General features: G+C 57.9%; 98 protein-coding genes, 2 tRNA genes and 1 pseudogene (2 of these 101 cut by a window edge). 60 read left to right on the top strand and 41 right to left on the bottom strand.

All coding sequences use genetic code 11. The features are described from left to right. Positions 1–506: 506 nt before the first annotated feature. The 3 genes from J2129_RS04555 to J2129_RS04545 all read right to left on the bottom strand — a co-directional run bounded on the left by J2129_RS04555 (position 507) and on the right by J2129_RS04545 (position 4474). Positions 507–1181 (bottom strand): DUF1847 domain-containing protein, encoded by a 675-nt coding sequence (locus J2129_RS04555; RefSeq protein ID WP_209629737.1) that lies wholly within the window; start codon positions 1179–1181, stop codon positions 507–509. 814 nt (positions 1182–1995) lie between these two features. After that, positions 1996–3498 carry a sodium:solute symporter family protein gene (locus J2129_RS04550; protein ID WP_209629736.1) on the bottom strand — a complete coding sequence of 501 codons (1503 nt, stop codon included), beginning with the start codon at positions 3496–3498 and terminating at the stop codon, positions 1996–1998. Between the two features lie 721 nt (positions 3499–4219). Then, positions 4220–4474 carry a hypothetical protein gene (locus J2129_RS04545; RefSeq protein WP_209629735.1) on the bottom strand — a complete coding sequence of 85 codons (255 nt, stop codon included), beginning with the start codon at positions 4472–4474 and terminating at the stop codon, positions 4220–4222. Positions 4475–4558: 84 nt separating this feature from the next. On the opposite strand from J2129_RS04545, the gene J2129_RS04540 reads away from it, so the two are divergent. The 3 genes from J2129_RS04540 to J2129_RS04530 are packed head-to-tail and all read left to right on the top strand — an operon-like array spanning position 4559 to position 7404. Then, positions 4559–5812: a 3-isopropylmalate dehydratase large subunit gene (locus tag J2129_RS04540; RefSeq protein WP_209629734.1), complete on the top strand. Its 1254-nt coding sequence runs from the start codon at positions 4559–4561 to the stop codon at positions 5810–5812. Between the two features lie 3 nt (positions 5813–5815). Beyond that, entirely contained in the window at positions 5816–6313 is a 498-nt protein-coding gene (locus J2129_RS04535) for a 3-isopropylmalate dehydratase (protein WP_209629733.1), read from the top strand. Then, the gene (locus tag J2129_RS04530; RefSeq protein ID WP_209629732.1) at positions 6292–7404 is read left to right on the top strand and encodes an isocitrate/isopropylmalate dehydrogenase family protein; all 1113 of its coding nucleotides are present in this window, start codon (positions 6292–6294) and stop codon (positions 7402–7404) included. The genes J2129_RS04535 and J2129_RS04530 overlap by 22 nt, the downstream gene beginning before the upstream one ends. 56 nt (positions 7405–7460) lie before the next feature. Here the strand turns inward: J2129_RS04530 and J2129_RS04525 are convergent, their stop codons facing one another. The 3 genes from J2129_RS04525 to J2129_RS04515 all read right to left on the bottom strand — a co-directional run bounded on the left by J2129_RS04525 (position 7461) and on the right by J2129_RS04515 (position 9247). Continuing rightward, positions 7461–8276, bottom strand: a complete 816-nt coding sequence (locus J2129_RS04525; protein ID WP_245320623.1) for a ZIP family metal transporter — start codon at positions 8274–8276, stop codon at positions 7461–7463. Between the two features lie 6 nt (positions 8277–8282). Beyond that, positions 8283–8834 carry a DNA protection during starvation protein gene (dps, locus tag J2129_RS04520; RefSeq protein ID WP_209629731.1) on the bottom strand — a complete coding sequence of 184 codons (552 nt, stop codon included), beginning with the start codon at positions 8832–8834 and terminating at the stop codon, positions 8283–8285. A 71-nt stretch (positions 8835–8905) separates the two neighbouring features. Then, the gene (locus J2129_RS04515) at positions 8906–9247 is read right to left on the bottom strand and encodes a hypothetical protein (RefSeq protein WP_209629730.1); all 342 of its coding nucleotides are present in this window, start codon (positions 9245–9247) and stop codon (positions 8906–8908) included. 772 nt (positions 9248–10019) lie between these two features. Between J2129_RS04515 and J2129_RS04510 the strand changes: the two genes are divergently transcribed. Next, positions 10020–11240: a uracil-xanthine permease family protein gene (locus J2129_RS04510; RefSeq protein ID WP_245320621.1), complete on the top strand. Its 1221-nt coding sequence runs from the start codon at positions 10020–10022 to the stop codon at positions 11238–11240. Continuing rightward, positions 11237–11866 carry a uracil phosphoribosyltransferase gene (gene upp, locus J2129_RS04505; RefSeq protein ID WP_209629728.1) on the top strand — a complete coding sequence of 210 codons (630 nt, stop codon included), beginning with the start codon at positions 11237–11239 and terminating at the stop codon, positions 11864–11866. The genes J2129_RS04510 and upp overlap by 4 nt, the downstream gene beginning before the upstream one ends. 980 nt (positions 11867–12846) lie before the next feature. Here upp and J2129_RS04500 read toward each other — a convergent pair. After that, complete coding sequence (locus J2129_RS04500; protein WP_209629727.1) at positions 12847–13302, bottom strand: hypothetical protein; 456 nt, start codon at positions 13300–13302, stop codon at positions 12847–12849. Positions 13303–14118: 816 nt separating this feature from the next. Between J2129_RS04500 and J2129_RS04495 the strand changes: the two genes are divergently transcribed. Continuing rightward, positions 14119–14460: a PadR family transcriptional regulator gene (locus tag J2129_RS04495; RefSeq protein WP_209629726.1), complete on the top strand. Its 342-nt coding sequence runs from the start codon at positions 14119–14121 to the stop codon at positions 14458–14460. A gap of 6 nt (positions 14461–14466) precedes the next feature. After that, positions 14467–15057: a DUF1700 domain-containing protein gene (locus tag J2129_RS04490; protein ID WP_209629725.1), complete on the top strand. Its 591-nt coding sequence runs from the start codon at positions 14467–14469 to the stop codon at positions 15055–15057. A 2-nt stretch (positions 15058–15059) separates the two neighbouring features. Here the strand turns inward: J2129_RS04490 and J2129_RS04485 are convergent, their stop codons facing one another. Next, positions 15060–16145, bottom strand: coding sequence for a hypothetical protein (locus J2129_RS04485; RefSeq protein WP_209629724.1), 1086 nt, complete (start codon positions 16143–16145; stop codon positions 15060–15062). A 246-nt stretch (positions 16146–16391) separates the two neighbouring features. Here J2129_RS04485 and J2129_RS04480 point away from each other — a divergent pair, with 246 nt between their 5' ends. Then, positions 16392–16913 carry a DUF1269 domain-containing protein gene (locus J2129_RS04480; RefSeq protein WP_209629723.1) on the top strand — a complete coding sequence of 174 codons (522 nt, stop codon included), beginning with the start codon at positions 16392–16394 and terminating at the stop codon, positions 16911–16913. 484 nt (positions 16914–17397) lie between these two features. On the opposite strand, the gene nadA is transcribed toward J2129_RS04480, so the two are convergent. Continuing rightward, positions 17398–18411, bottom strand: coding sequence for a quinolinate synthase NadA (gene nadA / locus J2129_RS04475; protein WP_245320620.1), 1014 nt, complete (start codon positions 18409–18411; stop codon positions 17398–17400). 468 nt (positions 18412–18879) lie between these two features. On the opposite strand from nadA, the gene J2129_RS04465 reads away from it, so the two are divergent. Genes J2129_RS04465 through J2129_RS04445 form a run of 5 tightly spaced genes read left to right on the top strand, consistent with a single transcriptional unit; the run spans position 18880 to position 21899 of the window. Then, complete coding sequence (locus J2129_RS04465) at positions 18880–19101, top strand: FeoA family protein (protein ID WP_209629722.1); 222 nt, start codon at positions 18880–18882, stop codon at positions 19099–19101. A 26-nt stretch (positions 19102–19127) separates the two neighbouring features. Then, complete coding sequence (locus J2129_RS04460) at positions 19128–19736, top strand: FeoB small GTPase domain-containing protein (protein WP_209629721.1); 609 nt, start codon at positions 19128–19130, stop codon at positions 19734–19736. Then, positions 19736–20950 carry a ferrous iron transporter B gene (locus tag J2129_RS04455; protein ID WP_209629720.1) on the top strand — a complete coding sequence of 405 codons (1215 nt, stop codon included), beginning with the start codon at positions 19736–19738 and terminating at the stop codon, positions 20948–20950. Before J2129_RS04460 ends, J2129_RS04455 begins: the two co-directional genes overlap by 1 nt. Then, positions 20951–21412, top strand: a complete 462-nt coding sequence (locus J2129_RS04450; protein ID WP_209629719.1) for a hypothetical protein — start codon at positions 20951–20953, stop codon at positions 21410–21412. Positions 21413–21431: 19 nt separating this feature from the next. Next, positions 21432–21899 (top strand): iron dependent repressor, metal binding and dimerization domain protein, encoded by a 468-nt coding sequence (locus J2129_RS04445; protein ID WP_209629718.1) that lies wholly within the window; start codon positions 21432–21434, stop codon positions 21897–21899. 1570 nt (positions 21900–23469) lie between these two features. On the opposite strand, the gene J2129_RS04440 is transcribed toward J2129_RS04445, so the two are convergent. The 5 genes from J2129_RS04440 to J2129_RS04420 all read right to left on the bottom strand — a co-directional run bounded on the left by J2129_RS04440 (position 23470) and on the right by J2129_RS04420 (position 29138). Further along, positions 23470–24321: a PHP-associated domain-containing protein gene (locus tag J2129_RS04440; RefSeq protein ID WP_209629717.1), complete on the bottom strand. Its 852-nt coding sequence runs from the start codon at positions 24319–24321 to the stop codon at positions 23470–23472. A gap of 88 nt (positions 24322–24409) precedes the next feature. Then, positions 24410–24571 carry a hypothetical protein gene (locus J2129_RS04435; protein ID WP_209629716.1) on the bottom strand — a complete coding sequence of 54 codons (162 nt, stop codon included), beginning with the start codon at positions 24569–24571 and terminating at the stop codon, positions 24410–24412. 526 nt (positions 24572–25097) lie between these two features. Beyond that, a complete protein-coding gene (gene zupT, locus J2129_RS04430) occupies positions 25098–25895 on the bottom strand; it encodes a zinc transporter ZupT (protein WP_245320618.1) in 798 nt (265 codons plus the stop codon). 235 nt (positions 25896–26130) lie between these two features. Continuing rightward, positions 26131–27561 (bottom strand): cardiolipin synthase, encoded by a 1431-nt coding sequence (gene cls / locus J2129_RS04425; protein WP_209629715.1) that lies wholly within the window; start codon positions 27559–27561, stop codon positions 26131–26133. 656 nt (positions 27562–28217) lie between these two features. Further along, the gene (locus J2129_RS04420; RefSeq protein ID WP_209629714.1) at positions 28218–29138 is read right to left on the bottom strand and encodes a hypothetical protein; all 921 of its coding nucleotides are present in this window, start codon (positions 29136–29138) and stop codon (positions 28218–28220) included. An 822-nt stretch (positions 29139–29960) separates the two neighbouring features. On the opposite strand from J2129_RS04420, the gene J2129_RS04415 reads away from it, so the two are divergent. The 3 genes from J2129_RS04415 (at position 29961) to J2129_RS04405 (ending at position 33195) form a co-directional block, all read left to right on the top strand. Beyond that, entirely contained in the window at positions 29961–31070 is a 1110-nt protein-coding gene (locus tag J2129_RS04415; RefSeq protein ID WP_209629713.1) for a chloride channel protein, read from the top strand. A 476-nt stretch (positions 31071–31546) separates the two neighbouring features. Then, entirely contained in the window at positions 31547–31819 is a 273-nt protein-coding gene (locus J2129_RS04410) for an ACT domain-containing protein (RefSeq protein ID WP_209629712.1), read from the top strand. A gap of 11 nt (positions 31820–31830) precedes the next feature. Then, positions 31831–33195, top strand: a complete 1365-nt coding sequence (locus J2129_RS04405) for a PFL family protein (RefSeq protein WP_209629711.1) — start codon at positions 31831–31833, stop codon at positions 33193–33195. A gap of 324 nt (positions 33196–33519) precedes the next feature. On the opposite strand, the gene J2129_RS04400 is transcribed toward J2129_RS04405, so the two are convergent. Next, positions 33520–33936 (bottom strand): phosphate-starvation-inducible PsiE family protein, encoded by a 417-nt coding sequence (locus J2129_RS04400; protein ID WP_209629710.1) that lies wholly within the window; start codon positions 33934–33936, stop codon positions 33520–33522. Positions 33937–34061: 125 nt separating this feature from the next. Between J2129_RS04400 and J2129_RS04395 the strand changes: the two genes are divergently transcribed. Beyond that, positions 34062–34146: transfer RNA gene (locus J2129_RS04395), tRNA-Leu, on the top strand. 343 nt (positions 34147–34489) lie between these two features. On the opposite strand, the gene J2129_RS04390 is transcribed toward J2129_RS04395, so the two are convergent. Both J2129_RS04390 and J2129_RS04385 read right to left on the bottom strand, forming a co-directional pair. Next, positions 34490–35947 (bottom strand): preprotein translocase subunit SecD, encoded by a 1458-nt coding sequence (locus J2129_RS04390; protein ID WP_209629709.1) that lies wholly within the window; start codon positions 35945–35947, stop codon positions 34490–34492. Further along, entirely contained in the window at positions 35944–36804 is an 861-nt protein-coding gene (locus tag J2129_RS04385) for a protein translocase subunit SecF (protein WP_209629708.1), read from the bottom strand. Before J2129_RS04385 ends, J2129_RS04390 begins: the two co-directional genes overlap by 4 nt. Positions 36805–36978: 174 nt before the next feature. Between J2129_RS04385 and J2129_RS04380 the strand changes: the two genes are divergently transcribed. The 20 genes from J2129_RS04380 to J2129_RS04285 all read left to right on the top strand — a co-directional run bounded on the left by J2129_RS04380 (position 36979) and on the right by J2129_RS04285 (position 53147). Next, the gene (locus tag J2129_RS04380; RefSeq protein WP_209629707.1) at positions 36979–37293 is read left to right on the top strand and encodes a DUF2551 domain-containing protein; all 315 of its coding nucleotides are present in this window, start codon (positions 36979–36981) and stop codon (positions 37291–37293) included. Between the two features lie 47 nt (positions 37294–37340). After that, positions 37341–37604 (top strand): hypothetical protein, encoded by a 264-nt coding sequence (locus J2129_RS04375; protein WP_209629706.1) that lies wholly within the window; start codon positions 37341–37343, stop codon positions 37602–37604. Between the two features lie 3 nt (positions 37605–37607). Next, positions 37608–38015, top strand: coding sequence for an archease (locus J2129_RS04370; RefSeq protein ID WP_209629705.1), 408 nt, complete (start codon positions 37608–37610; stop codon positions 38013–38015). A 10-nt stretch (positions 38016–38025) separates the two neighbouring features. Beyond that, positions 38026–39459: an RtcB family protein gene (locus J2129_RS04365; RefSeq protein WP_209631253.1), complete on the top strand. Its 1434-nt coding sequence runs from the start codon at positions 38026–38028 to the stop codon at positions 39457–39459. After that, positions 39456–40043 carry a hypothetical protein gene (locus tag J2129_RS04360; protein WP_209629704.1) on the top strand — a complete coding sequence of 196 codons (588 nt, stop codon included), beginning with the start codon at positions 39456–39458 and terminating at the stop codon, positions 40041–40043. The genes J2129_RS04365 and J2129_RS04360 overlap by 4 nt, the downstream gene beginning before the upstream one ends. A 30-nt stretch (positions 40044–40073) precedes the next feature. After that, positions 40074–40496, top strand: coding sequence for a DUF2111 domain-containing protein (locus tag J2129_RS04355; protein WP_209629703.1), 423 nt, complete (start codon positions 40074–40076; stop codon positions 40494–40496). Between the two features lie 5 nt (positions 40497–40501). After that, on the top strand, positions 40502–41482 hold the full coding sequence (locus J2129_RS04350; protein WP_209629702.1) for a biotin--[acetyl-CoA-carboxylase] ligase: 981 nt from the start codon (positions 40502–40504) through the stop codon (positions 41480–41482). Positions 41483–41491: 9 nt separating this feature from the next. Next, positions 41492–42001, top strand: a complete 510-nt coding sequence (locus J2129_RS04345) for a biotin transporter BioY (protein ID WP_209629701.1) — start codon at positions 41492–41494, stop codon at positions 41999–42001. Continuing rightward, positions 41998–42684, top strand: coding sequence for an energy-coupling factor ABC transporter ATP-binding protein (locus J2129_RS04340; RefSeq protein ID WP_209629700.1), 687 nt, complete (start codon positions 41998–42000; stop codon positions 42682–42684). Before J2129_RS04345 ends, J2129_RS04340 begins: the two co-directional genes overlap by 4 nt. Then, positions 42668–43372 carry an ATP-binding cassette domain-containing protein gene (locus tag J2129_RS04335; protein ID WP_209629699.1) on the top strand — a complete coding sequence of 235 codons (705 nt, stop codon included), beginning with the start codon at positions 42668–42670 and terminating at the stop codon, positions 43370–43372. The genes J2129_RS04340 and J2129_RS04335 overlap by 17 nt, the downstream gene beginning before the upstream one ends. Beyond that, positions 43354–44001 (top strand): hypothetical protein, encoded by a 648-nt coding sequence (locus J2129_RS04330; protein WP_209629698.1) that lies wholly within the window; start codon positions 43354–43356, stop codon positions 43999–44001. The genes J2129_RS04335 and J2129_RS04330 overlap by 19 nt, the downstream gene beginning before the upstream one ends. Before the next feature lie 54 nt (positions 44002–44055). Next, complete coding sequence (gene oadA, locus J2129_RS04325; RefSeq protein WP_209629697.1) at positions 44056–45798, top strand: sodium-extruding oxaloacetate decarboxylase subunit alpha; 1743 nt, start codon at positions 44056–44058, stop codon at positions 45796–45798. 26 nt (positions 45799–45824) lie between these two features. Then, positions 45825–47303, top strand: a complete 1479-nt coding sequence (locus J2129_RS04320; RefSeq protein WP_209629696.1) for an acetyl-CoA carboxylase biotin carboxylase subunit — start codon at positions 45825–45827, stop codon at positions 47301–47303. Between the two features lie 70 nt (positions 47304–47373). After that, positions 47374–47482, top strand: a tRNA-Met gene (locus J2129_RS04315). Between the two features lie 57 nt (positions 47483–47539). Then, positions 47540–48769 (top strand): site-specific integrase, encoded by a 1230-nt coding sequence (locus J2129_RS04310; RefSeq protein ID WP_209629695.1) that lies wholly within the window; start codon positions 47540–47542, stop codon positions 48767–48769. Positions 48770–49022: 253 nt separating this feature from the next. Beyond that, a complete protein-coding gene (locus tag J2129_RS04305; protein ID WP_209629694.1) occupies positions 49023–49166 on the top strand; it encodes a hypothetical protein in 144 nt (47 codons plus the stop codon). Positions 49167–49261: 95 nt separating this feature from the next. Then, positions 49262–49399, top strand: a complete 138-nt coding sequence (locus J2129_RS04300) for a hypothetical protein (protein WP_209631365.1) — start codon at positions 49262–49264, stop codon at positions 49397–49399. Then, entirely contained in the window at positions 49396–49743 is a 348-nt protein-coding gene (locus tag J2129_RS04295; protein ID WP_209629693.1) for a hypothetical protein, read from the top strand. Before J2129_RS04300 ends, J2129_RS04295 begins: the two co-directional genes overlap by 4 nt. After that, a complete protein-coding gene (locus J2129_RS04290) occupies positions 49740–52553 on the top strand; it encodes a hypothetical protein (RefSeq protein ID WP_209629692.1) in 2814 nt (937 codons plus the stop codon). The genes J2129_RS04295 and J2129_RS04290 overlap by 4 nt, the downstream gene beginning before the upstream one ends. A gap of 297 nt (positions 52554–52850) precedes the next feature. Further along, complete coding sequence (locus J2129_RS04285; protein ID WP_209629691.1) at positions 52851–53147, top strand: hypothetical protein; 297 nt, start codon at positions 52851–52853, stop codon at positions 53145–53147. Between the two features lie 244 nt (positions 53148–53391). On the opposite strand, the gene hflX is transcribed toward J2129_RS04285, so the two are convergent. Continuing rightward, positions 53392–54687, bottom strand: a complete 1296-nt coding sequence (gene hflX / locus J2129_RS04280; protein ID WP_209629690.1) for a GTPase HflX — start codon at positions 54685–54687, stop codon at positions 53392–53394. 523 nt (positions 54688–55210) lie between these two features. Here hflX and J2129_RS04275 point away from each other — a divergent pair. The 4 genes from J2129_RS04275 to J2129_RS04260 all read left to right on the top strand — a co-directional run bounded on the left by J2129_RS04275 (position 55211) and on the right by J2129_RS04260 (position 58245). Further along, entirely contained in the window at positions 55211–55621 is a 411-nt protein-coding gene (locus J2129_RS04275) for a hypothetical protein (RefSeq protein ID WP_209629689.1), read from the top strand. 621 nt (positions 55622–56242) lie between these two features. Continuing rightward, positions 56243–56566 carry a hypothetical protein gene (locus J2129_RS04270; protein WP_209629688.1) on the top strand — a complete coding sequence of 108 codons (324 nt, stop codon included), beginning with the start codon at positions 56243–56245 and terminating at the stop codon, positions 56564–56566. A 54-nt stretch (positions 56567–56620) separates the two neighbouring features. Then, positions 56621–57607: a type II toxin-antitoxin system antitoxin SocA domain-containing protein gene (locus J2129_RS04265; protein WP_209629687.1), complete on the top strand. Its 987-nt coding sequence runs from the start codon at positions 56621–56623 to the stop codon at positions 57605–57607. A 185-nt stretch (positions 57608–57792) separates the two neighbouring features. Next, positions 57793–58245 (top strand): hypothetical protein, encoded by a 453-nt coding sequence (locus J2129_RS04260; RefSeq protein WP_209629686.1) that lies wholly within the window; start codon positions 57793–57795, stop codon positions 58243–58245. A gap of 12 nt (positions 58246–58257) precedes the next feature. Here J2129_RS04260 and J2129_RS13030 read toward each other — a convergent pair whose 3' ends face one another. From J2129_RS13030 to J2129_RS13025, 4 genes and pseudogenes are all read right to left on the bottom strand, one after another. Beyond that, complete coding sequence (locus J2129_RS13030) at positions 58258–58488, bottom strand: EVE domain-containing protein (protein WP_348632334.1); 231 nt, start codon at positions 58486–58488, stop codon at positions 58258–58260. A 744-nt stretch (positions 58489–59232) separates the two neighbouring features. Beyond that, positions 59233–59901 carry a fibrillarin-like rRNA/tRNA 2'-O-methyltransferase gene (locus J2129_RS04250; protein WP_209629685.1) on the bottom strand — a complete coding sequence of 223 codons (669 nt, stop codon included), beginning with the start codon at positions 59899–59901 and terminating at the stop codon, positions 59233–59235. A gap of 151 nt (positions 59902–60052) precedes the next feature. Beyond that, positions 60053–60769 (bottom strand): hypothetical protein, encoded by a 717-nt coding sequence (locus J2129_RS04245; protein ID WP_209629684.1) that lies wholly within the window; start codon positions 60767–60769, stop codon positions 60053–60055. Between the two features lie 372 nt (positions 60770–61141). Further along, positions 61142–61258 (bottom strand): annotated as a pseudogene (locus J2129_RS13025) (IS5/IS1182 family transposase); the annotation flags it as partial. Between the two features lie 154 nt (positions 61259–61412). Between J2129_RS13025 and J2129_RS04235 the strand changes: the two are divergent. After that, entirely contained in the window at positions 61413–61970 is a 558-nt protein-coding gene (locus J2129_RS04235; protein WP_209629683.1) for a hypothetical protein, read from the top strand. A 581-nt stretch (positions 61971–62551) separates the two neighbouring features. On the opposite strand, the gene J2129_RS04225 is transcribed toward J2129_RS04235, so the two are convergent. From J2129_RS04225 to J2129_RS04215, 3 genes are all read right to left on the bottom strand, one after another. Further along, positions 62552–63025, bottom strand: a complete 474-nt coding sequence (locus tag J2129_RS04225; RefSeq protein WP_209629681.1) for a hypothetical protein — start codon at positions 63023–63025, stop codon at positions 62552–62554. 258 nt (positions 63026–63283) lie between these two features. Next, a complete protein-coding gene (locus tag J2129_RS04220; RefSeq protein WP_209629680.1) occupies positions 63284–64342 on the bottom strand; it encodes a hypothetical protein in 1059 nt (352 codons plus the stop codon). Further along, a complete protein-coding gene (locus tag J2129_RS04215; protein WP_209629679.1) occupies positions 64339–65349 on the bottom strand; it encodes a prenyltransferase in 1011 nt (336 codons plus the stop codon). Before J2129_RS04215 ends, J2129_RS04220 begins: the two co-directional genes overlap by 4 nt. Before the next feature lie 641 nt (positions 65350–65990). Here J2129_RS04215 and J2129_RS04205 point away from each other — a divergent pair. Then, complete coding sequence (locus tag J2129_RS04205; protein ID WP_348632333.1) at positions 65991–67841, top strand: PAS domain S-box protein; 1851 nt, start codon at positions 65991–65993, stop codon at positions 67839–67841. Between the two features lie 311 nt (positions 67842–68152). On the opposite strand, the gene J2129_RS04195 is transcribed toward J2129_RS04205, so the two are convergent. Together J2129_RS04195 and J2129_RS04190 are read right to left on the bottom strand one after the other, a co-directional pair. Then, positions 68153–68983 carry an SDR family oxidoreductase gene (locus tag J2129_RS04195; protein ID WP_209629675.1) on the bottom strand — a complete coding sequence of 277 codons (831 nt, stop codon included), beginning with the start codon at positions 68981–68983 and terminating at the stop codon, positions 68153–68155. A gap of 12 nt (positions 68984–68995) precedes the next feature. Beyond that, on the bottom strand, positions 68996–69790 hold the full coding sequence (locus J2129_RS04190; RefSeq protein ID WP_209629674.1) for an acetoacetate decarboxylase family protein: 795 nt from the start codon (positions 69788–69790) through the stop codon (positions 68996–68998). 752 nt (positions 69791–70542) lie between these two features. Between J2129_RS04190 and J2129_RS13020 the strand changes: the two genes are divergently transcribed. Continuing rightward, positions 70543–71148, top strand: a complete 606-nt coding sequence (locus J2129_RS13020) for a DUF308 domain-containing protein (protein WP_245320609.1) — start codon at positions 70543–70545, stop codon at positions 71146–71148. A 5-nt stretch (positions 71149–71153) separates the two neighbouring features. Then, a complete protein-coding gene (locus J2129_RS13015) occupies positions 71154–71759 on the top strand; it encodes a hypothetical protein (protein ID WP_245320607.1) in 606 nt (201 codons plus the stop codon). A 191-nt stretch (positions 71760–71950) separates the two neighbouring features. On the opposite strand, the gene J2129_RS04180 is transcribed toward J2129_RS13015, so the two are convergent. The 4 genes from J2129_RS04180 to J2129_RS04165 all read right to left on the bottom strand — a co-directional run bounded on the left by J2129_RS04180 (position 71951) and on the right by J2129_RS04165 (position 76935). After that, positions 71951–73489, bottom strand: coding sequence for a HEAT repeat domain-containing protein (locus tag J2129_RS04180; protein ID WP_209629673.1), 1539 nt, complete (start codon positions 73487–73489; stop codon positions 71951–71953). Continuing rightward, positions 73482–73736 (bottom strand): hypothetical protein, encoded by a 255-nt coding sequence (locus tag J2129_RS04175; RefSeq protein WP_209629672.1) that lies wholly within the window; start codon positions 73734–73736, stop codon positions 73482–73484. Before J2129_RS04175 ends, J2129_RS04180 begins: the two co-directional genes overlap by 8 nt. 630 nt (positions 73737–74366) lie before the next feature. Then, entirely contained in the window at positions 74367–75305 is a 939-nt protein-coding gene (locus J2129_RS04170) for a 4Fe-4S dicluster domain-containing protein (RefSeq protein WP_209629671.1), read from the bottom strand. A 652-nt stretch (positions 75306–75957) separates the two neighbouring features. Then, on the bottom strand, positions 75958–76935 hold the full coding sequence (locus J2129_RS04165) for a DUF1848 domain-containing protein (protein ID WP_209629670.1): 978 nt from the start codon (positions 76933–76935) through the stop codon (positions 75958–75960). 1299 nt (positions 76936–78234) lie between these two features. Here J2129_RS04165 and J2129_RS04160 point away from each other — a divergent pair. The 5 genes from J2129_RS04160 (at position 78235) to J2129_RS04140 (ending at position 85868) form a co-directional block, all read left to right on the top strand. Then, a complete protein-coding gene (locus J2129_RS04160) occupies positions 78235–82278 on the top strand; it encodes an ATP-binding protein (protein ID WP_209629669.1) in 4044 nt (1347 codons plus the stop codon). Positions 82279–82318: 40 nt separating this feature from the next. Next, entirely contained in the window at positions 82319–83866 is a 1548-nt protein-coding gene (locus tag J2129_RS04155) for an NERD domain-containing protein (RefSeq protein ID WP_209629668.1), read from the top strand. Between the two features lie 148 nt (positions 83867–84014). After that, positions 84015–84317, top strand: a complete 303-nt coding sequence (locus J2129_RS04150; protein WP_209629667.1) for a hypothetical protein — start codon at positions 84015–84017, stop codon at positions 84315–84317. A 135-nt stretch (positions 84318–84452) separates the two neighbouring features. Then, complete coding sequence (locus tag J2129_RS04145; protein WP_209629666.1) at positions 84453–84959, top strand: hypothetical protein; 507 nt, start codon at positions 84453–84455, stop codon at positions 84957–84959. 267 nt (positions 84960–85226) lie between these two features. After that, a complete protein-coding gene (locus J2129_RS04140) occupies positions 85227–85868 on the top strand; it encodes a hypothetical protein (protein ID WP_209629665.1) in 642 nt (213 codons plus the stop codon). Between the two features lie 306 nt (positions 85869–86174). Here the strand turns inward: J2129_RS04140 and rsgA are convergent, their stop codons facing one another. Then, positions 86175–86897, bottom strand: a complete 723-nt coding sequence (gene rsgA, locus J2129_RS04135) for a ribosome small subunit-dependent GTPase A (RefSeq protein WP_348632332.1) — start codon at positions 86895–86897, stop codon at positions 86175–86177. Positions 86898–87693: 796 nt separating this feature from the next. Between rsgA and J2129_RS04130 the strand changes: the two genes are divergently transcribed. After that, positions 87694–88368: a class I SAM-dependent methyltransferase gene (locus tag J2129_RS04130; protein WP_209629664.1), complete on the top strand. Its 675-nt coding sequence runs from the start codon at positions 87694–87696 to the stop codon at positions 88366–88368. A 376-nt stretch (positions 88369–88744) separates the two neighbouring features. On the opposite strand, the gene J2129_RS04125 is transcribed toward J2129_RS04130, so the two are convergent. Further along, positions 88745–89887, bottom strand: a complete 1143-nt coding sequence (locus J2129_RS04125) for a hypothetical protein (RefSeq protein WP_209629663.1) — start codon at positions 89885–89887, stop codon at positions 88745–88747. Positions 89888–90026: 139 nt separating this feature from the next. Here J2129_RS04125 and J2129_RS04120 point away from each other — a divergent pair, with 139 nt between their 5' ends. The 7 genes from J2129_RS04120 (at position 90027) to J2129_RS04090 (ending at position 103997) form a co-directional block, all read left to right on the top strand. Continuing rightward, positions 90027–90689 carry a hypothetical protein gene (locus tag J2129_RS04120; protein ID WP_209629662.1) on the top strand — a complete coding sequence of 221 codons (663 nt, stop codon included), beginning with the start codon at positions 90027–90029 and terminating at the stop codon, positions 90687–90689. Positions 90690–91155: 466 nt separating this feature from the next. Beyond that, positions 91156–92397, top strand: coding sequence for a cation diffusion facilitator family transporter (locus J2129_RS04115; protein ID WP_209629661.1), 1242 nt, complete (start codon positions 91156–91158; stop codon positions 92395–92397). Between the two features lie 151 nt (positions 92398–92548). Next, on the top strand, positions 92549–93694 hold the full coding sequence (locus J2129_RS04110; protein WP_209629660.1) for a DNA repair exonuclease: 1146 nt from the start codon (positions 92549–92551) through the stop codon (positions 93692–93694). Continuing rightward, the gene (locus J2129_RS04105) at positions 93691–96414 is read left to right on the top strand and encodes an SMC family ATPase (RefSeq protein ID WP_209629659.1); all 2724 of its coding nucleotides are present in this window, start codon (positions 93691–93693) and stop codon (positions 96412–96414) included. The genes J2129_RS04110 and J2129_RS04105 overlap by 4 nt, the downstream gene beginning before the upstream one ends. Before the next feature lie 109 nt (positions 96415–96523). Beyond that, a complete protein-coding gene (locus J2129_RS04100; protein WP_209629658.1) occupies positions 96524–99526 on the top strand; it encodes a PD-(D/E)XK nuclease family protein in 3003 nt (1000 codons plus the stop codon). A 2-nt stretch (positions 99527–99528) separates the two neighbouring features. After that, positions 99529–102918, top strand: a complete 3390-nt coding sequence (locus tag J2129_RS04095; protein ID WP_209629657.1) for a UvrD-helicase domain-containing protein — start codon at positions 99529–99531, stop codon at positions 102916–102918. Between the two features lie 143 nt (positions 102919–103061). Next, the gene (locus tag J2129_RS04090; protein WP_348632287.1) at positions 103062–103997 is read left to right on the top strand and encodes an ADP-ribosylglycohydrolase family protein; all 936 of its coding nucleotides are present in this window, start codon (positions 103062–103064) and stop codon (positions 103995–103997) included. Positions 103998–104062: 65 nt separating this feature from the next. Here the strand turns inward: J2129_RS04090 and J2129_RS04085 are convergent, their stop codons facing one another. Genes J2129_RS04085 through J2129_RS04075 form a run of 3 tightly spaced genes read right to left on the bottom strand, consistent with a single transcriptional unit; the run spans position 104063 to position 107055 of the window. Then, entirely contained in the window at positions 104063–104842 is a 780-nt protein-coding gene (locus J2129_RS04085) for an ABC transporter ATP-binding protein (RefSeq protein ID WP_209629656.1), read from the bottom strand. Positions 104843–104844: 2 nt separating this feature from the next. After that, on the bottom strand, positions 104845–105870 hold the full coding sequence (locus J2129_RS04080) for an iron ABC transporter permease (RefSeq protein WP_209629655.1): 1026 nt from the start codon (positions 105868–105870) through the stop codon (positions 104845–104847). 12 nt (positions 105871–105882) lie between these two features. Beyond that, positions 105883–107055, bottom strand: coding sequence for an ABC transporter substrate-binding protein (locus tag J2129_RS04075; RefSeq protein ID WP_209629654.1), 1173 nt, complete (start codon positions 107053–107055; stop codon positions 105883–105885). Between the two features lie 339 nt (positions 107056–107394). On the opposite strand from J2129_RS04075, the gene J2129_RS13010 reads away from it, so the two are divergent. Next, entirely contained in the window at positions 107395–107499 is a 105-nt protein-coding gene (locus J2129_RS13010; protein ID WP_348632286.1) for a type II toxin-antitoxin system HicB family antitoxin, read from the top strand. Positions 107500–108260: 761 nt separating this feature from the next. On the opposite strand, the gene J2129_RS04065 is transcribed toward J2129_RS13010, so the two are convergent. Further along, on the bottom strand, positions 108261–108878 hold the full coding sequence (locus J2129_RS04065; protein ID WP_209629653.1) for a hypothetical protein: 618 nt from the start codon (positions 108876–108878) through the stop codon (positions 108261–108263). A 487-nt stretch (positions 108879–109365) separates the two neighbouring features. On the opposite strand from J2129_RS04065, the gene J2129_RS04060 reads away from it, so the two are divergent. Beyond that, complete coding sequence (locus J2129_RS04060; RefSeq protein ID WP_209629652.1) at positions 109366–110055, top strand: hypothetical protein; 690 nt, start codon at positions 109366–109368, stop codon at positions 110053–110055. Positions 110056–110143: 88 nt separating this feature from the next. On the opposite strand, the gene J2129_RS04055 is transcribed toward J2129_RS04060, so the two are convergent. After that, positions 110144–110857 carry a hypothetical protein gene (locus J2129_RS04055; RefSeq protein ID WP_209629651.1) on the bottom strand — a complete coding sequence of 238 codons (714 nt, stop codon included), beginning with the start codon at positions 110855–110857 and terminating at the stop codon, positions 110144–110146. Beyond that, the gene (pglZ, locus tag J2129_RS04050; protein WP_209629650.1) at positions 110845–112782 is read right to left on the bottom strand and encodes a BREX-3 system phosphatase PglZ; all 1938 of its coding nucleotides are present in this window, start codon (positions 112780–112782) and stop codon (positions 110845–110847) included. Before pglZ ends, J2129_RS04055 begins: the two co-directional genes overlap by 13 nt. Then, on the bottom strand, positions 112779–115343 hold the 3' portion of the coding sequence (locus J2129_RS04045; RefSeq protein ID WP_209629649.1) for a helicase-related protein. Its footprint extends 18 nt past the window's final position; 2565 of the gene's 2583 nt are visible here — the last part of the coding sequence; the start codon falls outside the window, past its right edge; it ends in the stop codon at positions 112779–112781. The genes pglZ and J2129_RS04045 overlap by 4 nt, the downstream gene beginning before the upstream one ends. Next, positions 115321–115343, bottom strand: the 3' portion of a protein-coding gene (locus J2129_RS04040) for a DNA methyltransferase (protein WP_209629648.1). The gene runs 2617 nt beyond the window's last position; 23 of the gene's 2640 nt are visible here — the last part of the coding sequence; its start codon lies off the right edge, out of view; it ends in the stop codon at positions 115321–115323. The genes J2129_RS04045 and J2129_RS04040 overlap by 41 nt, the downstream gene beginning before the upstream one ends.

Raw genomic sequence — 115343 nt, 5'->3', positions numbered from 1 at the left:
CGAAGTTCATGCCCGATTACTATGAAAATGATCCAGAAGACCATCACTCCAAGATTGCATGGCGATTTGAATCCACCAAACATCTTCTAGACGGATACGCAGAGGACAGATGCCCCGTCTGAACGATTCTCCCTTCTGCCTTCCCCGCCCAATCGCAATCCCGGGGGTCCGGGGGCAGCGCCCCCGGCACGAAGATGTGGGAAGGCGTGATAGAATGATCAGACGTGCCGCCCCGATCATAGAATCTTCCCCGCTGTCTCGCGCCGGGGGGTTGCACCCCCGGACCCCCCCACGGACAGAAGATAGGTGGGGGCGGCGATGGAACACGATCCCCCCTGATTATCTTCTCTTGAAAAGAGAGAGAGCACGTGACGAGAAATTTTCATCTCGTATGCTTGAGCCAGGGGTTCATGCCGAATTCTACAGAACCAATTTTACAGAACGTCCCGCGGTCCCGTCAGTACCTCTGCTTGTGGAGAAGAGAGAGGCCCGGAAAATCCATCCCCTCACTTCAGGTACCGCGAATAACTCTCCAGCGTATAGACCGCCGCGAGGGGGTTGTGGCCGAGCAGACGGTCCTTGACGGCGAGGACGGTGCAGGGAGCCTCTGCATATTTCATGAAGAGGGAGTCGTGCCCGACGCAGAGGCCAAGCATGATGTTGAACTCGGTCTCTGCGGCATTGAGGAGCATGGCCTGGAAGATGGGGTTGCAGATCTGCTCCTCGGTGCCGGGCGCCACCTTCTCCTCGTCAGAGATGCCGAGGCTCTCCTTCGGGACGCGGCCCGCCTTGCAGACCACCGAGACCACCTCAAAACCCCGGCTTCGGAAGAAACGTTCCACCACCGACGCCTCCTTTGCAAGCCCGGTGCAGAAGGCGAGGCCGAGGCGGCGGTAGCCCATCTTCCCGGCAAACTCGGCCGTTTCTTCAAGCCGGCACTTCACCGGCCTGAGCCGCTCGTACCCCTCCTCCTTCTGTCCATACCCCTCGCCCTCCTGGACCGCCGCCGCCCTTGCGAAGGCGGCCACCGCCGGACGACAGTACTCCTCCTTCGCCGCGGCCAGGAGATCGGCCTGCCCCTTGGTCGGGCATCCGGGGATCGATTTTCCGTCTTTGTTCCTGCAGAGCTGCTCGTTTTTTTTGATCCCGCATCTGGCACATGCAGGGTAGTCTCTTTCCATGGATCACTCCTGGGAGGCCGGAGAAAAAAAGGCTGTGGAGAAATATTCTGGGATGCTCTTGTTGTGGGGGAGACCGGTTTTCCGATCTTAAACAACCTCTTCACGATCGACCCTCTCTGCCTTCCCTGCCCTATCTTCATCCCGGGGGTCCGGGGGCAGAGCCCCCGCGAGGGTGTGGGAAGGCACACCGATCAGCCGGGCCGCCCTCAATAGCAGAACCTTCACCACAATCTCGCGCCGGGGGGTTTCACCCCCTGGACCCCCACGAACGAAGATAGCCGGGGGGCGGCGATGAAGTAGTGGTCCTATGTGGTGTTCTGCTCCAATTTTTGGGAAGGCGTGACGATCCGACGTGCCGCCCACAGAGAGCAGAAAGAATGGTTCCTTGCTCTCTCATGCCGGGGGGAGACCCCCCACGACGAAGATAGGGGTGGGGCGGCAGCATGCTCCTGAACGACACCGTACTTCAGAACTTTCGTCCCCTCACCTATCAGGGCGAGCGGAGTTTTGGAATGACCTCTTAAAAAAAATGATCCAGTAACAGGAAATTTTCACCCTGTATGCCTGAGGCACGCTCTCGACTCATGCCCGATTCAACAGAACAAAAAAAGGGCTCTGTAGAAATCCTCACCTCTTCTCAATGCAAGCGTGACGATTGGGCCGGGAAGGCACCATCAATGACCCTGAAGAGGGGATTGCCGCCCGCTGCCTATCTTCACGTGGGGGGTTCGGGGGGCGGCGAGCCCCCCGTCGAAGAGAATCGTCACAATAATTCCTAAAAAGCCAAAAAGAGAGAGAGATTGCGCCAGTCCGTTCACCTGAGATGGATGAACTTGCCGGTCAGCGTGGCGTCGAGCACTTTTGTATCGGTCTTGTGTGTCGCCATGCTCACGACGACCATCGTGGCCGCCGAGAGGAGGAAGGCATACAGGCTGAAGTGGAAGGGCATCTTGTCGATCACATAGTACCAGTAGCCAAGCGCCCCGCCTGAGACCAGGCCGACGAGCATCGAGGCGATGGCACCCTCTCTGGTCGCACCCCGCCAGTACAGCCCTGCAAGGAGGGGCACCGCAAAGGTCGCAAGCATGATCCCGATCCCTGACCACATCAGCCACGCAAGCATCTCGGGCGGATTGATCGCAAGCAGGAGCGTCCCGCCGGCGGCGAGCACGACCGCCACCCTGGAGACCGTGAGCACCTCTCTGTCGCTGGCCGCGGGCCTGAAGATATTCTTCCAGACATCCCAGGCAAACATCGAACCCACCGTGAGCATCAACCGGTCGGTCGTCGACATCACGGCGGCGAGCACGATCACCGCAAAGAACGACCAGACCCAGAGGTTGGGCATGGCGTACTCAAGCCCGGAGATGAAGATGTAGTCCTGGGCATTGGGGACGTTCGGGAGGGCGATGCTCCCGTCTTCGACGAGCACCCGGCCCGCAAACCCGGCAAACTTCATCAGGAGCATCACGACCGCGTAGACCGCGAAGGCGATGAGCGGCGACCACTTGAAGTAGCGCTCCTCCTTGGCCGCCAGCACGTTGTTGACGACGTGCGGGGCGCAGGCAAGCCCTACGGTGAGCATCAGCCCGAACGAGAGGAGGAACTCGGGCGTGAAGGTCATCCCCTCGGTGAGGTAGGGCTGGACAAAAGTCGGGTCGATCCCGGCCATCACCTCGTTGATATGGGCCATGCCGCCGGCCTTCATGATCAGAAGCGGGGCGATCGCGAGCACTCCCACGATGAGGAGCCCGCCCTGGATCACCGTCGTCCACGAGACGGCGTACAGCCCGCCGACCACCGTGTAGGCGGTGATGATGACGCCCGAAATGATCAGCGCCTGCCAGTGCGGGATCTCAAAGAGCCAGACGAGCACGATGGAGATCGCCGTGTACTGCCCGACCAGGTAGATGAGGGAGACGACGATCCCGGCCACCGCCGAGATCCCTCGCATGGCCTTCGGACTCTCGAAACGATCGGCAAAATAATCTTCGACTGTCAGGTAGTGGTTCTTCTTCCCGATCCGGTGGAGTTTGACGCCGAAGACGATGATACAGAACGAGGCGGCGAGCGGGACGAAGAGTTGCTCCCAGATGGAGGGCCACCCGGTGGTGAAGCCGAGTCCGCTCACGCCAAGCAAGGTCATCCCTGAGCAGATGGAGGAGACCATCAGGATGGTGAAGACCCAGAACCCGAGCGATCGTCCGGCGACGATATAGTCCTCGGTGTTGTGGATCTTGCCCGAGGCCCAGGCGCCGATGGCGATGAGGGCCAGGAAGTAGACGCCGATGATCGCCGCCGTGACCGGTTCGATCATACGGTGTCCTCTTTGAAGACGAACGCCCAGAGGGTGAGCATGACGGTGACCGCAATGAAGGCGGTGCTGACGATGGCAAGTGTCTCGAATGGAAGCCCGATCATAGTACTATGCTAACGTGTGTCATGCCAGCATATAACATGATCGGTCTGAGCGGCTTCCAGGCCCGTGAATGTGAAATGAAGGGGGGTGAAAGAGCGGGTGCGGCGGGCAGTGCGCAAAATGGGGTAACCGATGGAGACTCCAACAAAAAATCGATACCCGGCTCTGGAAAGTCGCTCATGACGCAGACACACATCTCACATCTATGGAAAGAATGTTCCTCGTCGTTTGATCTCTCTTTTTCAGGACTGGAAAATCGGTGGAGATCTGGTTCAGTTCGCCGCCCCTCCGGGATGAAAAGAACCAGGAAGACAGAACTGACAAAGAGGTCATCCCAACGCTCTCCCACCCTCCCCCGCTCAGAAGATAGCGATAGATATAGTGAGGAACCCCTCCTCTTTTCGGTGTGCCCCCATGCATTCATGCCTTCCCACGCCACCACGCCCCCCGGTGAAGGATAGGGCGTCGCACTCCAGGAAGGAAGGCCTTCAGTTCAAGACGATGATCAGACCTCAGGGAGTTTTAGGATATACTCAAAGAGAAAGAGGATGGTGCCGTCCCCAGTTCGACTCTGCCGCAGGGGATCCAGAGGATCTCTACACACCCGAATCTTTCATTTTCAGAGGATCCGTATCAGATACCACAATGCAAGGAAGAGAAGAAGGACGAGAGCGGCGATCCTGACCCCCCGATAGACCGGAACCGACGGTTTTGCCTCAACGCCCTCCTCTCCTGGCGACATGGGGAGGGCGTCCTCTGACTCGACGACGAAGGATCCGGTGTAGCCGCATCGTTTGCAGCGGTACGTCATGCCGGCATACCCGCCGAGCACCTGATAGAGATCGGTGCTCCCGCACCGCGGACACCTGAGCATGGAAGCACTTTACCTCGACCTGACATCAACGTTCCGTCGCCCAAAGGTTGAAACCTCCATAGCGACCATGAGGGATGATCATCCATGGGAGCGACGCTCGTCGAGAAGATTTTCTCTTCCCGGTGCGGCCGGGAGGTACAGGCAGGCGAGGTGGTGATGGCCTCGGTGGACAGGGCAATGATCCACGACATCACCGGCCCCCTCGCCGTCAGAGTGTTCAGAGAGATGGGTGGAGAGGAGGTCTTCGACCCCGCACGGATCGTGATGCTCTTCGACCACCAGGTCCCGGCCGACTCGGTGCAGGCGGCCGAGAATCAGCAGTTCATGCGGGACTTCGCCCGCGAGCAGGGGATCCACAACTACGACCTCCGCGAGGGCGTCTGTCACCAGGTGCTCATGGAGAAGGGGCACGCCGCCCCGGGCGAGATCGTCGTCGGGTCAGACTCGCACACCTGCACCTACGGGGCCGCAGGGGCGTTTGCGACCGGCATCGGTTCGACCGACATGGGCTTTGTCCTCAAGTTCGGCGCCCTCTACTTCAGGGTGCCTGAATCGATCAGGGTCGAGGTCGACGGCGCCTTCGCCCCCCGTGTCGGGGCAAAAGACCTCATCCTCTCCATCGCCGGCGACATCGGCGCGGGCGGCGCCACCTACCAGGCCCTCGAGTTCTCTGGCGAGACCATAGAGGCGATGCCGATGGCCGGGCGGATGACCTGTTGCAACATGGCCATCGAGATGGGGGCAAAGGCCGGGATCGTCCCGCCCGACGCCGTCACCCGCGAATATCTACGGGCCAGGCGCCCCGGTGCGGAGATCGCCGATCTCGCCCCTGACCAGGACGCCGTCTATGCCGACCGGCGGAGGTACGACGTCACCGACCTCGCCCCGCAGGTCGCGGTCCCCCACAACGTGGACCATGTCGTCGAGGTCGACGAGGTCGCCGGGACTCGGATCGACCAGGTCTTCATCGGCTCGTGCACGAACGGACGCTACGAGGACTTCGTCGAGGCCGCCGAAGTGCTCGGCGACCGAAGATTCTCCGACGAGGTGCGGGTGATCGTCGTCCCGGCCTCGAAGGAAGAGTACCTCAAGACGCTCAGGGCCGGACTGGTCGAGCGGTTCGTCGAGGCGGGTGCGCTCGTCGAGGCGCCGTGTTGCGGCCCGTGCATGGGTGGGGCCTTCGGACTCCTCGCCCCCGGCGAGGTCTCGCTCTCCACCTCGAACCGCAACTTCAGGGGACGGCAGGGGAGCACCAGGGCAGAGGTTTACCTCTGCTCCCCGGCGACGGCGGCGGCGAGTGCGGTCACCGGCATGATCACCGACCCGAGGGAGGTGTGAAGGATGCGGATCTGGAAGTTTGGCGACGACATCGATACCGACGCGATCATCCCAGGACGGTTCCTCACCGAGTACGAACCCAAAAAACTCGCCGAGCACGTCTTCGAGGGGACGAGGGACGACTGCAGGGCCGGGGTGTGCTCTGGCGACATCATCGTCGCGGGCAAGAACTTCGGGTGCGGCTCCTCCCGCGAGCACGCCCCCCTCGCCCTCCTCGGTGCAGGGGTCAGGATCGTCGTGGCTGAGTCCTTTGCCAGGATCTTCTACCGCAACGCCGTCAACACCGGGCTCCTCCCCCTCGTCTGCTCCGACACCGGGGGGCTTCTCGAAGGCCACGAGGCGACGGTCGACCTTGCAGAGGGATGCGTCGAGTCAGACGGCGCCAGGTATCCAGTCGAACCGGTGCCGCCCTTCATGCAGGCGATCATCGATGCCGGCGGACTGGTCGAATATGCAAAAGCGATGAAAGAGGTGGAAATATGTACAGGCTCGCAGCGATAGGCGGCGACGGCATCGGCCCTGAGATCCTCGACGAGGGAAAGAAGGTCCTCGACGCCGCAGGAGAGAACTACGGGTTTGACATCGACTGGACCGAGTTTGAGATCGGCGCCGAGCGCTACCTGGAGACCGGCGACCTGGTCACCGAAGACGAACTCAAAGAACTCTCACGGTATCCGGCGATCTATTTTGGGGCCATCGGCGACGAGCGCGTGAGCCCCGGCATCCTGGAGAAGGGGATCCTCCTGAAGATGCGGTTTTACTTTGACGAGTACGTGAACCTCAGGCCGATCCGTCTCCTGCACGGGATCCAGACCCCGCTTGCCGGGAAAAGACCCGAGGATATCGACTTTGTCGTGGTGCGGGAGAACACTGAGGACTTCTATGTCGGGATCGGGTCGCGCTTCAGGCACCAGGAGACCACAGAACTCGAGGTCGTCAGAGATCTCTACTCGGTGAAGTTCGGCCTCGACGTCGAGAGCGATGCCGAGGAGATCGCCTACCAGATCGGGGTGCTCTCGCGCGAGGGGTGCCGGCGGGTGATGGAGTACGCCTTCGATCTTGCCGAGAGGCGGCAGAGGCGGGTGGCCTCGGTCGACAAGGCAAACGTTCTCTCAGACGTCTACGGGCTCTGGCGCGAGGTCTTCAGCGAGGTCGCAGGTCGCCATCCTGGCGTGACCACCGAGTTCACCTTCGTCGACGCCGTCACGATGTGGTTTGTCAAGAACCCTGAGTGGTTCGATGTCGTGGTCACCCCGAATATGTTTGGCGACATCGTCACCGATCTCGGGGCGATGATCCAGGGCGGGCTCGGGCTTGCGCCGGGAGGAAACATCAATCCGACGGGCACCTCGATGTTCGAGCCCATCCATGGGTCGGCGCCGAAGTATCGGGGGCTCGGCGTCGCCAACCCCATCGCCACCATCTGGGCCGGCGCCCTCCTCCTCGACCACCTCGGCGAGCACGAGGCGGCTGAAGGAGTGGTGGAGGCGATCGAGGGGACGATCAGGGACGGCGTGGTGACCCGCGACCTCGGCGGGACGGCAAAGACTGCAGACGTCGGCGACCACATCGCGACGCTGGTCCAGGGGTAGAGTGTAATGAGGTCGGGTCGCATTGAAAGGTGTACCCGGGCATTTTTCAGCGCGCGCTACCCCAACGCCACGTCAAGCACCATCATCACCACAAACCCGGCAAGCACCCCCAGGGTCGCAAGCCCTGGACTCCCCTGCGCTTCAGGGATCACCTCTGCTGCCACGACAAAGATCATCGCCCCGGCAGCGAAGGCGAGGGCGTAGGGCAGGACCGGTGCGGCGACGATGACCGCCGCCGCCCCGAAGACTGCAGCCGCCGGTTCGACGACGCCGGAGAGCTGGCCGTACCAGAAACTTCGCAGGCGCGAGAACCCCTCGCGCCTGAGAGGCATCGAGACCGCCATCCCCTCAGGGAAGTTCTGGAGCCCGATCCCGACGGCGAGTCCGACCGCCCCGGCCAGGGTTGCCGAGGGATGTGCGGCGGCCAGGGCGCCAAAGCCCACCCCCACCGCCAGGCCCTCTGGGATGTTGTGGACAGTCACCGCAAGGATGAGCATGAGACTGCTCCGCCGCATCCCCGGCCCGCGGCTGCCAGAACCTCTCTCTGAGGTGTCAGGGTGAAGATAGGGGAGCAGCGCCTCGGTCACCCACATCGCCAGGCCCCCTGCAAGGAACCCGGCGGCAGGCGGGAGCCAGACCGGCACCGAAAGTCCGGCCGAGAGTTCGACCGCCGGGGCCAGGAGCGACCAGTAACTTGCGGCGATCATCACCCCGGCAGCAAACCCGAGCATGAGGTCGAGCACCCGCCGCTCCACCCCCCGCGTGAAAAAAACTGTGCCCGCCCCGAGGGCGGTGAGCCCCCAGGTGAAGCACCCGGCAAGAAAGGCCTGCCAGACCGGCCCAAGGCTCTCCAGCAGGGCCATCATCTGCATCAGATCTCAGCGCATGAACTTTGAGACGAAAGGCGAGGTCTCCCCTCTCCTGAGGAAATGCCCTGACGGCCCCTCGCCCAGGAACTCGGAGAACCAGGACTCGTGCTCCACCTCCTCGTTGAGGATCGCCAGTGCCAGGTCATAGGTGCGGTGGTCCTTGCCCGCGGTGTAGGTGCAGATCTCGGTATACCCACGGACCGCACACCGCTCTGCCTCGACGAGGACGGTGAGCATTGCGGTGACATCGGACGGGTCTGGCGGGAGCCTCGCCGGAGGGCAGGCCGAGATGGTGTGAAACGCCACCATGTCGTCGGGAAGTTTCCCGCCGAGTTCGTAGATCCGCGGGACCAGCGCCTCGAAGTGGTTCCTGTCCTCGATCCGTGCGGTCTCTGCGATCTCCTTGATCGTCTCTCCCTCCAGCCCGATGAGGTTGGCCCGCAGGATGGTGTAATAATAAAAGGTGGTCAGTTCGGCCGCGGCGTTTTTGACCAGCATCTCCAGCAGTTTGTCGACGTCGATCCCCGTCGCCTCGACCATTTCCCGTGCAACTTTTGCCACTCGATTTCCCCCATGTCCCGGGTGGGACGTGAGGTGAAGACGCGGCCGCGGGATATATGGGTTGCGCCCCCTCACCCCCGACGCCGGGCCATGGAGACGAGGGCCAGCGCGGCCAGGACGGCGGCAACTGGGGCAGGGACCTTCGTCGTCGATGCTGGTTCCCGGGTGTGTTCATAGATAAAGAGCATGACAGAACACCCCTTACTCCAGACGATGCAGTCGCCTGAGATGAGATCATCGCTCATGGAACGAGAGCCAGAAGAACAGACGATCATCTTCTCTCCTGTCACAAGGTCGAAGAGATAGGTGTCGGCGTCCGGGACGTCGCTCTCCCTGAAAACATACTCGGTCCAGACCACCAGGTCGCCTGAGATCGAGGGGCCGCTCTTCATGGCCGACGAATTCGCGAGCACGCACTCGCAACCGGTCGTGATATTGTAGAGATAGACGTCGTCATTCCCATGGCGCCGGTCGGTCCAGACGATCCGGTCGCCCGAGACGTCGGGGTCGCTCTATGGAGCCTGATCTGTGCAGACCAGGTAATCTCCCAAGACGCGGGGGTCGCTGTTCGCACGGCTCTGTAGAAACTTTCACCTCTTTCAGGCATACGTGTGAATCACCCGCCTTCCCTTATCGTTCGCGCCGGGGGCGCTGCCCCCGGACCCCCGGGACGAAGATTGGGCTGGGAAGGCACAATCAACGAACATGAAGAAGTTGTTGCAGTCCCCGGCCGATCTTCATCATAGGGGGAGCGGGAGACCCTCACCCCCCGTCACCGAGAGTCATCACAAAGATCTCTCCTGGGTCTGGACTTATGAATGAAGTTCCCTACAAGGACGCTCTCGCTCATGCGCGGGGAAGGCGGGGAGACGGGTGGCTGGGTAGTATCCTGACCCGGACGAGAACTCGCAGATCCAGGCGCCATGTCAGGGTCGGATCCACCAGCATGCCCGAAGAGACGCACCCCATGCCTGTGATCTGAACCTCAGGTCAGACTGAACATCTGAGATGATCCAGGGAAGGAGGAGCATAGGTATATTCATCACGAATCGCAAAAATTTCTGGAGGAAATCTGGGAGCACCGCGTCTGATGCGTCATGCCGGTGCAGACTCGTTCCTATTCACAGTTCATCAGACTGAGGTATTCCTATGGGCCACGAACGAGTGACTATAAGTATAAAAGAGATGTGTCTGGGGGTTCAGGTCCTTTTCGTCGCCTTCGGTGCGCTTGTCATCGTCCCGCTCCTCACGGGGTTGGACCCGAATGTCGCGCTCTTCACGGCGGGTATCGGGACCCTGATCTTCCAGTTGATTACACGAATGAAAGTACCGATCTTTCTTGCCTCTTCTTTTGCGTTTATTCCTGCGATCATGTATGGTGTCGCAACATGGGGCATACCCAGCACCCTCTGCGGTCTTGCCGCCGCAGGCCTGTTCTACGTGCTGCTGAGTTTTGTGATCAGGTTTTCTGGCGTGGGGCTCGTCAACAGGCTCTTCCCGCCGGTGGTGGTCGGCCCGGTCATCTGTGCGATCGGTCTCTCCCTCGCCCCGGCCGCGGTAAACATGGCGCTCGGGATCGACGGTAGCGGGGTCCAGGTCGTGCCGGTCGAGACGGCGCTGCTCCTCTCAGGGGTCTCGCTCCTGACGACGCTGGTGGTCTTCACCTTCTTGAAAGGGTGGCTCAGGCTGATCCCGATCCTCTGCGGGATCGCGGCGGGATATGCCCTCGCGGCCGCGCTCGGGATCGTCGATTACTCGGGGATCCTTGCAGCGGCCTGGTTTGCAGTCCCGGCCTTCACCCTGCCTGAGTGGAACCTTGAGGCCATCCTCTTCATCGTCCCGGTCGCGATCGCCCCGGCCATCGAGCACTTCGGGGACGTCCTGGCCATCGGGTCGGTCACCGGGAAGAACTACCTGGAGGACCCAGGCGTTCACCGCACCATGCTGGGTGACGGGGTCGCCACCTTTGTCGCCTCGTTCATCGGCGGGCCGCCGAACACCACTTACTCTGAGGTGACCGGCGCAGTGGCGCTGACCAGGCAGTTCAACCCGCTGATCATGACTGCCGCCGCCGTCTTTGCGATCTGCTTTGCGTTCATCGGCAAGATCGGTGCGGCACTGCACAGCATCCCCATCCCGGTGATGGGCGGCGTGATGATCCTCCTCTTCGGGCTCATCGCAAGTCTTGGCATCAACCAGTTGGTCCAGAACAAGATCGACCTGACGCTCCAGAAGAACGCGGTCATCGCTTCCATCGTGCTGATCACCGCGATCGGCGGGCTTTTCATCCCGTTCGGCGACTTCAAGCTGGCCGGGATCGGGCTTGCGGCGATCATCGGGGTCGTCCTCAACCTCGTGATCCCTGACCCTGAGGGCCAGGCACCGCAGGGGGTGGCGGCAGAATGACTGTACGGCCAGTCTCCCACCCGGTCATCACCCACAAGATCAATATGCTCAGGGACATCGGGACAAGACCCAAGGACTTCAGGCAGATCGTGACCGAACTCACCTCGCTGCTGACCTATGAGGCGACCCGCGACCTCGAACTGGAGGCAACCACCATCGACGGATGGCAGGGCTCTGAGATGGAGGTCGAGATGTTCATGGAGGAGGACCCGTCCATCGTCCCGGTCTTCCGTGCCGGTATCGGGATGCAGGAGGGGTTCCTGAGCATCATCCCGAGCGCCAAGATCAGTTATATCGGCTATTACCGCGACGAGGATACACTCGAACCGCAGCTCTACTATGCGAAACTCGCCGAGAACGTGCATCTCAGGAGGAACTATATCCTCGACCCGATGCTTGCCACCGGCGGGACCACCTCGGCGGTCTGTTCGATGCTGAAGAGGGCGGGCGTGAAGAGCATCAAGGTCCTCTGCATCCTTGCGGCGCCCGAGGGGCTTGCAAAGATGGAGGAGGACCATCCCGACGTCGAGATCATCCCGGCGGTGATCGACGACCATCTCAATGAGAAGGGCTACATCATGCCAGGTCTTGGCGATGCCGGCGACCGTCTCTTTGGGACAAAATAATCTTTTTTTGGCTGTGGAGAAGCCCTCACCTCCTCCAGGTGCACGCGTGACTCAAACGCATTCTCCTGTGCTCGCGCCGGGGGCGAGTGCCGCACGGACCCCCGTCGAAGAGAACTGTCAAGAGGATTTCTACAGAGCCATTTTTTTTGAGAATAAAATTTCTGTTTTGTTGGCCCTGTAGAAACTCTCATCTATTCTTGGTGCGAGCGCGATGCAACCGCCTTCCTCCATCTTCTCGCCGGAGGGCGGCCAACCCCCGCCAGAGAGATCCATCCAGAGGATTTACCATGAAAATGATCCCGACGATCCTCTCTTCAGGTTTGCATGAGAGGGTGAACGTGCTCTATCACGTTGAAGCCGATACACAGAGGATAGAAAATTCCTCTGATGGATCGGCCGCCCCAAATCCTCAAATCTATCCCGCAATCTCGCGCCGGGAGCCCTGCCCCCGGACCCCCTCGACGAAGAGAGCCGAGGGGCGGCACGATGCTCGACTTCGATTCGCTCCTCGAAAGCAAGGATGAGGGTCAAGCATCGATCCAGTTCTGAGATGATATTTTCATCGCGTATGCGTGAAGCGTGATCTCGCCTCATGAAAAATTCTACAGAGTCGTTCTGTTGAATTTCTCCTGAGAGAGCGATCTCGGAGGGGAACGGTTGGTCAGAGTTTTCGATCTCTGAGAAATGATTTGGGGGAGTTTGAGAATATTTTTGACTCAGGAGAAACTTTCTGTACCAATCTTCGTGCAGTGGAGTTGGCCGCCCCCGAACTCATGCCACACGATTGAATCGAGGGCGGCACAATTCTCATCAAGATTGTTGAGCCTGCTCATCAGAGCCAGGGTGGCACTCGCCCCTGGCGCGATCGAGAGGGGAAGGCGGTCCGGTCACGCTCACGCTCACATCAAGAATTGGTGAGAGGTTCTGCAGAGCCAGAACCTCATTTCGACCATGTCTCTTCTCATGCTCACGCTCTGATCTCACACGTTCTCCTTCATCTCGACCACCACCGCGATCACCCGTCCCCCCTCCTCGTCGACCAGGAAATCGACTGTTGCAGTCTGGTTGGTGATCCTGAGGGCCGGGGCGCACCCGTCCCCTGCCGAGGGGAGGGGCGTCGGGTGGCAGGAGAGGAGCACTCCCTCGACTGTGCCGCCCTCCTGGTACATCACCCGCGCCGCCTCGTCCCTGAGGGCGGTCCTCGCGACATAGGAGGCATTGGTCGTCATCCAGTCGGTATCGCCAGATGAGATGACCGGCACCTCTGCGTACTCAAACTCTGGGAGGTCGGTGGCGAGGGCGGGCCGGGTGGTGACCGGCGTCTCTATAGGGGTCGCGGTCGTCGTTTCAGGGACTGTGTTCTCCACCGGTGTCGTGCACCCGGCGACAAGCGCCAGGACTCCGATGAACAGAAGAAAATACCATGGGTTTTTCATACTCGGTTCCTCGTCTCAGGTGTCGCAGGACCAATGCCTGGCGGCATCCATGACACACTATACTTCTGGAGATTATATCTGCTCTGGATCGACGTTCTCATCAGCAGGGAGACGATGAAGCATCCGGTTCATGGTGTACAGGAGTCTCTGGTGAGGCGGACTCGACCGTCCTGTCAACGGTGAGAGATCATGATCCAGGGTGCTCGGACACCCATGGATCAACTTTGTAGAAAACGGCTCTGAGAAACCCACACCCTTTATGGGTGCACGCGTGATTTTCCTACCTTCCTTTCTGAATCGCGCCGGGGGCGCTGCCCCCGGACCCCCGGGATGAAGATAGGGCAGGGAAGGCGTATTCGAAATTCATGAAGACGGATTGCCGTCCACAACCTATCGTGGTGCGGGGGGTCGGCGAGAAGATGAGGAGAGGCGGTTGAATCGCGCTCGCATCTGGAAGAGGCGAGGGTTTCTACACAGCCAGGGACCTTATCTTTCGGCTCTGAAAATCTCCTCCCCCCTTCCTTCTTCGTGCCCAGGGTTCTTCGAAGGTCACGATCTTCTCGAACTCGCTCATATTCGTTCCCCCTGGATGACAATGAAGGCGGGAAGGCGCAATCGGTGTACCTGAAGAGGATGGTGGTGGTTGGGGCTGACCGCCGACCTCGCCACAGAAAGCCGTCACAAGGTCCTCTCCAGGGCCGATTCATCTCGGACCCATGGGGTCATGTCGGGAGAAAAGAAATATACCCTCGTCGCCACTACTGTATATTGCACACTACTGTGCGTGGCACACTACCATGCGCACGAGATGAACCCATGAATGTCCAGTTTAAGAAAGGAGTCCTCGACCTCTGCGTCCTCTCCCTCCTCTCCAGGAAGGCGTGCTACGGTTACGAGATCGTGCAGGAGATCTCAGGGGCCGTCGAGATCTCAGAGGGTACCGTCTATCCGCTCCTGCGGCGCCTGAAGAACGAGGGGCATCTTGAGACCTACCTCCAGGAGTCGACCGGCGGGCCGCCCAGAAAATATTATCGTCTCACCGAGAGCGGCCACGCCCTCCACGCCCATCTGAGAGCAGAGTGGTTCCTCTTTGTCGGGCAGGTCAACCGGTTTCTCGGGGACAAGAGAGAAGAACATTCGACTGAGAGCAGGGGATGAGAGAAGATGGACAGAACAGAATTTCTTGAGAGACTGAGCGCACGCCTGCATGGGCTTCCCGACGACGAGGTGCAGGAGATCATCGCCGATTACGAAGAATACTTTGCCGCCGGTGCCGAGGCCGGGCGGACCGAGACCGAGATCGCCGCCGCCCTCGGAGACCCGGATGAGATCGGGAAACACCTGTGTGCTGCCTCACACATCAAGACCGCCGAGCAGACAGGATCGTTTGCCGCCCTCTGCCGCGCCGCACTGGCGACGCTCGGGCTCGGGCTCTTCAATTTCTGTATCGCCCTGGTGCCGATCGTCATCGTCGCCTCCATCATCTTTGCAATCTTCGTAACCGGGGTTTCCCTCGCACTCGGCGGCGTCGTGGCCCTGGTCGTCACGGCCGTGCCCTCTGTGGTGCCGCCCGAGATGACCGTGGTCATGCCCTTCGAGACCCCGCTTATGAGGATGGCGACGGCCGCAGGGCTCATCGCCGTCGGGGTGCTCGTGACCGTCGGGAGCATCTACCCGGCACGCTATTTTGTGCGGGCGATGGCACACTACTTCAGGATGAACCTCTCTGTGATCAGGAGAGCGTACGACAGTTGAGGCTATGGGCCTGCGACAGCCCGCCCGGCCGCCGGGCACACGGCGCAGTAGACCTGGCATGGAGCAAGAGGCCCCGCCCCCTCCTGCCAGACCACCATCCCGTCGGCGATGAACAGAGCCTTTATGGTGCCGTTCCTTGTGATCCTGCTCTCGGCACCGTCAGAAAGACGGCGCACCACGATCGCCGGGTGCCTCTCCCCGTCTGCATACTCGGTCAGCACCCATGCGGCATAGTCCCCCTCGACGATGGCATTTCCAAGATCGGTCCCGTCCATCGTAATATTCCCCGGCCCCCTGCCCTCGCCGGCAAGCGAGGTAGCGGCAAGGTCTTTGGCGTCGCCTCCGGGAAGAGAGATCAGGGAGAGCACAGCATCGGTCGAGATGCTCTGGATCTTCTCTGGGTTTCTGCTGAACCGGCCGTTGACATCTTTTTTCACCCAGAGGACACGGTCGCCAGAGACCGAAAAATCGCGGGGGTTGCGGCCGGGACCTGCGAGGACGACCTCACTCTGGTCTGAGAGGTTGATGGCCACGACGGCGTGTTTCTGCTCTGGATTGGTCAGGACGGCCCAGTCGCCCCCGACGTCGCCCAGGTCGGCGTCACCCTTGAACGTCATCCTGCTCCAGGTCTTGCCTTCGCCGATGCGGTGCACCCTGAGCGTCGAGGTGCCCTCTCGCCCTGTGTCGTCATGTTCCATCCAGCAGACAAGGTCTCCGGCGACCTTCACTCTCTCCCCGTAGCCGTGCCCCTCATCGATCACCTGCTCTGTGCCGGCCACGAGATCTGCAAGGACCACCTGCCCCTTTTGCTCTGTGCCAGGGAGCACGGGATATGTTCTGAGCCAGGCGGCATATCGCCCCGAGAGATCAGGAGGCCCCAGGGTGTAGCATGCCTCTGGCGCAAGGTGTTTGGACCCGCCGGGGGCATGGTCGAGGGACCGTTTCTCGCCGGTCGAGAGGGAATAGAGGACGATCTCTTCTTCCGGGAAAATGGCGTGTGCAACAAGGACGTCGCCGGAGACCGCCACCGCTTCCCAGGCGCCTCCTTCAGGTGAGAGGGGGGTGACTTCCCGGGGGTCTGTCGCCATTCCAGATGAGACCAGGGCTATTGAGATGATTATACCGAATATTGTTATTTTTTTGAATAAACTGGATGGCGAGAAATACGGATTCCGGGATGGCATCGAAATAAAAACTGGTTTTATACTATTTATTCTATGTGGTCGCCATTCTCAGGTCCTGGCGACAGGCGGCGCACCCGGCCTGAGAGGCATCTCTATATATCGTGGGGTCATGATCCGCACTCCTGTCCGGATTGACCGGAGGGGGGGATCATGAGCGATTTAGTGGTCGTGGCATTTGACGACGAGCAGACAGCATTCCAGGTCAGGGATAAACTTGCCCGGATGACCAAGGAACATCTCATCGGGCTTGAAGACCTGGTCGTCGTCGTCCGCCACCAGGACGGGAAGACCGACGTCAAGCAGTCGATGAGTCTTGCCGGGGTGGGGGCGTTGAGCGGGAGTTTCTGGGGACTTCTCATCGGGATCATCTTCCTGATGCCGCTCCTCGGACTGGCGATAGGGGCCATCACCGGTGCCCTTGCCGGGCACCTCACCGACTATGGGATCGACGACGCCTTCATCAAGGAAGTCTCAGAGACCGTAAAGCCGGGAAGTTCGGCGGTCTTCATGCTGATCAAGGAGGTCACGCCCGACAAGTTCCTCACCGAGATGGAGGAGTTCAGGGGGACGGTGGTCAGGACCTCGCTGACCGAGGAGAGCGAGGCAAAACTCCGTGAGGCATTCGGCGAAGAGGTGGAAGAGAAGGAGAAGGTCGCCGCGCCTGCAGTGTGAGTGTGAGGACGGTGGATGGCACCAGGGGGGGGCGGCCTCTCCTGGGTCATCCTGATCTATTTGTTCAGAGAATGGCTTTGTAGAATCGGGCATGAACGTGGGGTTCACGCATACGTGATGAAAATTTCTCATCATGTGCTCTCTCTCTTTTCAAGAGAGGAGAGTCGGTGGGGATCGTGTTCCATTCGCCGCCCCCACCTCTCTTCGTCGTGGAGGTCCGGGGGGGTGAAACCCCCAGGCGCAAGATGGCAGGGAAATCTCGACGATGGGAGCGGCCGATCCATCAGAAGAATATTTTTATCCTCTGCGTATCGACTTCAACGTGATATTACGAGTGCAAACTCTCATGCAAACTTGAAGAGAGGATCGTCTGGATCATTTTCATGGTAAACCCTCACCGATTCCTGGTGTGAGCGCGACTCATCCGCCTTCCGCTATATTCGGCCGGGGGCGAGAGATTATAGGAAAATTTCCTGTTCTCCCCCTATACCTCCAGCATCCGCTCGATCGCCACCCGCGCCCGTTCGGCGGTCTCGGGCGGGACCGTGACCCTGGGCTCCAGGCGTTCCAGTGCGTCCCTTACTAAGGGGAGGTCGGTCTTTTTCATACTGGCGCAGACTGCCTGTTCAGAGAGAGGGTAACACCGTTTTCCAGGACATTTTTTCTGCATCGGGTACAGGATCCCGGTCTCGGTCCCGATGACGAACTCCTCCCCTGACGACGAACAGACATGCCTGATCATCCCTGAGGTGGAGAAGACATGGTCGGCGGCATCGATCACCTCTGGCCTGCACTCGGGATGGACGAGCACCTCGGCGTCCGGGTGAGTCCGCCTCGCCTCCTCGACGTCCCGGACAGACATCAGGTCATGAACATAACAGAACCCCTCCCAGGGGATCACCTCCCTGGCGGTGAAACGTGCGACATACCGCCCAAGGTTCCGGTCAGGCACAAAGATCACCTGCTCGGCGTCCAGCGACTCGACCACCGCCACAGCATTGGCCGAGGTGCAGCAGATGTCGCTCTCAGCCTTCACCTCTGCCGGGGTGTTCACATAACAGACCACCGCAGCAGTCGGGTACCGCTCCTTGAGTGCCCGCACCTCGGCCGCCGTGACCATCCCGGCCATCGGGCAGAGGGCGTCGACGGCGGGGAGGAGCACCCGTTTCTCGGGGGCGAGGACTGCGGCGGTCTCGGCCATGAAGTCGACCCCGCAGAAGACGATCGTCTCTTCTTCCAGCACCGCGGCGGCACGTGCAAGTTCGAGGGAGTCGCCGACGAGATCGGCGACCTCCTGGACCTCGGGGACCTGATAATTATGGGCGATGATCACGGCGTCCTCTGCGCTTTTCAGGCGTGCGATCTCATCCTTGATGCTCTGGCTCACCATATCACCTGCTCCTGATCTCTTCCCGGTCTCGTCCCATTGTTGCCGGTAATGGGGTGGGAGGTGGTGAATGTTGCGGTGGATGGATGCGGCACCTCCGACAACGACCATGCCCCCGTCCCCGCGCGGGGTAGACTCTGCGACGGCACGTGGACCCTTCCGTATGAGAGACGCCAAAATAAACGCCCTGATCCTCCTGCTTCAACACGAATCCCGTGGGTTCTCTCTTGCTCCCCTCATCGAGATATTCGGAAATGACAATATATCCGAAACTTTTTCCGAACGACCAAAAATCCCGAAAGTCTTTCGGCGAGTCCTCATATCAATCGAACATTCAATTCTTTTCCTGAGGAACAGCGTGCATGCAGCTGACTGAACTCAACTCCGGTGATCGTGCGCGGATCACCGATATCCACGGTAGAGACGGCCTCCACCAGCACCTCGCTCTCCGCGGGGTGCAGGTCGGTCGTATCGTCACCATGGTCTCCTGCACCTTCGGCCCCGTCGTCCTCCAGAGTGGGGGCGGCGAGATCGTGCTCGGCAGGAGAATGGCAGCACAAATAGACGTCGAGAGATTGTATGACGCAGAAAAAAGTGACAGAGATGGAATTTGGCGAGACCGGGGTTGTCACCGCACTCCTTGGATCCCACCACGATTTAAACTGCCTTGGCATCAGAAAAGGAAAACGCCTGGAGATGATTACCAAGCAACCGATAAAGGGCCCGGCGGTTGTCCTCGCCGAAGGGGTCGAGGTCGCCATGGGCCTTGAGATCGCCGCCCTGGTGGTGGTCGAGGTCTGAAAAAACATCCCAGGAGCGAAACACCCATGAATAAAAAGAATACACACACCCAGACCGTCCTGATGGTCGGGAACCCCAACGTAGGCAAGAGCGCCCTCTTCAACCGGCTCACCGGTTCCGAGGCCGTCGTCTCCAATTATCCTGGCACGACCGTCGACTTCACAAAGGGCACCCTCGTCGAAGGCGGCACGACCTACGAGATCATCGACGTGCCTGGAGCATACTCGCTTGAACCGCGGGACGCCGCCGAAGAAGTGGCCTCCCAGATCCTGAACAAATACCCCAAAGCCACCGTGCTCCTTGTCCTCGACGCCACCCGCCTGGAACGCGGGCTGTATCTGGGCTTCGAGGTGATCGAGCGGGGTGCGCCGGTGATCGTCGTCCTCAATATGATGGACGCCGCCCGTGCGAAATCGATCAAAGTCGACGCCCGCCGTCTCCAGAACCTCCTTGGCCTCCCGGTCGTCCAGACCTCGGCCACAGTTGGAGAGGGGATCAAGGACCTGGCCGGGATGCTCAGGAAGGCGCAACCCGCCGACATCGACGCCATCGCCGCACGGGCAAATGGTTCGTCCCCTGAGACCGCCCGTATGAGCAAATGCGCAGGATGCGCAGGATGCGGGGGGAGCAGTTAATGGGGCTTACCGCAGACGAGCGCTGGGACCTCGTCGACCAGGTCGCAAGCAAGGTCGTCTCGACCGGGGTCTCGCGCCGCGGCCTGGGCGACGCCCTCGGCGACCTCACCGTCAAACCGCTCACCGGCCTGCCGGTCGCCCTCGCCGTCCTGTATGCCTTCTGGAGCATCTTCTGCTCGTTCGCAGGCGACCTGGTTACCGACGGGTTCATGGTCAAGTTCTTCGACAACCACTGGCTCCCCTGGCTCCAGAGCGCCTGGCCGGACCCAACCAGCATTCACTACTTCCTCTTCGTCGGCGACCCGCTTGCTGACAACTGTTTCGAGGCCTTCGGCGTCCTGACTTCAGGGCTCTTCGTCTCCCTGGGAGTCGTTCTTCCGGCAGTGTTCATCTTCTACCTGACCATGACCCTCCTTGAGGACTCAGGGTATCTGCCGCGGCTTGCCGTCCTGGCCGACACCTTCCTCCACAAGATCGGGCTCCACGGGTATGCGATCGTCCCGACGATCCTCGGCCTCGGGTGCAATGTCCCGGCCGTCACCGCGACCAGGGTACTGGAAACGAAGAAACAGCGGTTCTTGATGATGACGCTCCTTGCGATTTTCGTCCCATGCGGGGCGCAGCTCGGGATCATGCTTGCTGTCATCCCTGAGACCGTGGGATGGGTCATCCTGTATCTCGTCGTCGGGTTTGCGATCTTCGGGTTCCTGCTCGACCGCCTGATACCAGGGGACAATCCTGAGATCCTTATCGACGTCCCGCCATACCGCTGGCCGATTCGCGAGAACGTGGCGAAGAAACTCTGGAACCGGACCAAAGGCTACCTCAAGGAGGCGGTCCCCTTTGTCTGGCTCGGTATCCTCATCGTCAACGTGCTGTATCTCGCCGGCGTGATCCAGGGTCTCTCTGAACTCCTTGCGCCCATATTCATCTCGTGGTTCGGGGTGCCTTCAGAGACTGTCGCTCCGCTCATCGCTGCCTTCCTCAGGAAGGATCTTGCGGTTGCTCAGCTCTCCACCATCGCCATGACGCCGTACCAGATGATCACCGCAGTCGTCCTGATCTCCATCTACTTCCCGTGCGTGGCCACCTTCGTGGTTATGCTCCGTGAAGGCTGGAAACAGCTCCTGGCCGCAGTTGCGACCCTGGCTGTAGTCGTCTTCGCATATGGTGGGGCAATCCATGCAATCGGTATCCTCCTGGGGTTGGCATAAATGAAGACATCATATACTATCGCATCCATCGTTGCCGCCCTCGTTGGAGTGGCGGCACTCATCCTCGGCCTTGCCGACGTCCTTGTCTGGGCGGGCGGCGCCGGGCCGATCAGTATCGGCATTCTTGAGATCACCGGCGACGACTTCTTCCGCTGGGCCTGGGGTGGCCTGGTCGTCGCCCTCGGCGGGTTCTTCATGCTCGCCGGGGCCCGCGGCCTTGGAGACCTCAACCAGCGCGCCACCGCGGTGCTGGGAGCGATCATGGTCTGGCTGGTCGCAGGCTGCGACATCTTCGGCATGATCTGCGGCGGTATCCCGGCGGGAGAGGAGAGCGAAGCGTTCTTCAACTCGGTTGGAGGCTTTATCGGCGGGTTTGCACCCCCATATGCCCCCGCGATCGTCCTCCTCCCCTTCACGATCATTGTCGCCTGGCTCCTCCTCAACGAGAGGCAGGGAGCCTGAACAACCTTTTTGATGAAGCATGGTAAAGGTACAGGGCGTGATTGCCCTCACCAGAAAAGCCGAAGATTACCTTGAGGCCATCCTCAATGTCTCTCTTGAGAAGGGGTATGCCAGGACCAAGGACATCGCCGGCGAACTTGATGTCAGCCCCTCAAGTGTTGTGGAAATGTTCCAGAAGCTCGACCGGATGGGTATGGTCGAGTACCGGAAATACGAAGGGGTGACCCTCAAACCTGAGGGGGAGAAGGTCGCCTGGGTGATCAAGTTCAGGCACGATACGCTCAAGTCGTTCTTGATGCTCATCGAGGTGCCTGAAGATATCGCCGACAAAGATGCCTGTTTCATGGAGCACGAACTCCACCCTGAGACCATCGAGCAGATAGGAGCATTGGTGGAGTATTTCAAGAACGGTTCCCGTTCGTCTGACATGCTTGGGCGTTTCTCCGCGTTCTGCAAGAAGTTCCATTATGAGAAAGGCTGCCGGTGAGACTGGCAGAGAGGTCAATTGCAACGGTTTCGCCCTCATTGAGACCTGAATTTCAGCATTGGTTCTGGAAATAGATCTCCCTTCTCTTTTTGGGTTTGAATTCCCAGAGTCTTGAACATCTCCTCGAACTGAAGCGCTTCGAGGAAACCCCGAGCGCGGGGGTGGGGGGAGATGATGGATGGCTGTACAACGAAGAGGAGAGGATCCCCCCACTATCATCCATCACCATCTTCTGGGTGGGTGGGGAAGTTTGGATTCAATCGCCGTCCCCCCTCTATTGTACCGGGTGCTTCTGGAAGACCCTGGAGATGTGCTCATGCTCCTTCCAGTCGTCTCTCTAAAAATCATAGGCCCACAGAAGGTCGAAGAGAGTGAACGATCCTGAAGAAGGGTATGCCGTCCCTCTCATCTCTTCTCTTCTTCGGAGGAACAAGTATTTTCATCGCGTATGCGTGAGCAAAAGGTTCATGCCTGATTTTACAGGGCTAAACTCAGATATTTTGGCCCTGTAGAAATCCTCACTTCCTCTCGGTGCAAGGGCGACTCAATCGCCTTCCCGCACAATCATGCCGGGGGCGAGTGCCGCCCGGACCCCCGGGATGAAGATAGGGTCGGGAAGGCACACTCAATCGCCACGAAGAGCGTAATACCATCCACTGCCTCTCGCTCGCACGGGGGGGGCGGCACGCCCCCTGCAGAGATTGTCATCAAGAACATTTCTACAGAGCCGATATTTTATTGAATTTACTCTCACTCGTCTCCTCTGGTCCTCCCTGGAGTCCTCTCAGAGTGAGTGGATCCCTGCTCTCCCTTCAGAGCAGGAGGCCCCAGAGGGAGACACTGCTTCATTGCCCCCCGACGCGAGACGAGGAGGAAGACTCTTCAGTTGAGGGCGGCCACCCCTGATCATCTCGCCTTCCCGCGTCTTCACGCCCGGGGTTCTGCTCCCGAGACGAAGATCGGGCCGGACCGTGAAGGCAGAGAGCCTGATCGTTGTGCCGATCTTCGAGATCAGGTTGGAAGGCAGAATAGATGACCATGACGAGTGCGTTGCAGTCCACAACCTTATCGTGTCTTGGGGGTCCGGGGAAGGATAAGATTCTGAATTTCGGCTCTGTAGAATAGGGCATGAACCTCTGGCTCACACATACAGGATGAAAATTTTTCGTCGCTTGATCGCTCTTTTTCAAGAGAGGAGAATCGATGGGGATCGTGTTCCATCGCCGCCCCCACCTATCTTCGTCGTGGGGGGCCCGGGGGTGCACCCCCCCGGGGCGAGATGGCAGGGATATCTCGACGATTGGGGGCGGCCGATCCATCAGAGGAATATTTTATTCTCTGCGTATTGGCTTCAACGGGATATGGCGAGTTCAGATTCTCATGCAAACCAAAAGAGAGGATCGTCAGGATTATTTTCATGGTAAACCCTCTGGATCTCTCTGTCGCGGGGGGTTGGCCGCCCCTCTCCCGTGCCACATGATTGAACCCTGGATGGCAGCGGCACTCTCTCCAGAATTTTCTGTGTTGCCTCCCTGTCTCTATCCCTATCGTCACCCCGGGGTCTCCCACCTCATCCCCTCAAAAACCTTTCCCAGACGCACCCTCTCAGGATCGGAAGGGCGTATGGGAGGTGGTGGGGGAGGACCGCCGCTCCCATCATCGCCTTCTCGGCAAGATTGCGCTCTCGCCCGATCACGACGCTCCTGCGGCGCACAATCGCCTCCAGGAACTCCTCGACGCTCCCGGCCTCGGCGCAGGTGACGACCCCGCCGAACTCCCGGAGGAGGTGGCTGTCGGTCCCGCCGGTCCGCCCGAGGCCGTAGGTGCAGGCCAGGTCGGCGGCGGCGAGGTTGTGGGGGCGGGCCATCCCGCCGCAGATCACCTCGATGGCGTCGAGGCGGGTGATGGTCCTGGCATCGATACGCCCGCACTCGATCCCCTCCTGCATCCCGCGGTTCAGGAAGGCATAGCCGCAGGGGTGCGCCTCGGCGGCGACACAGTGATAGTCCTCGCGGGCGTCAAGAATTTCTGCGGTCGTCATCCTGATGGCCAGACATGGCCCGTCCCTCTTCTTCCTCTCGATATGGCGGCGGTAGAAGTCGGTGAGGTCAGAGAGCGCCGGGAAGTAGAAGAGGAGGTGGGGGCCGTCGTCGGCGCTCACCTCGATGCCAGGGATCACCGGCACGCCGCTTGCCAAATGACACGCCTCGACCGCCCCGCGGACCTGGTTGTGGTCGGTGACCGCACACCCGATCCCCTGCCTGGCCGCGGACCGCAGGAGGTCGCGCACTCTTGTAAAAGAGTCCGAGTGGTTGGTATGGACATGGAGGTCGGCGGCGAGGTAGCCCTCGCGTGCGGTCTCCTCAGGGGTCGGGGTCTTGAAGAGGACCGGTGGGGGTGGGGGGAGAGTAAGAGATCGCATCAACTGATCAATCATGTCTCTGCCAGAAGAAGAAAAAAGATGAGATCATACACGGAGGGACTCTGCCAGCAAGAGTAGATCACTATTCTCACGCATGTACCGCCCCTCCGCTCTTCGCCTGCGGCAATCTCCCGAGGAGAGAGTGTGTGAAGAATATCGTGCAGGTGAGGTCGAGGGTGAAGGTGAAGACAAAGAGGGTCATCACCGTGGTGAAGACCGGGACTATGACGCCGGTCTTCATGAGGATCACGAATGGGAAGACCACCCCTTCCCCATCATCTCACCGGGGGCGCGGCTCCCCCGACCCCCGAGACCACGATGAGAACGAGAAGGCAGAATAGAGGACCATGACGAGAGGGTGCCGTCCTCGACCTATCGTGTCGCGGGGGGCCCGGGGGGCGGCCAGCCCCCCGCCGGAGAGTTCCATCCAGAGGGTTTCTACAAAGCCGACTGGCCCTGGGAGCCATCGGGTGCATCGCCATAAGCGGCCTCATCTCCTGGGACTGGCTCTCTGTGGTCTTCAACCTCAACCCTGATATGGTGGCGTACTCGGTACAGACCTTCCACTGGCTCATCGTCCCATACATCTTCTTTGTCTCTCTCATCGTGCAGGCCTGGGAGTGAGTCACGCTCGCACCAGGAACTGGTGAGGGGTTCTACAGGGCCAGGAAAAACGGTTTTTCCCACCCTGTCTCGGTCCTGGGAATGACGAAGGGAGGTTCGACTGATTTGAGGATAGGCCTGAACAGGAGAGAGTGGAGAGTGCCGCATCATATTCAGACCACCAGCAGCACCCCGGCCATCACCGCCATCCCGAGGACCAGGCCGTAGACTGAGAGGTGCGCCTCCCCGTACTCCCTGGCCGCGGGCAGGAGTTCGTCGACGGCGACGAAGACCATGATCCCGGCGACCGCCGCAAAGAGGAGGCCGAGCACCGCTCCACTGAGATAGGGGAGGAGGAGGAGGAAGGCGACGACCGCCCCGGCAGGTTCGGCAAGCCCTGAGAGGAGGGAGTACAGGAATGCCGTCCGCCTGCTCCGGGTCGCGTAATAGATCGGCACCGAGACGGCGATCCCTTCAGGGATGTTGTGGATCGCGATGGCCACCGCGATCGCCACCCCTATGCCAGGGTCGAGGAGGGCGCCTGAGAAGGTGGCCATTCCTTCGGGGACGTTGTGAAGAGCGATCGCCGCGGCGGTGAGGAGCCCGGTGCGGTACAGCCCCTCCGCCTCCTTTTCCCCCTTGTCTATCTCCCCATCGAGTGCCTCGACCTTCCGTACCTCATGCGGGTTCTGGGGATAGGGGACGAGCCGGTCGACGAGGGCGATGACCCCCACACCGCAGAAGAAGGCGAAGGTCGCGGCCGGTGGCCCGGCGACCTCCATGGCGCCGGAAAAGAGTTCGACAAAGGAGACGAAAAGCATCACCCCGGCCGAGAACCCAAGGGCGGCAGAGAGAAAACGGGTGCTCGTCCGCCTGGTAAAAAAGACCATCAGGCTCCCAAGGCCGGTCGAGAGCCCGGCAAGCAGGGTCAGCCCGAAGGCCATGAAGAACGAGGCGGGGTCGGTCATCATCTGGATGGAACGAGTGTCCTGTCATCACTTAAATGGCGGCCCTTCTTCATGTCCGGGGCGTGAGGGGCCGGGGAGCGACCGGTCTCTCTCGTGCGAAGATGCGGGGAAGATGCTATTTGATCAAGGGCGGTACATTCAGGTCACATCCTATCTACCTTGATGGTTCGCGCCCGGCCCTCCACCCAGGGAGAGGAAGAGAGGGGTCCTAAAGAGGTACCGTCTTACAATCCTCTCCCTACCCAAGCGGCGAGAAGAGCCTGGAGACCGACTCCTTCATCCTGACCCCGCGGGGGCGGTCGGCATAGCGTTCCGGCGTGATCTCGGTGCAGACTTCAAGGTCCTGGACAAACCGCTTCTTCATCTCGCCCCCCACCTCTGCGTCGTAGAAGAAGACGTTCGCCTCGAAGTTCAGCCTGAAACTCCGCACATCCCAGTTGGCGCTCCCCACCGATCCGGCCGTGCCGTCGACGACGATCGTCTTGGCATGGAGGAAACCGTGATCATAGGTGTAGGCCCGCACCCCGGCGTCGAGGAGGTCGCCGACAAAGGAGAGACTGGCCCAGTAGACAAACGGATGGTCAGGCTTGCACGGGATCATCACCCGCACGTCGACGCCTGAGAGCGCCGCGAGGCGGAGGGCGTCGGTGACGCTCTCGTCAGGGATGAAGTACGGGCTCTGGATGTACACCGACTCCCTGGCCGAGTTGATCAATTTGATATAGCCTTCCTTGATCGGGCTCCACCTGGTGTCAGGCCCACCAGAGACGACCTGGAGCGGGACGGTGCCGGCGACGTCAGGGTCAGGGAAATAGATCGGATCATCGCCGCGGTACTCCCCGGTCGCATGGTTCCAGTCGAGGAAGAACCGCAGTTGCAGGAGGTTCACGGCCCGCCCAGAGATCCTGACCGCGGTGTCCCGCCAGTAGCCGAGCGGGCCCTTGCCCAGGTACTCGTCGCCGATATTGAACCCGCCGATGAACCCGACCGCCCCGTCGATGACCGCAATCTTTCGGTGGTTGCGGTAGTTCACCCGGTACAGCGAGGGGAAGAAGACCCCGATCTCCCCGCCTGCATCGGTCAGTTCATGAAAGACTTCCTTCGATCCCCCACCGGCACGCGTGCCGACGGCGTCGAAGAGGAGACGGACTTCGACGCCTTCCTTCGCCTTCTCCGCGAGAGCGTGGACGACCGCCCGCCCAAGGTCGTCGTTGTTGACGATGAAATATTCCAGGTGGACATGGTGGCGTGCCCCCCTGATGGCCTCGAAGAGGGCGGCGAACTTTTCTTTTCCGTCGGTGTAGACCTCGACCTCGTTCTTCTCGGTCACGAGCGCCTGGTTGTTCCTGAGGAGGGCAAGGATGGTGTCGCGGTACCGTTCTGCCGCTGGGTTTGCGAACCTGAAGCCGCGGTCGACGAGGTCCTGGTGTTGCTCCTCGAAGAGCCCTTTGAGGTAGTGGTCACCCGCCTCCTTGAGGGTGAACATCTTCTGTCTGGTGAAGTTCTGCCCGAAGACAAGGTACAGGGCAAACCCGAGCGGGGGCAGGAGGAAGAGGACCATCAGCCATGCAAGGGCGGCGGTGGGATTTTTTCGTTCAAAGAAGACGACGGCGATGGCAAAGAGGATGTTGAAGAGGAGGATCACGCTGAGGATGAGTGACCAGTCCATTGTTACCCTCCTTGGCGGGAGGGGAGATATGGGTTTCGAGAAGGAGACATCCTCGACTCATGACTTTCGCGGTGTCACGGGTGTCACGGGATGGATCGGCATGCGGGAACAGTAAGAATGGTGAATACACCGCCCTGTAGAGGCCCCTACCGATTCATGGTGAGCATATCTCAAAACTCTCTTCGGGTGAACATCCCTTCGAACCGACGTGCTTCCTTCCAAGAATTCCGGACCCTATCCTCCGCCGGGGGGCTTGGCCGCCCCCCGAGACTCCCCGCCGATGAAGATTGGCGTGGGATCGCAGCCCCTCTTCATGGCTACTCGCTGCCTTCCCGACCCTATTGCCATCCTGGGGGTCTGGGGGCGGAGCCCCCAGCGCGGTGATGAGGGAAGGCGATGAATGCATGGGTGTGCGATGAAGAAGCAGGAATCTCTCCATGATCATCTATCGCTCTTCATTGGTGAGGAAGAGGGCTGGAGAGTTTTGGGATGACTTCGGTGTGAGCGTGACTGGACCGTCTTCCCGTGGATCCTTGCCGGGGGCGAGTGCTGCCAGGATCCCAGGAATGACGGTTGGGGGGAAGGCAGGGGGTATATCATGACCCCTGCTACTTTTCATTCTCGACGAAAATTGTTCATGACGCGGCCAACACACCTCATGCTTCGGTTCCTGCCGCCCGACGACCTGTGTTTGTACCGGCCATCCGCCGCCTCAACTCGGCCCCGTTCTCGATGAAGACGAGAGCGAGGGCGACGAGGACCAGCGCCAGGAGGTCGAGCATCAGGGTCAGGAATGCCTGGGGGGCGAGGACGATGAGCGAGCCCAGGACGAGCGAGAGCACCCCGAGACCGAGGCGCTTGAAGACACCCTCTGGCACGCTCCGTCGTTCCCGATATACGCGCCTGAACGAGACGAAGGCGCTGGCACACATCCAGACGGCCAGGACGACGAAGATGATCATGGTCCAGAGCGTGACCGGGAGGGAGGCCGAACTGAAGCCCAGCGCCACGACGCAGACCCCGAGGAAGACGCTCCCCATCGAGGCGACACCCGGGGGGTGGAGGGAGATCCCGCCCCCGACGATGAGGAGGCCGAGGCCCGCGATGAGCAGGGGGACGAGGAGCGAGACGGCCGCGGCGAAGAGCGGGATGGGGCGGGCGAGGATGGCAAGGGCGGCGAGGAGCACCGCACACCCGGCAAGGACCATGAACTGCCAGGTCCGCCGCTGACCTTCGAGGACGAGACGGGTGGTCTCGCCGTTCCGTGCGGTGCGAGCGTTGGTGACCAGGGCAAGGAAGGTCTCGCCGATCATCAGGATGAGCGGGGCGTCGTCGATGAGGTGGAGGAGCGGGTGGCGGGTGGGATCGTAGCGGTCGTAATGGACCCGCCACTCGGTCGCGGTCTCGTGGAGGTGGTAGTTTCCCTTCCGGTAACTGGCCAGGGTGCCGGGGGAGGGGATGTTGATCCTGGAACGTATCCATCCGTCGTCCAGCGGTTCGGTCACCGCCTCCTTGGGGACGGCGACTTCCCATATGCCCTGGTCCAGGGGTCCGAGGAACTCTTCAAGTCTGGTCATAGTCCTGGTGTGCCGGAAAATTGTACCAATTACACTCTCAGGAGAAGGGATATGTCTTGTCTTTTCGAGTGGAGAATGGTATGGCGAGACCCCGTGGTCATGTTCATCATGATAAACCGGCGGGCAGGAACACAGGTCATCGCCGCCCCTTGGCACCTCATCCTCACGCCGGGAACTCTCTCTCTGGACCCCCTGGATGACGATGGGGCAGGGGAGGAGTAATCAATGACCATGATGAGGGGGTTGCGCTTCCCCGTCCAATCTTGACGCGGGGGGTTTGGGGGGGCGGCCCAGCCCCCCGGAGAGATAGCCGCCATGAGGAATTCTACGGGGCCCACGAGAGTTTTTACAACGTTCAGGGATTGGCTCTGTAGAAACCCTCGTCTCTTGTGTGGGGGGATGGTGTGTCGCCCGCCTTCCCACCTCTTCGGCCGGGGGCGCTGCCCCCGGACCCCCGGGATGAAGATGGGGTCGGGAAGGCATAATCGCTGAATCTGAAGAGAAATTTACTGTCCACCACCTCTCGCTCGCTCGCGCGCGGGATCGGGGGGCGGCATGCCCCCCGCCAAAGAGATTTATCATGTGGATTTCTACAGAGCCCAGAAATTGGGAAATCTTTTCCTCATTGGCTCTGTAGAAACCCGTATCTGTTGTGGAGAGAATGTGTGTCACCCGTCTTCCCGGAGTTTCTCGTCCGGGGGTGCAATCCCCAGCGCGATCGAGGGAGGGATCCACAAGGTCGATTGGAGAAGCCATCAGATCTTCTGCTCCTCCCGCGCCTCTATAAATATCACCATAACCATCCCACCCCTGGCCAGACCGATGCCGCCAGACGATATCGCCACACTCTGGCAGACCCTGCGCTTCGCACTCGCGGCCGTCCTGCTTGGGGTGGCCGCTGCAGGAGCGATGGTGTTCTTCCTTGCGGTGCAGTATGGAGGGGCGGCGCTGGTCTGGCCTGAGTCAGCCCCGGTCCCGTACTACACCCTCCTCCTTACCACCGCCAGCGGGCTCGCGGTCGGGCTCTGCCTTCACTTCTTCGACGACCACGTGGGGCTGCTCCAGGAGACCCTTGCGACCTTTAAGGAGACCGGACGCTTCGAGCCGCAGTATCTCCCGGCCGGGCTGCTCACCATCTACCTCTCCCTCGTCGGCGGCGCCAGTCTGGGGCCCGAGGTGGCCGCCGTCGATATGGGCGGCGGGATGGGCACCCGCCTCGGCGACCGGGTGGCCTGGCTGAAGGAGCGTGTCCGCGCCCTCTCGACGGTCGGGGTCCTTGGGGCCCTCGTAGGGTTTGCGGTCTATCTTCTCCTCACCGGCCCGCCCGGCGCCCTGTACCCGGTCCCGCCCTACACCTTCGTCGCCGTTGACCTTGTCTATGCGGCGGTCCTCGGTCTGGTCGGTGCCGTGGCTGGGGTGGGCTTCATCTATTCTTACCACCTCTTCTCCCGCCTCATCGTCCCTCTCGCCGACCGCCCAATTTTCCGCGGCCTCCTCGGGGGCCTGGGCCTCGGTGTCCTCGGCACCCTCGCCCCGCTCGTCCTCTTCTCAGGCCAGAACGAGTTTCAGACCGTGCTTACCGAAGGGGCGGCGATGGGGGCGGTCATGCTCCTCGCTCTCGTCGCGGCGAAGATCCTGGCCAGCACATGGTGCATGGCCACGGTCTTCAAGGGCGGCCCGGTCTTCCCGCTCTTCTTTGCCGGCGGCACCCTCGGCATGGCCGCCACTCTCCTCGCCCCTGCAATCCCAGTCGCCCTCGCCGTCCCCGCCGCCATGTCCGGGATGACCGTCGCGGTGCTGAAGATGCCGTCGGTGGTCTTTGTCCTGCTTGCGATGGTGTTTTTGCAGTGGGATGTCGTGCCTGCGGTGGTGATCGCGACGGTGGTGGGGTACGTAGCGACGCGGCGGGTGGTGTTGATTGAGAAGGGGTGAGGGTTCTTCTGGCTTTGTAGAAATCCTCACCGTTCTTGATGTAAGCGCGACTCAAGTGCCTTCCCATAGTTTCTTGCCGGGGGCTCCTCGAAGATCGAAGATCTTCGAGTGGCAAGCTCCCCGGTGGAGGATAGCGCTTAGAATTCCAGAAAGGAATGACTTCAGTTCAAGACGATGTTCAAGCCACAGGGAGTTTTGGGATATGCTCAATGAGACGAGGGGGGTGTCTTCGTGCGAGACCTTCGTGTAGCATGGGATCAAGATTCTAAGATATATAGCCGGTCTGAATCTTTTTGTGGAGAGCGAACATTGCCAGACTACAAAGCGGGGCATCTCTTTCAGACTCCGACTGACGGCGTCATCATCGCGACGATCGCAGCCCTGGTTACAGCAGAACCGCCACCTCTCCCACCGACCCCCCTTCCAACGAGATTAATCTCCAGAGACGACCAACTTACTAGAGGACGTGACCGGGCATGAAAAAAACCATCATCACAGTCGTAGGCAGAGACACCGTCGGGATCATCGCGAAGGTCTGCACCTACCTCGCCGAGAACCAGGTGAACGTCGAGGACATCTCCCAGACCATCGTGCAGGGCTACTTCAATATGATGATGATCGTCGACACCGGCAGGTCATCGAAACCGTTTGGCGAGATGGTGAGTGACCTGGAGACGCTCGGCGACGAGATCGGGGTCAGGATCCGGTGCCAGCGTGAGGACATCTTTACCAGCATGCACCGGATCTGAGAGGCGTGGCGATGATCAATCTCTTAGAGGTCAACGAGACAAACACGATGATCGAGCAGGAGAAACTGGATGTCCGCACCATCACGATGGGCATCAGTCTTCTCGACTGCATCGATGCCGACCTTGACACCCTGAACCAGAATATCTACGAAAAGATCACCCGCGTCGCACGGGACCTTGTCTCGACCGGCCAGGAGATCGAGCGCGAGTACGGGATCCCGATCGTCAACAAACGCATCTCAGTCACCCCGATCGCCCTGGTGGGCGGCGGGGCCTGCACCTGCCCTGAGGACTTCGTGACGATCGCACGGACCCTTGACGCCGCCGCACAGGAGACCGGGGTAAACTTCCTCGGCGGCTACTCGGCCCTCGTCTCCAAGGGCATGACCAGGGCCGACGAGAACCTGATCAGGTCCATCCCTGAAGCCCTCGCCTCGACCGAGCGGGTCTGCAGCTCGGTGAATATCGGCTCGACCAGGACCGGGATCAACATGGACGCCGTGAAACTGATGGGCGAGATCGTGCTGGAGACGGCCGAAGCGACGAAGGAGAACAACTCGCTCGGGTGTGCGAAACTCGTGGTCTTCTGCAATGCTCCAGACGACAACCCCTTCATGGCCGGAGCCTTCCACGGCGTGACCGAGGCGGACGCGGTCATCAACGTGGGCGTGAGTGGGCCTGGCGTCGTGAAGCATGCCCTGGAGAATGTGCAGGGCGAGAACTTCGAGGTGCTCTGCGAGACCGTGAAGAAGACCGCCTTCAAAGTGACGCGTGTCGGGCAGTTGGTGGCCAGGGAGGCCTCGGAGAGGCTCGGGGTGCCGTTCGGGATCGTCGACCTCTCGCTTGCACCGACGCCGGCGGTGGGCGACAGCGTCGCCGGCATCTTAGAGGAGATGGGGCTGGAGTCGGTGGGTGCGCCAGGCACCACGGCGGCGCTCGCCCTCCTGAACGACCAGGTGAAGAAAGGAGGAGTGATGGCCAGTTCGTTTGTCGGCGGACTGAGCGGGGCGTTCATCCCGGTCAGCGAGGACCAGGGGATGATCGACGCCGTCACCCGCGGGGCCCTCTCGATCGAGAAACTGGAGGCCATGACCTGCGTCTGCTCGGTCGGCCTGGACATGATCGCGATCCCCGGCACGACCCCGGCGACCACCATCTCGGGCATGATTGCCGACGAGGCGGCGATCGGGATGATCAACCAGAAGACGACCGCCGTCCGTCTCATCCCGGTCGTCGGCAAAGATCTCGGCGACACCGTGGAGTTCGGGGGGTTGCTCGGGTATGCGCCGATCCAGGCGGTCAACCCGTTTGGGTGCGAGGCGTTCGTGAACCGCGGCGGGAGGATCCCGGCGCCGATCCATAGTTTCAAGAACTGAATGCTGGAGGGGTGAGCGCTCCCCCAGAACCCGGTGCATCTTCCCCGGGTTCCATCCCAAATTCCCCCTTCTGTTTTTCAATCGGGGGCATCCATTTTTCGATCGTCCCTTCTTCCGCCAGAGGGGAGGCACCAACAGAATTTCTGCCAGACTCCTGAGTGCAAAAGCCCTGGGTCTGTAAGATCACTCATAAAGCGAGAGCACGCCTCATGCATATGAGATCAAAATTTTTCATCGCGTGATTTTTCTCATTTCAGGACCGGAGAATCGGCCCCACCCCTCACCTGACCAGGGCAATGAAATTTCCAACGATACCCTGGCCGCCTATGTTTCCTTTTCAAAGGTCCTCGCCTTTTTGATCAGATAATACCCACAGGCCAGGGCGATGACGACAAACCCGATCCCAAGGAGAGGGAGGTCCTGTGCTTCTTCTGATTCGAGGATGATGATCTTTCTGGCGACAGCGATGATCGCCACAAGCATGATCACCTCGACATGGACCCGGTGCTCCTCGACATATGCCCGGATCGTCTCCATGAGTTCAAGGCCGATGAGGACAAGAAGGAAGAGCCCGAAGACACCGATAATCTCGTGGTTCTCAAGTCGCAACGGTGATTGGTGCCATAGTCCCTGGATGGTCAGGGCTGCCAGTTCGATCACGGAAAAACCGATGATGACTGCGAGGAGGCCGATGAGGACATAATATATCCCCTTCTGGTAGGTATCCAGCGCCTTGAGCATGGGTCCACGTATCCATTTCTTTCATTGGGGAGGAGAAGAGATAAAATCAGATGGTCGGAGTTGCCCGGTCTCCATGCTTTTTATAGAGTGCGCTCGTATCAGAAAGTGGTCTTTGCGCCAAAAATGCGAGGGTTGCCAAGCCTGGTCAAAGGCGCTGGATTTAGGGTCCAGTCTTGAAGAAGTTCGAGGGTTCGAATCCCTCCCCTCGCATCTATCTTTCTTTCATGAGGCGGGAGCCTGCACGAGACGGCCACTGTTCTTTACGCCCATTCTCCTCCGCGCGCGGGTTCTGTGCGCAGGGCAGATTCTGAGACTCACCGACGATCGTTCCAGGGATAGTGTCCAGGTCTTGATATTCTGCGGAAAAATCGCGTCGTCCTCATAACGACGGACCTGCACATCGGAAGGTGAGACCCACCAGGAGCAAGGGAGCGCCGCCATCCTTCCTATCAGTACCGAATTTCACGAACCCAAAAAAAGGTCTGTTCTCCCTCTTCAGGTGCGGCCCGGCATCCCGGACCCGCCACCAGAGAGGAGTGTTCTCTTAATTGTCTTACTTCGAGAGGATCGCCATGATGATCTTCCCGTACGCTGGCCTGGTGATCAGCACCCCGACGAAGACGCCGAGGATCGTGATGATGGCAAACCCGCGCAGGGTGGAGAGGTCCATCAGGGCGAGCGGGAGCATGGCGATGATCGTCGTCGACGCCGCCACCATGATGATCCCGAGCGCCCGGCCAAGCCGCTTGAGGTACACGCTCGGCGAAGGCACCCGTCCCTCATGGAGCACCTCGTCGGTGATCACCACCAGCTGATCGATACCTGTACCCATCACGGCGATGATACCGGCGATCGAGGCGAGATCAAGCTGCTGGATGAACCTGGCGATGCCAAGCAGGATCAGGATCTCGGCAAGGGTGGTCATGACCATCGGCAACACGATGCTTGGCTCACGGTAGCGGTAGTAGATCACTACCCCGACCACGATGAGAGCAAGGACCGCCGCCAGGAAACTGAGGATCTTGAAGTAGTCCCCGAGCGCCGCCGAGACCGAACCTGACCCCACGACCTTCACGTCCACCGGCAGAGAACCGGCACGCAGGTGGATCTCGAGGTTCATCGCTTTCTCCAACCCCTCGTCACCGGTTCCGGTTGTGGCGGTGAGCGAACGCACCGGGTTGGCCTTCAGGCTGTTGGCCAGTTCGACGGTGAGCGGTGCGCTGTAGACCGTCTCATTGTCCAGGTACATGATCAGTTCATGGTTCTGGGGATCGTTGACGGCATTGGACGAGATCGCCGCCTCCTGGAAGGCCTTGGCGCCCGCTTCGTCGATGGTGAAACTCACCCCCCACTTCCCATAATGGGGGTCCTTCTCAGGCGTGCTGACGCTGGTGATCGAGTCGCCGAAGAGGACATGCTGGGTCTGGTCCCCGGTTGTCTCGACCCTGATCTCGAACTTGCCCTGCTTGCCGACGATCTCGTTGGCCGTCTCCATATCGACGCCGGCAAGTTCGACCCTCACGTACCTCGTGATCCCGTTGAGCCCGGTGAGGACGTTCACCCGCGCGTCCTTGGTGCCAAGGCTGTTCACCTTCTCGTCAAGGACCCGCTTCACCGACTCGGCCGTCTCCTTGGAGACGCCCTGGTTGACGGCCACGACCTCGGCCCCTGCCTGCTCGAAGAGCGGCCTGAGTTCGGCCTCGGTCATCGGCATCCTCACCTCAATCTGGTCTGGCCCGACCGGGAGTACCTCGGCGTCCAGTTGCTCGGAGAGGTTGGCCGCAATCTCCTGGAGCGGCTGGCCGGTCTGGACCGTGACCACTTCGGCCTGGAACTCCATCTGGAGCCAGGAACCTTCCTGGAGGTCGAGCCCGTACTGGAGGTTGGTCGCAAACTGCCCGTTCTCGTCGAAGTGCGGCCCGATTGCGATGACCGAGAAGATCACCAGGGCGACCATCAGGACGACGCGCCAGTCCCTGGAGAGTTTCTTGAGTACGCTGTCCTCTTTCATGCGCGCCCTCCGTTCTTCTGCATCACATAGCCCTTGAGGATACCTGCATTCAGCACCCAGGTGTTCATCAGGTCGACAAAGAGCCCGATAAGAAGCACCGCAGAGATCTGCGCGATGACTTCCACCTGCCCAAAGGCCGTGACCGCAAACATCGCCGCGATCGCCGCGATCGTCGTGGTCGTCATGATGATCCCGGTCCGGTAGGCCCCGGCGAGTTTCTCATCCAGTTTGCCCTGCCGTTTGAGGAGGCGGGTCGTGAGGAGAATGTCGCTGTCCACCGAATACCCGATGAGCATCAGGAGCGCCGCCGTCGTCGACAGGGTGAGCTGGATCCCGACAATATCCATGATCGCAGCGGTGATGATGATATCGGAGAGTGCCGAGAGCACCACCGCGATGGACGGGACTACGTCCCTGAAGGCCAGGAAGACGACAATACCCATCCCGATGAAGGAGAAGAGCAGGGCAAGGAGGGCCTGCTGCTGGAGGGCCTCACCGAAGGACTCGCCGATCTGATCGATCTTTGGGTCGGGGTAGCGGTCATTGACCTTCTTGACAAGCGCTTGCTGCTCGTCGTCGTCCATCGGACCGAACCTGATATATTTTCCGCCATTTAGTCCTTCACCCACTGAAGTCAGGGGGAATCCGGCAAAGTACGCCTCAATATCCTCGACACTGTCGTCAGTCATGACAGTGACTGCTGTCCCGCCGGCAAAATCTATGCCAGGCGTGAGCAGCGTCCCGGTACTCAGCCAGTTGATCCCCAACAGGCCGAGTGCCAGGAGAAGCACGATGAGTGGCACCGCCACCATCTGCTTTGGGGCATATTTATTGACATCGTAGATATCAAAACCCATAACTACATACTCTGCAGAAGAGCGGATTAATATTTGGATAACATCTCCTGGCTCCGTTTCCAGGAGCGATCAGATCGGGACGCCCCGTGTAAATCATTCTTTTTTTGATGAAATAGCGAAGAGCACAAGAATAAAACGGAATATTTATATGGGGCATCATTCAAACACCGGATCATGCGGTCGCCGGCCGATATCAGGACAGAGATTGAGGCCCGCCTGAAGAAGTACCTCTCCAGAGACAATACCGGAATCAGGCATGAGTTGCTCTCATTCTTTGTGAAAATGAAGACGACGACAATACCAGAAATCTACGAGAAGATCTCTGAGAGTTTTGAGATCAGTTATCATTCTGTGGCCTCAATGGTGGGCATCATCGCCTCCAGGATCGGTGTCCTCCACGTAAAGCGGGACCCTGAGGGTCCAAATGCCGTCTACGAGATCAAGGACGCGTACGTCGGGATGGTCACGCACCTCCTGAAGTGCGCCTGACCCCTGATCACAATGGTTTTACCTTCTCCTGTAGCGAAGTATATAGAATGATACAGGGCGGAAGGGACCTCTCTCCTGAGAGGATCACGATTTCACCAGACGTGATCTCCTATGTCGAGGGACGGGACTGTGACTTCAGGGTCTGTACCTCCTGCGGGGGGCCAATCCTCCTCCCGGTCGCGGTCAAACCCCCGAAGTACACCGACGTCCAGGTGAGGGCAGGACGACAGATGATCTATATCTCGATGTACCAGGCACCATATATCGACGTCATCGGGATGGACATGGTGCCCTCGTACTATCAGGAGTGACCGATGCCCTTCGTCGAAGTCCCGCACCCTGCCGACGTCAAGGTGCGCGTCTGGGCAGATGACAGCACCGCCCTCTTTGCCGAAGCAGCGAAGGCGATGTTCGCGGTCATGTACGTCAACGCCGAGGACCGGGGAGTGGTGCGCACCCTCTCGGTCTCCTCAGACGACCCCACCTCGCTGATGGTCGACTTTCTTTCAGAACTTCTCTTTCTCTCTGAGGTCGACCGTGTGGTCTTTTCCGAGTTTGAGGTCAGGATCGACGGGACCGAACTGGAAGCCAGGGCGATCGGCGAACCCTTCGACCCTGCGCGCCACCTGGGGGGCATGGAGATCAAGGGGGTCTCGTACTCGGGGCTCACGATCTTCAAGGATGGAGAACAATTTTGTAGTGAGATACTCTTTGATGTGTGAGATGGGTCTGATGCTTGAGGGGATGAAGAGAATCGATGAGGTGGAATGGGAAGTGCCGGTTGGGTATGTGCCAAAGATGCGCGTCCCAGGGCGGTTCTTCCTCTCCGACGACCTTACTGAGACACTTGAAGCCGGCGCCATTCAGCAACTGGCAAATGTCGCCACCCTGCCAGGGATCGTCAGGTATTCTCTTGCCATGCCTGACATCCACTCTGGATACGGCTTTCCGATCGGGGGCGTCGCCGCCTTCAGGGAAGAGGATGGGATCATATCGCCCGGTGGTGTCGGCTATGATATCAACTGCGGCGTCCGCCTCCTTGCCACGCCATTGCGGGCCGAGGACCTCACCGAGATGCGCGCCCTCGTCGAGGACCTCTTCAGGGCCGTGCCGACCGGCGTCGGCGCCGAGAGCAGGATGCGTCTCTCGGCCCAGGGCCTGGAGGAGATGTTGGTCGAAGGCGTGCCATGGGCCGTCAAAGAAGGCTACGGGGTCGAGGCCGACGCCCTCCACTGCGAGGAGCACGGCCAGATGCAGGACGCCGACGCCGTCCCGGTGAGCAAGCGGGCAAGAAAACGCGGCATGCCCCAGGCCGGCACTCTCGGCGCAGGCAACCATTTTCTTGAGGTCCAGGTCATCGACAGGGTCTTTGACCAGGAGGCCGCCGCGGCCTACGGGCTTGAAGAGGGGCAGGTCTGCTGCATGATCCACTGCGGGTCCAGGGGGCTTGGCCACCAGGTCTGCACCGACCACCTCCGCACCCTTGAGTCGGCGACCAGGAGATATGGCGTCGAGATCCCTGACCGGCAGCTTGCCTGCGCCCCGGTCCACTCGCCCGAGGGCGAGGCCTACTTCGGGGCGATGGCCGCCGCCGCGAACTATGCCTGGGTGAACAGGCAGGTGATCACCCACGAGGTGAGGAAGGTCTTCTCAAAGCGCTATGGGATCGACTACGAGGAGATGCCCCTCGTCTACGACGTCGCCCACAACGTGGCCAAGCGCGAGGAGCACGATATCGACGGCGGCCGCGAGACCGTCTATGTCCATCGGAAGGGCGCGACCAGGGCTTTTGGGCCCGGGCGGGTCGAGGTTCCGCAGGACTACCGGGGCGTCGGCCAGCCGGTGCTCATCCCTGGGAGCATGGGCAGTGCCTCCTATGTCCTCCACGGCACCACGACCGCGATGGAGCGGACCTTTGGGAGCACCTGCCATGGTGCCGGCCGGGTGATGAGCCGCACCAAGGCGAAGAAGTCGATGCCTGGAAAAGAGGTGAGAGAGGCCCTCCTTGGACGCGGGATCTATGTCAGGGCGACGAGCGACGCCACCATCGCCGAAGAGGCCCCGGCGGCGTACAAGGAGAGCGACAAGGTCATCGACACCGTCACCCGTGCAGGGCTCTCCCTCCCGGTCGTCCGTCTCCGCCCCCTCGGGGTGATCAAGGGATGACGACGACCAGGGCGGCGGTCCTCTGGGACGAACCAGGCACCTTCAATCGCTATGTTGACGAGTGCTGCGGGATCTGCTGCGAGCACCTCAACCAGCACCTCATCGCCGCCCCCTTTTACCGCGGGCGCTATGTCAGTCTCATCATTCCGACCGGGTTTGCCAACCAGGCCTACTCCAGGCTCCTGCCGGGGTTGCGGGCGGCATCCGAGCGGATCGAGAGGTTTGTCGAGAATGGCGGGCGTCTCCTCGTCTTTGGTGCCGCCGACGAACGCCCTGGCGCCTATGACTGGCTCCCTTTCGGGGTGGAGTATCATTTCGAGTTTGGGCAGAGGCGCCTTGCCGTCGCCGACGGCGCAGAGCGCTACATCCAACTCCTTGACGGCTACGACCTCGACGCCGTCGAGACCGACGGGTTCTTCCCCGCCCACGAGGGCGAGGTCATCGCCGCGACCCCTGAGGGCCAGGCGGTGATCATCAGAAAAACGGTGGGCAAGGGTGAGATCGTGGTCACCTCCACGCATGAATACCCGTCTGCGAAATTCATGGGCACATTCTGCACCGCTGAAAGAGAAACCTTATTTTAGAAGAACGTAATGGAGTGTAGTGGTGGGACCATGGACCAGTATATTATCTCTGCCTCGTCCACGTCTGATGACTTCCTGCCGGTGGTGATGGCGCTCCACCGTCTCCTCGGCGGGCTTCCGGTCACGGCACGTTCCAGAGAGGCTCCAGGGTTGCGGGTCGAGAATGACGCAGTAGTCGACGACCGGTATACCGGCCCGGTGCTCGAAGCTGCAATCAAGGGGAACGAACATAAAAAAATCGTTCCCGGCTCAGGCCCGTACCAGGGGGTGCCGGTCGTCGTCACCCCGCTGCGGGACCGCGCTGGCACGGCGATCGGTGCCATCGGGGTCGTCGATATCACCGGGGTCTTCGACCTCGCCACGCTTATGGAGCACCATACTGCGATCCTGCAACAGGTCTGTGGAAAAGATCCCTGTCCACTCCCGTCAGAATCTGTCGCTGCGAAAAGGTAATGGCTATGAATGAACTCACACGAAAAGTTCTTACCACACTTGAAACTACGGAGGGGTCGGTCACCCCTGAGGCGCTGAGCGCTACACTCGGGCTCCCGGTCTCCTCGGTTGCCCGTCATATCAAAATACTCAGAGAAGCAGGCTACGATATCGAGTCATCCATCGATTCAGGATATTTGCTGGTCAGGGTCGGCGGCGCCCTCACCCCTGAGACGATCCAGAAGGTTCTCAAGACCACCACCATCGGCAAAGAGATCGCCTATTATGAGAGCACCACCTCCACCAACTGGGCGGCCAAGAAACTCTGCGCCGAGAAAGGTGTGGCCGACCTCCACGGGACGCTCGTCGTCGCCGAAGAACAGACTGGAGGGTTTGGTCGTCTGGGGCGCGCCTGGGCCTCGCCGAAGGGCGGGATCTGGGCAAGCGTGATCCTCAAGCCCACCCTCCCCATCGATGCGCTCCCCATGATCATGATGGCCGCCTCGGTCGCGGTGGCGCGGGCGATCAGAAGGAAATATGACCTCGGCGCCCTGATCAAGTGGCCAAACGACGTCTATATCGGGGACAAAAAAGTCGCCGGCCTCATCCTCGAACTCTCCAGCGAGGGCGAGGAGGTGCACTACTGTCTCCTGGGCCTTGGCATCGACGCCAATGTCGACCTCGATGAACTCTCGCCCGAACTGCGCCGGATGGTCACCTCCATCTCGGCCGAACTCGGCCAGGAGGTCGACCGCGCCTCCCTGCTTGCGATGATCCTGCGCGAGTTCGAGAGCAGGTACCGGATCCTTGAGAGCGGCGAGTTCGAACCGGTCATCAGGGAATGGAAGAGTCTCTCGCTGACCCTTGACACCCGGGTCTCGATCCGGACGATGCGAAAGACCTTCGAGGGGGTCGCCATCGATATCGACCAGCACGGCGCCCTTATCATCAGGCGCGACAACGGGCGGGTCGAGAAGGTCGTGGCAGGCGACATCGTGCACCTGTAGGGGACGTGGATGTACGGAGACGAACGACGTTCCAGGATTATCGCAGAGTCCGCCGGCTTTATCGCCCTCATCGCGGCCGGGTCATGGATCTCCATCCCTTTTATCCCGGTCCCCCTCACCCTCCAGACCTTCTTCGTCCTCCTTTCAGGGGCGGTGATGAAGCGCTGGGCGGTGGTGCCGGCGACGCTGTACCTCCTCCTCGGTGCGCTCGGGCTTCCGATCTTCCACAACGGGACCGCGGGTCTTGGCGTCCTCCTCGGGCCAACAGGGGGGTATATCGTCGGGTTTATCGGGGCGGCGCTGGTCGCCGGGCTTGCCTATGAACACACCTCTGAGAAGGTGCGGGTCGCCGGGCTGGTCCTGGCCACCGCCGTCATCTACCTCTTCGGGGTCTCGTGGCTCGCCCTCTCGACCGGCATGGGCCTCTGGGCGGCGGCCGTCGGGGGGATGCTTCCCTTCCTGCCTGGCGATGCTTTCAAGGCGGCGGCGGCCTACCTGGTGGCCAGACGGTTGGCATGATCGAGATCACCGGGCTCAGGCACCAGGTTCTCTCCGTCCCTTCGCTCGCCATTGACGAGGGCTACACGGCGGTCATCGGCCCGAACGGCAGCGGGAAATCCACGTTCCTCTCCCTGCTCGCCGGGCTCTCTCTCCCGGCCCGGGGAGAGATCACCGTCGACGCCCGCCCGCCCCGCCAGGTCGAGGTTGGGTGGGTCAGCGAGTTCCCTGACCAATCTCTTCTCTTTACCAGGGTTTACGACGAGATCGCCAGCCCTTCACGGTTTGCCCATCTCTCCTGCGCCGAGGTGGAGCGGCGGGTCGAGGAGGCCGCGGCCCTCGTCGGGATCGAGGCGCTCCTCCCCCGCACCTTCCGCGACCTCTCTGGCGGCGAGCGGGCCCTGGTCGCCCTTGCGACCGCCCTCTCTTCCAGGCCAGAACTCCTGGTCCTCGACGAGTTCGACTCCCACCTCGACGCAGAGACCGCCGGCATGGTCGGCGAGGCCCTCGAAGCCTCCCCTTGTCGCTACTGCGTGAGGTGCACCCAGGAGATGGAGACGGCGGCCGCGGCCGACACTGTCCTCTCCCTTGCACACGGATCGGTGAGCCATGCCGGAACCCCGGACCAGGTTTTTTCAGCGCTGAAAGAGACCTGCTTCTACCCCTATTCATGGAGGATGCGCGACCATGCAGGTCGCCTGTGAGGGCGTCGTCTTTACGCGGGGGGCGTTCACCCTCTCCTGCACCGGCACCTTCAGCCCCGGGATCCACCTGGTCACCGGCAGGGTCGGGAGCGGGAAGACGACGCTTGCCCTCCTCCTCGCCGGGCTCCTCGACCCGGCCTCGGGCATGGTGCACCGCGAGGGGGTGAGAGGGTTCAGCCTCTCCTTCCAGAACCCTGAATACCACGTGACCGGGTCGACGGTGCGGGCCGAGGCCGCATCGTACGGTGCCGACGCCGATGCGGTCGCCGCAGAGGTCGAGCTCTCCGCCCGACTGGACGACGACCCCTTCGCCCTTTCGCGGGGTGAACTCAAACGTCTCCACCTCGCCGCCCTCCTTTCCAGGGAGGATGACCTCCTGGTCCTCGACGAACCCTTCAGTTCCCTGGACTGCATACAGAAACACCGGTTCTGCCGCGCCCTCGAAGAACGAGAGGGAGAGATCACCGTCATCTTCACCCATGAACGCCAGGTCCTCCCTGCGGTCGACCGTCTCTGGGAGGTCGAGGAAGGGTCGGTGCGCGACCTCGGGGCGGTGCCAGAGGCGATCCCGCACTGGCGCCACGCTCCTCCGTACCTCAGGGAAGCCCTGGCCCGCGGGCTCGCCCCAGAAAACATCACCTTCAAAGACACCATCGAGGCGGAGGGTGCATGCAGGACGCGCGACTGAGACTGGTCTGCACCGTCCTCCTCTCCCTCGCCGCCTTCCACTCGGTCGCCGGCGCGGCCTTCGTCTATCTCTGGTGGGTGGTATTCAGCAGGCGGCGGGGCTCACTCCCGACCTCTCCCAGGGCCGCTGGGATCGTCCTCCTCACCCTCGCGCTCACCGCCCTGCTGACGGCGTTCACCGGGGGAGACGGAGTTTCGTATTTCTTCAGGCTCTCTGCGGTCTTTCTCATCGCCTTCTGGGCCTATAGAGAACGAGAACCAGGCGAACTCCTCGCGGTCGGGACCGCCCTCTTTGGCCGCGGCCTCGGGTTCGACCTTGGGCTGGCAGGCGAGATGGGGATGGAGGCCCTCGCCTCCCTGGAGACTGACGTTGCCAGGACCAGGATGGCGCTCCAATTGAAAGGAAAAAGATGGGGACGAAACGCACTGGTCCCCTTTGCACTCACCGTTCTCCACGGCCAGATGCGACGCTCCGCCGAGCGTGCCGCCCTCCTCGCAGTCAGGGGGTACCGGGGCGGGGGTTCGGTTTGTCCGGAGTTCAGGCCAGATGCAGCCGGATATGGCGCCACAATTCTCGCCGGTATGGTCTTTATTTTTTCATTGGTTCCACTTGGTGATGTATTTATATGATCATGATAAAAAATTGAGAGGCTTATAGATATTTTAGAGCCCCGAGGTATTCAGATGAGTGCTGCCAACCCAAAACGAGTACATATAACTGATACAACACTCAGGGATGCCCACCAATCGCTCATCGCCACCAGAATGAGGACCGAGGACATGCTTCCTCTGGCCCGCAAGATGGATGATGTGGGATTCTTCTCCCTTGAAGCATGGGGTGGAGCAACCTTTGACAGCTGTATCCGATTTCTTAACGATGATCCCTGGGACCGACTCAGGGACCTGAAGGCCGAACTCGCAAAGACCCCCATCCAGATGCTGCTGCGGGGGCAGAACCTGGTGGGCTACCGCCATTATCCCGACGATGTCGTCGAGAGGTTCATCGATGCGGCGTACAAAAACGGCGTCGACATTTTCAGAGTCTTTGACGCCCTTAACGACATCAGAAACATGGAAAAGTCCTTCGCCTCGGTGAAGGAACAGGGTGCCCATCTCCAGGGCACGATCTCGTACACCACAAGTCCGGTGCACACCACGGCGAAGTTCATCGAGATGGCCGAAGACCTGGCGGCACATGACTGCGACTCGATCTGCATCAAGGACATGGCCGGGCTGATCATGCCTGAGGCGACCCGCGACCTCATCGCAGGGATCAAGGAGCAGGTCGATCTCCCGGTCTGTCTCCACTCGCACTCGACGAGCGGGATCGCCTCGATGAGTTACCAGGCGGCCATCGAGGCCGGGGTCGACATCCTGGACACGGCGATGTCGCCCTTCGCCCTCGGGACCTCGCAGCCCCCGACCGAGAGCGTGGTGGCCTCGCTCAAGGGCACGACGCGCGACACCGGGATCGACCTCCATACTCTCCTTGAGGTCAGGGACCGTTGTGTCAAACTCAGGGACAAATATGGCGGGCTTCTCAACCCCATCTCCGAGCGGGTGGACAGCAATGTGCTGGTCTACCAGTTGCCTGGAGGGATGATCTCAAACCTCGTCTCCCAACTCAAGGAGCAGGACGCCCTCAACCGTCTCGAAGAGGTGCATGCCGAGATCCCGCGGGTGCGCAGAGATCTCGGCTACCCACCGCTGGTCACCCCGACGAGCCAGATCGTGGGGACGCAGGCGGTCCTGAACGTCCTGATGGGGAGTGACCGTTATTCCAATGTGACCAAGGAGGTCAAGGACTATGTCAGGGGGCTGTACGGCCGCCCGCCGGCAGAGATCTCAGAGGAGATCAGGTCCCTGATCATCGGGGACGAAGAGGTGATCACCGTGAGGCCGGCCGACCTGCTGGAGCCTGCCTACGAGAAGATGCGCGAGCAGGCCGAGAAAGACGGGCTGGTCAGGAAAGAAGAGGACGTCCTCACCTATATCATGTACCCGGCGATTGCGCCGTCTTTCCTCAAGGGCGAGCGGACCGCCGAGCCCATCCCTGAACTGGCCCAGGCGGCCCCGGCCGCGGCCGAGGTGCCGGGTTTCATGGAGGTCGAGGTCGACGGTGAGGTCTTCTCGGTCCGGATCCTCTCGGTGGAAGGGAGTGCGGTCGAGACGGCTGCCCCCGCCGCCGGCAAGGAGATCCCGAGAGGCGAGATTGCCGGCGGGGTCAAGTCCAACATGCAGGGCATGGTTCTCGAGGTGCGAGCGAACGTCGGCGCAAAGGTGAAGAAAGGCGACGTCCTTCTGGTCCTTGAGGCGATGAAGATGGAGAACCCCATCTATGCGACGGCCGACGGGAAGGTCACCGAGATCTTTGTCGATGTCGGCGATGTCGTCCAGAACGGCGACGTGCTCATGGTGGTCGAGTAGACCGCCCTCTCATTTTGTGAGGTTGTATGAGGTATTTTGAGAAGGTACTCATCGCGAACAGGGGCGAGATCGCGATCAGGGTGATGCGCGCCTGCCGCGAGCTCGGGATCGAGACGGTGGCGGTCTACTCGACCCCGGACAAAAACGCCCTCCATGTGAAGTACGCCGACGAGGCGTTCTTCGTCGGCGAGGCGCCCCCCCAGAAGAGTTACCTGAATATGGACCGGATCCTCGAGATCGCAGAGATGTCGGGGGCCGAGGCGGTCCACCCTGGCTATGGGTTCCTGGCCGAGAATGCCACGTTTGCACGACGGGTCGATGAGGAGGGGCTCACTTTCATCGGGCCGTCATGGAAGACCATCGAGATGATGGGCTCAAAGATCGAGAGCAAGCAGGCGATGAAGGATGCCGGCGTCCCGGTCCTGCCAGGCACCGAGGGCGGGGTGCGCAGCCTCGACGAGGCGGCGCGGGTGGCAGACGAGATCGGCTACCCGGTCATCGTCAAGGCGAGCGCCGGCGGCGGAGGGATCGGGATGCATATCGTCAACACCCCGGCCGACCTCGAGGAGGCGATCAAGGGGAGCATGAAGATCGCGGAGTCGGCCTTCGGCGACTCGACCGTCTTCATAGAGAAGTACCTGGTCAAGCCGCGGCATATCGAGTTCCAGGTGCTGGCCGACAGTTATGGCAACACCCTTCACCTGTACGATCGTGAGTGTTCGATCCAGCGCCGTCACCAGAAACTGGTCGAGGAGGCGCCCTGCCCGATCATGACCGACGCCCTCCGCGAGCGGATGGCCGACTCGGCGGTGACGGTCGCAAAAACTTCAGGCTACCAGAACGCGGGGACGGTGGAGTTCCTGTACGCCGACGGCAACTACTATTTCATGGAGATGAACACCCGTCTCCAGGTCGAGCACACGATCACCGAGATGATCACCGGGATCGATATCGTCAAGCAGCAGCTGGCGGTCGCGGCCGGGCTTGATCTCCCGTTCGGTCAGGAGGATATCGGGATCCGCGGGCATGCGATCGAGTGCCGGATCAATGCCGAGGACCCGCTCAACAACTTCCAGGCCGACCCGGGCAAGATCATCAGGTACCGCTCGCCTGGCGGGCCAGGGATCAGGGTGGACTCAGGGATCCACATGGGGTATGCGATCCCGCCGACCTACGACTCGATGATCTCCAAACTCTGTGCCTGGGGGCAGACGAGAATGGAGTCGATCGAGCGGATGCGCAGGGCGATCTATGAGTACGTCATCCTGGGCGTGAAGACCACCCTCCCTCTCCACCATGCGATCATGCATAACCGCGAGTACGTGCAGGGCAACACCCACACCCACTTCCTCCAGGAGGAGCATATCGCCCAGACCCTGGGGCGCTCCCTGCGCGAGGAAGAGGCACGCATGCAGACGCTGGCGGCGTCGTTCCGCCAGGGGAAGGAGATGGCGGCGATTTCAGCCGCGGTCAATGTCTACATCAACCAACAGCGGCGGGGATAATCTCTGCCCCACAATAACCTTTATTAACCCATCCGTCCTTGTTATAATGCACTTAGGTGCAAACACTCATGCTGCGGTGGCCTAGTTGGTTAGGGCGCCAGACTCATAGGGTTTTGAGCAACGGACGCGCCCAGATCTGAGATATCTGGAGGTCGGGGGTTCGGATCCCCCTCGCAGCATTCCGACTTTCGGTCAAAATCCCTTACACTTTTCCCGTCTTGACCGAAGGCATATGTATGAGACCTGCTCCAACACGATCTGATAGCTCTTTTCATTGCATCAAGAGCGAGTATGCGGACCGTTCCATCGCCAAAGGGCTTGCAAACGGCACCCTCACCTCGTGCGACGCCGACCTGATCCGCGAGTTCGTTGCAGAATGCCAGTCCTGCAACAACATCAGTGCCGCCAGAACCAACAAACTCGTCTACACCCTCGTCGGGTGGCGACGCTTCATCGGCCCGTACCTCGAGAACCACATGGCCGACATCTACGAAGGCATCTCTATTCTCAAGACCGCCAAAAGCGCCCGCGGCAAACAATTCAAGCAAAACACCATCGCCGACCACGTCATCATCCTCAAACAACTCTACGTCTGGATGATCGAGAACGGCTACACCGACCTTCCCCTCAGGAAAATTCAGCGCATCAAAAACCCGCCCAAAGACACCATGACCAAGGAGGCCACCGACCTCCTCACCCCGGCCGAGGTGACGGCCATCATGGACGCCTGCCTCTGGAGCCGGGACCGCGCCCTCATCATGATGCTCTATGAAGGCGGGTTCCGGATCGGCGAGTTAGGTACCCTCGCCTGGAAGGACGTTCTCATGGACGAGTACGGCGCCGTCGTCAACGTCAAATTCAAGACCAACAAACCCCGGTATGTCAGGCTCGTCATGGCCCGCGAGCACATCGCCGCATGGCGTGCCGACTACCCGTTCAACCCCGTCGGCGAGGCCCTCGTCTTCCTGACCGAACGGAGAGGCCCGCTCACCCACGCCGCCGTCCAGAAACAACTCGACCGCATCGCCAAACGGGCCGGGATCACCAAACACATCACGCCGCACATCTTCCGCCACTCCCGGATCACCCACATGATCACCGAAGGCGTCTCAGAAAGCGTGATCAAACTCATGATGTGGGGCAACATCACCACCCCGATGTTCAAGACCTACGCCCACCTCACCGGCTGCGACATCGACCAGGAGATCCTCAGGACCTACGGCATCGCCCAGGGAGACGGCAACGGACACCGGCGGCCGCGGCTCGAACCCCGGCAGTGCCCGCACTGTCAAGCCGTCAACGGCCCGTCGTCCAACTTCTGCAGCCTCTGCGGCCGGACACTCACCGAAGAAGCGACCGAGAGCATGGACGAGTGCGTCATGATCGCGAAAGGTTCCCCAGAGTACGACCTTCTCCTCAAGCAACTGCGCAGCGACCTGAACCGGCAGGGCGAATCAGACCTATGAAGCGGGGAGGACGTTATGATCCTTAAGACGAAATGCAAAAACGGCGTGCGAGCGCCCATGGGAGAACTGAACCAGATGCATTACTACAAAAACCTCGCCTGATCTCGCGTTCTTCACAAAGCATCGACATTTCACTTCCAAACAAATCACCGCCCCTTTTTATTCTCATTCTTCCACCCCTCTTCAGTGCGGTGCCGCCGGTCCCCCCGACCTATTTTCTCACAAGGTGGCCCGCACAGGAGGAAAGCAGACTATGAGAGAGATCTCTCAGGAAACCCTCGACCACATGCCCGATCCCATCGCAAAGATGATCTGGGAGAAGTGGATCGAGGACGGCAAAGCCAGATTGAAGACCCCCCACAACGAGGCACAAAAATGTCAGGCGACGGCCCGATAGATGGCAGCCCCCATGTAGAACCATGCTCCAACACGAGTTCACGGAGGTCTGCCAGATCCCCTTCTTCGCGGGAAGAAATTAAGACTGTCGATCCGGTGCCGTTCTATCTGATCCCGCAGGTGCTTGCACGCGAGATGAAGCGGTACGGGAGTGCGATCTCAGAGGTGTACATCTACCCGACCCAGGGGCATTTCTATCTGATCACGCTGGTCATGCGGGGTGAGGAGCCATGAGCGAGATGATCAACGGCACGCTGCGCCCAGGGTCGCGCGGCGGGCTGCACCTCATCATCGGCGACGAGCATTATCAGATCGCACACGACGACCTCAGGCCCCTCCTCTTCCATGGCCATGTGGTCCCGGTGACCGGGGTTGTCGCCGAGGAGACCGAGGACGGGGCGGTGGTCACCGAGACGGCGATCGTGGGGCACGCGGCGATGAACGTCTTCGAACGTGCGGTGACGATCTTCACGGTCGCCGGGCACTTCATCGTGCCGCTGGTGAGCGTGCAGCGGGTGGTCCGTGGGGAAGCGGCTTCGGCGCCGCTCTTCCCACTGATCCCGGAGGGGTGTCCATGATCGACACCGCCCTCGCCGCCCTCTTCCCTGAGGGCGGCGTCGTGGAACTCCGCACCCTTGCCGACCGGTTCACGCACTCAGGCTACTTCGACGACTTTGCGAAGTTGGCGAACGCCGCCGCGGCGCTCGACGCCGATCCCGAGACGAGGGGGACGTACGTCACCCTCAACCTCGTCGACCCGGCCCTCCTCGCGAGGCGGGCAAACCGCGTGAAGATGCGACTCACCAGAAGCGACCCCACCACCGCCGACGCCGACATCCTCCGCCGCCGCTGGCTTCCAGTCGACCTCGACCCGGTGCGCCCGAGCGGGGTCTCGTCGACCGAGGATGAGCACGAGGCGGCGCTGGAGCGTGCCGAGGCGATCGCTCGCTGGCTCGCGGGGCAGGGGTTTCCCGATCCGATCAAGGCCGACTCAGGCAACGGGGCACACCTTTTGTACCCCATCGACCTCGCCAACGACGAGGCGGCGACGGCGCTCGTGAAGGCCGTGCTCGTCACCCTCGACGCCCTGTTTTCGGATGATGTCGTCACCGTCGACACGGCAAACTACAATGCCGCCAGGATCTGGAAACTCTACGGCACCACCTCGCGCAAAGGCGACCACACCGACAACCGTCCGCACCGGCGGGCGAAGGTCCTCGCCGTGCCCGAGCACCCTGAAGTGGTTCCCACCGACCTCCTCGAAAAGATCGCCGGCCGCCTCCCGACCGCCCCGCCGCCCGCACCGAAGCGGGGGAAGCCCCTCGACCTTGGGGCATGGCTCCGTGAGCACGGGCTTGGCGTGCGGAGCACGAGGCCCTGGCAGGGCGGGACGCTCTACGTCCTCGAAGACTGCCCGTTCAGTAGCGCCCACCATGACGGGGCCTTTGCGGTCCAGTTCCCGAGCGGCGCAGTCCATGCCGGGTGCCACCACGCCTCGTGCGGCGGCGGAGTGCAGCGGTGGTCTGAGTTGCGGGACCGCTACGAACCCAGGGAGAAACACACCCTGAAAAAACGGGAGGAGGTGCCCCCACCCCCGCCCGTCCCACCGGCACCAGACCCCGACCCGGCGCTCAGGGAAGAGGCGATGGCGGTCCTCACCGAGGGCGACCCGCTCGGCTTCCTCCTCGACACCTTCGGCCGCGAGCACGTCGGCGACCGCATCGTCGCCGAGTGCCTGGTGATGTCGCTCGCCTCGCAGTCGGTCGAGAACACGAGCGGGCTGCACGTCTCGGTCTCAGGGAACTCAGGCAAAGGCAAGAGCCATGCCTGCACCACCATGCTCAAGCAGGTGCCTGAGGCCTACCGCCTCGCCGGGACGGTGAGCAACAAGGCACTCTACTACCACGACAACCTTCATCCGGGGACCGTCTTCCTCTTCGACGACGTCTCGCTCTCCGACGACCTCCAGGAAGTCCTCAAAGCCGCCACCGCAAACTTCAGGGAGCGGATCGAGCACCACACCGTCTCCCCAGACCGCAAGATCCAGGTCTGCCGCATCCCTGAGCGCTGCGTCTGGTGGCTTGCACGGGTCGAGGACCCGGGCGACGACCAGGTGATGAACCGCATGCTCACCGTCTGGATCGACGACTCGCTCGAACAGGACGAGCGGGTGCTCGAACACATGAAACATGCCGAGGTCCGCGAGGCGGCGGAGGGCGACGCCGAGGATCCGGGGCTCCCGGTCTGCCGGGCGATCTGGGAGGTGGTGAAGGAGGAGCGTCTTCATGTCTCCATCCCGTACGCCGAGGCCGTGCAGTTCTCGGTGACGGCCAACCGCAGGAACCCAGGGATGCTCTTCGACCTCATCAAGGCCTCCGCACTCCTGCACCGGTTCCAGCGCGAGCGCTATGAGGGCGGGATCCGGGCAAACCGTGAGGACTTCGAGACGGCGGCCCGGATCTATGCCGCCATCAACGGCGACTCAGGCGGCCAGGAGACGAAGGTGACGAAGAACGAGGCGGCGGCGCTGGAAACGGTGGCGGCGATGAACTGGGACCAGTTCACGATCAAGATGCTCCAGGAGGCGCTCGGGCTTTCCTACCACCAGACCTACCGCATCCTCCACGGCTATGTGAGCCGGGGGACGACCTACTCCGGACTGCTGGAGAAATGTCCGGCGGTCAGTTACTTCGACACGACGGTCACGGAGGACGCGGAGGGGTATGCCGTCCGCCGGCGAGAACACCTCTTCTCCTTCGACCTGAGGGTCTACCGGCAGTGGTCCCGCGGGGCTGGGGTATGGATCGACGACCGCAGAGACGACGGCGAGGACCAGGATCGGGACGATGGTCCCGGCCCCGCCGACGCTTGCGGTATTCCAGCAGGTTTCCCGCAGGATTGCAGCGACGTCTGCGAAGACCAAGCGGCCAGGAACGGTTCTGGATCTGACAGTACTAGTACAGATAGAGAGACGCGTCTCTCTCTTAGTACTAAAGTACAGCAGTACGCACACGCACCCGGTGGCCCGGGTTCTCATGGGTCTGTGGGTGGGTGTGTGTGTGAAACCCGGAATGGTGGAAACGATCTGGTGGTATCACCGTGCCGGGGTGCGAATCGTGATCAGCGCACCCCACGCCGCCCGTTGAGTGACGTCATCATCCGCAACCTGCTGAAAACCGATGGAAATAGAGACGGGATGTTGCAAGAGACATTGCCGGGCGTCCTGGACCTCGGGGAGTTCACGCGGGTGAGCACCGATCTCGGCCGGTGCGATGTGTGCGACGAGGGGCGGGCGGTGCATCGCTCGGCCGACGGGCAGGTGGTGCTCTGCGAGCGGTGTTATGCCGGGCTGGTGCGGGCGTGGAATATGGGGAAGGGGATCTCATGATCCCCCTCCTCGGGCTGGTGGGGGTTGAGATGGTGTTCTTTGAATGCGGGTTTGATCCTTGTTTTGTGGATCTTGTTCTGCAACTGCAAGGTTCGCGGCACCCTCAGGGAGTTTCAATCCTTGTTTTTCGAGCACCGCCGGCGGCGCCGGTGCAGGCTCATTTCTTCGGTGCCAGATCTACAGACCTGGATCAACCAGCATCCCCTGAGAAAGGATCCGAACGCCCTCGCTGTTTGTCACCTACCACCGCGATACGGTGCGGGAACGAAACGCCTCAACCTGCACACTGTCCAGAACATGCTCAAGTGCATCGGGAAGCGCGTCCACCCTCATGCTATCCGCCACGCCAGGCTTACCGGCCTCTTCCAGAGCAATGGCGGGAAGCAAGGCCTTTCCGAGATGGAGCTGCGGCTAGTTGCCGGGGGGGAGAAGAATTCCAACATACCCGAGGTATATGTGTATCTCTCGGGGGTCGATGTGGAGCGGAAGCTGTTTGAGAACGCAGGGCCCATCGATAATGAAGACAATCAGGCGGAGAAGGCGAAGAGAAGTCTGGAGTATAGGAAGTTTATGAAATTGTTGGATTCGATTTGAAATAGGGAGTGTAAGATCAAGTAGAGTCATCAGAATTAACAATACTTATAATCTAAAATTTACACAAAGAGTCCCGTTTTAAAAAATAATATCCAAAATTAAAAATGCATATCTGTATTTCTACTTTCACGTTTTTGATTCAAGCCGATAATTACATAATACGTCTTTGAACAAAAAATGTTTTTGAATTTTTTCAATCGACGTTTCGCACGTATCCGAAAGAAATAACCGAATGTTAATAGTCTTAAGAAGACATGATAAAAGGCTGTACTTTTTGAATTATCTCATCCCTTGCTTCTATTTCCATAAGAATGGAATCCCCATACTCGACTGTGTGCACAATGCCTTCATCATGAAGCCACGATACCATGGACATACCCTCTTCGGATGTCGGGATGGATATCCTGCAATGTTCCCATGTAGGAAGTTTCTCAAAGAGAAGTTGTTTCAGTTCAGTAAGACCTTCTCCTGATTTGGCAGATATCATGACAGGAGCAGGAGAAAGATCACGGATCACTTCCAGTTTTTCCTGCAGCTCTTCTTCAGGAATAAGATCAGCCTTGTTAAGAGCAGTAACAATTACAGCACCCTCTGTTCTCCCCAAGAAGATATCATGGCTGACAGCCAGTTTTTCTTGAATAATATCCACCGGATCACTCATATCCACCACAAGAAGAATGATATCAGCCATGAATATCTCATCAAGCGTTGACCGGAAAGCATCCACCATCCAGTGTGGGAGGTCTGAGATAAATCCCACAGTATCTGTCAGAAGCATTTTTCTACGATTTACCGTGAGAGAACGTGTTGTAGGAGAGAGTGTCGTAAAGAGCATGTCCCTGACGACTGTCTCTTCCTCTATGAGTGACTGGAAAAGAGTACTTTTTCCCGCATTTGTATACCCTGCCAGAGTTACAAGGGAAAATCCTTTTTCATGCCGGAAAGTGCGTTGTTCTTCGCTCCCGACTCCTTGCTGAAGTTCGGCCCTGATCCGTGCGATCCTTTTCTTAATATCCTGCTCGTACGAATCTTCATAACTTCCAAGGCCCATAAACCCCTGCCGTTCCTTCTTCTTCTGCAGGGAAACGATAGACTTTGCTTTCGGAAGTTCATATTGTAATTCCGCAAGTTCTACCTGCAGTTTTGCACGTCTTGTCGTGGCTCTTGCAGCAAATATCTCAAGGATCAGCTGGAACCGGTCTATTACTCCACATTTGCACGCTTCAGAGACGTTATAGATCTGCGTCATTGAAAGCGGGTTGTTAAAAATAACTTTTTCAGCATCCAGAGATTCCACAAACTCCGCAAGCTCATCCACCTTACCGCAACCTATCTGGTACTTCCTGTCAGGATGTCTTGATTGCACAAATGTGCCAACAACCACATAATTTACAGCACGTGCTAACTCCTTGAGTTCTAAGAGCTTCCGCGAATTTGTAGCAGCATCAGAATTCGGATCATTTCGCTGGACAACAATAATTCTTCTCGTTGTACAGCCCTGAATTTGATCATTTGATACGAATTCCGTTTCGAATGTCATTTAATTCCTCAATTTGTAATGTTAAACATTTTCCATTTGACGATGCAAAAAATCTCCCATATAATAATAATAGCAAAAATAAGTGTATTGATACGCATACCCATAATAAAAATACAGATATAACTATATCAATAATACTCCCCCCGTCTGGAGGGGCATGAATTATTTATGTAATACTATTATATGTTTCCATATAATGGCATTATAAACTCTTCATGCAATAAAGATCTAATTTATCTGTATATAAATATTGCTATGAGGTAACTGCATATGCTAAAACTTTATTGATTTTGGCAATTTCGGCTCTGTAGAATCGGGCATGAACGTAGGGTTCAAGCATACGGGATGAAAATTTCTCGTTGCTTGATCGCTCTTTATCAAGAGAGGAGAATCGGCGGGGATCATGTTCACTTCGCCGCCCCCCGGCTATCTTCGGTCCGTGGGGGGTTTCCCCCGGCGCGAGATGACGGGAAAGATTCTACGATCCGGGCGGCCGTTCTGATCGACGTACCTTCCCGCACCCTTGCGCCGGGAGCGCTGTGTCTGGTGGCTGGCGAGGGTCGAAGACCCGGGCGACGACCAGGTGATGAACCGGATGCTCACGGTCTGGATCGACGACTCGCTCGAACAGGACGAACGGGTGCTTGCGCATATGAAGGAGGCGGAGGCCGACGCCGAAGATCCGGCGTTGTCGGTCTGCCGGGCGATGTGGGAGGTGCTCAAAGAAGAGCGTCTCCATATCTCCATCCCGTACGCCGAACAGGTGCAGTTCTCGGTGCCGGCCAACCGCCGCAACCCCGGCATGCTCTTCGACCTCATCAAGGCCTCGGCGCTGCTGCACCGGTTCCAGCGCGAGCACTACGACGGCGGCCCGGATCTACGCCGCGATCAACGGCGACTCAGGCGGGCAGGAGACGAAGCTGACAAAAAATGAGGCCGCCGCCCTGGAGACCGTCGCCGCGATGGGCTGGGACGTCTTCACCGTCCGCATGTTGCAGGAGGCGCTCGGGCTTTCGTACCGCCAGACCCGCAGGATCCTCAACGGGTATAACAACGGCGGCTCTTCCTACACCGGGCTGCTGGAGAAGTGCCCAGCGGTCGGGTTCGTGGACACCACGATCTCCGAGGAGGTCGACGGCTCCATAGTCCGCCGGCGGGAGCACCATTATTCCTTCGACCGGTCAGTATATCGTCGGTGGAGCGGACGTGCGCATGTCTGGCTCGACCGTGACCGTGACCCCGATCCCGACCTCCCGACGATGATGGCACGTTTGCACCTGGTTTGCACCGTATTTGCACTGAGGATGTGCAAAGCAAGGGGACGAAGGAACGGCCCCGGAGTACCTATTCTAAAGAGAGGAGAGAGATCTCTCTCTCTCATAGTACTAGATTGCACCAGAATGAGGATGCACCCACCACCCCTGATCGGTCGGGGTCTCCGGGTGAGGGTGGGTGCGATCAGCGTTCTGGTGCACATGACGATCATGATCCAATCGATATCGCCCGGATCGAGAAACAAGGCCATAAGGTTCCCCCGTTTGGTGGCACTTTCAGAGTGCAACCCAGTGCAATCCAGTGCACATGTGCAAACAAGGTACTCCCGCTCCCTGGTGTCCTGGACTGCGGAGAGTTCACGCGGGTGCGCACCGACCTGGGCCGCTGCGATGTGTGTGCCGAGAGGAAGGCGGTGCACTGGTCTGGTGATGGACGGGTGGTGCTCTGCGAGGCGTGTTATGCCCGGCTGGTGCGGGAGTGGAACATGGGGAAGGGGGGTGAGCGGGTGAATCCCGACGGGGATGATCCACGGGCGTCGGCGACCGTTCAGAGCACACCCTTCCGAAAGAGTTATCTTTTTGTATCCGTCATACGAGGAGTATAGACGCATACCGCCCGGAAAACGGCGCTTCGTTTCCGGCGATGTGGGGGTGATGGAATGAAAAAAATCAAGAAAATCCATGCAATGCTCTATGCGATGGAGCAGGACCCCGCCATCGGCCGGACAAAACTGATGAAGTTCATCTTTTTCGTCGACCTCATCCACTATAACCAGCGGGGCGTTACCCTCTTTGACAGCATCTACCTCAGAATGCCCAACGGTCCTGTCGATTCAGTGGCATACGCGCTTACCGGCGAGACAAACGATTTCTTCACGGTCAAAAAGAGCAGAGGGAGCAGAAACAATCCGGTCACCGGCCCCTATGACCACTACCTCTTTCAGGTCAGGGTGCCGGTGAAGACTGAGATCTTCAGCCGCTACGAACTCGCCCTCTTTCATATGGTTCTGACCGCACTCAGAACAAAAAAGGCAGCAACGGTCAGTTCCCTTACGCACCACCTCAGGCTCTGGAGAGAGTTCAGAGACGGTGACGAGATCCCGCCGGACTACTTCGGCCTGGATGCTGACGAGATCCGGCTCCTTGAAAATTTCGGTTTCTTTGTCGACGGTTTCCAGCGGGAGTTCTGTACCCGCATGACCCCCCTGTCCCGGGACCTTGCGGAGGCCATCTATCCTCTTGCCCACGAGCGGGTCGTGAAGGTGGAAGAAGTCCTCGACGATCTCGTCGTGCAATATCCCCTGCCGACCCTCGCCGTCTTTTATGACACATTCCTCGCATGGGACGACACTTTCAGGTCCGCCCTCAGGGTGAACCCGGCGGCGGTCTCGTCCCTGACTGCTGAGTGTTGCGACGCCCTGTGTTTCGTCTCATGTGCGGTGCATGCCGGTATGGTGGAGGAAGACGAACTGGCGGCGTACTGCGAGGAAGTGGAGGAGAAATTTGATGCCGTCAGGGAGGATCTCTGCCAGGAGCATCCTGAAGATCTCTGTGCGGTCGAGATGGACGGGGGCGACCTTCTCGACCGGACGATGCACCTCTCCCGGTCCCTGGCGCTGGAGAACCTGTCGCCGGGGAGGAGATAGGTCTGCCCTATTTTCACGACAGCAACGTCCTGATCGGCTACTATTTTCATGCCGCCGACGGGTGGGGCCGGGCGGCGACCTCAGTCTTCGACGACCCCGAACTAAATTTTACGAGCACCTCGGTCTGGGGGGAATGTTTTGGGATCGAGAAGGGTGGACGGTGCGCCACGGTCCAGAAAAATATTGTGCGCGAGTTCCGCCGGGCGATCGCCGCACTGAAACGGAACCCATCGGTCGAGGCGCTTGAGGGTGAGGCTGGGGCATGGAGGATCCGGGATATTGTGGCGCAGGCGATCGCCGCAAGTGGGAGAGACCCCAGGGCGACGATGAGGGCGTTTGAGGGCGTGAAGGCCTGCTACGAACTGGAATGCACCCGGCGCCTCGCCCGCCTGGAGGACCGGTCGGTGCTCTCTCTACACCGGCGACGGACCCCCTATGCCGACCTCTACCAGGACCTGACCTCCATCGACGACCCCGACGATATCGAGGTGGTGCTCGACGCCCACGACCTGGCATGCTCGATGCCGGGTCTGGTGCTCTGGACCGGGGACGGGGCCCATATTGTGCGGAACCGGGAGCGGGTGCTGGACCTGACAGAATTGGTTGATGTGCGGTTCCTTGGGGACACAAACCATTGATTCCGATGACATTTAGCCCCGCGGCGTCTCCGTCGCCTTCATGATGAACGCGTAGTCCTCCTCCGGGATCGCTCGCATCGCCTGCCCCCTGATGTGTCCGGACCACTGCTTCTTGTTCTTGATGAACTTCAGATCAGGGATGAGAGGCTTGAACTCCATCGGTGGGTCGAAGACCTCGACGGTCTTCAGTCTGATCCTGAGGGGGAAGACCTCGGCCCCGAGTTTTTTTGGAGCGGTGAAGATCGGCCTTGCGTCCTCGTAGACGGCAGAGGTGATCGCAAAGCACCCGGGGAAGCGCCGGCGGGAGTGTGGTGTCCTTGTCGATCACCTCCTGCCCGACATAGACGAGGAGGGTGTCGCCGAGGTTGGGTCTTGCTGATCGTGTTGATGTATCTCTTCGGGACGCCCTAGATCTGCTTTTTTATCGTGATGTCTGAGTTCTCACGGTTGGAGATGGCGAGCCAGTGGGTCATATATTCGCAATGCGCCTCCTGTTCGGAAAAAAGTGTCGGGAGATGGACGAGGCACGAGAGAAGACAGACGCACCAATACCGGTGACTTCATGCCATGTCCTCTGAACAGTGCTTTTTCCTCAGAACAAACCTTCAGACGCGAGAGAACCTTAAGGAGGAACTGGCTCAATCTCTCATGCGGGATGAGTAATTGGGGAAGATTGGGGCAATTATCTCAAATTTTTCCCCCTTGAATCGAATAATAAGCGGCTATGAGTTGATATCTTCCATACGGGATCGGGGAACGATTGGGGATCGGATTGTAGAAGATTGTAGAAATGGTTCCACATATTCTACCCGGGATTGCACAACAGACGGATCTAAATTGATATTTGAACGCCCTGATTGGAGTATGATTGTAGGGTTCTGTAGAATTCCTCTAAAAAAATAGCAACTGAAATATCGGTCGTACAGGAACTCCAAGTATATTTGGAGAAAGTATCTTCTATCGCATGTCGCTTGAATCCTGTCGTACTCACTTAGTTTTAAGCACTAGGAATAAGTGGTCTTTTTCATAAGGTTCTAATTTCAATTCTTCTAATATCTTAAACTTAGCGCTTAGTTGTTTTTTAACATCCATGAATATTTGATTTACCGGCATAGTAGAATCGATGCTTCTCGCTTTTACAGCGATGTACATTAAGCCATTTTCATTCAGAAACTCAGCATTCTTGATTAGAATATCTACTTGATTTCTTTGAGCTACGTCTTGATATAAGAAATCACATTTTTGTATTCTATTCTGATATACATCGGGCCTATTAGCATCAGCCAATATTGGAGCAATATTCTTTCGCTCTTCTGATAGGAATACGAGTTCCCTTATCGGTTCTGGTGATATTTCTACAGTGAATATTACGCCCTTTGTTAATATATCACTTAAGTGGCTAATAGTTGTACCAGATGCTCCACCAAGATATAACATGGTGCTATCTGATTTTAGAGGTAAATTCTTCAATCCTTTCAGGATGGCCGCAGCTAGCTTGCTACGTGAAGGATTCCAAAGTCGATACTCTTTGTTGTTCTTCTTGACAAGTTTTTCACCATAAACTTGCTTGCCTGGAATAAGATTAGGTGTAGCTAGTTTGTTTTTAATGTAAAGAATATTGGGGGTCCTCAGGCGATGTTGGTCTAATTTCATCATTAGATACTCCCTTTTCTTTGTTTTTACTTTAAAGTCTTGCGTAGTCTTTTCTAGCAGCAATAGCTAGCTTATTTTTAATGTAAAGAATATTGGGGTGCCCTCAGGCGATGTCGTTAATTTCATCATTGGGCACCTTCTTTACTTTGTTTTTTTAAATCCTTGCGTAGTAAATCCTTGCGTAGTCTTTCCTAGCAGCAATAGCCAGCTTACAAGCTATTCGCCTAGCATTTTTTCCTTTTTCTTGAGGCTCAACAGACTTAACCGTTGCATGCTGAAAAAGGACACCGTATTTGGGGGGTTTAGCACCAGTTCTTATATGTCTGAATAAAGCTGTCTCAGCGCCTAACAATTGTATTCTACTCGCTGGCAAAAAAGCTAAATTACGCAATCCTCCTGCTCGCTCAACAAGTTCTGCGCAAATTCGATAACTAGCTATTTTAGCCATGTTTGGAGTCAGTTCAGCAACCAATTCTTGTATATATTTTTTTGTTTCAACTACAAATAACTCGTTTTTCTTCATCTTTCCAGAGATTAATAGCATCGATGCAAATTGCTCAATAAACTTAATGTCCTTCATGCGCAAATCTAACCCAAAACTTTGGCTAGAGATTTTCAATCGCTTAGCCAGAACTTCACGCTGAGCGCCTTTCTGTGCTAACATGAGCAACTGTTTAGGGCTTTGTATTTTATGCTCTGCTTCAGGAAAATATAACTTAAAGAATTCTATAAGTCGATTGTAGTAATTTGGAACATTATGATCCAAATCTCTGAGCAGACGCATAGCGATTTTCATAATTTCATCTCTAGCTAGTGCTACTTTGATATCTTGCTTAGTTTGATCTATGTTAGTCTGTACTAACTTATGCATATCAGCCACCTCGTAAGATCATCTATCAGAGATCTCAAGTGGTTTTACTTTTTGAATGGTCTCATTACGTGCCGAATTTGATCATTTGGAACGAATTCTGCAACAAATCTCCCATATAATAATAATAGCAAAAATAAGTGTATTGATACGTATGCCTATAATAAAAATATAGGTATAACTATATCAATAATACTTCCTCCGTCTGGAGGGGCATGAATTATTTATGTAATACTATTATATGTTTCCACATAATGGCATTATAAACTCTTCATGCAATAAAGATCTAATTTGTCTGCATATAAACATTGCTATGAGGTAACTGCATATGCTAAAACTTTATTGATTTTGGCAATTTCGGCTCTGTAGAATTCCTCAACAAACAGCAAGAAAAGATTTTTTCATTACCATCTTGAGGTTGTAGAGGATCAGTTTGATCTTGATCTCCTTGACCTGATACCAGTATCTGCGTGCCTTCAGGAACCTCTTTCTGGTCTTTCCTGTCCTCCACGAATAGAAATCCAAATGGGCCGCCCTCGAAGCCGTCGTCGGCACCCCGCACCGGATCGAGATCGTCGCCGCCGACATCGACCGCCACTTTGCACAACAACAGGAGACACTCGAGGGCAAGGCGATGATCGTCTGCATGAGCCGCCGGATCTGCGTCGAGATGTACAACGCCCTCATCCACCTCCACCCTGAATGGGACAGCGACGACGACACAACCGGTGCGATCAAGGTTGTCATGTCCGGCACCAAGTCGGAAAAACTGGAATGGCAGAAACACATCAGGACAAAACAGCAGATCAAAGTTCTGAGAAAACGGTTCAAAGACCCCGAAGATCCCTTTAAGGTCGTCATCGTCCGTGACATGTGGAACACTGGCTTCAACGCCCCCTGCCTCACCACCATGTACGTCGACAAGCCCATGCAGAGCCACGGCCTGATGCAGGCCATCGCCCGGGTCGACCGCGTCTTCAAAGACAAACCTGGCGGCCTTGTGGTCGATTATATCGGTATCGCACCCAGGATGAAGAAGGCCCTTGCCGAATTTACCAGCAAAGACCACAAAGGCCTCGATGTCCACCAACTCGAAGAAGCCGTCGCCATGATGATGGAGAAGTATCAGGTCTGCTGTGACCTGATGCACGGCTTCGACTGGTCGGGATGGAAGAGCGCGACCCGATGGGCCGACTCGCTCTGATCAACGGCGGCATGAACCATATCCTCAAACAACCAGACGGCAAGCAAGATTTCCTGGATACCGTCGCACAACTCTCAACGGCATACGCCCTTGCCGCCAACCATAAGGCCGCAGAGGAGATCAGTCCAGGTCATGCTCTTCGCCGACCGGCCGGAGGTGTGGAATCCGAGACAGTTGCCATCCCTCTCACACCTGAGGATTTCGTGTCCCGCATGCCTCGATTTCGCTCAATTTTCTCCTTGCAGAACCACTGTTTCTGGCCCACTACATCGAGAAGGTCGGTACCGGCACTCCCGTATGATCGATCTCCGCAAGCGGGCAAGGGGGCTCCCTTCCCCGGTGTTCCAGCAGCAGGAGGGCGGGCAATTTGTCTCGGTGCTGTTGAGACAGGATCAGGATGGGACCAGGGTGGACTATCAGGAGATTGTCAAGATCCTGTGTGTGTGCATGATCGAAAGAAACATCATGGGTGATCTCCTGACGGTTGTCGGCAGCATCATGACAGGAGAAACGGGATCTCCCCTTCTTCTCCGAAGATGTCGCCGCCCGATCCAGGTCAAACAAAAGAGAGGTGGGGAAAATCAGTTCTTGTCCCGGTTGAGACAGACGATGAAGGCCATTGCATTGTCCCCGTCCTGGAGGTGCCGGAGTTCGATCTCATCGGGTCCGATGAATGTACCGAATGTGTAGCCGTCATCGTGTTCAACAATGGAGATCTCCCCGGCACTGGAGATGACACCAGACAGGTTCTCGGAATATTCGAGTCCATCCCAACGTGTATACACCTTCGAGCCGGTAAAGGCCGGCCCTTTTTGTGCCGTGATGGTGTAGGATGTATTGCTTTCGCGGAAACCCGCGGCTGTGGTGTACCCGGTCGTTGTTCCGGTCCAGACCCCGACAATGTCGGGGGTGGAAGGCGATGTGACTTCCGGGGAGGGGGTTGCCACATCGGTGACGGGCGTGATGGTTCCGGACTGCGCCTGCAGGCAACCGGCGGTCAAGAGGAACAGGCCGATAACGGCCGCAACAAGGAGGGAAAACGACGATCTTTTCATTTTGAGAGATGGATTTTTTCTGTTAATAAATACCGATCATTCGATGCTGGTTTCCGAGACACGTAATGACGATATCAGGAAACGGATCATGATAGGCCATCCGATGGGGATGATATGCCATATCATCCCTATTCCCGATAGGGCCCCGGCACGCACCGGGGGGAAAGGAGGGCGCCCGACGACCCGACCCTCCCGTCGTTCACCTGGCGGCCAAGGAAGATGCTCGTTTGATCGAGATCGTACCCGAATCGTTATTGATTATACATCCGGGCCCTCCATCCATCGCGAAAGGCTACCCATCCGCTTGAAAGCCTCCAGCATGGGAAGTCCGATCCCGGAACGACGAGCATTGCAGAAAAACCTCCATCGATCCCGCAGCCTCGGCCCGCTCTTTCCTTCAGGTGAGAGAAGATAATCGAGCGTTTCCCGCTCTTTTTTCATCCAGGCAAACCGGCCCAGCACCGATCTGGTATAGTCCTCTGGGTTCGGCCAGGAATCTGCCAGAAGTCTTGCACATTCCAGAGAATAAACAATTCCTTCTCCCGTGAACGGCGATACGGTCCCTATCGATTCGCCGACACCAATGATCACCTGGGGCGAACCGTCGCTCCGCGTCTTTCTGACAGAGAAGGGCGTCGAGTAGTACGGAGAAGCGACCCGGACGAGACCATGACAACCGCATTGCCGGGTGAATGAAAACTGCCCGGACGCATCCCGATAAAACCGTTCCAGAAGGGTATCGTGCTGGAGGAGGCCGATACCGCCAATGCCGACATGATAGTGATCGTGGCCGAGCGGAAAGATCCACAGGTACCCGAGTCCTGGTATCCGGTTCCCGTACACCCCCGCTCCAAGGCGCTCGCTCCCTCTGGATTCCACGATTACCCGGTGCTGCAGCGTCGGGAGCGTCAGGTCGGACCTGCAGTGAGGAAGGAGAACCCGGCCGATCCCGGTCGCATCCACCACAATATCATAGTCCTCTGCCTTCTCCGGCACCAGGTCCTGCCGCTTCAATCTGGCATATTTCGTGAGATCCTGGAGAAGCCGGGGTTTATGTACGGTGCAAAGGGGCGTCGTGGCCACAAGGCCGTCAAAATCCATGGAGGACATGGGTTCGATGAGGTAGTCGTCCAGGTCGAGGCCGACATCGGCGAGGTACAGTCCGATACCCGTCGGCGCACCCCACCCGCACGAACGGCATGTACAGCGGGTGGCATGTTCCCGGCCATCATAGACATCAGGCGAGATCCCTCTCTGTTCGAGAAGCCCGGCCAGATACCCGCCGGCGATGCCGGCACCTGCAATCGCAATGTTCATACAATCTTCCCGGATGTCAGTACGATCACGGTGATCGCCACGGCATGGACCATCGATGCTCCCACCTGCTGCAGCATTACCGTGTTGGCTTTCGACTCGAAATCAGGATAGACGGAGTACAACGCGCGGGTGCACAGTTGATCGATTCGTGCCCCGCAAACCGTGTTCATCGCAGCGATAACGGCCGTTGTGAGGATAAGAAGATATGCGAACTTCGTACTGCCGAGAATGGAAACAAGAGGATAGAACATCAGGACAGACACGAGCAGGGTAACGATGCCGTACACCGTGGCGTGTGGGATCTCCGGATACACGACGGAAGATGTCTTTTTCCCCCCCAGCCGGTCGGAGCGGACGTCGCGACGCATCATCGATACCGCGAAACAGGTCACCGTCAGGCCGTGCAGGAGCGACAGGATGAAGGCCAGGAGAGAGAATATGCCGATCGCGGCATAGACGATCGTCACCGTCACGCCGACCACCAGCCAGGGAAAAATGTACCATTCGGTATAGGGCCGGTACGCCAGCGCGATGCGGGGATGATTATAGCCATAATCGAAAAAAAATCCCATGATAAACAGGAGTGGGATCAAAATCCGCTGCATCGTCAGGTATGCGGCGAGGACCACCACCAGGACCGTGATAATCGCGGACATCTTCCTGTAATCGCCGACAGTAGCCCACCCATAGACGAGGGGCCGGTCACGTTTCGTTTCCCTGCTCTTTTCACGCCGGTCGACCTCGAGATCCATGATATCATTCCAGATGTGGGCATCGATGTGGACGAGGAGAACTGCGAGAACCGCGAGAACAAATAAGCGCCAGTCAGCGCCCGAAAAACCGACTTCCCAGAGTGCCACTGCAAACCCGATGAGAATTGCACACCCGGTAAAAGGAATGAGCCCCTCGATCCGCAGGATGTGCCGGAATGTGCGAAAGTCGAAGCCATCTCCTGTAGCAGGAGGCGTCACAGTTTTTTTGTCATCAAAATGAAAATATGGCTTCATACTCTCTGGATCGTATCATGAAACGGATATCGCCGCACACATTTCCATACCAACGATCTGTCCTCGCTCTGTTAATCTGGCGGATATTCACTCCTTCGTACTTTTCACCTCGAACGCCTTCAGTGGTCCGGGCGGCATTAATATTTTCGCTGTCGATACTCTCGATGATGTCAGGATCCTCCCGAAACAACCAGCGCCGTGATCGAACCCGACACCCCGTATGAATACGAGAGGCGCTTTCCTCAATGCGGTACCCCTGATCGAAACAAACCGGGATTCATCGTCTGTGAGGATTTCACGCGAGATTCCAGATTCCTGAAATCCCCGTTCGAGAATCAGGATGGTGTACTGAGTCGTTGGTCGACCTGATACCCATAGCACGGAATGAAACACGAAGTATTGGCCATGAATGTGATGAGCCATCTGTCGTGGCCGTTCAGAGCAATCATCCCGGATGCCGGATCGGAGAGTGTGCTCGCATCGACAGATATGTTCGATGTCAAATGATTTCAGGACACTATACGGCCGTCTTCAAATGATACGTCTTTTTAAACTCGTCGTAATCAGCATCATGCTCACATTATAATAGTAATATTTTTATCATCAAAAATGATCACTAATTCAATAATAGAGGAAGCGAGATTCAAATCGATCGATCTCTGTCTTCTTCGGTAGAAGGTGAAACCATCACGGCATCCCTCTCCGTCCTCTACATCGACGACGATCCGGATCTCCTCGAGATAGGCAAGATCTTCCTTGAGCGGAGCGGGGAGTTTACCGTCACCACCTGCGAATGCCCGCTGGAGGCGAGCAAGATCATCTCCGGGAAACACGTTGACGCCATCATCTCCGACTACCTGATGTCCGGGATGGACGGAATCCGGTTCCTCCAGCACCTCAGGCAGCATGGCACCATGACACCTTTCATCATGTTCACCGGGAAAGGGTGCGAAGATGTTGCCATCGATGCATTGAACAGCGGCGCCGACTTCTACATCAGGAAAGAAGGGAGCCCAGAGCAACAGTTTGCCGAGATCGGTAATACTATCAAGCGTGCTGTCGCCGGAAGACGAGCAGAAGAGGCGTTCAAAAAGAACGAAGAGTTATATCAGTGGCTATCCGTGAATGCACCACCCGAGATCGTTGAGAACCTCAACGAGGTCTTCTACGTCCTGGATAAAAACGCCACCGTTACCTATGTCTCCCCGAATATCAAGTCTATCGGCGGTTATCCCGCTTCCGCGGTGATCGGGAGGTCTTATGTCGACCTCGTCCACCCCGCCGACAGGACAGGACGGCTTCTGCAGTTCGGTTCAAGCCTCGCCGGAAGTAACGAAGCGACCGAATATCGCTTTCTCAAAGCGGACGGTGGTGCGGTCTGGGTGAAGACGGCTGCCCGTCCGATACTCAGGGAAGGTCGTTTAATCGGCATTCAGGGCATTCTTACGGATATCACCAGCCTTAAAACGATGGAAGAAGCGTTGCGGGAGAGCGAGGAGCAGTACCGTGACCTTGCAGAGAATGCGCCGATCGGTATCCTCACCTGCGACATCGAAGGATGCATCACCTACATCAACCAGCGTGGTCTGGATCTCCTCGGGGCGCCCGGAGAGGAGGAGGCTCCCCCCGCCAACCTCCTGACATTTCCCCCTCTGGTCCAGAACGGATTCTCAGGGCTGCTTCGAAAAGCCATGGAGTCGGGGATCTCCATCCCTCCCCTCGATGGAGAATATTGCAGCAGTTGGGGAAAAAAAGCCCACTACAGGATACATATCTCGCCGATTGCCAATCAGGAAACCGTCACCGGTGCCCGGATCATCCTGGACAATATATCAGAGCAGAAAAGATCCGAGATCGCCCTCAATAACGCAAACAAGAAACTCCAGCTCCTCTCAGAGATCACCCGCCACGATATCCTGAACCAGATCATGGTGGTCCAGGGATTCCTGCAGTTTGTAGAGAAGATGAGTGTCGATGCTGTTCAGGCGGGGTACCTCGGGAAAGTGAAGTGTGCGGCGGCGGCCATCAGGCGCCAGATCGAGTTCACCCGCGAGTATGAACGACTGGGCGTGAAAGAACCTGCCTGGCTCTCCCTGGGCGGCCTGATCGGAAAGATCGTCGATGCGCCGATCCCCATCAGGTGCGACCGTCCCGGCGTCTCGATCTATGCCGATCCGATGGTCGAGCGGGTCTTTTCGAACCTGATGGACAACACCGTCCGCCATGCCGAAGGAGCAACCGCCGTGCATGTCTGGTGTTCGAAGACCGAATCTGGCCTCCTGATCCTCTGGGAAGACGATGGTCCGGGTGTCCCGGAGGACCAGAAAGAGCGGATCTTCGAGCGCGGCTGTGGGACGAACAGCGGTTTTGGCCTCTTCCTTGCACGAGAGATCCTCGAGATCACCGGGATCGGTATCACCGAGGCGGGTCGGCCCGGCAAAGGGGCGAGGTTCGAGATCCTGGTGCCTGAAGGCGGGTACAGGTTCATATGAGTCCTGAAACCGGGTCACGCGTTTCTGTTTCCAACCGTTCGCCTCTCCCGATTGGGGTTAACGCCCCCGGCCGCATCCCGGACGATAACCCGGCTGACAAAGCGCGGACTGATAAAAAAAGTTCGCGGCCTGCGAAATGAGACAGAGGTCACTCTCGAACTCACCGGAAAAGGGCAGACCGCATGCCCGGCCCGCAGCCTGTTCATGAGCCATTCAGTATAGAAAGCCGGGATGCCTGTCGCCCGACTCGCCGAGATGATCGCGGGCGTTCGTGTGTTCATGCCGTCGCGAAAAAAGATGTGAGCCTGATCTCAAAAATACGTCCCCCCCTTCTCAAACGCCTCCCTGCGCTCACGCGCCATCTGGTACAACTGCGCCTCCACCTCCTGGTCGCCAAGAACATATCCCCTCCAGGCATCGGTATTCGGATCCTCGGGCACGACGATGATCCCCCTCTGCTCCGCCACCCGGTCCAGGATCAGCGCCGCCGCCTTCTCGACAGGATAGGCGTCGTCAGGGATCCGCAGGTCGCCGTGGGCTTTGCCGTCGATGCTCTTGTTGAAGATCGCGGTCGCGATATTGGCAGGACAGATGGTCGAGAAGTGAATCCCCTTCTCTGCAAACTCGTATTTCAGGCACTCGGTCATGCCGGTCACCCCGTATTTCGTGAGAGAATAGAGCGCCTGGAACGGGGGCGGGATGATGCCTGCAATCGAACTGGTGTTCACGATATGGCCCGAGCCCTGCCCGAGCATGATCGGCATCGCAAAATGGACTCCATAGATGACGCTCCAGATATTGGTATCGATGATCGTCTTCCAGTCCTCCAGGCTCGCCTGCTCGAATGGGATGGTGCCCCCCACCCCCGCGTTGTTGAAGAGGAAGTCCAATCTGCCGGCCTCTGCCGCCGTCTTCTCGATGCCCTGCTGCACCTGCTCCTGCTCCGTCACGTCCATGACGAGCGTGTGGACGCGGTCCCCATACGTCGAGAGTTGCGCCGCGGCCCTGGCGATTTTTTCTGGATTCCGGCCGGCCAGATAGACGACCGATCCCCTCTTCAGGAGTTCCTCGGCCACCGCATACCCGATCCCCGAATTCGCGCCGGTGACAAGACTGATCTTCCCATTATAATACTCATCCATATGTTCCACCTCTCATTCGATGACCCTCGCACCCATCGCACGAAGGACGGCCGTCCCTTCTGCCAGCACCGCCTGCGTCACCCTTTTGACCGGGAGCGCGGCAAGACTGTTGATGATGTAATACTGGGCAGGGTTCTGCATCGGGGTCAGTTCGGTCCACTGGAGGGTGCCCAGCCCTGCCTGTGCTGATTCCACCTCCATGCCCTGTGGGTAGAGGACAAACTGGCTCAATTCCGCACCGGGCGCTCCCACCTTCGGGATATACCGCCACCCCAGGGTGTTCATCGACGCAAACTGGGTCTTTACCGCCTCCAGGTCTCCCCCGGTGACCGCTCCCGTGGCCTCGAAGTCCATGGTGAGGAAGGTGTTCCCCTCGTAACTGACTGTCGTGGCATAATGCGGCCTGACGATGTGCAGGTCCTCGATCTCTGCATAAATCTTTGGAATACCAGTCTGCTCCCGTCCCCCGAGGATCGGAGCGGTCTTGTTCTCCCAGACCACCAGGGTGTACGCACCATCCACCTGGTCCTTCTCCCCATGGAACCTGACCGGCGCCGCCACATTGATGAGGTTGTACTGCCCGCCCTGCATCCAGTTGATCTCGGTGAATTTGCTGAAGTTGACCTGCACTTCAGGCGCCAACAATTCAAATCCTTCAGGGATGTAGTGTTCAAGACTCTCTCTCTCGGTCTCATAACTGAGCGCCAGAGAGGTCGATCGCTGCGTGACGACCGTCTCGGGATCAAAGAGGGATCCTCCGAAATGGACCGGCATCAAATACGTGTAGTCGCGACGCGGTTGGAACATAGATATTCCTCTCTGGCACATATTATCCGTCTATATATATAGTGTTGGATTTCACTCTGGCTTCCAGGTTTTAGAGAGCAGGGAATACGGTAAACGCAAACCAGAGATCAGATGCCCTGTGATCTCGCCGACTGGTAGAGGTGATGGTAATTTCGGTCCTGTAGAAACCCTCGCAATGTTTCCAGGTACAGGAGCGATACAGCGGCTTCCTCCCTCCCTTTTCTGCCGTCCGGCCTTGACCTCAGGGAAGAAGATTGGGCCGGAAAGACCTATTCAAACTCCCTGAAGAGGGATTGCCGTCCACGACCAATCGTGGCGCAGGGGTTCGGGGGGCGGCACACCCCCCGCCAGAGAGAGAGCCAGAGGATTTTTACAAAGCCAGAAATGCAGAACATTTTCCTGACCGCCAGATCTGGAATCTCTCAATAGACCCCATGCAGAAGAATATAGGGGGAAGTCGATGCATGGTCAACCATCCCCCATCTCTCTCTTCTGCAAGAGTGAGGCCTGAAAAATTCGCAATGACCCTAGCGTACGCCTGAACCCCGGTTTTATCCCTGATTCTCCTGCCCTGTTGCAGGAGATGAGATGTGATCCCTTTTCCCCCGACAAAAAATAGAAATCCTTAAATATGCGTCGACGAATATTCCTGTGCGTTATCTGATCAGCCTCATCTCATCATCCTTTATCGAATACATCCATGGAGGAATGGACTTCTGGCACCTGAAGGTCAGCAGCATGAAAACCCCTCTTTGACAGGAAAAGTGGCGTCCGACCTCTCCCTCGAAGTGGTGATCATCCTGATCTTTGGCATATTCATGCTCCTCTTCGGGCTGCTCCTCTTCTGGATCCATACTGGAGCACTCCCCTATGCGCCCGACAGCACCTACGGGCTCTTCCTCGTCATCATCTCCTTTCAGGTCGTCACCATGGGCAAGACCCCCTTCGGTGACCTCCGCCGGTCATGGGCGGTCATCATCCTCGGGATCTGCACGGCGGTCGTCGGGATGGTCGCCTGTTTTATTCCAGGCACCCTGAGCACGCTCGTCCGCGTCCTTGTCGGAATAATGCTCTCGGTGGGGGGAATCACGCTTCTTCTCCAGTTGTTCGTCCCAGAAGAGAGGGGGAGAAGGTGGATGAAGATCTCTGGAATATTGCGCCACCTCACCGTCGCCTGCACCCTCGTCTATCTCATCTCGGTCATCCTTGGGCTTGTCACCCTCTTCCCTGGCCTCACCACCGATCCAGAGACCGCGGTGCTCCTCATCCTCTATGGGTCCAGTTTTTTCTATCTCTCGTGGAGCCTTCAGACCGTTCATCGTGAGTACTCCCCTGAAGGGACAGAGAATCCAGGATGACTCCCATGACGCAAGAGAACCCGGTGCACCGCTCAAGACTGTTCAGGGACGTCTCCCTCCCGCTCACCATCGCTATACTCATCCTGGTCGGGACGCTCCTGGTCCTCCTCGGGCTCCTGCTCTTCCCGGTAAACCTCGGGGTGATCCCCTTCTCCCCTGACGGCCAGCTCGGTCTGCTGATGGTCATCATGGCCATCCAGATGATGGCCCTCGGGGAGACGCCGATGGGCCAGTATACGCGTTCGTGGTTCCTGATGATCGTAGGGGTCGTATTTGCCGCGATGGGAGTGGTCTCATGTATTGTGCCGGGGGTGCTGACCGGGGTGATCCAGGTCCTCCTCGGGCTCCTGAATATCCTTGGCGGAGGGGTCCTCCTTACAAAGCGGTTTTTGTCGCTGAAGGACGGCGCCGGAACCCCTGTCCCCGGCCCGCTCCCCCCGACCATCAAAAATCTCCTGGTCACCCAGACAGTCTTGAACTTCGTGGCCATCGCCTTCGGGATCACCATGCTGATACCGGGTCTTGTTTCAGGGATGGTCATCGCAGGGATCGTCGTGGTCAACGGCCTCCTCCTCTTTGTGCTGGGTGGCATCATCACAAAGATCCCGTAGAAAGGGGTCTGTAGAACTCCTCCTCAATTGTTAGTACGAACATGACTCCTCCGCCTCTTCTGGTCGTCCCAGCCGGTACAGATAAGGGAAGGCGTTCGATGCGCGCATTCTCCCTGCAAAAGATAGGGGAGGAAGACACCTCCCTCGTAAAGAGTATTAGATGGACTTTCCAGGCCTGATCTTCCTCGTCTTTATTCTCTCCGATCTTCCATCATCTCGATGATCGACTCAAACGCTTCATAGGCATCAGACGCGCGCTCGCCGTAGTGTTCTTCCTTGGAGATCATCTCCAGCAACGTCCTGAGGGCCCGTGGGTCCCCGATCTCGCCGAGGGCGCCGATTGCGGAGAGGCGACATATATCCTCGTAGTGCCTGGTGTCGCAGGCGACCCTGCAGAGTGGGGCCACCGCGCCGGTCGACCCCCGACGCCCCAGGGCGTCGGCCGCCCATGCCGCAACCTCCTGCTCGTCTCTGTTCTCCAGCGCCTCGATCAGGACCGCCTCTGAATACTGGTCATGGAAATACTCCAGCGTCTGGACCGCCATCGCCCTGATGACCAGGCCATATTCCCCGGCGACGATCTCGTGGAGTGTCCCGACGATCTCCTCCCCCATCCCGGCCACCGCCTGAAATGCCTCCTCATAGAGTTCTTGGGAGTTGAGGAAGTGGTCCGTAAACACCTCGGACTCCTGCTCGATCTCGTCGAGGGTCTCGAAGAGCGGTGTCACCGCCGATGCATCGCCGATCGTTCCCACCGCCGTGATTGCCTCCCGGCAGAAGGTGAGGTACTCTTCACTCTCTTCCCAGTTTCGAAGGGCCTCAAGGATCTGGGGCACGGCCCTGGAATCCCCGAGCGCCCCAAGCCCCCGCACTCCAAGGACCTGCATGTCGGGGTCAGGGGAGGCAAGTGCCTCGATGAGCACCCCGAACACCTCATCGTCACCCTCAACGGGTTCTTCCCCCCATTCCTCCTCGTCTTCGTCGAGCACAAGCATCTCAAGCGCATCGGCGGCGCACTCTGCAGTCATAGAATACGGGGCATCATCCTGGTCGGCGAGCACCACCACCAGGGGAGCGAGCGCCCTCTGGTCCCCGATCCGCCCGAGTGCGACCGCCGCAGAACTCCGAGTGTCGTCGGTATAGCGCTCCCTGTCGGCCATGACCCTGCAAATGGGTTCGAATGCGTCCCTGCACCCATGGACCCCCAGCACATAGATCGCCTCAGAGACAAGATATTCGTCTACCTCTCTGTCCTGGACCAGATCAAGAAGAACCCGGTCGGCGTCCAGGGTATCGACCTCCATGAGGAGGCTAATCATCATTTTTTTGACGCCGACGGAATATGGCCCGTACATGATCTCTTTGAGGGGTTCGACGTCATACACATAGAGTTCTGCCATCGATTCAATAGCAGACCTGTCGTCTTCGGTGAGGTTCCAGACAATGGGGTGAAGGTCGTCGAACTCGGCATCAAGGAGAGAGACTAACGGTTTGAGAGCGGTCCTGTCACCAAAGGAAGCAAGGGCTTCGATGACGTCGCTGATATACTGACAGACGTCTTCCACATCTGCGCCGTCCAGGCCCCTGACCGATTCGATGATGGGTCCAAGTGCCCTCGCATCCCTCTGTCTGGCAAGTCCCGCCACCGCGATGGAGCGCACCCTGAGCAATGGCGTTGAGAGGGCGTCGATCAGGGGAGGGACACGATCGAGTTCGGGTTTTTCAGACATATTTGATCTCCTTTACGGGTATGGCCGTTAGAATGTGAGATGGGAGGTCGGCGTGATAAGGGTTGTGTTCTGGCACGAGCGAGGGGGAGGATGAGATCTCAGGGTTTGCCTCTCTGAAAAATTTTAGGTGAACCCCGTACCTCTTGCAGGGGGAGGACACGCCACCTGCCTTCAGACCCCTTCCGATTTTTCTGGAGAGGATTGTGCAGGGGAAGTGGGGGCGACTGAGACCTATCAGGAGGATCATTAGAGATTTGAAAATTGGGCTTTGTAGAAATCCTCAGGTTTGCTATCTCTGTGGGGATCTGGCCGCCCCCCTCAGTCCCCCGCGACGAAGCAAGAGGAGGGAAGATGATCGAGCCAGGGGCAAAGATCAAAAGCATGAGAAAAGACGCGAGGAGTATGACCCATACAATTTTCCTATTTTTTCGGCAGCCATTCTCTCCCTCCTATGGGGGTGAGTGTCGTGCTGACCTGGTCTCCCCCTCCCAAAAATACCCCCATACCCTCATTTGATCCAGGGTATGTGGGCCGGATCGGGATCTCGATAGGACGGGGCCTGATTAAGGGGTCATCCCAAACCTCTCCGACCTTCCTCGCAGAAGAAATTATGGCTGAAAGATCGGCTCTGTAGAACCCCTCACCTCTTGTGTAGGGGAGACGTGTGTCACCCGCCTTCCTACCCCTTTGTCCGGGGGCGAGTGCCGCCCGCACCCCAGGGACCACGATAGGATGACCATAAAGAGAGTGCTGCCGTCCCCGACCTATCATGGAGCGGGGTGTTTGGGGGACGGCACGCCCCCAGGTGGAGGACAGGGTTTAGACCGAGGGGCAGGACCAGGATCTTTTTTTTGCACCGTCCGGCGAAAGCACATTCTCAACTCTTTTTTACCTTTGCACGGACCATTTCATACCCCTGCATGTGGAACGGACAGACCCGTATGCACACCCCGCACCCATGGTACTCCTCGAAATAGGGATGGCATTTCTTCGCGTCAATAAAGGGGCGGCGCCCCTCTGGACCTGGTTCGTATCCCAGGTTGATCGCTCCCCCAGGGCAATGTTTGGCGCATTCCCCGCATGTCCTGCAGAAATCACGGATCCATAGATGCGGGTTCTCGGAAGAGGTCGGCAGGTTCGTGATGCTCGTATAGACCGCCGCAATCCTCTGGCACGGGCCGTTCTCAGGGGAGATCAGAAGCCCGTGCCTCCCGCGAAGACCGATGGTTGCGTTCTCCGCGAGATCTGGGAACGACACCTTCCCGCCCAGCGCCGGATCTGCCTGGGCCCCGAACCCGTGTGCCCGTAGATGACCGGCAACCTGGTTCACGATCTCTCCAAGCATTGCATAAGAAGCAAAGGACGTCTCAGAACTATCAAAACCAGGTGCAGTATTGATCTTTTCTCTGTCCATCGGCGCGGTCAGCACGATGGCGTTTTTGTAGAGGATCCCTTTCTGGGTAAAGATCTCATCTTCAGAGACCGTGGCATACCCGATCGCAGAGGCCCCCATCTCGGTCGCTGTGAGTTCGAGGTCGTGAAGAAAATCGTCACTGGCGATCGTCTTTGGGTTTTCAGGATTCTGTTCCAGTGAGATGACGCTCTGTTTCTGGGCCTTCTGGACCCGTCTGATGTGGGGCAGAATTTTTATGACAAACAAAACTTTCTCTTTCACACTCGAGGGGAGAGAGATCGGTCTGTCTGGATCTCGAAACTCGTCTCTTTGTGGGGACCCGGGGCCAGAGAGGATCACCCCATCATATTCGAGGATTTTACTCTCGTCTTCTTCGAGTTCGGCAAAAAAATCCCGGATCATTCTCCCCTTCATCCCTTTCTTCAATCTATTCCCTCCTGAACTCACCTGCACATTCAGGGATGAAATAGCATTCGATCTTGCATCGTGTGATCAGAGGGACTGTCTGTTCTCTCAGGGAGGGGGACTGCGGGTCGCCATCCCATCCTCTCTTTCCAGATCACAAATACGGCCATATCGCCCTTTGATCAGGGATCGAACTCCCAGATCCAGGGGCAGATCGGGTGTATTTTGTGGTCTCAACAAAACGGCGCCCCCTCGTGAAATGGGGGAATATTCATGGACTCTTCGGGGTTCTTTCAGACCCCATATGATTGAAGAGGGTGTTTCCACCCTCGGGTCCAGGGAACGTCCGTCTATGGCCTGATGAAATTGGCGGAGATCGCTGCGATTTTTATAGGAGGTCATCTTGTGGGTGGGATATCCTCCCCTCTTTGTCGCACACCCATGCATCAATCGCCTTCCCATAGTCTCTCACCGGGGGTGCTGCCCCTGGAACCCGACGGGCCATGATGAGGGGAGAAGGCACAATCGATGGACCAGGAGAGAGAGGTGACGTCCACGACCTATCGTGTTGAGAGGGGTTCGGAGGGCTATGATCAGGCCTTAGGGAGTTTAGGGATATGGCATCCTCCCCATGGAAGAGGGGCATCCCTCATTCAGTATAATACGCGATCAACCCCTCCATATCAGGCCGGTGCGTCTCGTAGTTCCTCTTCACCGTTTTCTCCACCGCGTTGGCATAGCAGTAGCGGCAGAGGTGAGGACAGGTGGAATAGGCCCCGATGTCTTTGCTCTTGATACACCCGCACTCTTTCCGCTGCCCCTTGTCCTTCAGGCGTTTTCGTCTCCCGGGATCTTCGACACTGTTCCCAAAAAGATCGCGCTGAGGGGCTGGGCCGAGAAATGCCATCAGTTCTCTGTCCTCAGGGAAGAGACGGCGGAGGAGGCGGTCGTCGATGCACCGGTTCTTCTCGACCCCATAGGCGGAGAGATTTTTTCTCTCTGCACAGGTGGCGAGGGCGAGGCCCCAGTCCTGGTTTATCTCAGCGATGGATTCGGCAAAGTAGTTCATCTCGTCAGGGCTGAACTCACGATACCCTTCACCGAGTCGCCGCCTGACCGAACGGTATGTCTCGATGTCGGCGAAGCTGAAGACCAGGCGTTCGGTCGAGGAATGCACCTGGTCTCCTACCCTGCGCACCCGCTCCAGAAGGTGCTCGACGGTAAGATCGTCGGAGAGAAGGAGAGGGTCGAAGCGCCAGATCACCCGCGCCTTCCCCACCCGCTCGGCAAGTGTCCTGAACGTCTGGATGCGTTCGTCCAGGGGGGGCAGGCCTGGTTCGAGCCCCTCCTCTTCATAGTCGTTGAGGGTGTACTGGAAGTAGTAGTGATACCCCATCTCATCGATCTCGTCGAGGTGGGGCATGAGCGGGGCGGGGTTCTTGGTCCAGAAGACAAACGCACGCGTCTGTGCAAAAGAAACTTTCTGGGAGAAATTTCTGTTGAACGGATTGGTCCAGATCGCATACCCTGCCCGGATCCGGTTCATGAGCCATTCGCTGTAGAATGCCGGGAGATCGGTCGCCCGACTTGCTGAAATGATCACTGGAGTGATGGTCTTCATTGTCATCGAAAGGGGTGTGTGTCGATAATCTGTTACATCATTGGGATACAAAAAAATTCTACATGAACCAAGAAGCACATCTCAAGCATACCAGGAGGTCATCCCAACACTCTCCTACTCTCCTCCCTCTTAGAAGAGAGCACTGGATGTGGTGGAGAAATCTTCCCTCTCTTCGTTGCCCAACCATGCCTTCATGCCTTCCCACATCACCGCACCTGGGGCGAGTGCCGCCTAGGCCCCCGGCATGGCGATGGGGGGAAGGCGAGCAATGATCGTGAAGATGGGATGCCATCCTCCGCCAATCTTCATCGGCGGGAGGTGAGGGGGACGTGCCTCTCGAAAATCACAAATCTTCTCAAATTCTCTCTCGCTCACACTCCCGTCACATGATAGAATAAAGGACGGTTGCCCCTTCTTCATGTCTGTCCATCGTGTCTTTCCGGTTCTATCTTTGTCCTGGAAATCTGAAGACAGAGCCCGTCGCACGGTTGATGCAGGAAGACGGGCTCTGTAGATATCTTCTGAGTGGAAATCTCTGGCAGGGGGGCATCTCGAAAATCAGAGATCTTCTCAAGTTCGCTCCGCTCACACCCCGCCACACGATTAAGAGGAAGGAAAGCAGTTGCCTCTTCATGGTCGTCTATTCTGCCTTCCTGGCCTCATCGTGGCCCGGGGGTGCGGGCGGCACTCACCCCCGGCAAGAGACTATGGGACGGCGGGTGACACACATTTACCCCCACAATACATCGGGAAGGGTTTCTACAGAGCCGAAAGGCGAGATGATCAGAGGTGCGACGCCTCTCGCCTCTCATCGGAGAATTATTTCTATAATCTCACGGGGGGTGAGATTCCTGATCCCTTCATGAACGTTCCAACCGCGTATGCGTGAGTCTGGAGTTCATCTCTTATCCTGCAGGGCCAGGGCCAGAGTCCAATGGGTCTGACTGGTATTTCTGTGAATCTATCCCCGATCAAAAAATATCGGATTTATATTAGTATATTTTAGAAATAAATTTATTATTTAGCCCACAAAGGGAATCAGGAGTTTTATAGAGGATCAATATGGAAAATACATCGGGATCAGTCAAAAATCTAAACTGGTTACATATTGTGCAATACCACAGGGAGATCATTGAGAAGAGTGCAGACGATTTTTTCTCGATCAATACGCACAACAGCGAAAGATACGCTCTCTTGATGAATTTTCAGCCCGAAACTTTCTCAGGCCCCTGGGAGGTCCCTTTTGACGATACCCTGAGATCCTTTCTGAATGAACAGCAGCCAGAAGAACACACCCGCCACCTCATGCTCGGCTGTCTCTGCTGGGTCAACAACAAAAAAGTCAATAATTCCTGGGTACTCTATTTAAATCCACTAATCTGTCTCGACGTCAGCGTCGAGGAGGGGCCGGAAGGCTCCCTCTATATCACCCCCGACGCCCAGAAATGGGAATTTTCCCCGCGGCTTGAGCCGGTATTGAGAAATAAATTGTCATATCGTCCTGAAAAAGGGTTGCACGAGTACCTCCCTGATTTTATTGAAAAGGCAGAGGAGACGTACGCCCGGAACGGCAAAAGTCTCTGCACCTCCCTGTATGCCGAGATAATCACTGAAATTCCTGTCCTAAAAGAAATCCTGGATACAAGCAAGACGCAATGGATCCTCTTTGCCCCGCCCGACTCGTACAGTTACTCAAAACACCTCCTCGACGATTATAACGAGATCGAGAGGAGGTTGCGTGACGACCCAAACGACATAGGAGGACTGAGACTCCTTGGTGGGTCTGCATCTGGCATTCCTGAAGAGAAAGAGACAGTGCTCCCTGTCGTCCCATTGAACAATGAGCAGCAGATGGCAGTGTCCACGATTTTGTCTGGAAATCCCGTGAGCGTCATCAGCGGCCCTCCAGGATGCGGGAAAAGTCAGGTGGTTGTTTCACTGCTGGTCAACAGTTGGGCGCGAGGTACGTCTGTACTCTTTGCAAGCAATAACAACAAAGCGGTGGAAGTCATCCATGACCGGATCAACCGCATCGAATCCAGCAGACCTCTTCTTCCTGTCACTCTCAAAGCCGGGAATAAAAGCACCAACACGATATGCAACGGTCTCAGGAGGATTAAAGACGCAATCAAAGTTTATAATCCATATAACCAGGAAAATTTACGGAGTCTCATAGAGAAGCAAAAGTCGCTGGAAAGAGAGAAAGACCGATATAAGGACTATATCAGAACCGGCGTCCCGCAACAGATTGAAGAATCACTCTTCTCTGCATTTGACGCCTATGCCAAAGTAGCCGAGATGAGACATGAACTCGACGGCGCCTCTGCCTCATACCGGTCGTCGCTGAATGAGATCGGATACCAGATCCCGCCAGAAGAGTTCGAGGAGGCCGTTGCCGGTCTGGAGAGGTGGCTGGGCGAAATTCCGAGTTACCAGCAAGAGATCAAGAATAACACAAAGAAACGTGAGCACTACCAGAGGGAGATCGAAGAGATAGACCTCGATCTCAAAGAGGTCCTCAAAAAACTCGGGCTGGAGCCAGACATGAAGAACTGGCCGACCCTCAATACACACCGTGACGAACCCGAGGACCTGCTGAAATGGTACGGAAATTATAAATCCTATCTCTCCAGGCCTCTTGAAAAGACCATTGCCTCTCATCAGATGAAAGAGGAGTACAGGGTATGGTCTGGGAAAGAGGAGGCAGAAAAGTGGGCGGGAAGCGCAACATCCCTGATGGACGAGATCAATCTCTCCTGCCACAGAGAGACCGAGACCATCGAGACGCTCCAGGAGATACAGGACAAATACCGGCGTGCAAAAGAGAGCGTGAATAATCTTGGTATCTCAGAGGATGCCCAGATCGATCCAGACCCTCTTGAAAAATGGATGGCAGGATACAAGGAATATGCCATGCTCCCCAGGGGTTTCTTCCCGAATCCCTTCTCCAGGAGGAGCAGACTCAACAGGAGACTGAGAGATCTCGAAACGCAGATCTTCCAGCAGTACCCGGTATCAGTCCAGCGCGAGATAGGGACGCCGGACGACCAGTCACGCGCCACACTGTCTGAGATCATAGAAGATACCCTGAAGTGGCTTGCCGCCAGGAAACAGTATGAAGACTCGGCGGCGGAATCTGCACGGGTCAGGTCACTCTTTTCACGTCTCTGCCTCGACCTGAAAGGACTGAAATTCTTCGATTCCCCTGAGAGCAGCACAGATATTCCCGCATGGAGAAAGATCGCCGACGAGATCGCCGGAAAGATCGACCTTACAGAGAGAGCCGCGGCGGCATGGGAGGCCTATGGAAAGGCAGAGAAAGAGATCGGTACCTTGAAAGCAGTTGCGTCGGATTTTGAGACCATCGCCCCCGGCAACCCCATTAAGAAGGCATGGGTCTCGGGGACTGGAAAAGCATTCACCGACTCGGTCAGGGCGCTGACCTCTCACCCGGACAATGCAACCCTCGCGGCGGCACGAGAGGCGCTCTATACAAATGATATTGAATCGTTCGTCGACACATGGCGCACCCTCTTCTCACGTCTTGACACCTACCAGGCACTCCAGCAGACGCGGGATGCCGTCCCGGCAGAGGCAGACACCCTCGGCCGTTGGTGGGGTAAAGAACCCTACAATCCGGTCGAATACCCCGACCACACCGTCTTCCCAGAGGACGATTCCTATCTGCTCCATCTAGACCAATGCCACAGATGGCTTGAAGAATGGAAGCACTACTCTGAAACCGTCCTCCCCCCTCAAAAAGCCAGATTGAACGAAGAACTCGAATGGGCGAGGGACGAAATCAAAAGTGCCTGCCAGAAGGTCCCTGACGAGAAGGCGCAAAAAGAGTTACTCGCAGAGATCCTTCCTGTCATCACCGCAAACGACACCAACTGGCCCATACAGGAATGGCGTACACTCTTTGAACCTTTCAGGTCGTCAGAGATCAATATCAGGATCACGCGGATCGATCAGAAACAAGAGGTATTGTCTTTTGAAATTGCCAGTGAAAAGAGGATCGCAGAGATCAGGAGTATATCAAGCGGCAAAAAAGATCTGGACCAACTGCTGCGCAGCTATGAGAATCACAAGTTTGAAAGTTTCTCGCTCCCTGCCTATCAGGCAGACCTTTTTATGGACTGTCTCCCTGTCGCCCCGATCTGGATCACGACATCTCTCTCAACCCAGTCGATCCCCCTGCAGCCTGGAATCTTTGACATCGTCGTCGTCGACGAGGCAAGTCAGTGTGATATCTCGTCTGTTCTCCCCCTCATCTACCGTGCCAAACACCTTGCGGTGATCGGAGATCCAAAACAGCTCCCCGCAATTCCCAGGATCAGTTCGCCAGAGATGGACCAGAGGATTGCGACACATCACGGCGTCGAGAATATGCCTGACATGTTCAGGCACATAAGCAATGACCTCTACCGCCTCGCCGAAGAGTCCCTGCCTGACGGGTGCCAGGTGATCGACCTGCTCGAACATTACCGGTCCCACCCGCTCATCGTGGGGTTCATCAACCTCGTGATATACAATAAAAAACTCGCAATCATGAGAGCGATCGAGTGTTCAAAGGAGGATCTCGGGGACAACGGCATATTTGGGATAGATATCAGGGGCTACTGTGTCAAGTCCGGGAGCTGGAAAAATGATAAGGAGGCAAAACGTGTCGCCGAACTTGTCGATACCCTGGTACATTCCCAGAAATCTGATCCGAGGTCCATCGGGATTGTGACTCCTTTCCGTGCACAGAAAGAGTTAATCCAGACCGAACTTGCCAGACTCAAGATCGAGGACGTGACTGTCGGGACGGCCCATACATTCCAGGGCGACGAACGCAGGGTCATCGTCTTCAGTCCTGTGATCTCCAGGAACATGGCGCCTGGAGCGGTCAACTTCGTCCAGAACCCCGTGAACCTCATCAACGTCGCGCTCTCCCGGGCAAAGGACGCATTGTATGTGGTGACCGACTACGAGTTCTGCAAAAAATCTGGGGGCATCATGGCCGATCTCGTACGCTATATCGAGACGGTGGACATGCTCAGAAAATCCGCAAATGCCCAGGGCTATGAAAAGTTGTACCTCTTCAGCCTGATGCTTGTCGAGGGCTGGAAACCTGAGGTCGACCTACATATCGGCGGGGTCGGTGTCGACTTTGCCCTGAATGAAGGAGGGGTTGCCCTGGCGGTGAACATCGTGTACAAGTCCGAGATTTCGATGGAAGAGAAGGCGCTCCGCCACGAGAAACTGAAAAAACACGGATATGACGTGATGGAGATCAGGGCACGAAAGATCTCAGATACGCCAAGAGAAGTGATCTCTGACATTAAAACGAAGATCGAACTCTGAATGTCGTAATAATCCCTTCATCATAATTTTTCGGATGACCATGACGCAAAAGAGAATCTCCGGCCTGACTGCAGAAGAGTGGTTTGAGCGCGGCTATGATATGCCGGTCCCTGAGGTACAGAGAGAATGCTATGAAAACGCCCTTGCCCTGGCCCCGGACAATCCTGGGCTGTGGGAGGCCATGGGGCTTGCATGGTCTGAAGTCGAAGAGTTTGAGGAGGCCTTTGCATGCCTGGACAAGGTCTCGGGTCCGCTCTCCACTCACCCCGACCATCTTTGCAACCTTGGCTACGCCTATTTCAGACTGAAAAAATATGACGATGCGCTTGACTGCTATAAGAGGGTGATACGGCAGGAGAAGCAGCACCGGCGCGCATGGGAGTTGTCAGGGGAACTGCTCTTCGAGAGGGGGAGAGAATATGATGCTTCTCGCTGCTTTCGAAAAGCGAAAAAATTCCCAGAACCAGAGAATGATTTTCTCGGGGAATTGTATGCCGTGGTCATCAAAGGATTCGAACATGCTCGTCATCGGCCCGCTGTCCTTTCAGACGACTCCCTGGGCAATGAAGAAGATTTCAAGATCTTTTTCGGGGAAGCGGGGACCTACTGGGGCGAGCACGAGCAGATGAAAGAGATCGTCTCCCTTCTCTCCTCGGCCCTGCATGACGGGGTGCTTGAGCCCCCCCTGTACCTGTTCTTCAATGTCAGGGTCGCAAACGGGGAGATCGACTGCCTGGTCCTGATGAAGCATGGACCTGTGATCCTTGAACTGAAAAATTATCTGGGCGAGATCACGGGTTCGGAGAATGGGGACTGGACTGTACATACCAGGACAGGCACCACAGTGAGGGTCACGTCCAATGTCTTCAGGCAGTGCAATAAACACAGGTTCGACTTTTATACGAAATATGTACAGATCGCCAGGGAGCATTTCCCCGCCATCATCGAACATACCGGGCGAGGATGCTATTCCAACCTGATCCGGATCCAGTCGTGGGGATATTTCAGGCAGGGGAGCCGGTATGATCTGAACCAGATTGCCGGCGAGAAGGTCAGGGCATGGTTTGCGGTCATCACCGCCGACGACCTGGTCGAGCGCCTGAAATATGTCAATGCCGGCTACACGTTGCTCAAGGCGGATATGGAGGCGATGGCGAGAGCACTGAGCCTGACAGAACTGTCTCCTGAGGAGTATGGGTGGTGTGGCATCAGAAAGGAGAAAGCCCTGTCTGATTCTGCCGGTCGTGGGGTGGGTATTCCCTCTGAGGTGGCGGTGCCTGGCGGGGTCCAGGACTCATGTCTAGGGTATGAGACAGCATCGACGACGAAGGGAACTGACCTGCTCAGGTCCAGGGACTCGGCCTATTATTGTACCAATCTCATCATTGCATGTCTCGAACTACATGACCTCAAGAAGGCATACAAATATTCTGGAGACCTCATCAGGTATTCTCCTGAGGAGGTCAGGCAGGACGTCATCGACCTCCACACGCAGTTGGGATGCAGACTGGAAGGGGGACTCTCTGAGGTCCCAGAGGAGTTGGCGGCAAAGGCCGATCTCATCCTGCATATGATCGCCGGATCTTGAATCATAGGAGGATTTTTTTCTGCGGTCCAGTAGAGCCACAGGATAGGTTCTGTAGAACCCTTCACCTATTGCGGGGAGCATGTGTGTTACCCCTCTTCCCATAGTCTCTTGCTAGGAGCGCGGCTCCCACGGGCTCCCAGGAGGGTAATTGAGCAGAGAAGGTAGTATAGACAAAAAAGAAGAGGGGACTGCCGTCCTCGACTCTATCGTGTGGAGGGGTGCGACCGAAGGGAGCTTGAGAAGATTTTTGATCTTCGAGAGCCTGGGGGCGAAACCCCCTCGCAAAGGGGGGAAACACATGACCAGAAGGCTACTCAGACAGATCTATGAGGGTTTCTACAAAGCCATGGGGGGAGAACATCTCTCAAACACCCTGTGTGAAGATCGCTCTAAGTTGATCTCTGGAATACCCCATTATGGCACTCTAGATATCAGAGGTACTCTGGTTTGATGCGATCCCGCGCAAAGAGAGGCGATGGATGCACACGCAGAGGAGAAGTGACTGATCGAATAATCATCTCTCACCAAACCATCACAACCCGTGAGAAAGGTCGACTTAAATAATTCCACGTCCATAGATCGATTCATGACACCCCTCAGCCATGACGACTTCCCAGACCCCCCGGTCTGTCTCCCTGCCTACAGGAGACCCGCAAAAAAGACCGGACAGGTGGTCTGGTGCCCGCACTGCGGTCTCTTTCACCTCCACGGCGAAGGCCCTGGCCGCCTCTTCTTCCACCGGGTGGCGCACTGCGTCCACCCTGTAGATGGGGAGGACCCTTCCCCCTATCTGGCGTCCGGATACTTTGTCATCCCGACAGGAAAGACGCTGCCCGAAAAGGCACGCATCATCGGAGACCGTCTCCACAGAAAAAATCTGGAGACGCCGTCACCTGAGACTCCCCGTCCCCTTCCTGGAGAGTGGGCGCGGCCTCTCACCTATGCCGAGGCCGTCGACTCTATCGTCGAGTGGTACCAGCAGGCAGAGTGCCCTGAGGTGGAGATTGCCGGTGCCCTTGAGGGATTCACGTGGATGTACGAGAGAATCACGGAGAAGTATCGGGCAGAGGAGGGTGAGCAGTCGGCCACCTGATCTCTCCACTTCAGAAGGTGGAGAGTTCCTCCCCTTTTCGGTGTGCACCCACACATCCATCCCTTCTCACACCGCCGCCGCGGGGACGAGTGCCGGCCTGACCGCTGGGATAGCGAGAGGGACGGGACGGCGGAGCTGTCGCCCCCGTGCTGGGAAGAGACACGGGGATCTAAAGGTCCCATCGGATGAGGAATTCCTCCTATTGTCCCAAAATTATGAAGATAAAGAAAAACAACATTTATCAAATCAGAATTCATTTGATATATCATGGCCTTCTTGGACATGCTGGTGAACCGGAACCAGACACCAGAATCAGAACCCACCGAACCCTCAGAGAAGGAGTGCTATATCTGCAGGCGCTCAGAAGAGGAGATACAGGCACTGACCGCGACCATGACCGGGGAGATCGATATGAAGATCCAGCTCCTCTACAACAAGATCAATGTGAGAAAGACTGAGTTCACCCAATATTACCAGTCAATGGTCGACCAACTCGCCGGGAACCAATATCTTGACCTGAAAATCGAGACCATAAAGACCGACATCCCGAATTTCAGCAAAAAAATCCCGAACGTAAACGAGATCATTCAGAAAAGTCAGGACGATTCCGAGACCGTCCAGACCGTCGTGAGCAGGTTGAAGGTCGCGATCGACCAGATGGCCAAGAACCCCGACTATGACCTCAGCAAAGACCATCCAGAAGTGAAAAACACCTATAACGAGATCCAGACCCTTGAAGAAGAGAAAACCTTGATTGCAAATTATCTCAAACTCCAGAGCAAAGAGCTCTGCACGAATAATTCAGGGAGAGACCAGATCAGGGTCCACCTCTGCGGGATCTGCTCGGGATTGCTGGAGGAGGCGAGCAGGGGGTCGTATACGACCGTCGAGGAGTCATCTGAGAACTGATCTGGTCGGCCCCCCTACGCGAACACCGGGCGAGCATTCATTGCGCCCGGGGTTTCTGTCCCTCTACTCCTTGGATGGCAAGGGAGGAAGGACCGTGAGGATTCTTCTTCTCCTCTTGTCCCCATCGTGAGGTGGGGGGACCAGGGAACAGCACCCTCTTACCGCCAGGGAGGGAGAAGTTCATCTCAGTGAGGACTCGGCTCTGTAGAACCCTTCGCCTATTGTATTGTGTGGGAAGGATGTGTGTCGCCCGCCGCCCCCCGCAGAGATGGCTGTCCTGAGGATTTCTACAGAGCCGAGGATTCTTTATTTCCCAACATATTTCCGGTAGTTTCTTGCACCCTGCAGCATCCCCTTATAATTTTTCTTCTCCAGCCTCTTCAGGCCAGGTTCGGCCCGCTCTGACTGAAAGGCGAGTTCGTCCATCAGTTTGTGATAACTATTCACCCGCTCCTCGGTGATGACTCCCTGATGGACTGCCTCCCTGACGACGCAATGTGGTTCGGTGCGATGTGTGCAGTCCTTGAACTTACAGTTCCGGGCCACCTCAAGGATATCTGAGAATGCCTTATCCACACCGTTCGAGGAGTCTCCAAGTTGAATTTCCCGAATTCCAGGATTGTCTATAAATATTCCACCATCTGGGAGGACGAACAATTGCCGCACCGTGGTGGTGTGTCTGCCTTTCTCGTCATCTTCCCTGACGTCTGTGGTCTTCTGGGCCGTTGCATGGAAAAAGGCGTTGACACGCGTGGACTTGCCCACCCCGGACGAACCGATGAGCGCCACCGTCTTATTGGGACTGAGAGAAGATGCGAGCACGTCAAGCCCGTCCTTTGTAAGAGCACTGACGCCGCATACCGGAACGTCACCTGCAATGGACTCCAGTTCTTTGAGGACCGCATGCGGGTCCCCGGCAAGGTTGATTTTATTGAGTATGATCACCGGGCTTGCTCCAGATGAATAGACAATAGTGAGATATCTCTCTATTCTTCTCAGGTCGAGATTTTTTCCAACTGCGGTGACGATGTGTGCGGCGATTCCTTGTTCTCCCCTGCCAGGCCCCGTGCAAGACAGGTCTTCCTTGGCAGGATATCCACGATGGTGTATGAGTTCAATCCGGCATGATCCAGCAGCACGACAAAATCGCCGACCACCGGAGATTTCCTAACCCGGCTCTCATAGACGGTCTTGTGCTGGGCCGCAACTCTTCCTGCAATGTAAGCGGCCAGTGTATGCGGAAAATGCTCTCTCGAACCCTTCGTCCCATCCGGGAATAGAATTCAAGAGAGTCTCTTCTGGCATCTTCGATTCTGGTGGCCCCTCCATTTTGGATCAATCGTAGTGTCTCACCACTATGGGTGTTAATCTTGCTGAGATCTCTTTGAGAGAGAGTAAGAGGAAGTGAGGGTTTCACAGGACCCAGCAGAAGATTTCCACAGGGGTGGTTCTGTGAAATTCTTGCTATATCTCGGTTTTGCGTGCGACTCACTTGCCTTCCCATATCTTCTCGCCGGAGGCGCGGCTTCTCCCCGCACTTCTGGAACGAGGATTGGGCCCAAAAGGCGGAGAGAGCGTGAAGAGGGGTGTGCCGTCCTCGACCCTATCGTGTGACAGGTGTAAGCGGAGCGAACATGAGATGATCAAAGATCTTCTCGAACTTGCTTGCGCTTGTCTCCCCCACATGCCCGGGATAAAGATTCGGCCAGGAAGGCAGACCCGATGGTCCTGGAGAGAGAATCGACACAAGGATCTCCACATGGATGGTCCTATGAATGCACCCCACGCCCTGGATTTATATGCCCGCACTCCCTCACCGATACCCATGGACGAGGTACACGCGGCATTCGACGCCGGGGCGTCAGACTACGACGCCCAGCGAAGATGGATCATCCCTGAGATCGAGGCGTTCTACGGCGCCGCAGTCTGGGCGGCGGCATGGCCCGGGGAGGCGCCCGCCATCCTCGACATCGGTGCCGGGACCGGGCTCCTCTCTGCGCTCCTCCTGCAGCGATACCCAGGAGCCTCCATGACCCTCCTCGACAACTCAGAGAAGATGCTGGAGATCGCAAAGAAGCGTTTTGCCGGGAGGAGCAGGGTGCAGTTTCTGGTCGCCGACTACCGGTATGAACCTCTCCCCGGACACTACAACCTGATCACCTCGGCCCTCTCCATCCACCACCTTGAGCGCGAGGAGAAATATGCCCTGTACAGGCGGGTCTTTGAAGCCCTCACCCCGGGCGGGATCTTTGTGAACGCCGAGGAGGTGAAAGGGGAGAGCGCCTGGCAGCAGGAACGGAACTTCGCCTACTGGGACGCCTTCGTAAACAAAAGCCCCCTGCCCGACGAGAAGAAGCCCGAGATAATTGGACGACGGGACCGGCTGGACCAGATTGAGAGGCTCTCGGTCCAGATGAAGTGGCTGACCGAGATCGGGTTTGTCGACGTGGACGTGGTGTATAAGAACCGGCCTTTTGCGGTTTTTACCGGGAGGAAATGAACGACTGGCAGTTCAGTAAAGATTTTTTAATGGTGCTCTGTGGCGGGGTGGTCGGCCATCGAAGAACAGAGATCTTCTCAAGATCCCTTTGGTCGCACTCCCCCACGAGATCGGTCGAGGACCGCAAGCACCTTCTTTATGTGTATCTGTTCCGCCTTCCCGGCTCCATCGTCATCATGGGGGTCACGGGGCAAGAGTCCCCAGACCCCCACAGACGAGAAGAGAGAGAGGGGCGGCAGTTCGGTGATGGTCTCACCAGAAGGGGAGCGGAGATGCACATCCTTTGGAGACCCACAAGAATTTCAAAGTCGCGTATGCGTGGGCCCAGGGTTCGTTCCTGCTTACCAGGCCATCAAGAGGAACTCTCCAGGCTCATTCAATTCGCATCTAAAAATATCGAGGCATACCGCTCTGCAACCTCAGGGGCCACCAGGGGTTTTTCCTCGTCTAGCCACTCGTAAAACCCCGACATATAGGGTGCCGGCGTCCTCTTCCCCTGGTACACCAGGTCGCCGCCCGTATCCAGCACGACCTTCAGGTACTCCTTCTTCCCCTTCACCTTGAGATAGATGACCGGGGTGTAGCCCGGGATATCGAAGGCGATCACCACCCTGCCAAACTCCCTGACCACATCGTCGGCAGAGAAGACGGCATCCTTGACCCTGACCTCATGCTCCTCGAAGAGCGCCCCGGCACCGGAATGGTCCAGGGTGCCGAGCATGATCTTTTTCGAGATCGGGTTGACGACCGAGGAGATCGTCTCTATCCCGCCGTTTCCCGGGGCGAGCATGGCCCTGACGACCCGCTCCCGGTTGCGGTCATGGACCGCGAGGTAGTCGAAGGACGCCCGTGAACCGATCTCGGCAAGGTCGATGGCCTTCGGGTGAGGAGCAGATCTCTCCGGCCTCCGCCGCAGCGACCCTTCATAGATCAGGTTCCTGATCTCCTCGACCGGGTTGGTGATCAGGATCAGGTTGTCTGGATCAGACGCGATCATTTGAATGCTCTTATACCGCGAGACGTCCACCGACGAGACCAGGACAAAGGGGACGCGCTCCTGCCCGAGCATCGAGGCGAGCAACGTTTTTTTATAGCAGACCTCGTCGTGGAAGGGCTGGAGGTCCATCGTCGAGGTGATCACCTCGAAAAAGCCCAGGTCCCCATGGGGGTCGGTATACATCAGGTCCATCTCGGCGATGGTCTGCCCGTTCCCTCTGACGGTCAGGTCCCCTTTGTCAGAGTAATACAGTCCGTTCTGGCCAGGGTGCGGTTCGATGAACGGGGAGCGAACATCGACGCCCTTCCTGACGATGGACTGAATGGTGTCGGTCTGGAGGGCAAGAGTACGCACGATCTCGTAGACCAGGAATTCATACCACCGCCCCTCACAGGTGCGCTGGAAGCCATAGTCCTCAGAGAAGAGGCCCCACCTCTCATGATACTGGAGATGGCGAAGGGCCCTGAGTGCAATGGCCTCGTCAAAAAAATCTCTGGGATAATTCTCATCCAGCCAATCCAAAAATTCCATTTTCTGATTAGAGGATAAAGGTATGGGAATATTATTGTTTCCATCGTCTGGCCCGGTAAAAACCCCCTGGAATGGATCTCTCTGACCGCGGACCGCCACTATTTTCTGGTGCCAGGCCCACCTCTCCCCCATGGACCTCGCAGCCGAAGCCGTCATACGAGCACAGGACCTCGGCGCCACCGTGGCAGGGTGTGTCCTGGCACGGGCGCTGAACGACTGCCCCTCTGCGCTGAGTGACGGCCCGCCCGGGTTCTGTGCCGATACCGGGTCATTCATGGTGCTCGGGCTCTTCCATGACCCCGACCGTCCTGAACTGGACTGGTGGGAGGAGGGACAGGGTACTCCTGGTGACCAGATGCTGCACCAGATCGCAGAAGATCTCTGCCGCTGGCTAGGAGAGGTGCACGGGACCGATGCCCGCGTCCTCCCCTACCAGATCTATGACGGCGGGATCTACCTGAAGGACGCCGCGGTGATGGCGGGGCTCGGGTTTGTCGGGAGGAACAACCTGGTGATCGTCCCCGGGTGCGGCCCGAGCATCCGGTTCAGGGCGCTCTGGGTCGATGTCGACGTCCCTGAACTTCCGGTCATGCCCTGCTCCTCCTTCTGCGAGGAGTGCTCCGCCCCATGCCTGAGGGCGTGTCCCATGCATGCCTTCTCTGGCGGGCGATACCACCGCGCCCCATGCCTGGAGAGGATCGACGTGAACAAAACGACCGCAAAAGGGGAGCGCCGGGCGATCGATCACTGCCGGGTCTGCGAACTGGTCTGTCCGGCAGGGAGGGAGTCCTGACCCGCCCGCGAGGATCCAGGAGTCCAATACCATCTCTCGCAGCATAAGGTCGCATGCTCCCCCACACGATGGAGAGGAGTGCGGCGGCCCGGTCGTCAGGACCATCGGATGTGCCGCCCTCAATCGCAGAATTTCCGCCGCGGGCTTGCGCCGGGAGGGTCGCACTCCCCGCAGAGATAAGAGAGGCGGGGGCGGCAACGAAGTGGTGGTCCTCTGTGGTGTCCTGATCCGAAAGGGGGAGCACGGGCCCACGCCCTGGAGAACCACGATCATGTTCATCACATATGTGTGAGGCGTGGTCTCGCCTCATGCTGACTTCCACTGACCCACCACTCTCCAGACCTGTTCAGGAGGACCGCCTCTCACAGTCCTCCGGAGATGTGCCTTCCCGGGCTCTTTCCCCGGCCAGGTCTCCGTAATGATTATCAGACGCCGCGAAGAAAAAGCCCCGAGGTGACCTACCGGCATGGGAGAGGCACCCCCCCACAAAGATCGACAGGCGGCCGACGCCGTGGTCCGGCAGGTTGCGCTCATCTCCCTTGCCGTGAACGTCGGACTCGTGCTGGTAAAACTCCTCCTCGCCCGGGTCTCAGGAAGCCTGGCGCTCGGGGCCGACGCCGTCCACTCGTCCCTGGACGTCCTCGCCTCGCTCGCCCTCCTTGCCGGCATCTGGCTCTCCTCGCGCACGAGCAGGGAATTTCCCTATGGACTGTACAAGGTGGAGAACCTCGTCGCCGTGGCCATCGCCCTCCTCGTCTTTTTCACGGCATGGGAGATCGCCGCCACTGCCCTCGCCGGCGAGGCGACGCCCCTCCCCTTCAGCGGATGGGTGCTCGTCGCCGTCGCCGCCCTGGTCTCGGTGCCCTACGTGCTTGGCACCTATGAGGTGCGGATGGGCACCGTCTACCACTCGCCAAGCCTTGTCGCCGACGGGAAACAGCACCGGGTGGATGTGCTCTCCACTTCGGTGGTCTTCTTCGCGCTGCTGGGCCGCTACTTCGGGCTGCCCCTCGACCACCTTGCAGCCCTCGTCGTCGCCGTCTTCATCGCCTACTCGGGATGGGGCATCCTGAAAGACAGCATGCGCACGCTCCTCGACGCCTCGATCGACCACGAGACGCGCGACGTCGTCAGGGCGGCGGTCCTTGCAGAGCCGATGGTGACCGGGGTGAAGGATCTGACCGGCCGAAACTCGGGGCGCTACATCTTTGTCGAGGCGAGCGTCGTGATGAAGCCGACCGACCTTGCAGAGGCGACGCGGGTGGGCGAACGCATCCAGGCCCGCATCCGCGACCAGGTCCCAAATGTGGAGCGGGTGGTCATCCACCCCGAACCAGGCGAACGTTCACGGGTGCGCTGTGCCGTGCCGCTCAGCGATCTCGAGGGGACGCTCAGTTCTCACTTTGGGGAAGCGCCCTACTTCGCCCTCCTCGACTTCAGCGTGAAGGAAGGGAGAGTGCAGCGCAAAGAGATCCTCTCCAACCCGGCCCGCGAGATGGAAAAACAGAAAGGGCTCCGTGCGGCCGAGATGCTCCTCGCCCACAAGCCCGACATCGTCTATGCGAAACAGTCGTTTGCCGGGAAGTCGCCGGAATATGTCTTTGAGTCGGCAAGGATCGAGATGAGGACGACCAGGGTGGAGACACTGAGGGAGCTCACGGGAGTGATCGAGGCGGAGTTGGCGGAGGAAGGAGATAGAACTGGATAATACAAGAAAACATCTTTGAAATGTCTAAATTATACTTGATCGTATCTATCATCAGTTTTGAACACATTGATCCATTTATTCCATAAAATCTCAAGATCCGACAAAAAGCGTCATATTAATATGTATTTTTTGCTATACTGGTTCGCATACAGTGATAAACGTGTTAAAGTTTCTACATACATCTGATTGGCAAATGGGGATGAAGGCAGTCCATACAGGCACAAAAGCAAAAGAGGTCAGAGAGAAGAGGTTTGAAACCGCACAGCACATCGTCGAACTTGCTCATCAGGAGGACGTGGACTTTGTGGTCCTTGCAGGAGACACCTTTGAAGACCACAATGTCGATGATCTCGTAGTAAAGAGGACCGTCGACATCCTCAACCAATTTGCCCCGATCCCGGTGTATGTTCTACCAGGCAATCACGATCCCTGGATACCTGGCGGTGTGTGGGAGAGAGACAGTTGGGAACGGATCGGTCCGCATGTCACTCTCCTTACAGAGAATGAGGAATATTGCCATAGCGACGATGTCGTATTGTACCCCTGCCCCCTCACCCAGAAACAGAGCGGCCTTGATCCGACCGCCTGGATCCCACGCCGCGATGAAGGAGACACACATATCCGCATCGGTATCGCCCATGGATCCCTGGATCTTTTTGCAGACGATGCAAAAAACTTCCCTATAGCCAGAGATCGGGCCGACCAGTGTGACCTTGACTATCTCGCTCTCGGACACTGGCACAGTTTCCAGCAGTCAGGGAGAGCGGTGTATTCGGGTACAATGGAGCCGACCAGTTTTCGTGAACGTGATCCTGGAAATGTAGTTCTGGTCGGCCTCAAAGAAGCCCGCGCTCAGCCACAGATTGAAACGCAGAAGATCAATGCTCTGCAGTGGGTGGAGATCACCCCAGACATCCACACCGTTGAAGATGTCGAGTCCCTTGATGCACAGATCCGCGACCTCGGCCCACTGGCGTCGGTCCTGCTCAAAATATCTCCCATTCTTGAAGAATGTACCGACAGCGATGCTCTGCAACGCCTGGATACATTACAGAAAGAGATGCAGGAACGTGCCTTCTATCTGGAGTGGGCCGAGCCCGTCTGTCGAACATACATTGGTGAAGCCTCTGCCCAACTCCCAGACGGGATACTTTCTCAGGTGGACGAGGCGCTTGCAGCCATTGAAGACGAGCGGATACCCGACGGACCAGGACGGCAGTTTGCGGATCAGGATCTTGAAATCGTTCGAACTGCACGAAATCTCCTGCACCGCCTTGCAGGGGGGCGGTCGGCATGATCATAGAAGAGATCACCGTCAAGAGCTGGCGTAGCTACCGGGAACCTCACACCTTTCAGTTCGATGACGGGTTCAATCTCCTTGTCGGCCGCAATGAAGCAGGGAAATCAACCATCTTTGAGGCATTTACCAGGGTTCTCTTTGATCGGCATTCCTCAAAGGCCGAAGAGATCAGGCAGATACAACCTCTCGGGAGTTCACTCGCTCCAGAGGCGACGATCGTGTTCCGGACGAATGGAGGAAGGTACAAGATCCGAAAGAGATTCCTCAAGAACCCTGTTGCAGAACTTTTCACCCAGCGCGGCGATCAATGGGAACGTGACCACGAGGGCGACGCCGCAGACAACGCAATACGGGAGATTCTTCGAGGAAAAGAGTTTAATCGAGCATCCAGGCCTGAGCACCGGGGACTCTGTCAAGCTCTCTGGTACCTCCAGGGGGACAGCCCTCTCCCAGAGAAGGCATGGGCGGAAGGGGTGAAGGAAGGACTTTCTGGATTTATCTGCCAGGTCGCCAAGTCCGCGGATGAAGATAGGATAATTCAACAGATCGAACATGAATACCTGAAATTTTTCACCCCATTAAATGGTAATATAAAATCCGGTAGTGAACTCGATCGACTCCAGGAAGAGATCTCAGAAATCAAGGACAGACTGCAAGAATTCAATGACGGCACCAGACAGGTAGAAGAATATCGCCAGGATCTGGAAGGACTTTCCGAGGCAAAACGGCTGAAGGATGAAGAATTGAAATCTGCCAGGGATGAAATCACTGGATTGAAAAAGAAACTTGAAAACAGCAAAGAACTGGAAAAGAAGAAACAAGAAAGAGATGAGGTGGTTCAAGAAGCTGAGAGAGAACTTGATAGAATTTCAGGAGACCTTAAGGCAGTTGATCATCGCGTAAAGAAGATCGACGAGATCAACGAGGACCTGACACGGAAAAAGCAGGATTCCGAGGACCTCCAGTTGAAGGCACGTCTGGAACAGAAAGAAGCGGAGCATCACCGCAGTGCCTGGAAACAAATCCAGGAACAGCAACTCCAACAGATGGAGAAAGACATTCTCTCACTTCAGGCGATTGAAAAGACAAAACAACTTGAAAGTGAGAAGAAGGACGTAGAGAAACAGATCAAAAGCATTCAGGATACTGAGAAGGAACTCAAGGTAAAACAGGATGAACTCTCCACGACGCCTCTACCGACGAAGAAACAATTCAAAAAATTCCAGGAGGTACAGAGAGAACTGGAGGTTGTCAATGGCAAGGTAGAACAGGCCGCGATCAGGATCGGGTTCGACCTGCAGGACAGAACCATCCCGATCACTGCAGATCCAGAGGTGGAAGATCTCACCGACGAGGAAGAATTCCTCATCCTCGGCCCGACGACGTTCACGATCGGGGATCTCGGCACGGTTACCATCCGGGGCGGGGGCTCATCGCTCGAAGAATTACATACAAAGGTTCTGACTCTCTCTGATGAAAGAAAATCAATCCTTGATCGTTTTGAAGTGACAGACGAACAGGGACTCTATGATCTCCAGCAGCACCGCTCTGATCTTGAAAGAGAGATCAAGGTCCTTAAGAAAGATCGAAAGAATCTTACCTCCAATGAATCGCGTGACGATCTCAATGAGAGACTCGTAAAGGTCCAACAAAAGATTACAGGCTGGCACAGTGAGGTTGACTCCGCTCCTGTCGAGTGGCGTAATCTTTCTGCCGACGAGCTCACGGAGAAGACAAGAGTTCTCAAAAAACAGAAAAAAGAATTATCAAAGGAAATCGAAAGCAAGCAGCAGAAGGAAGAGGCGGCACGGAGCGCGTACAATGACGCATCCGAAAATGCGGAGAAATCATCACACGATCATATAAAACTTCAAGCACAGAAGACGAGCCTTGAAGATGAGAACTCTGAGGTCTTGCGATCGTACGGCACATATGCTCACCTGCGAGAGGCACTCGCAAACGCAACTGCGGCACTTGATGAAGCCAATGAAGATCATGAGAGCGTACTGCATGAATACAGGATCCTCGTCGAAGAACCAAAGGAACAGTATGAAGATGCCCTGCATGTTGTTCAGGGTCTTGAAGAACAGATCCAGTCTGTCACAAAAGAAATCACCGATAAAAAAGCCCGCATTGATATGATCATTGGCCGGGACATCTACTCCAAGACTGCAGATCAAGAGGCCTTACTGGAAAGGAAGCAGCATCAGTTTGAGAGAATCGGCCGGCAGGCCAGTGCCATAAAACTCCTCCACGAGATGGTACAGGCATTCAAAAAAGAACAGTCAACAGCGCTCTGTGGGCCGGTATCTTCCCTGGTGAATCAGTGGCTCATGACACTCACCGACGGGTCATATCATTCGGTCGGGGTGAACGGGGAACTCCTCCCTGTTGAAGTCCAGAATCCCCGATATCACGAGACGCTCCCGCTCAAGAGTCTGAGTTACGGCACCCATGAACAGATCGTCGTCCTCCTGCGTCTTGCGATGGGCGTCATCTTAAGTGAAGAAGAGCGGAACCTCGTCGTCATCGACGATCGCCTGGTGAACGCCGACCCGTTCAGGATGCGGCGTCTCTGCCAGATCCTCAATGAGGTCGCCGCAGATCATTGTCAGGTTGTCGTAGCCACCTGTAATGATACGCCATATGCGAGGATACGAGGAAATGTGATCCGGGTTCCAGATGATGGGAAGAGAGAGGATTGTAATTTTAACTGATCTGGAGAGGTGGAGATAGGATATCACCTTTTTGCTGATCTATCCCCACTCCACAACCAGACAACAACCTTCATCCACCCTCCCCTCCCATCCTCTCACGACCAGAACCATGCCTGTCACGCTCTACCCCATCCTCCCTGGCGACCGCCTGGACGAGTTCGTCGCCGGCTTTCGCGCCGCCGCAGCCGTCGACCCCTTCGGCACCTGGCTCATCCTTCCCACCGGCCGATTGGTGCGCGAGGTCCTCCGCCGTCTCGACGAGGAGGGCGTCGCCGTCATCCAGAGCAGGGTGACCACCCTGGCCGGATGTGCCCGCACCCTCTTCGAGGACCACGCCACAGACGAACGCCTCATCGACGAAACCGAGTCGACCCTCATCCTCTCGCACCTCCTTGCCGAGCATGCCGACCGCCTCACCCTCCTGACGCGCACCGGACGGAGCGGGCAGGGGGCGGTGCAGGATCTCAGGAGCCTGATCACGCAGATCGCCTACCGGCAGGTGGCCTACCCTGAAGCCCTCGGCGACCTGCAGAGCGAGAAGAGCGCGGAGATCGCCTGGGTGCGGGAGGCGTACCTTGCATACCTTCACGAACACCGGCTCGTGAGCCGCGGCATGATCCTCCTCTGGGCAGAGCGCTGGCTTCTCGACCACCGCGAGACGAGCACCGGCACCGTCTGGGTCTATGGTCTCATCGAGCCGTTGCCCCTGCAGAAAGCGCTGGTCCTTGCCATCAGAGACCGGGCGGCGGCGCTCCACTATGCCCTCCCGGTCCTTGGCGGCGACGAGGGGGCGTGGCTCGGCGAGGTCGAGCGTCTTCCTGGCAGGGCCGCGGATCCCGCCCGTCCCCGCCAGATCAGGCTCGCGGCATGGAAAGACCGGGTCGAGGAGGTGAGGGGGATCGCCGGCGAGGTCAGGGCCCTCATCGAGGAGGGGGTGAGTCCGGGCGAGATCACCGTCGCCTTCCCAGACCTCTCCAGGAGCGGCGCCCTCGTCGCCGAGGTCTTCCCTGACTTCGGGCTCCCTTACGCCCCTTCAAAAGGCCTACCCCTCCCCCGATCGCCTCTCGTCCAGGCCCTGATGACCGTGCTCGCCACCCCAGCCAGGGCCTACCGGCGCGAGGACGTCGTGGCCCTCCTCAAAACGCCCTATCTCGGCGGTCCGGCCGGAGAGGTCGACGGCGACCTGGTGGATGCCCTTGCTCGCGAGGCCAACATCGTCGCCGGGGCCGAGGCCTGGGACCGGCGGCTTGCCGCCCTGGCCGACAGGCAGGACGACGACGAAAAAGTGGCGAAGATCGCCGAGGTCAGAGAGAGACTTGTCGCCCTCTTCGCCGACCTGGCCACCCTCGAGGGTACCAGGTCGCTCTCCGAACACCTCGATGCCTTCCGCGCCCTCCTCGATTGCTGGGAGTCACCCTGTCTCCAGACAGAGGGCGACCCCGTGCTCTCCGACCAGGAGGGGCGCGACCTCGCCGCCTTCCGCGAGGTTCTCGACTCCCTGGCAGGTGCGGCGCCCTGGGTGCCGACGCGGCCCATGGACCTGGCCAGGTTCCACTCGGGCCTCGGCCTCCTCCTGGCCGGGGGCAGGGCCGCCCCCCTGCAGAACCGCCATGCCGTGCAGGTGGTCGGCATCCGCGAACTCCCGCACCTCTCGGTCCCGTATCTCTTCATCGGCGGCCTCGTCGAGGGCGAGATGCCTGACCTCGCTGGCCGCCTCCCTTTCACCAACGACCAGGAGACGAGACGCCTCGGGACAAGGACCGGTGCCGAGGTGCTCCGCGAGGAGCGCTCCTACTTCCTCGCCGCCCTCCGTGCAGGGGAGCACGTCTACCTGAGCGCCCCTCTCTCAGACGGCGACCGCCCCCTCCTCTGCTCCTCGTTCCTCGACGAATTCGTCGGAGACGCCGGGACCTGGGGCGAGAGAGGAGCGGATTATTCCAGGCTCTGGGCCGCGGCCAAGGCAGGCGCCGCGTTCTCTGACGGGCGCCTCGCCGACGGGGCCGCCCTCCTCCCTCCTCACCTCAGGGTGGAGAACCTCGTCGCCAGGATCAATGTCGAGACCCGGGCACGGAACGGGGCGTTCGAATCCCCCTTCGACGCCGTTTTCACCGCCGACGAGGAGATCTCAGCCGCCCTTGCTGAGCGGTTCGGCCCTGACGCCGTCTACTCCCCGACCGCCCTGGAGACCTATGCCCGCTGCCCCTTCTGGTTCTACCTCGGCAAGGTCCTCGGGCTCGAAGCCTTCCCTGCGATCGAGAAAGACCTCCCTCCCCAGGAACGGGGTCGTCTGGTCCACCAGATCGCCTTCAGGTTCTATTCTGGATGGGACGGGGCACGTGTGGTCACCGCAGAGAACCGTGCCCAGGCACTCGACGCCCTCCAGGTCATCGCCGCAGAAGAACTCGAGGGCTACCCCTTCTCAAGCCCGGCATGGGTGGTCGGGTGCGAGCACCTCCTCGGCTCTGAGGCCACGGGGCCAGGCGTGCTGGAAGAGTTCCTCGCCGCCGAAGAGAAACGTGCGGCCTCGCCCTTTCTCCCGGCCCACTTCGAGTTCTCCTTCGGGATGCCGCTCGGCGACACCGACGCCGACCCGGCCTCGGTCCCCTCTCCAGTCGCCATCCCCCTCGGAGACGGGGAACGTCTCCTCCTGCGAGGCCGGATCGACCGCGTGGACCTCTCACCAGAAGGATCGTTCCTCATCACCGACTACAAGACCGGCAGCACCCACCCACTCCCGCGTGAGATCACGGAGGGCACTGCCCTCCAGCTCCCCCTCTATATCCGCGCCGTCGAGGCACTCACCGGACTTGCCGGGGTCGGCGGCACCTATTATATGGTGCGCAAAGGAGAGACCAGAAACAAGGCCGTGCTCTGGGACACCAGGATAAAACCCCATCTCAAGGGGTTTTCAAAGGCGAGAGAGAGCGAAGTGGACGATATCGAGACCACAGTCCAGGCCACGCTTGACCAGGTGCGCGAATATCTCCGTTCCATCAGGGCCGGATACTTCCCGCCGGCACCGCGAGTGACGCCGTGCCTGCCGTACTGCGAGTGCAGGACGGTCTGCAGGTGCGACAAGTGGCGCCTTGCCGCGCCGCTGAGGGAGGAGTGAAGATGGCGCTGACTGAACGCCAGGAAGAGGCCGCTCTCCACCACGACCAGAGCATCTGCGTCACCGCAGGGGCCGGGACCGGCAAGACTCATGTCCTGGTCACCAAATACATCGACCTCCTGAAGACGGAGGCGTGCGGCGTCAGGGAGATCCTCGCCCTCACCTACACCGACAATGCCGCGGCCGAGATGAAAGAGCGGGTCCGCATCGCCATCGACAGAGAAGAGGGCGAGCGGTGGGGCCAGATCCGCGACGACTTCTCGTGGGCCAGCATCTCCACCTTCCATGCCTTCTGCACCGGGTGCCTCCACGAATTCCCGCTCGAGGCCGGGGTCGACCCTGCGTGTGTGGTCCTCGACGAGCGCCAGGCCAGGCAGATCAGAGACGAGGTCATCGAGGGGCTGGTCTATGGCGAACCGCCAGAGCAGTGCCGGGCGGCGGTCATCCGCACCCTCCGCGCCCTCGGAGCCTCGGGGCTGGAACAGTGTCTCCTGCGCCTCTACAACAAACGCGAGACCGCCGGGGAGTTCTTCGCCGCCCTCGGGGAGGACGATGGAATGGTGCTCGACGCATGGGAGACGAGGATCAGGGCCGCGCAGGCGGAGGCGTTCGCTGCGTTCATGGAGGACACGCACTGCCAGGCCCTCGTCGAGACCCTCTGCGACCTTGCGGCACGCTATCCTGGCGACGCTGATCCGGCGATGCGCTACCTTCGTGCCGTCGAGCCCCTCCTCCCGGTCAGGGACGCACCCGGGATCGCCGCCGTCGCCGGGGTGAACGCGACGTTCAAGAGGGGTTTTGGCCAGAAGAAGAACTGGGATGAAGACGACCTCGTCCTGGTCAGGGCCACCTTCGATGAGTTCAAGACGGCCATCGAGTCTTACGCAGAGATCTGCACCCTCTCGGTCGAGAGGGACGACCCCTTCACGCAGACGGCCCTGGACTTCTTCGCCGACCTTGGCACGGTCTTCTCCACCTTCCTCGACCGCTACAATGCCGGGAAGCGGCGGCTCGGCGGGCTCGACTTCTCCGACCTGATCCACTCTACCTACCGGCTCTTCTGCGAGCACGACCACCTGGTCGCAGAGCACTTCAGAACCCGCTACCGCTACATCCTCGTCGACGAGTTCCAGGACACCGACCCGGTGCAGACGACAATCCTCAGAAGGATCCTCGGCGACCTGGTGCAAGAGCAGGAGCACCTCTTCATCGTCGGCGACCCCAAGCAGTCCATCTACCTCTTCAGGGACGCCGACGTCACGCTCTTCAAGCGGGCCAGGGAGGCGATCGAGACCGACCTCGGCGGGAGGGAGGTGTCCCTCGACGTCAACTTCAGGAGCACGCCGCAGGTCGTCGGGTTCGTGAACGCCGTCTTCTCGGCGCTGATGGCAGGAGCGAGCAAGCCCTGGGAGTTTCGCTACGACCCCCTGAGGGCATGTCGGCAGGACGAAGGCTCGGTGGAACTGCTCCTCGCGCCGGCCGACAAGGACACGGTCACGGCGAAGAAGAACGAGGCTGAGATGGTGGCGCAGAAGGTCGCCGACCTCGTCGGGACTTTCATGGTCTACCCTGACAGGGAGGCGCCTCGGCCCGCGGCGTACGGCGACGTCGCCATCCTCCTTGAGCGGCGGACCAATCTTGCCTATTATGAGCGGGCGCTGCGGGCGGCCGGGGTCCCGTACCACGTCCATTCAGGCCTCGGGTTCTATGCCCGCCAGGAGGTCTACGACCTCTACAACCTCCTCTGTGTCCTCGACAACGGCCTCGACGACGTCGCTCTCTATGGGGTGCTCAGGTCGCCGTACTTCGGTATCTCAGACGCCGACCTCTTCAGGATGGCCGGTGCAGCACCGCTCAGGGACCGTTTGTACGACTACGCCGCCGAACACCCGACCTCAGACCTCGCCGCGGCGGCCGCACTCCTGGAGACCTGGGCCAGACTCGCCCGCCGGGTGCCGGTGCCCTTCCTCCTCGGGCGGGTTCTCGACGACTCAGGGATCTATGCGGTGTACGGGGGCATGCCCGACGGGGCGCAGTGCCTGGCCAATGTCGAGAAGTTCGTCGGGATGACGCGGGCCGCCGGCGAGGTCTCCCTGGCGGCATGGGTCGCAGAACTGAAGCGCTGCATCGAGGAAGAGGAGAAGGAGGGCGAGGCCCACCTGGACCCGACCGCCACCGACGCCGTCAGCATCATGACCGTCCATGCGGCCAAGGGCCTGGAGTTCCCAGTGGTCATCGTGCCAGGGCTTGCCGAGGAACCGCCTTCAAATTCTCAGAAGATCTTCATCGAGGACAGGCTCCTGATGGGCGCAAAAATCCCCGACCCTGCCCGCGACTTCACGCCCCAGGAGACCCCGGTCTACACCCTCCTCAAAATGGAGCATGAGCAGAAACTCGTGGCCGAGAGACTCCGGCTCTTCTATGTGGCAGTGACGCGGGCAAGAGACCACCTCGTCCTCTCAGGGGTGAGGCCTGAAGAACTCGGAACGCCGCTCCCCTCATCTCCGACCAGGATGGACTGGCTCTGCTCGGCGGTCGGGCTCTCTGAGGAGGAGGTCGAAGCCGGCGGGACCGAGGTGGGCGGGGTCACCCTCACGATCACCGCTGCACTCCCAGGGGTCGAGGCCGAGGAGACCGGGGTCGCCGGGCCCATCGTCCTGCCTTCCGGGGACCTCCCCTCCGGAGGCCCGGCGTCGATCGTCGTCGCCGAGGAGGAGCGCCCCTATTCGGTGAGCGAGATCGAGCGCTACCTCGCCTGCCCTCGGGCCTATGAAGAGGGGAAGGAGGCGGCGGGCCGACGTGCCCGCGGACCCCAACCCCCGGGATGGGCGACGACAAAGGGGCTCATCCTCCACGAGGTCCTCCGCGGCCGGGACCCGGCGGCGGTCTGCGCCAGGTACGGCGTCGACGACCAGGCGGTCGTCACGGCATGCGAGGAGATCTATACCCGTTTCATGGCCTCGCCGCTCATGGCCGGGGCGCTCGCCGACCACTGCGAGGTCCCCTTCAGGGTAAGGCTCGGCGGCGTGCTCTTCAAGGGAGCGATCGACCGCCTGGTCAGGACGGCGGGCGGCGAATGGGTGCTCATCGACTACAAGACCGGGCGGGTGCGAGAGGAGGCGGTGCCTGCAAAGGTGGACGAGTATGCGATGCAGATGGTGGTGTACCGCGACGCCGCCGAGGCAATCCTCGGGCAGAGGGTGCGCCCCCTCCTCTACTTCACGCACCTCGACCGCTTCGTGGCCGTGGAGGTCGACGAGGAGGCGGTGCGTGCGCGGACCGTGCAGGCGGTGGAGGCGATCGAGGCGGGGCGGTTCTGCTTTGTGGAGTGTGAGGGGTGTGATAGGGAGGGAGAGTGTCCTTGTCTCCTCAGGATCTTCGAGCGGGAGTAGCATCATATAAAACTGGCAGGAAAGAGACAGGTAGTTTCACACTCCCTGTGCCTAATCTCGATTAGTACGAATCGTGATAAGGGATTGTGTGGACCGGGAGGGATCCAGTGTCCCTGTAAACAGGGAGAGCAGAGGGACATTTTGTGCAAGAGCATGGAGGGTGCATGATGGACCACCGTTCCCGCGTCCGCGGCGCTCTCCTCGGCCTGGCCGCCGGCGACGCTCTCGGCACCACGCTGGAGTTCAAACTACCGGGCTCGTTCGAACCGATCACCGATATGGTCGGCGGCGGGCCGTTCGCCCTTGAGGCCGGGGAGTGGACCGACGACACCTCCATGGCCCTCTGCCTTGCCGAGAGCCTGGTCGAGTGCAGGGGGTTTGACCCGGTCGATCAGCTGGAGCGCTACTGCCGGTGGTTCATGGAGGGCTACCTCTCCAGCAACGGGACCTGCTTTGATATCGGGACGACGACGCGAAAGGCGCTCCAGCGCTTCATGCTCTCTGGCGAACCCTTCCCTGGCCCCACCAGCCCTCATGCCGCGGGCAACGGCTCGCTGATGCGTCTCGCACCGGTCCCCCTCTTCTATGCCGCCGACCCCGTCCGTGCGATCGCCCTCTCAGGTGAGAGTTCGCGGACCACCCACGGGGCACAGACCGCGGTGGACGCCTGCCGGTACTTCGGCGGGCTGCTGGCCGGGGCGGTGCAGGGCGCTTCAAAGGAGGATCTCCTGGCCGAGCGCTTCTGTCCGGTGCCGGGGTACCGGGACGCCCATCCCCTCTGCCCTGAGGTGGACGCGGTCGCGGCCGGGTCATTCCGCGAGAAGGAGCCCCCCGAAATTCGTGGGAGCGGCTATGTCGTCTCCTGCCTGGAGGCCGCCCTCTGGGCCTTTGACCGGAGCACCTCCTTCCGGGAGGGGTGCCTGCTCGCGGTGAACCTCGGCGACGACGCCGACACCACCGGCGCGGTGTATGGGCAGATCGCCGGGGCGTATTATGGGGAGGAGGGGATCCCGGCGGCGTGGGTGGAGCGGCTCGCGCTGCGGGAGAGGATTTTGGAACTTGCGGATGGATTGATCTGAAGTGTTCCTGGAAGATGGCATCGTAATCCCCCGGATAGATAGGTATGTGGGAGACCAGAACCGCTTCATATTCGGTTGAAATGATTCATATATTCAGTGGGGAGAACAACCTGCCTCCCTTCAGATTTCATCACGGTCGAGACCGGGCCGTAGAGTTTGGAAAGATTTTTTTCTGAGATAACTTCCTCTGGATCTCCATAATCAAGGATCGTTCTCTTCAGGATGGCCACATGAGAACAATACCAGAGTACGTGGTTTGGATCATGGGTCGTCACAATTACCGTCTTGCCTGAACTGGCCAATGTCCTCATGCAACTCCAGACAAGCAACTGATTGGAATAATCAAGGGCTGAAGATGGTTCGTCGAGGAACAGAAGTGGGGTGTCCTGATTCAGGGCGCGAGCAAGGGTCACCAGTTGTTTCTCTCCCCCACTTAATTCGGTGATAGGGCGGTCCCGGAGACTGGAGACTCCCAGGGCGTCAAGCGCTCTGTCGGCAAGGATTTCATCTGTTTTCGTCGGCCTGTAGTGGCAAATATAGGGGTTGCGTCCCATCAGAACGATTTCAAAGGCGGTAAAAGGGAATGTCTGCGTTTGACTCTGCGGCACGTACGCCATTAACTTTGCCCTTTCTCTGGAGTCCAAAGATTCCATGGGCTGACCATCATAGGCAATGGTGCCGGTATACTCTTTGAGTAACCCGAGACAGCACTTCAAGAGTGTTGATTTTCCCGAACCATTCGGCCCATACAGTGCGCAGAGCGATCCTTTCGGGATATGAACCGTTACCTCTTCAAGAACTCTGTTCCGGGTATACCTGAATGAAAGGTTGTCTATCGTGAACATGGTCATCCGACAAAGATCGCTTTGTTCCTCCGGACAAGGTAGATGATATATGGTGCAGCGATAACAGAGGTCAGAATACTGATCGGAACCTCGCCCCCTGTCAGGGTTCGAGCGAGCGTGTCGCAGAGCAGGAGAAAGGCCCCCCCGAAGAGTGCAGAGAAGGGGACGAGTGCCCGATGTTCAGGTCCCACAAGCATTCTCGCGATATGCGGGATAATGAGTCCGACCCACGCAATGATCCCCACAGTAGCAACTGCGAGTGACGCGATCAGGGTAGAGAAGAATATGGTAATGATTCGTGTCTTCTGAACATCCAATCCGAGGGTCTGTGCCTCGTCGTCGCCAAGAGTAATTACGTTCATTCGCCAGGCCATACTCCATAGGATCAAAAATGCAATGAGAATTGCCGGCACAATGATCAGTACGTCCTTCCAGTCGGCAACATAGATCCCTCCCATGAGCCAGAACGTCAGGTCACGCAACTGCTCTGAATGAGCGATAGTCTTGAGGAATGATAGTCCCGCGGTAAATAACGCATTTATCACAATTCCAATCAGGATGAGGTGGAGGAGTTGTGTTTTTCCATCTTTCGTTGCGAGAGAATAGACCAGGAATACTGCGGACAACGAGAATAATAGTGCCGTGACCTGGAGAGAAAAGATTTGAAACCCGAGAACGATTGCGAGCCCTGCCCCGAAGGCCGCTCCTGACGATGCACCGAGAAGATACGGCTCTACAAGAGGGTTTCTGAAAACGGCCTGATAAACACACCCGGCGACGGAGAGGCCTGCACCGATGCTGACGGCAAGGAGTATTCGTGGAATTCTGACGTCCAGTATCACCACCGAGTGGAATACGTTCTCACTGGCCTCCCCGAAAAGTGCGGAGCAAAGAACCGAGAGAATGTTGCCCGGGGTTACCGGGAACGCACCGGCACAGAGAGCTATGAGTATCAGAACGAGGAGTGAAACGATCACTCCGCCAAAATACAATATATTTTTGTCTTTTTTTGGGGATGATGTGTTCATTTTCTAAAAGTGTTAGTATGAGGAGTCATAGGTCCATTTGAGGTATTGTTTATCGGCGAGTTCGGTTGCCTGAGTGGCGTTGATCCCGTACAGCATGGTATGATAGTCGGTTAACCACTCATTGACCTTTACATCCTCAAACTGATCTGGATAGGTGCTCTTTGCTTCGAGGAGGATGACGGTCGGGAATTCGAGGCAGAAGTCTCCCCACCAGGGGCATATTCCTACAGTAACAATGTCGTGGTTTTCTACTGCCGGGAGTATACTCCATGACTCGAATCCTTCCAGGGTATAGAAGTCTTCAGGGGCTGGAATCGCGATCGGCCCGTCTACCACTACAAGTTTGTCCGGCTTGAAAGCAATGATCTGCTCTTTTGACATGATCTGCGTCTGGTTGCCCAGATAAACATTTTTCAGATGCGCGATCTCAGTTGAGAATCTGGCAGAGCCGTAGTCCTCTCCCCAGACATAGGCGGAACCGTCCTTTGCAAGTCCGACGATGAGCACGGAGGGTTTCTCATCGTCCGGGATGTTTGCCGTACGTTCCTGTACCATCGTGATTGTGGTGTTGATATATCCGACAATCGCATTTGCCCGGTCCTGTGCGTCAAAGATCTCTCCTATGAGACGGATGGCTTCATATTGGGTTTCAATTGAGTTCTCCGCCCCGTTCACTCCTGCCGATTTGACGATGACAACCGGGATACCTGCAGATTCTATCTTCTCGATGAATTCCCCGGTGGCATCGTTCTTTTCCGTATTGTCGAGCATATGCCAGATGACCAGGTCGGGTTCTGCGGCGAGCAATGTCTCGAAGTTAAAACCGCCATAGTACGCATACCCGAAGTTGGATCGGGTGAGAAGGTCCGGCCTGAGATAGAGGGTGTCCCGATTTCGTGTCGGATCAGATGATTTCGGATTGATGACTCCTCCTGTGGCTGCGATCCTGTCATCGACACCCAGAGCAATCATGGTCTGAACAACAAGCCCTTTATCAATGATTGCAACGTGCTGGGGGTCGGCCGGAATCATCACTTCATGCCCGGACATGTCGGTGATTGCCTTGGTATTGGTGTTGTTTTGCTCCGTCGAACCGGCTTCAGTACAGCCTGCACCGAGCACTATTGCGGCAAAAATCAGGGATAGGATTATCAACCCGAATATGGGTTTGAATTGTTTCATCATTATGAATGTGGAACTAAAAGCGAAAAAGATTCTTATTTTTAATTCTATAGGGCATTTTATAGAATTTTCAAGGCATTATCGGAGATGTAGTCGTGTATCTTCCTTGAGGAGGGGATTGGCATCTTCTCTCTCCTGGAACCGCCGGATGTGACGTGGAAGTGGATCAAGGACCCACCTCACCCGGGTTTTTATTTCTGGAATGTCCTTCTGGAGTGCACAGGTTCTGACAGCCAGAAACAGGATCATTGTCAGAGGGTTCCATGGCATTACCGGATGATCAAGTATAAACACCCACATTGCCAGGTGGTGGTATGAAACTGCGGGTTGTGCTTGAGCCGAGTGAAGAAGGGGAGATACACGATTTCTGTACCGAGCCTTCCGGGCTGCATCAGTGAGGGGGATACCAAAGAAGAAGCAATAGAAAAATATCAGGGAAGCGATTGATCTCTCCCTCGAAACGGTCGAGGACGATTCTGTTTTTTCAGACCAGTCCGAGCAGATCGAGATCGCCGTATGAATACGGTGCCAGTTCTGAATGACGACAGGATCGTTCCGGCTCTTCAGAGAGATGGATGGGTCGTGGTCCGGCGCAACAGGGCAGCCATCTCCGTCTCCATAAGCACCTCCCCGATACAACCCTGAAACTGACCGTGCCCATGCATACGCCGGTCACGCTTCGACGCGGTTACCTATTTTGAAGCAGGCCAATATAAGTGTCGAAGAACTGAGGAATCTCCTATAAATCAGCGGAGGCTCGTTCCCTCTTTTTTGCTCCGGTCATGAGGGGGGCGGGGCGATGATCCCGTGAGGCCCCTCCCGGCCCTGACGATACTTACACCTTTCCAGCAGATTTTTAGCAGATTCCCAGCAGGTGCCGCGACGATCAAACGGTGAGGAGAAGCGTTTGATCTCACAGTACTAGTACAGATAGAGAGACGCGTCTCTCTCTTAGTACTAAAGTACAGCAGAACAAACACCCACACGGTAGCCGGGGCCCTCATGGGTCTGTGGGTGGGTGTGTGTGCGAGATCCGAAATGTTGTAACTGATCCACTGATCTCGCCGGATGTGGGAGATTGGCTGGATCTGGCGGCATTACGCGGCCTGTTGAATGTCGGCACCTGCCGCGAACTGCTGTAAACTGCTGAAAAGATGTAAACGTCTCCCTGGCCGACGTCCATAGGGGTTCTCTGGGCACATAGACCCTCAGGCAAGGTTTTCATAGCACGCGAATCGGTCCAGTTCTCTACACAATATCTGCAGTGCGTGCGTGCACTGTGTCTTCAGTCTCACCTGATCGTCTTCTGGGACCGTCGTCCCATGAAATTTTTCCTCGATGTCGCGCACGATGATCTGGGTCAACTCATTTTCATCGAAGGAGTCCATGTCAAGAGAGTATTCTGACGAAGAACTCTCGATTTCGTCCCCATAGATCTCGCGAACAGATTCATAACACCCCTCATCCAACTCTTTCTCCAATATTCTGAACAGAATCTGTCCCTGGTCCTCAGAGAGATGAAAATGAGACCTGACACACGCGGAACCTGCCTGAGAGATCCTGGTGATGATCTCGTCATATGAACAGGAGGCGTTCGCCTCGTCCAGGGCATCTGAAAGTTTATCCTGAAGATCTTCAGACTCGCTGCATTCCCTGTCTGTCATGCCGAGTGCCCTCTGGGTGATGACCAATATCCTCTCGATGAGATCTTCGACCCCGAAAAAATCGAGGTCAAAATCGATGGAGTCGATCCCTGATCCAGAAGAGATCTCGTCAAAATAGTTCAGAAGGTCGGTCTGGATCTTCTCTGCGAGTTCTTTGCGCATGGATGGGGGAACGGTGCGGTCTATTTCTTTCCCGGTCTCGACGATATCACAGATCCAATCAATGTGGTTTTGAATATAAATGACGTCTACGATCATATGGGGATTTTATTTTATTTGGCCCATTAAATTCTTTTATACTTGAGTCGCAACGCCCGCATTCCAGACCTCCTGGGGCGACGGCGTTACGCATGCATGGAAGGGCCTCCGATGCCCTGGGGAGATGATGAGTTCAGTGGGTGAAGACGATCTGTTCCAGATCGTCAGGCATGACCCCGACAAAGATCCGCTGGGATGCAGGGTTTGGCGCGGGATTCAAGGGGCGACCACCCCTCTGCCAGAGAGAAATATCCAGAGGGCTTCTACAGAAGTCCATCTTAAAAAAACAGAATCTTATATTGCATTTATTCGTTGATATGATCAATACTCTCTTTGGATCATAAAAATAATTTTGATTAAGCATACTATTACACAAAGAAAGGGTTTTCATGTGTTCAAACAAGTTATAATCATCACTGATGATTCTGGAACTATCTTGCCAACGAGAAATATCTGGAAATCAACGTTCGGGACTGGCATCGACATTCGAAAACATGATCATATCCTCCAGATCTTAGGAAAGAACGGATTAAAGATTCCAACAAATGATCTGGATAATGAAAAGAAGTACCAAGAGTTGTTATATGAATATATTCGACCTGCGAAATTTATGTATGCAGGTATGTTCTCTGAGGTTCGTTCTTTTGTAGATGAGTTAGGCAAGAGATGTGATGTCGATCTCTATATCATCTCAGGAAGGTATGGATTGATCAATCAGAATGATGAGATTATACCTCACAAATATCATATCAATACGATCGAGAGGTTAGAAGGTCTGGACGATGCTTTGGACTTCAGCACTAAGATTCAAGAGTTGTGTATTGATAGATCAATGCTGATTTTGTGTTTGCCAAAGCATTATATCTCATACTTAAATTCGATCCGGTGGTTCGAGGAGATCCCCGAGGATACAAACATCGTAATGATCACGAGCAATGAGTTCTCATACCTGGAGTCTCAACAGGGCAATATCAGAGTACTTCCAAGAAAGGGGGTCTGTCGTCTAGGTAAAGAGAATAAAAAAGAGATACAGGATCTCATCTTGCGCGATTTAAACTCAATTGATCAGACATCAGGTTAATCTGGATCAGTTCATTCATGAGGTTCTGATATTGGATCACAAGGACAGTATCATAACTGAAAAAAATTATTTAACCCCTTATTTTTCCTCAGTAGCGAATGAAAAATCGGTTGGTGCCCATTTGAGACACCTCAAATTCTTTCGATGTAAGGATGTCTGGGATCGTGAGAGAGGATGTGAAGGGGAAGACTTCAGGGATCGTATGTATGCGATCCATCGGGAGAGATCCATTTGGGTTTGCATGTGCGACTGCCTTCAATAGCCAGATCTCGACATCTTTGTTCTGTGTTGAAAGAGAAATCGCACGCTCATACCTGCCCTTCTGATCACACGTGATAACAACGCCCCATTCCTTCAGCGACTCGATCACCCGTTGCACCGCCCGCGGCATAGTGGTCCGTTCCCCCCAGGTCTCGCTCATCTGCTGGATGATCTCAGTTTTTGAGAATCCGTCATAGTACCGGAGCGAGCGGTCCACGGTTCGCACTATATCTCTGAAAAAGGGGTATGCAAGCAGACACATGCCCCAATGGAGCCAGATACGATCATCTTGGTTCAGTGTCGGCAACAGCTCGAAGGCCTCGTCCCTGAGGGGACGATCTGATTCAGGGATACGGCTCCATATCCGTGTCAGCACGGTGATAGTCTTCTGGCGTGCAGTATAATGCGGTCTCTCTTCGGCAAGATATGCATGTAAATAGTTCCGGATCTGCTCGATATCATCGGTTTCACTGGAGATGCCGGCAGTGGCGTCAAGCCAGTCCAGCGTGATCGATCGGTCAAATCCAATCATCTGTGACATTGTTGTGCGCTCCTGATCTGAACAAATGGGACAAACACTTCTTCCATTGAAATGCTGCCGTGCGATAGGATCTCTTCATCTTTTTTGAAAAATGCCTTCAGCCCGTCGGCAAGCAGGACAGTGTGGCCGGTACCAAGATAGTTCGACGGCCATACACAGGAATCTTCCGGAAACGCCTGGTGTCCCTCGTCGGCGAATGAAGCGTGATCGTAGATGCGGGCTCTGGCGCTGGTCTCTTCGACAAGGTCGCCCTGTTGCGGAACGCCCATGCCGGGAGTACAGATGTTCCCGTGATCGGCGGTGATATAGACCTGATATCCCCGGTCGAGGAGACGGGTGATGAATCGCCGGAGGGTTCCGGTTTCTACCCAGTGTCTGACGTCGAGGTGCATCTGAGGCATGCCCATTATGTTTCTATGCATGAGATTGTCGATGGTGTTGATGACAAAGCCGGCGATCCTGGGGGTGGCATCGTGAACGAGTTCGTCCACTTCTGTGTCAGAGACAAGGGTGTTTCCCCGTGAGTAGCCGATGTCTCTTTCTGGTCTGGACTGATTGTGCCAGAATGTGCGCCAGAGATTCTCTTCGCTCAAGGTTTTTCTGTTCACTCCTGAGACGAGAGAGGGTTTTTCTCCGGCAAAGAGGGACCGGCGCGAGATGGAGGTGAGGGTCGGGACCCAGGCGCAGACGAGATCTTCGGAATAGGTAAAGCCGTCACCGAGTATCTCCTTGATGATGAGCCACTGATCGAGGGCCATGCCGTCCATCACGATGAGGGCGGTCCGTTCTCCTGCATGGTGGGCAAGGTAATGAGGGATCTGGTGTACCATCACCGGTGCAGGGAGGTATGGGCGGTCAGGAAGGGTGGGGAAGGTCTTGAAGAGCCAGTCCCTGAACGTGGTCTCAAGGGTCTGGTGGAGGGTGTGGTACCTGGTCTTGACCTGGTCTGGTGTCGTCGCTGGCGAGAGTGCCGAGACGAGCACGACCGCTTCGGCCCAGAGGCGTGCGTACTGTTTCCAGTCGTTGAGTCTGGTGTCTGGGCCTGGGAGGAACTCCTGGATACGGTCGAGGAGGGAATTTAACCGGTATAACTGTTCAGTCTCCTGGTCATTGACAATGCCGCAATGTGCCCATTGTGGAACCTGGACAGATGGAAGGGCACGAAGGGGTTTTAACGCCCCTTCAATGAAGAAAGTGTCGATATAGAGTCTGATCTGGTCGTGGTCGAAGGGAACGGTTGGTGCCGGGCTGTTCCCGCCGATGTATTTGGCCCATTCGTCCTGGAGGTATGCCATGAAGGTGTCGTGATCAAAGAGGTCTTTGATCTCAGAAAATCCGGCAAAATGTCGATCAGTCCAGATCTCCAGGCAGTGGTCGATGAGGATGGGGGGGATGGTCTGGTGGTGGTAGTGAACGCGGCAGAAGAGGGCGATGAGGTCGGTGGATGTTCTTATGTCATCTGGCCGGATCGAGAAGATCTGATCGAGGATGAAGGCGGCCGTATGCTTCCTGCCAAACCGTTTGCCGCGGATCTTGTGCGCTGCTTCGAAGAGAGCGTCGTAGTACTGTGGGCCAAGGGTCTGCACGGTCTTGTAGTCGAGGCCCGGGAAGAGTTCGGAAAGAGAGATCTGGATACATTCGCTCTGCTGGAGGAGGTCGTAGGGAACTGATTCGCGGCGGGTGTGGGGGAACCTGACGATAAGGCGGGGTGTTTCTCTGCCGTTGTCCCGGGGTTCCCGGTAGTTGGGTTCGTATGCATGCCTGAAGGCGATGGGGTCGGTGTAAGTGAGCAGGTCGAAGTGGTTGGCCTGGAGTGTCTGGAAGATCTGCTCGTCGAGGAGGAGGAGGTCGGGGTCGAGTGCTACGATGAGGGGGGAGTCCTGGCAGAGGAGAGTGGCGAGGACCTGGTCTTGCCATTCAGTCATGGTCGGCCGCCTTCCATGTGGAGAAAGAGGACCGGGTAGATGGCGGGGGTGCCGTTCTGTCTGGTCTGTGTGCCCTGGCTGGTCTCGGCGGCGCCGTCTCTGCTCTGATCGTAGAGTGCTGGATCGGCGGTTGTTGCCCCGGTGATCGAGAAGGCTCCTCTGGCTATAGTATCCCAGATCTGCCGGGCGGCGATGGGGAAGGAGTGGCCGGTGTCGTCGATGAAGGAGGGGATCGCGAAGAGGGAGGTGGTCGGTGTGCCGGAGACGGAGAGTTTCCAGAGTGACCAGAGCCCCCTGACCTCTTCGGGAAGGTCGGGAATATGGATGGTGGGGATGGGCTGGTCGGGGGAGGCATAGGGGGTGCTGGTGAGCAGGGCGCTGACGGCGGGATCGGCGACGGTGAGGAGGTTCAGATCGGGGTCATTGCCGGGCGGGTCGAAGACGATGCCAGTCTGGCGGTGGCCGTCGGGCCATGTGAGGTCGAAGCCCTGGAGGCCGCGCGTGATCTCTCCGCCGCGGGCCATGAAGGCTGAGGTGACGAGGTGTTCGGTGAGGGCAGGGAGGGGCGAGTGGAGGTAGTCCTGGATGTCTCCGACTGAGAGGACCGGGTGGTCGAGGAGGGATGAAAGGGTCTGCTTTTCCTCTCGTGCCTGTTCCTGGACGGCGGCGATGAAGGTGTCGAGGTAGTGGTCGGTGTGGTCGGGGTCGAGGATCGCATGGATGAAGAGGTCTTCGAAGCCTCGTTCTGCTTCGCTGGAGTCGAGGACGTCGCTGAATTTGTCGAAGCCGAGGTCGTTGAGGATGACGAGGAGTTTTTCGAGGAGGACTTCGTGGACCCGCTGTTCGACGGTGCCGGAGAAGACCATGTTGTAGACCATGACGTCGTGGGTCTGGCCGATGCGGTCGACTCTACCGATCCGCTGTTCAATCCGCATGGGGTTCCAGGGCAGGTCGTAGTTGATAGCGATGTGGCAGAACTGGAGGTTGAGACCTTCACCACCCGCCTCGGTGGAGATCATGACCTGGGCGGTAGTTGCGAAGGTCTGCTGGGCCCGGCGGCGTTCGTCCATGTCCATTGAGCCGTTGAGGCAGACGACGGAGAAGCCGCGGGTGGTGAGGTAGTCGGTGAGCATCTGTTGGGTCGGGACGAATTCGGTGAAGATGAGAAATTTGAGGTTGGGGTTGTTCTCTTCACCGCGGCGGGAGTACATGAGGTCGACGAGGCGTTCGGCCTTGGCGTCGGGGCGGGTGGCTTCGCACCGGCGGGCGAGGTCGAGGAGGAGGCGGACCTGCTCTGTTTCTGCCTGATGGGAGGATTGTTCGGCCTGGACGGCCTCGTCGATCTGTTCGTCGGTCTCCATGTCCCACCAGTCGTTGAGGGTAGTGGGGGGTCTTCGGGGTGCACTCCCTTCGAGGACGGCAAGCCGTTTTTCGAGGGTGGTCCTGATGGAGCGGGTGCTGCTGGAGACGAGGCGCTGCATGAGGACCATCAGAAATCCGATGTAGTTTCTCTTCTCGGTGAGGGCGCGGTTATAGCCGGTCCTGACGTAGGCGGTGACCCCGTCGTAGAGGTCGGCCTGGAGGCGGTGTGCTTCGTCCCATTCGACTTCGACGATCTTGGTCTGCCTTGGTCTGAAGAGGGGAGCGCCGTCGGTGCCGATGGCGGTGCGTTTCTCGGTTCTGATGATGTAGGGCCTGAGGTCGTCCCTGCTGATCTGGCCGTTTTCCTGGAAGGTTGTCGGGTCGAGGAGGCTCATGAGCCTGAGGAAGGCGTCGGTCTTGCCCTGGTGGGGGGTGGCGGAGAGGAGGAGGAGGTGCCTGGCCGAGCGGGCGAGGCCGCGGCCGAGGGTGTGGCGGGCGACCTGTCGGTTGGTGCCGGCGAGTTTGTGGGCTTCGTCGACGATGATGAGATCCCATCCGGCCTGGGTGACGGCGTGGAAGCGGTCCTGGTTGTACTGGTGGATCCTGGCCGGGGTCCAGCCGCGCCGCTGTCTGAGGGGTTTGATGGCGTCGATGGAGACGATGGCATGGTCGATCTGGTGCCAGAGGGAGGGGTCGGTGCCGGCTGGGTCGACAAGGGTGAAGGTCTCGCTGAAGTGGGTCTGCATCTCGGCGACCCATTGGGTGACAAGGCCCCGCGGTGCGACGATGAGGACGCGGGCGGCTTTGTTCCTGAGTTTGAGTTCTTTGATGACAAGGCCGGCTTCGATGGTCTTGCCGAGCCCGACTTCGTCGGCGAAGAGGCAGCGGACCGGATCGCGGGCGCAGGCCTGGGCGAGGGCGGCGACCTGGTGGGGGAGGGGGGTGACCGGCGAGAAGAGGGGGGCGAGGAGCGGGGTGCCGGCGAGGTGGTCGATGATCCGGCCGGCGGCGGCGCGGGCGATCACCTCGTCTTTCTCCAGGGGCGGGGCCTGGTCGAGGGAGGTGCAGGACGCTGCATCTCCGACGGCCACGGTGTTCGCGCTCGGGACCCAGAACCGACAGGTGGTGGTGCCCCAGATCTGCTGGGTGTCGATCACCTGAACCGGTTCGGCGTACTCAGTGCTCCAGAGCCACCTGCC

The organism is Methanofollis sp. W23, assembly GCF_017875325.1.
Lineage (GTDB): Archaea > Halobacteriota > Methanomicrobia > Methanomicrobiales > Methanofollaceae > Methanofollis.
The sequence above is the reverse complement of the archived record's forward strand: the minus strand, read 5'-3'. Positions and strand labels throughout refer to the sequence as shown.

What these genes read in the sequence shown, in the direction of transcription:
- J2129_RS04555 (WP_209629737.1), bottom strand. Translation starts at nt 1,181, where the DNA reads ATGGAAAGAGACTACCCTGCATGTGCCAGATGCGGGATCAAAAAAAAC.
- J2129_RS04550 (WP_209629736.1), bottom strand. Translation starts at nt 3,498, where the DNA reads ATGATCGAACCGGTCACGGCGGCGATCATCGGCGTCTACTTCCTGGCC.
- J2129_RS04545 (WP_209629735.1), bottom strand. Translation starts at nt 4,474, where the DNA reads ATGCTCAGGTGTCCGCGGTGCGGGAGCACCGATCTCTATCAGGTGCTC.
- J2129_RS04540 (WP_209629734.1), top strand. Translation starts at nt 4,559, where the DNA reads ATGGGAGCGACGCTCGTCGAGAAGATTTTCTCTTCCCGGTGCGGCCGG.
- J2129_RS04535 (WP_209629733.1), top strand. Translation starts at nt 5,816, where the DNA reads ATGCGGATCTGGAAGTTTGGCGACGACATCGATACCGACGCGATCATC.
- J2129_RS04530 (WP_209629732.1), top strand. Translation starts at nt 6,292, where the DNA reads ATGTACAGGCTCGCAGCGATAGGCGGCGACGGCATCGGCCCTGAGATC.
- J2129_RS04525 (WP_245320623.1), bottom strand. Translation starts at nt 8,276, where the DNA reads ATGCAGATGATGGCCCTGCTGGAGAGCCTTGGGCCGGTCTGGCAGGCC.
- J2129_RS04510 (WP_245320621.1), top strand. Translation starts at nt 10,020, where the DNA reads ATGTGTCTGGGGGTTCAGGTCCTTTTCGTCGCCTTCGGTGCGCTTGTC.
- upp (WP_209629728.1), top strand. Translation starts at nt 11,237, where the DNA reads ATGACTGTACGGCCAGTCTCCCACCCGGTCATCACCCACAAGATCAAT.
- J2129_RS04500 (WP_209629727.1), bottom strand. Translation starts at nt 13,302, where the DNA reads ATGAAAAACCCATGGTATTTTCTTCTGTTCATCGGAGTCCTGGCGCTT.
- J2129_RS04495 (WP_209629726.1), top strand. Translation starts at nt 14,119, where the DNA reads ATGAATGTCCAGTTTAAGAAAGGAGTCCTCGACCTCTGCGTCCTCTCC.
- J2129_RS04490 (WP_209629725.1), top strand. Translation starts at nt 14,467, where the DNA reads ATGGACAGAACAGAATTTCTTGAGAGACTGAGCGCACGCCTGCATGGG.
- J2129_RS04485 (WP_209629724.1), bottom strand. Translation starts at nt 16,145, where the DNA reads ATGGCGACAGACCCCCGGGAAGTCACCCCCCTCTCACCTGAAGGAGGC.
- J2129_RS04480 (WP_209629723.1), top strand. Translation starts at nt 16,392, where the DNA reads ATGAGCGATTTAGTGGTCGTGGCATTTGACGACGAGCAGACAGCATTC.
- nadA (WP_245320620.1), bottom strand. Translation starts at nt 18,411, where the DNA reads ATGGTCGTTGTCGGAGGTGCCGCATCCATCCACCGCAACATTCACCAC.
- J2129_RS04465 (WP_209629722.1), top strand. Translation starts at nt 18,880, where the DNA reads ATGACGCAGAAAAAAGTGACAGAGATGGAATTTGGCGAGACCGGGGTT.
- J2129_RS04460 (WP_209629721.1), top strand. Translation starts at nt 19,128, where the DNA reads ATGAATAAAAAGAATACACACACCCAGACCGTCCTGATGGTCGGGAAC.
- J2129_RS04455 (WP_209629720.1), top strand. Translation starts at nt 19,736, where the DNA reads ATGGGGCTTACCGCAGACGAGCGCTGGGACCTCGTCGACCAGGTCGCA.
- J2129_RS04450 (WP_209629719.1), top strand. Translation starts at nt 20,951, where the DNA reads ATGAAGACATCATATACTATCGCATCCATCGTTGCCGCCCTCGTTGGA.
- J2129_RS04445 (WP_209629718.1), top strand. Translation starts at nt 21,432, where the DNA reads ATGGTAAAGGTACAGGGCGTGATTGCCCTCACCAGAAAAGCCGAAGAT.
- J2129_RS04440 (WP_209629717.1), bottom strand. Translation starts at nt 24,321, where the DNA reads ATGCGATCTCTTACTCTCCCCCCACCCCCACCGGTCCTCTTCAAGACC.
- zupT (WP_245320618.1), bottom strand. Translation starts at nt 25,895, where the DNA reads ATGATGACCGACCCCGCCTCGTTCTTCATGGCCTTCGGGCTGACCCTG.
- cls (WP_209629715.1), bottom strand. Translation starts at nt 27,561, where the DNA reads ATGGACTGGTCACTCATCCTCAGCGTGATCCTCCTCTTCAACATCCTC.
- J2129_RS04420 (WP_209629714.1), bottom strand. Translation starts at nt 29,138, where the DNA reads ATGACCAGACTTGAAGAGTTCCTCGGACCCCTGGACCAGGGCATATGG.
- J2129_RS04415 (WP_209629713.1), top strand. Translation starts at nt 29,961, where the DNA reads ATGCCGCCAGACGATATCGCCACACTCTGGCAGACCCTGCGCTTCGCA.
- J2129_RS04410 (WP_209629712.1), top strand. Translation starts at nt 31,547, where the DNA reads ATGAAAAAAACCATCATCACAGTCGTAGGCAGAGACACCGTCGGGATC.
- J2129_RS04405 (WP_209629711.1), top strand. Translation starts at nt 31,831, where the DNA reads ATGATCAATCTCTTAGAGGTCAACGAGACAAACACGATGATCGAGCAG.
- J2129_RS04400 (WP_209629710.1), bottom strand. Translation starts at nt 33,936, where the DNA reads ATGCTCAAGGCGCTGGATACCTACCAGAAGGGGATATATTATGTCCTC.
- J2129_RS04390 (WP_209629709.1), bottom strand. Translation starts at nt 35,947, where the DNA reads ATGAAAGAGGACAGCGTACTCAAGAAACTCTCCAGGGACTGGCGCGTC.
- J2129_RS04385 (WP_209629708.1), bottom strand. Translation starts at nt 36,804, where the DNA reads ATGGGTTTTGATATCTACGATGTCAATAAATATGCCCCAAAGCAGATG.
- J2129_RS04380 (WP_209629707.1), top strand. Translation starts at nt 36,979, where the DNA reads ATGCGGTCGCCGGCCGATATCAGGACAGAGATTGAGGCCCGCCTGAAG.
- J2129_RS04375 (WP_209629706.1), top strand. Translation starts at nt 37,341, where the DNA reads ATGATACAGGGCGGAAGGGACCTCTCTCCTGAGAGGATCACGATTTCA.
- J2129_RS04370 (WP_209629705.1), top strand. Translation starts at nt 37,608, where the DNA reads ATGCCCTTCGTCGAAGTCCCGCACCCTGCCGACGTCAAGGTGCGCGTC.
- J2129_RS04365 (WP_209631253.1), top strand. Translation starts at nt 38,026, where the DNA reads ATGCTTGAGGGGATGAAGAGAATCGATGAGGTGGAATGGGAAGTGCCG.
- J2129_RS04360 (WP_209629704.1), top strand. Translation starts at nt 39,456, where the DNA reads ATGACGACGACCAGGGCGGCGGTCCTCTGGGACGAACCAGGCACCTTC.
- J2129_RS04355 (WP_209629703.1), top strand. Translation starts at nt 40,074, where the DNA reads ATGGACCAGTATATTATCTCTGCCTCGTCCACGTCTGATGACTTCCTG.
- J2129_RS04350 (WP_209629702.1), top strand. Translation starts at nt 40,502, where the DNA reads ATGAATGAACTCACACGAAAAGTTCTTACCACACTTGAAACTACGGAG.
- J2129_RS04345 (WP_209629701.1), top strand. Translation starts at nt 41,492, where the DNA reads ATGTACGGAGACGAACGACGTTCCAGGATTATCGCAGAGTCCGCCGGC.
- J2129_RS04340 (WP_209629700.1), top strand. Translation starts at nt 41,998, where the DNA reads ATGATCGAGATCACCGGGCTCAGGCACCAGGTTCTCTCCGTCCCTTCG.
- J2129_RS04335 (WP_209629699.1), top strand. Translation starts at nt 42,668, where the DNA reads ATGCAGGTCGCCTGTGAGGGCGTCGTCTTTACGCGGGGGGCGTTCACC.
- J2129_RS04330 (WP_209629698.1), top strand. Translation starts at nt 43,354, where the DNA reads ATGCAGGACGCGCGACTGAGACTGGTCTGCACCGTCCTCCTCTCCCTC.
- oadA (WP_209629697.1), top strand. Translation starts at nt 44,056, where the DNA reads ATGAGTGCTGCCAACCCAAAACGAGTACATATAACTGATACAACACTC.
- J2129_RS04320 (WP_209629696.1), top strand. Translation starts at nt 45,825, where the DNA reads ATGAGGTATTTTGAGAAGGTACTCATCGCGAACAGGGGCGAGATCGCG.
- J2129_RS04310 (WP_209629695.1), top strand. Translation starts at nt 47,540, where the DNA reads ATGAGACCTGCTCCAACACGATCTGATAGCTCTTTTCATTGCATCAAG.
- J2129_RS04305 (WP_209629694.1), top strand. Translation starts at nt 49,023, where the DNA reads ATGAGAGAGATCTCTCAGGAAACCCTCGACCACATGCCCGATCCCATC.
- J2129_RS04295 (WP_209629693.1), top strand. Translation starts at nt 49,396, where the DNA reads ATGAGCGAGATGATCAACGGCACGCTGCGCCCAGGGTCGCGCGGCGGG.
- J2129_RS04290 (WP_209629692.1), top strand. Translation starts at nt 49,740, where the DNA reads ATGATCGACACCGCCCTCGCCGCCCTCTTCCCTGAGGGCGGCGTCGTG.
- J2129_RS04285 (WP_209629691.1), top strand. Translation starts at nt 52,851, where the DNA reads ATGCTCAAGTGCATCGGGAAGCGCGTCCACCCTCATGCTATCCGCCAC.
- hflX (WP_209629690.1), bottom strand. Translation starts at nt 54,687, where the DNA reads ATGACATTCGAAACGGAATTCGTATCAAATGATCAAATTCAGGGCTGT.
- J2129_RS04265 (WP_209629687.1), top strand. Translation starts at nt 56,621, where the DNA reads ATGAAAAAAATCAAGAAAATCCATGCAATGCTCTATGCGATGGAGCAG.
- J2129_RS04250 (WP_209629685.1), bottom strand. Translation starts at nt 59,901, where the DNA reads ATGATGAAATTAGACCAACATCGCCTGAGGACCCCCAATATTCTTTAC.
- J2129_RS04245 (WP_209629684.1), bottom strand. Translation starts at nt 60,769, where the DNA reads ATGCATAAGTTAGTACAGACTAACATAGATCAAACTAAGCAAGATATC.
- J2129_RS04235 (WP_209629683.1), top strand. Translation starts at nt 61,413, where the DNA reads ATGAGCCGCCGGATCTGCGTCGAGATGTACAACGCCCTCATCCACCTC.
- J2129_RS04225 (WP_209629681.1), bottom strand. Translation starts at nt 63,025, where the DNA reads ATGAAAAGATCGTCGTTTTCCCTCCTTGTTGCGGCCGTTATCGGCCTG.
- J2129_RS04220 (WP_209629680.1), bottom strand. Translation starts at nt 64,342, where the DNA reads ATGAACATTGCGATTGCAGGTGCCGGCATCGCCGGCGGGTATCTGGCC.
- J2129_RS04215 (WP_209629679.1), bottom strand. Translation starts at nt 65,349, where the DNA reads ATGAAGCCATATTTTCATTTTGATGACAAAAAAACTGTGACGCCTCCT.
- J2129_RS04195 (WP_209629675.1), bottom strand. Translation starts at nt 68,983, where the DNA reads ATGGATGAGTATTATAATGGGAAGATCAGTCTTGTCACCGGCGCGAAT.
- J2129_RS04190 (WP_209629674.1), bottom strand. Translation starts at nt 69,790, where the DNA reads ATGTTCCAACCGCGTCGCGACTACACGTATTTGATGCCGGTCCATTTC.
- J2129_RS13015 (WP_245320607.1), top strand. Translation starts at nt 71,154, where the DNA reads ATGACGCAAGAGAACCCGGTGCACCGCTCAAGACTGTTCAGGGACGTC.
- J2129_RS04180 (WP_209629673.1), bottom strand. Translation starts at nt 73,489, where the DNA reads ATGTCTGAAAAACCCGAACTCGATCGTGTCCCTCCCCTGATCGACGCC.
- J2129_RS04175 (WP_209629672.1), bottom strand. Translation starts at nt 73,736, where the DNA reads ATGATCCTCCTGATAGGTCTCAGTCGCCCCCACTTCCCCTGCACAATC.
- J2129_RS04170 (WP_209629671.1), bottom strand. Translation starts at nt 75,305, where the DNA reads ATGATCCGGGATTTTTTTGCCGAACTCGAAGAAGACGAGAGTAAAATC.
- J2129_RS04165 (WP_209629670.1), bottom strand. Translation starts at nt 76,935, where the DNA reads ATGACAATGAAGACCATCACTCCAGTGATCATTTCAGCAAGTCGGGCG.
- J2129_RS04160 (WP_209629669.1), top strand. Translation starts at nt 78,235, where the DNA reads ATGCTCGGCTGTCTCTGCTGGGTCAACAACAAAAAAGTCAATAATTCC.
- J2129_RS04155 (WP_209629668.1), top strand. Translation starts at nt 82,319, where the DNA reads ATGACGCAAAAGAGAATCTCCGGCCTGACTGCAGAAGAGTGGTTTGAG.
- J2129_RS04145 (WP_209629666.1), top strand. Translation starts at nt 84,453, where the DNA reads ATGACACCCCTCAGCCATGACGACTTCCCAGACCCCCCGGTCTGTCTC.
- J2129_RS04140 (WP_209629665.1), top strand. Translation starts at nt 85,227, where the DNA reads ATGGCCTTCTTGGACATGCTGGTGAACCGGAACCAGACACCAGAATCA.
- J2129_RS04130 (WP_209629664.1), top strand. Translation starts at nt 87,694, where the DNA reads ATGGACGAGGTACACGCGGCATTCGACGCCGGGGCGTCAGACTACGAC.
- J2129_RS04120 (WP_209629662.1), top strand. Translation starts at nt 90,027, where the DNA reads ATGGACCTCGCAGCCGAAGCCGTCATACGAGCACAGGACCTCGGCGCC.
- J2129_RS04115 (WP_209629661.1), top strand. Translation starts at nt 91,156, where the DNA reads ATGGGAGAGGCACCCCCCCACAAAGATCGACAGGCGGCCGACGCCGTG.
- J2129_RS04105 (WP_209629659.1), top strand. Translation starts at nt 93,691, where the DNA reads ATGATCATAGAAGAGATCACCGTCAAGAGCTGGCGTAGCTACCGGGAA.
- J2129_RS04100 (WP_209629658.1), top strand. Translation starts at nt 96,524, where the DNA reads ATGCCTGTCACGCTCTACCCCATCCTCCCTGGCGACCGCCTGGACGAG.
- J2129_RS04095 (WP_209629657.1), top strand. Translation starts at nt 99,529, where the DNA reads ATGGCGCTGACTGAACGCCAGGAAGAGGCCGCTCTCCACCACGACCAG.
- J2129_RS04085 (WP_209629656.1), bottom strand. Translation starts at nt 104,842, where the DNA reads ATGTTCACGATAGACAACCTTTCATTCAGGTATACCCGGAACAGAGTT.
- J2129_RS04080 (WP_209629655.1), bottom strand. Translation starts at nt 105,870, where the DNA reads ATGAACACATCATCCCCAAAAAAAGACAAAAATATATTGTATTTTGGC.
- J2129_RS04075 (WP_209629654.1), bottom strand. Translation starts at nt 107,055, where the DNA reads ATGATGAAACAATTCAAACCCATATTCGGGTTGATAATCCTATCCCTG.
- J2129_RS04065 (WP_209629653.1), bottom strand. Translation starts at nt 108,878, where the DNA reads ATGCGCAAAGAACTCGCAGAGAAGATCCAGACCGACCTTCTGAACTAT.
- J2129_RS04055 (WP_209629651.1), bottom strand. Translation starts at nt 110,857, where the DNA reads ATGTCACAGATGATTGGATTTGACCGATCGATCACGCTGGACTGGCTT.
- pglZ (WP_209629650.1), bottom strand. Translation starts at nt 112,782, where the DNA reads ATGACTGAATGGCAAGACCAGGTCCTCGCCACTCTCCTCTGCCAGGAC.